This is a genomic window from Pseudomonas sp. MIL9, assembly GCF_016887925.1.
GTDB classification, from domain to species: Bacteria; Pseudomonadota; Gammaproteobacteria; order Pseudomonadales; family Pseudomonadaceae; genus Aquipseudomonas; species Aquipseudomonas mohnii.
The window spans coordinates 1-112,598 of the sequence record NZ_JAFEHE010000009.1; the positions used below are offsets into that span (position 1 = coordinate 1).

The 112,598-nt window shown below is 58.7% G+C and carries 105 protein-coding genes, 1 other RNA gene and 2 pseudogenes (1 of these 108 running past the window's edge); 62 read left to right on the forward strand and 46 right to left on the reverse strand.

The genetic code is table 11. From position 1 onward, the window contains the following. Nucleotides 1-84: 84 nt before the first annotated feature. Entirely contained in the window at nt 85-1,482 is a 1,398-nt protein-coding gene (locus JQF37_RS11825; protein WP_130205614.1) for a NorM family multidrug efflux MATE transporter, read from the reverse strand. Between the two features lie 158 nt (nt 1,483-1,640). Here JQF37_RS11825 and JQF37_RS11830 point away from each other — a divergent pair, with 158 nt between their 5' ends. Next, nucleotides 1,641-2,561 carry a LysR substrate-binding domain-containing protein gene (locus JQF37_RS11830; protein WP_130205616.1) on the forward strand — a complete coding sequence of 307 codons (921 nt, stop codon included), beginning with the start codon at nt 1,641-1,643 and terminating at the stop codon, nt 2,559-2,561. Nucleotides 2,562-2,747: 186 nt separating this feature from the next. Beyond that, nucleotides 2,748-4,724, forward strand: coding sequence for a methyl-accepting chemotaxis protein (locus JQF37_RS11835; protein ID WP_130205618.1), 1,977 nt, complete (start codon nt 2,748-2,750; stop codon nt 4,722-4,724). A gap of 130 nt (nt 4,725-4,854) precedes the next feature. On the opposite strand, the pseudogene JQF37_RS11840 reads toward JQF37_RS11835, so the two are convergent. Together JQF37_RS11840 and JQF37_RS11845 are read right to left on the reverse strand one after the other, a co-directional pair. Beyond that, a pseudogene (locus tag JQF37_RS11840) lies at nt 4,855-5,406 on the reverse strand (ATP-binding protein); the annotation flags it as partial. A gap of 72 nt (nt 5,407-5,478) precedes the next feature. After that, nucleotides 5,479-5,892 (reverse strand): sel1 repeat family protein, encoded by a 414-nt coding sequence (locus JQF37_RS11845; RefSeq protein ID WP_044269814.1) that lies wholly within the window; start codon nt 5,890-5,892, stop codon nt 5,479-5,481. A gap of 1,182 nt (nt 5,893-7,074) precedes the next feature. Here JQF37_RS11845 and JQF37_RS11850 point away from each other — a divergent pair. Further along, nucleotides 7,075-8,655 (forward strand): replication endonuclease, encoded by a 1,581-nt coding sequence (locus tag JQF37_RS11850; protein ID WP_044269811.1) that lies wholly within the window; start codon nt 7,075-7,077, stop codon nt 8,653-8,655. A gap of 648 nt (nt 8,656-9,303) precedes the next feature. Here the strand turns inward: JQF37_RS11850 and JQF37_RS11855 are convergent. The 6 genes and pseudogenes from JQF37_RS11855 to JQF37_RS11880 form a co-directional block, all read right to left on the reverse strand. Further along, nucleotides 9,304-11,283: a relaxase/mobilization nuclease domain-containing protein gene (locus JQF37_RS11855; RefSeq protein ID WP_044269806.1), complete on the reverse strand. Its 1,980-nt coding sequence runs from the start codon at nt 11,281-11,283 to the stop codon at nt 9,304-9,306. After that, nucleotides 11,280-11,651 carry a plasmid mobilization relaxosome protein MobC gene (gene mobC / locus JQF37_RS11860; protein WP_044269803.1) on the reverse strand — a complete coding sequence of 124 codons (372 nt, stop codon included), beginning with the start codon at nt 11,649-11,651 and terminating at the stop codon, nt 11,280-11,282. Before mobC ends, JQF37_RS11855 begins: the two co-directional genes overlap by 4 nt. A 293-nt stretch (nt 11,652-11,944) precedes the next feature. Further along, nucleotides 11,945-13,699: a recombinase family protein gene (locus JQF37_RS11865; protein ID WP_044269875.1), complete on the reverse strand. Its 1,755-nt coding sequence runs from the start codon at nt 13,697-13,699 to the stop codon at nt 11,945-11,947. Nucleotides 13,700-13,743: 44 nt separating this feature from the next. Continuing rightward, a pseudogene (locus JQF37_RS11870) lies at nt 13,744-14,706 on the reverse strand (YifB family Mg chelatase-like AAA ATPase); the annotation flags it as partial. Nucleotides 14,707-14,991: 285 nt separating this feature from the next. Continuing rightward, on the reverse strand, nt 14,992-15,804 hold the full coding sequence (locus tag JQF37_RS31355) for a hypothetical protein (protein ID WP_223272655.1): 813 nt from the start codon (nt 15,802-15,804) through the stop codon (nt 14,992-14,994). Nucleotides 15,805-16,170: 366 nt separating this feature from the next. Next, nucleotides 16,171-16,431 carry an accessory factor UbiK family protein gene (locus JQF37_RS11880; protein WP_130205632.1) on the reverse strand — a complete coding sequence of 87 codons (261 nt, stop codon included), beginning with the start codon at nt 16,429-16,431 and terminating at the stop codon, nt 16,171-16,173. Nucleotides 16,432-16,849: 418 nt separating this feature from the next. On the opposite strand from JQF37_RS11880, the gene glnK reads away from it, so the two are divergent. The 4 genes from glnK to sutA all read left to right on the forward strand — a co-directional run bounded on the left by glnK (nt 16,850) and on the right by sutA (nt 19,627). Beyond that, the gene (glnK, locus tag JQF37_RS11885) at nt 16,850-17,188 is read left to right on the forward strand and encodes a P-II family nitrogen regulator (protein WP_002555808.1); all 339 of its coding nucleotides are present in this window, start codon (nt 16,850-16,852) and stop codon (nt 17,186-17,188) included. A gap of 35 nt (nt 17,189-17,223) precedes the next feature. Next, nucleotides 17,224-18,561 (forward strand): ammonium transporter, encoded by a 1,338-nt coding sequence (locus JQF37_RS11890; protein ID WP_130205634.1) that lies wholly within the window; start codon nt 17,224-17,226, stop codon nt 18,559-18,561. Nucleotides 18,562-18,776: 215 nt separating this feature from the next. Further along, nucleotides 18,777-19,202 (forward strand): secondary thiamine-phosphate synthase enzyme YjbQ, encoded by a 426-nt coding sequence (locus JQF37_RS11895; RefSeq protein WP_047534955.1) that lies wholly within the window; start codon nt 18,777-18,779, stop codon nt 19,200-19,202. 101 nt (nt 19,203-19,303) lie between these two features. After that, the gene (gene sutA / locus JQF37_RS11900; RefSeq protein ID WP_007980816.1) at nt 19,304-19,627 is read left to right on the forward strand and encodes a transcriptional regulator SutA; all 324 of its coding nucleotides are present in this window, start codon (nt 19,304-19,306) and stop codon (nt 19,625-19,627) included. 183 nt (nt 19,628-19,810) lie between these two features. Here sutA and JQF37_RS11905 read toward each other — a convergent pair whose 3' ends face one another. From JQF37_RS11905 to JQF37_RS11930, 6 genes are read right to left on the reverse strand one after another with little or no spacing between them, the layout of a single operon-like run. After that, a complete protein-coding gene (locus JQF37_RS11905; RefSeq protein ID WP_130205636.1) occupies nt 19,811-20,518 on the reverse strand; it encodes an HAD-IA family hydrolase in 708 nt (235 codons plus the stop codon). Beyond that, entirely contained in the window at nt 20,515-21,414 is a 900-nt protein-coding gene (gene xerC / locus JQF37_RS11910; RefSeq protein WP_130205638.1) for a tyrosine recombinase XerC, read from the reverse strand. Before xerC ends, JQF37_RS11905 begins: the two co-directional genes overlap by 4 nt. 2 nt (nt 21,415-21,416) lie before the next feature. Beyond that, entirely contained in the window at nt 21,417-22,142 is a 726-nt protein-coding gene (locus tag JQF37_RS11915) for a DUF484 family protein (RefSeq protein WP_130205640.1), read from the reverse strand. Nucleotides 22,143-22,155: 13 nt separating this feature from the next. Then, nucleotides 22,156-22,986, reverse strand: a complete 831-nt coding sequence (dapF, locus tag JQF37_RS11920) for a diaminopimelate epimerase (protein ID WP_047534948.1) — start codon at nt 22,984-22,986, stop codon at nt 22,156-22,158. 4 nt (nt 22,987-22,990) lie between these two features. Next, nucleotides 22,991-24,238 carry a diaminopimelate decarboxylase gene (gene lysA / locus JQF37_RS11925; RefSeq protein WP_130205642.1) on the reverse strand — a complete coding sequence of 416 codons (1,248 nt, stop codon included), beginning with the start codon at nt 24,236-24,238 and terminating at the stop codon, nt 22,991-22,993. 9 nt (nt 24,239-24,247) lie between these two features. After that, nucleotides 24,248-24,421, reverse strand: coding sequence for a lipoprotein (locus tag JQF37_RS11930; RefSeq protein ID WP_047534942.1), 174 nt, complete (start codon nt 24,419-24,421; stop codon nt 24,248-24,250). A gap of 302 nt (nt 24,422-24,723) precedes the next feature. Between JQF37_RS11930 and cyaY the strand changes: the two genes are divergently transcribed. The 3 genes from cyaY (at nt 24,724) to rnk (ending at nt 25,904) form a co-directional block, all read left to right on the forward strand. Next, on the forward strand, nt 24,724-25,056 hold the full coding sequence (cyaY, locus tag JQF37_RS11935; RefSeq protein ID WP_090466405.1) for an iron donor protein CyaY: 333 nt from the start codon (nt 24,724-24,726) through the stop codon (nt 25,054-25,056). A gap of 4 nt (nt 25,057-25,060) precedes the next feature. Continuing rightward, nucleotides 25,061-25,276 (forward strand): DUF1289 domain-containing protein, encoded by a 216-nt coding sequence (locus tag JQF37_RS11940; RefSeq protein WP_081997964.1) that lies wholly within the window; start codon nt 25,061-25,063, stop codon nt 25,274-25,276. A 217-nt stretch (nt 25,277-25,493) separates the two neighbouring features. Next, nucleotides 25,494-25,904 (forward strand): nucleoside diphosphate kinase regulator, encoded by a 411-nt coding sequence (gene rnk, locus JQF37_RS11945; RefSeq protein WP_047534936.1) that lies wholly within the window; start codon nt 25,494-25,496, stop codon nt 25,902-25,904. A gap of 6 nt (nt 25,905-25,910) precedes the next feature. On the opposite strand, the gene JQF37_RS11950 is transcribed toward rnk, so the two are convergent. The 3 genes from JQF37_RS11950 to JQF37_RS11960 all read right to left on the reverse strand — a co-directional run bounded on the left by JQF37_RS11950 (nt 25,911) and on the right by JQF37_RS11960 (nt 29,728). Further along, complete coding sequence (locus JQF37_RS11950) at nt 25,911-28,757, reverse strand: class I adenylate cyclase (protein ID WP_130205644.1); 2,847 nt, start codon at nt 28,755-28,757, stop codon at nt 25,911-25,913. Nucleotides 28,758-28,950: 193 nt separating this feature from the next. Beyond that, the gene (locus JQF37_RS11955; protein WP_103402917.1) at nt 28,951-29,196 is read right to left on the reverse strand and encodes a TIGR02647 family protein; all 246 of its coding nucleotides are present in this window, start codon (nt 29,194-29,196) and stop codon (nt 28,951-28,953) included. Between the two features lie 247 nt (nt 29,197-29,443). Beyond that, nucleotides 29,444-29,728, reverse strand: coding sequence for a hypothetical protein (locus JQF37_RS11960; protein WP_090326520.1), 285 nt, complete (start codon nt 29,726-29,728; stop codon nt 29,444-29,446). A gap of 124 nt (nt 29,729-29,852) precedes the next feature. On the opposite strand from JQF37_RS11960, the gene JQF37_RS11965 reads away from it, so the two are divergent. Continuing rightward, entirely contained in the window at nt 29,853-30,512 is a 660-nt protein-coding gene (locus JQF37_RS11965; RefSeq protein WP_130205646.1) for a glutathione S-transferase, read from the forward strand. A 127-nt stretch (nt 30,513-30,639) separates the two neighbouring features. On the opposite strand, the gene argH is transcribed toward JQF37_RS11965, so the two are convergent. Next, nucleotides 30,640-32,034, reverse strand: a complete 1,395-nt coding sequence (gene argH / locus JQF37_RS11970; RefSeq protein ID WP_130205648.1) for an argininosuccinate lyase — start codon at nt 32,032-32,034, stop codon at nt 30,640-30,642. 455 nt (nt 32,035-32,489) lie between these two features. On the opposite strand from argH, the gene JQF37_RS11975 reads away from it, so the two are divergent. The 7 genes from JQF37_RS11975 to JQF37_RS12005 all read left to right on the forward strand — a co-directional run bounded on the left by JQF37_RS11975 (nt 32,490) and on the right by JQF37_RS12005 (nt 38,891). Next, entirely contained in the window at nt 32,490-33,236 is a 747-nt protein-coding gene (locus tag JQF37_RS11975) for a LytTR family DNA-binding domain-containing protein (RefSeq protein ID WP_047534918.1), read from the forward strand. Nucleotides 33,237-33,375: 139 nt separating this feature from the next. Then, on the forward strand, nt 33,376-34,317 hold the full coding sequence (gene hemC, locus JQF37_RS11980) for a hydroxymethylbilane synthase (RefSeq protein WP_047534915.1): 942 nt from the start codon (nt 33,376-33,378) through the stop codon (nt 34,315-34,317). Next, nucleotides 34,314-35,081: a uroporphyrinogen-III synthase gene (locus JQF37_RS11985; RefSeq protein ID WP_130205650.1), complete on the forward strand. Its 768-nt coding sequence runs from the start codon at nt 34,314-34,316 to the stop codon at nt 35,079-35,081. The genes hemC and JQF37_RS11985 overlap by 4 nt, the downstream gene beginning before the upstream one ends. 16 nt (nt 35,082-35,097) lie before the next feature. Next, entirely contained in the window at nt 35,098-36,240 is a 1,143-nt protein-coding gene (locus tag JQF37_RS11990; protein ID WP_130205652.1) for a uroporphyrinogen-III C-methyltransferase, read from the forward strand. After that, nucleotides 36,237-37,475 (forward strand): heme biosynthesis protein HemY, encoded by a 1,239-nt coding sequence (locus tag JQF37_RS11995; RefSeq protein ID WP_130205654.1) that lies wholly within the window; start codon nt 36,237-36,239, stop codon nt 37,473-37,475. The genes JQF37_RS11990 and JQF37_RS11995 overlap by 4 nt, the downstream gene beginning before the upstream one ends. 228 nt (nt 37,476-37,703) lie before the next feature. Further along, entirely contained in the window at nt 37,704-38,255 is a 552-nt protein-coding gene (locus tag JQF37_RS12000) for a disulfide bond formation protein B (protein ID WP_130205656.1), read from the forward strand. 177 nt (nt 38,256-38,432) lie between these two features. Next, entirely contained in the window at nt 38,433-38,891 is a 459-nt protein-coding gene (locus JQF37_RS12005) for an Rsd/AlgQ family anti-sigma factor (protein WP_047534903.1), read from the forward strand. 60 nt (nt 38,892-38,951) lie between these two features. Here JQF37_RS12005 and JQF37_RS12010 read toward each other — a convergent pair whose 3' ends face one another. Further along, nucleotides 38,952-39,617 carry an FKBP-type peptidyl-prolyl cis-trans isomerase gene (locus JQF37_RS12010; protein ID WP_130205658.1) on the reverse strand — a complete coding sequence of 222 codons (666 nt, stop codon included), beginning with the start codon at nt 39,615-39,617 and terminating at the stop codon, nt 38,952-38,954. 192 nt (nt 39,618-39,809) lie between these two features. Here JQF37_RS12010 and JQF37_RS12015 point away from each other — a divergent pair, with 192 nt between their 5' ends. After that, complete coding sequence (locus JQF37_RS12015) at nt 39,810-40,880, forward strand: AlgP family protein (RefSeq protein WP_130205660.1); 1,071 nt, start codon at nt 39,810-39,812, stop codon at nt 40,878-40,880. Here JQF37_RS12015 and JQF37_RS12020 read toward each other — a convergent pair. Next, nucleotides 40,877-41,341, reverse strand: coding sequence for a TIGR02444 family protein (locus tag JQF37_RS12020; RefSeq protein ID WP_130205662.1), 465 nt, complete (start codon nt 41,339-41,341; stop codon nt 40,877-40,879). The two genes, JQF37_RS12015 and JQF37_RS12020, sit on opposite strands and share 4 nt — an antisense overlap. Nucleotides 41,342-41,391: 50 nt before the next feature. On the opposite strand from JQF37_RS12020, the gene JQF37_RS12025 reads away from it, so the two are divergent. From JQF37_RS12025 to JQF37_RS12045, 5 genes are all read left to right on the forward strand, one after another. Continuing rightward, on the forward strand, nt 41,392-43,302 hold the full coding sequence (locus JQF37_RS12025) for an ATP-binding cassette domain-containing protein (RefSeq protein WP_130205664.1): 1,911 nt from the start codon (nt 41,392-41,394) through the stop codon (nt 43,300-43,302). After that, nucleotides 43,302-43,883, forward strand: coding sequence for a mechanosensitive ion channel family protein (locus JQF37_RS12030; RefSeq protein ID WP_130205666.1), 582 nt, complete (start codon nt 43,302-43,304; stop codon nt 43,881-43,883). The genes JQF37_RS12025 and JQF37_RS12030 overlap by 1 nt, the downstream gene beginning before the upstream one ends. A 115-nt stretch (nt 43,884-43,998) precedes the next feature. Further along, entirely contained in the window at nt 43,999-44,631 is a 633-nt protein-coding gene (locus JQF37_RS12035) for a LysE family transporter (protein WP_130205668.1), read from the forward strand. 229 nt (nt 44,632-44,860) lie between these two features. After that, nucleotides 44,861-46,759: an FTR1 family protein gene (locus tag JQF37_RS12040; protein ID WP_130205670.1), complete on the forward strand. Its 1,899-nt coding sequence runs from the start codon at nt 44,861-44,863 to the stop codon at nt 46,757-46,759. A 106-nt stretch (nt 46,760-46,865) separates the two neighbouring features. Beyond that, nucleotides 46,866-47,321, forward strand: coding sequence for a YaiI/YqxD family protein (locus tag JQF37_RS12045; RefSeq protein WP_130205672.1), 456 nt, complete (start codon nt 46,866-46,868; stop codon nt 47,319-47,321). Nucleotides 47,322-47,372: 51 nt separating this feature from the next. On the opposite strand, the gene elbB is transcribed toward JQF37_RS12045, so the two are convergent. Next, nucleotides 47,373-48,041, reverse strand: coding sequence for an isoprenoid biosynthesis glyoxalase ElbB (gene elbB / locus JQF37_RS12050; protein WP_130205674.1), 669 nt, complete (start codon nt 48,039-48,041; stop codon nt 47,373-47,375). 115 nt (nt 48,042-48,156) lie between these two features. Between elbB and JQF37_RS12055 the strand changes: the two genes are divergently transcribed. Further along, on the forward strand, nt 48,157-49,392 hold the full coding sequence (locus tag JQF37_RS12055; protein WP_130205676.1) for a sterol desaturase family protein: 1,236 nt from the start codon (nt 48,157-48,159) through the stop codon (nt 49,390-49,392). Here JQF37_RS12055 and JQF37_RS12060 read toward each other — a convergent pair. Further along, the gene (locus JQF37_RS12060) at nt 49,373-50,005 is read right to left on the reverse strand and encodes a DedA family protein (protein WP_130205678.1); all 633 of its coding nucleotides are present in this window, start codon (nt 50,003-50,005) and stop codon (nt 49,373-49,375) included. The two genes, JQF37_RS12055 and JQF37_RS12060, sit on opposite strands and share 20 nt — an antisense overlap. A 205-nt stretch (nt 50,006-50,210) precedes the next feature. Between JQF37_RS12060 and hemB the strand changes: the two genes are divergently transcribed. Further along, entirely contained in the window at nt 50,211-51,224 is a 1,014-nt protein-coding gene (gene hemB, locus JQF37_RS12065; protein WP_130205680.1) for a porphobilinogen synthase, read from the forward strand. Nucleotides 51,225-51,242: 18 nt separating this feature from the next. Continuing rightward, nucleotides 51,243-53,465, forward strand: a complete 2,223-nt coding sequence (gene ppk1, locus JQF37_RS12070; RefSeq protein ID WP_130205682.1) for a polyphosphate kinase 1 — start codon at nt 51,243-51,245, stop codon at nt 53,463-53,465. 94 nt (nt 53,466-53,559) lie between these two features. Here the strand turns inward: ppk1 and ppx are convergent, their stop codons facing one another. From ppx to JQF37_RS12095, 5 genes are all read right to left on the reverse strand, one after another. Further along, nucleotides 53,560-55,062: an exopolyphosphatase gene (ppx, locus tag JQF37_RS12075; protein ID WP_130205835.1), complete on the reverse strand. Its 1,503-nt coding sequence runs from the start codon at nt 55,060-55,062 to the stop codon at nt 53,560-53,562. Nucleotides 55,063-55,228: 166 nt separating this feature from the next. Beyond that, complete coding sequence (locus JQF37_RS12080) at nt 55,229-55,966, reverse strand: amino acid ABC transporter ATP-binding protein (RefSeq protein ID WP_103402899.1); 738 nt, start codon at nt 55,964-55,966, stop codon at nt 55,229-55,231. Next, on the reverse strand, nt 55,953-56,603 hold the full coding sequence (locus tag JQF37_RS12085) for an amino acid ABC transporter permease (RefSeq protein WP_130205684.1): 651 nt from the start codon (nt 56,601-56,603) through the stop codon (nt 55,953-55,955). Before JQF37_RS12085 ends, JQF37_RS12080 begins: the two co-directional genes overlap by 14 nt. Further along, the gene (locus JQF37_RS12090) at nt 56,600-57,280 is read right to left on the reverse strand and encodes an amino acid ABC transporter permease (protein ID WP_130205686.1); all 681 of its coding nucleotides are present in this window, start codon (nt 57,278-57,280) and stop codon (nt 56,600-56,602) included. Before JQF37_RS12090 ends, JQF37_RS12085 begins: the two co-directional genes overlap by 4 nt. A 22-nt stretch (nt 57,281-57,302) precedes the next feature. Next, entirely contained in the window at nt 57,303-58,088 is a 786-nt protein-coding gene (locus JQF37_RS12095; protein WP_047534861.1) for a transporter substrate-binding domain-containing protein, read from the reverse strand. A 256-nt stretch (nt 58,089-58,344) separates the two neighbouring features. Here JQF37_RS12095 and JQF37_RS12100 point away from each other — a divergent pair, with 256 nt between their 5' ends. From JQF37_RS12100 to JQF37_RS12120, 5 genes are all read left to right on the forward strand, one after another. Beyond that, nucleotides 58,345-59,052 carry a FadR/GntR family transcriptional regulator gene (locus tag JQF37_RS12100; RefSeq protein ID WP_130205688.1) on the forward strand — a complete coding sequence of 236 codons (708 nt, stop codon included), beginning with the start codon at nt 58,345-58,347 and terminating at the stop codon, nt 59,050-59,052. 119 nt (nt 59,053-59,171) lie between these two features. Then, on the forward strand, nt 59,172-59,501 hold the full coding sequence (trxA, locus tag JQF37_RS12105; RefSeq protein WP_003206727.1) for a thioredoxin TrxA: 330 nt from the start codon (nt 59,172-59,174) through the stop codon (nt 59,499-59,501). Between the two features lie 247 nt (nt 59,502-59,748). Further along, nucleotides 59,749-61,008: a transcription termination factor Rho gene (gene rho, locus JQF37_RS12110; RefSeq protein ID WP_017845130.1), complete on the forward strand. Its 1,260-nt coding sequence runs from the start codon at nt 59,749-59,751 to the stop codon at nt 61,006-61,008. A 142-nt stretch (nt 61,009-61,150) separates the two neighbouring features. Beyond that, on the forward strand, nt 61,151-62,617 hold the full coding sequence (gene ubiD, locus JQF37_RS12115) for a 4-hydroxy-3-polyprenylbenzoate decarboxylase (RefSeq protein ID WP_130205690.1): 1,467 nt from the start codon (nt 61,151-61,153) through the stop codon (nt 62,615-62,617). Continuing rightward, on the forward strand, nt 62,617-63,585 hold the full coding sequence (locus tag JQF37_RS12120; RefSeq protein WP_130205692.1) for a CDP-6-deoxy-delta-3,4-glucoseen reductase: 969 nt from the start codon (nt 62,617-62,619) through the stop codon (nt 63,583-63,585). Before ubiD ends, JQF37_RS12120 begins: the two co-directional genes overlap by 1 nt. 46 nt (nt 63,586-63,631) lie before the next feature. Here JQF37_RS12120 and JQF37_RS12125 read toward each other — a convergent pair whose 3' ends face one another. Further along, a complete protein-coding gene (locus JQF37_RS12125) occupies nt 63,632-64,108 on the reverse strand; it encodes a sn-glycerol-3-phosphate transporter (protein WP_130205837.1) in 477 nt (158 codons plus the stop codon). A 351-nt stretch (nt 64,109-64,459) separates the two neighbouring features. Here JQF37_RS12125 and JQF37_RS12130 point away from each other — a divergent pair, with 351 nt between their 5' ends. Continuing rightward, a complete protein-coding gene (locus tag JQF37_RS12130; RefSeq protein ID WP_130205694.1) occupies nt 64,460-65,128 on the forward strand; it encodes a gamma-glutamylcyclotransferase in 669 nt (222 codons plus the stop codon). Between the two features lie 112 nt (nt 65,129-65,240). On the opposite strand, the gene JQF37_RS12135 is transcribed toward JQF37_RS12130, so the two are convergent. After that, nucleotides 65,241-66,218 carry an NADPH:quinone oxidoreductase family protein gene (locus tag JQF37_RS12135; RefSeq protein ID WP_130205696.1) on the reverse strand — a complete coding sequence of 326 codons (978 nt, stop codon included), beginning with the start codon at nt 66,216-66,218 and terminating at the stop codon, nt 65,241-65,243. Nucleotides 66,219-66,368: 150 nt separating this feature from the next. On the opposite strand from JQF37_RS12135, the gene JQF37_RS12140 reads away from it, so the two are divergent. Further along, nucleotides 66,369-66,776, forward strand: a complete 408-nt coding sequence (locus tag JQF37_RS12140) for a flagellar basal body-associated protein FliL (protein WP_047534823.1) — start codon at nt 66,369-66,371, stop codon at nt 66,774-66,776. An 88-nt stretch (nt 66,777-66,864) separates the two neighbouring features. Here the strand turns inward: JQF37_RS12140 and JQF37_RS12145 are convergent, their stop codons facing one another. The 4 genes from JQF37_RS12145 to JQF37_RS12160 form a co-directional block, all read right to left on the reverse strand. Continuing rightward, nucleotides 66,865-67,983 carry an ABC transporter permease gene (locus JQF37_RS12145; protein ID WP_130205698.1) on the reverse strand — a complete coding sequence of 373 codons (1,119 nt, stop codon included), beginning with the start codon at nt 67,981-67,983 and terminating at the stop codon, nt 66,865-66,867. Beyond that, nucleotides 67,983-70,706 (reverse strand): ribosome-associated ATPase/putative transporter RbbA, encoded by a 2,724-nt coding sequence (gene rbbA / locus JQF37_RS12150; RefSeq protein ID WP_130205700.1) that lies wholly within the window; start codon nt 70,704-70,706, stop codon nt 67,983-67,985. The genes JQF37_RS12145 and rbbA overlap by 1 nt, the downstream gene beginning before the upstream one ends. Beyond that, entirely contained in the window at nt 70,703-71,668 is a 966-nt protein-coding gene (locus JQF37_RS12155; RefSeq protein WP_130205702.1) for an efflux RND transporter periplasmic adaptor subunit, read from the reverse strand. Before JQF37_RS12155 ends, rbbA begins: the two co-directional genes overlap by 4 nt. 132 nt (nt 71,669-71,800) lie before the next feature. Further along, nucleotides 71,801-72,250: an EVE domain-containing protein gene (locus JQF37_RS12160; RefSeq protein ID WP_130205704.1), complete on the reverse strand. Its 450-nt coding sequence runs from the start codon at nt 72,248-72,250 to the stop codon at nt 71,801-71,803. Between the two features lie 196 nt (nt 72,251-72,446). On the opposite strand from JQF37_RS12160, the gene JQF37_RS12165 reads away from it, so the two are divergent. After that, nucleotides 72,447-72,602: a hypothetical protein gene (locus JQF37_RS12165; RefSeq protein WP_090466451.1), complete on the forward strand. Its 156-nt coding sequence runs from the start codon at nt 72,447-72,449 to the stop codon at nt 72,600-72,602. A gap of 34 nt (nt 72,603-72,636) precedes the next feature. On the opposite strand, the gene JQF37_RS12170 is transcribed toward JQF37_RS12165, so the two are convergent. The 4 genes from JQF37_RS12170 to JQF37_RS12185 all read right to left on the reverse strand — a co-directional run bounded on the left by JQF37_RS12170 (nt 72,637) and on the right by JQF37_RS12185 (nt 74,061). Then, entirely contained in the window at nt 72,637-73,242 is a 606-nt protein-coding gene (locus tag JQF37_RS12170) for a 5-formyltetrahydrofolate cyclo-ligase (RefSeq protein ID WP_130205706.1), read from the reverse strand. An 86-nt stretch (nt 73,243-73,328) separates the two neighbouring features. Then, nucleotides 73,329-73,507, reverse strand: a non-coding RNA gene (gene ssrS / locus JQF37_RS12175) — 6S RNA. 30 nt (nt 73,508-73,537) lie between these two features. Continuing rightward, nucleotides 73,538-73,855, reverse strand: coding sequence for a cell division protein ZapA (locus JQF37_RS12180; protein WP_007899404.1), 318 nt, complete (start codon nt 73,853-73,855; stop codon nt 73,538-73,540). After that, complete coding sequence (locus JQF37_RS12185; RefSeq protein ID WP_007982902.1) at nt 73,852-74,061, reverse strand: TIGR02449 family protein; 210 nt, start codon at nt 74,059-74,061, stop codon at nt 73,852-73,854. Before JQF37_RS12185 ends, JQF37_RS12180 begins: the two co-directional genes overlap by 4 nt. Before the next feature lie 192 nt (nt 74,062-74,253). Here JQF37_RS12185 and JQF37_RS12190 point away from each other — a divergent pair, with 192 nt between their 5' ends. From JQF37_RS12190 to gcvH, 9 genes are all read left to right on the forward strand, one after another. Beyond that, nucleotides 74,254-74,814, forward strand: a complete 561-nt coding sequence (locus JQF37_RS12190; protein WP_130205708.1) for a YecA family protein — start codon at nt 74,254-74,256, stop codon at nt 74,812-74,814. Nucleotides 74,815-74,840: 26 nt separating this feature from the next. Continuing rightward, on the forward strand, nt 74,841-76,175 hold the full coding sequence (gene pepP, locus JQF37_RS12195) for a Xaa-Pro aminopeptidase (RefSeq protein ID WP_130205710.1): 1,335 nt from the start codon (nt 74,841-74,843) through the stop codon (nt 76,173-76,175). Beyond that, complete coding sequence (ubiH, locus tag JQF37_RS12200; protein ID WP_130205712.1) at nt 76,172-77,359, forward strand: 2-octaprenyl-6-methoxyphenyl hydroxylase; 1,188 nt, start codon at nt 76,172-76,174, stop codon at nt 77,357-77,359. The genes pepP and ubiH overlap by 4 nt, the downstream gene beginning before the upstream one ends. After that, complete coding sequence (locus JQF37_RS12205; protein ID WP_130205714.1) at nt 77,352-77,837, forward strand: DUF4442 domain-containing protein; 486 nt, start codon at nt 77,352-77,354, stop codon at nt 77,835-77,837. Before ubiH ends, JQF37_RS12205 begins: the two co-directional genes overlap by 8 nt. A gap of 9 nt (nt 77,838-77,846) precedes the next feature. Next, nucleotides 77,847-79,064 carry a 2-octaprenyl-3-methyl-6-methoxy-1,4-benzoquinol hydroxylase gene (locus JQF37_RS12210; protein ID WP_189340343.1) on the forward strand — a complete coding sequence of 406 codons (1,218 nt, stop codon included), beginning with the start codon at nt 77,847-77,849 and terminating at the stop codon, nt 79,062-79,064. A 176-nt stretch (nt 79,065-79,240) separates the two neighbouring features. Then, nucleotides 79,241-80,245, forward strand: a complete 1,005-nt coding sequence (locus tag JQF37_RS12215; RefSeq protein WP_130205718.1) for an extracellular solute-binding protein — start codon at nt 79,241-79,243, stop codon at nt 80,243-80,245. An 84-nt stretch (nt 80,246-80,329) separates the two neighbouring features. Further along, a complete protein-coding gene (locus JQF37_RS12220; RefSeq protein WP_130205720.1) occupies nt 80,330-81,946 on the forward strand; it encodes an iron ABC transporter permease in 1,617 nt (538 codons plus the stop codon). A gap of 156 nt (nt 81,947-82,102) precedes the next feature. Beyond that, a complete protein-coding gene (gcvT, locus tag JQF37_RS12225) occupies nt 82,103-83,185 on the forward strand; it encodes a glycine cleavage system aminomethyltransferase GcvT (protein WP_130205722.1) in 1,083 nt (360 codons plus the stop codon). 47 nt (nt 83,186-83,232) lie between these two features. Continuing rightward, complete coding sequence (gene gcvH, locus JQF37_RS12230; RefSeq protein WP_130205724.1) at nt 83,233-83,616, forward strand: glycine cleavage system protein GcvH; 384 nt, start codon at nt 83,233-83,235, stop codon at nt 83,614-83,616. A 46-nt stretch (nt 83,617-83,662) separates the two neighbouring features. On the opposite strand, the gene JQF37_RS12235 is transcribed toward gcvH, so the two are convergent. After that, complete coding sequence (locus tag JQF37_RS12235; protein ID WP_130205725.1) at nt 83,663-84,802, reverse strand: DegT/DnrJ/EryC1/StrS aminotransferase family protein; 1,140 nt, start codon at nt 84,800-84,802, stop codon at nt 83,663-83,665. Between the two features lie 154 nt (nt 84,803-84,956). On the opposite strand from JQF37_RS12235, the gene gcvP reads away from it, so the two are divergent. Then, entirely contained in the window at nt 84,957-87,830 is a 2,874-nt protein-coding gene (gene gcvP / locus JQF37_RS12240; RefSeq protein WP_130205727.1) for an aminomethyl-transferring glycine dehydrogenase, read from the forward strand. Between the two features lie 175 nt (nt 87,831-88,005). On the opposite strand, the gene JQF37_RS12245 is transcribed toward gcvP, so the two are convergent. The 3 genes from JQF37_RS12245 to JQF37_RS12255 all read right to left on the reverse strand — a co-directional run bounded on the left by JQF37_RS12245 (nt 88,006) and on the right by JQF37_RS12255 (nt 90,607). Beyond that, on the reverse strand, nt 88,006-88,323 hold the full coding sequence (locus JQF37_RS12245) for a DUF2388 domain-containing protein (RefSeq protein WP_047534773.1): 318 nt from the start codon (nt 88,321-88,323) through the stop codon (nt 88,006-88,008). Between the two features lie 70 nt (nt 88,324-88,393). Then, nucleotides 88,394-90,178 carry a GspE/PulE family protein gene (locus JQF37_RS12250; protein ID WP_130205729.1) on the reverse strand — a complete coding sequence of 595 codons (1,785 nt, stop codon included), beginning with the start codon at nt 90,176-90,178 and terminating at the stop codon, nt 88,394-88,396. A 90-nt stretch (nt 90,179-90,268) separates the two neighbouring features. Further along, entirely contained in the window at nt 90,269-90,607 is a 339-nt protein-coding gene (locus JQF37_RS12255; RefSeq protein WP_130205731.1) for a hypothetical protein, read from the reverse strand. A gap of 125 nt (nt 90,608-90,732) precedes the next feature. Here JQF37_RS12255 and JQF37_RS12260 point away from each other — a divergent pair, with 125 nt between their 5' ends. Further along, on the forward strand, nt 90,733-91,197 hold the full coding sequence (locus JQF37_RS12260; RefSeq protein ID WP_130205733.1) for an Lrp/AsnC family transcriptional regulator: 465 nt from the start codon (nt 90,733-90,735) through the stop codon (nt 91,195-91,197). A gap of 124 nt (nt 91,198-91,321) precedes the next feature. Here JQF37_RS12260 and JQF37_RS12265 read toward each other — a convergent pair whose 3' ends face one another. Further along, the gene (locus JQF37_RS12265; RefSeq protein WP_130205735.1) at nt 91,322-92,689 is read right to left on the reverse strand and encodes a CYTH domain-containing protein; all 1,368 of its coding nucleotides are present in this window, start codon (nt 92,687-92,689) and stop codon (nt 91,322-91,324) included. Nucleotides 92,690-92,846: 157 nt separating this feature from the next. On the opposite strand from JQF37_RS12265, the gene argE reads away from it, so the two are divergent. Both argE and argA read left to right on the forward strand, forming a co-directional pair. Then, nucleotides 92,847-94,007 (forward strand): acetylornithine deacetylase, encoded by a 1,161-nt coding sequence (argE, locus tag JQF37_RS12270; RefSeq protein ID WP_130205737.1) that lies wholly within the window; start codon nt 92,847-92,849, stop codon nt 94,005-94,007. 245 nt (nt 94,008-94,252) lie between these two features. After that, the gene (gene argA / locus JQF37_RS12275; RefSeq protein WP_047534756.1) at nt 94,253-95,551 is read left to right on the forward strand and encodes an amino-acid N-acetyltransferase; all 1,299 of its coding nucleotides are present in this window, start codon (nt 94,253-94,255) and stop codon (nt 95,549-95,551) included. A gap of 109 nt (nt 95,552-95,660) precedes the next feature. Here argA and tauA read toward each other — a convergent pair whose 3' ends face one another. After that, nucleotides 95,661-96,647 (reverse strand): taurine ABC transporter substrate-binding protein, encoded by a 987-nt coding sequence (gene tauA, locus JQF37_RS12280; protein WP_204149673.1) that lies wholly within the window; start codon nt 96,645-96,647, stop codon nt 95,661-95,663. Nucleotides 96,648-97,013: 366 nt separating this feature from the next. On the opposite strand from tauA, the gene JQF37_RS12285 reads away from it, so the two are divergent. From JQF37_RS12285 to JQF37_RS12330, 10 genes are all read left to right on the forward strand, one after another. Further along, nucleotides 97,014-98,351 (forward strand): OprD family outer membrane porin, encoded by a 1,338-nt coding sequence (locus JQF37_RS12285; protein WP_130205739.1) that lies wholly within the window; start codon nt 97,014-97,016, stop codon nt 98,349-98,351. A 500-nt stretch (nt 98,352-98,851) separates the two neighbouring features. Then, complete coding sequence (locus tag JQF37_RS12290; RefSeq protein WP_130205740.1) at nt 98,852-100,189, forward strand: OprD family porin; 1,338 nt, start codon at nt 98,852-98,854, stop codon at nt 100,187-100,189. An 86-nt stretch (nt 100,190-100,275) separates the two neighbouring features. Further along, nucleotides 100,276-100,506, forward strand: a complete 231-nt coding sequence (locus tag JQF37_RS12295) for a hypothetical protein (RefSeq protein ID WP_130205742.1) — start codon at nt 100,276-100,278, stop codon at nt 100,504-100,506. Between the two features lie 49 nt (nt 100,507-100,555). Then, nucleotides 100,556-101,194: a peroxiredoxin gene (locus JQF37_RS12300; protein WP_130205744.1), complete on the forward strand. Its 639-nt coding sequence runs from the start codon at nt 100,556-100,558 to the stop codon at nt 101,192-101,194. 291 nt (nt 101,195-101,485) lie between these two features. Continuing rightward, entirely contained in the window at nt 101,486-102,079 is a 594-nt protein-coding gene (gene ssuE / locus JQF37_RS12305) for an NADPH-dependent FMN reductase (protein ID WP_130205746.1), read from the forward strand. Between the two features lie 89 nt (nt 102,080-102,168). Then, a complete protein-coding gene (locus tag JQF37_RS12310; protein ID WP_130205748.1) occupies nt 102,169-103,149 on the forward strand; it encodes a sulfonate ABC transporter substrate-binding protein in 981 nt (326 codons plus the stop codon). A gap of 25 nt (nt 103,150-103,174) precedes the next feature. Continuing rightward, nucleotides 103,175-104,323, forward strand: a complete 1,149-nt coding sequence (gene ssuD, locus JQF37_RS12315; RefSeq protein WP_047534736.1) for an FMNH2-dependent alkanesulfonate monooxygenase — start codon at nt 103,175-103,177, stop codon at nt 104,321-104,323. 8 nt (nt 104,324-104,331) lie between these two features. After that, complete coding sequence (ssuC, locus tag JQF37_RS12320) at nt 104,332-105,114, forward strand: aliphatic sulfonate ABC transporter permease SsuC (RefSeq protein ID WP_047534732.1); 783 nt, start codon at nt 104,332-104,334, stop codon at nt 105,112-105,114. Next, nucleotides 105,111-105,917, forward strand: coding sequence for an aliphatic sulfonates ABC transporter ATP-binding protein (gene ssuB / locus JQF37_RS12325; RefSeq protein WP_130205750.1), 807 nt, complete (start codon nt 105,111-105,113; stop codon nt 105,915-105,917). Before ssuC ends, ssuB begins: the two co-directional genes overlap by 4 nt. A 33-nt stretch (nt 105,918-105,950) precedes the next feature. Next, the gene (locus tag JQF37_RS12330; protein ID WP_003229256.1) at nt 105,951-106,166 is read left to right on the forward strand and encodes a TOBE domain-containing protein; all 216 of its coding nucleotides are present in this window, start codon (nt 105,951-105,953) and stop codon (nt 106,164-106,166) included. Between the two features lie 163 nt (nt 106,167-106,329). On the opposite strand, the gene JQF37_RS12335 is transcribed toward JQF37_RS12330, so the two are convergent. Continuing rightward, the gene (locus JQF37_RS12335) at nt 106,330-106,968 is read right to left on the reverse strand and encodes a TetR/AcrR family transcriptional regulator (protein WP_130205752.1); all 639 of its coding nucleotides are present in this window, start codon (nt 106,966-106,968) and stop codon (nt 106,330-106,332) included. Between the two features lie 227 nt (nt 106,969-107,195). Then, nucleotides 107,196-108,572 (reverse strand): glutamine synthetase family protein, encoded by a 1,377-nt coding sequence (locus tag JQF37_RS12340; RefSeq protein ID WP_130205754.1) that lies wholly within the window; start codon nt 108,570-108,572, stop codon nt 107,196-107,198. Nucleotides 108,573-108,850: 278 nt separating this feature from the next. Here JQF37_RS12340 and JQF37_RS12345 point away from each other — a divergent pair, with 278 nt between their 5' ends. The 4 genes from JQF37_RS12345 to JQF37_RS12360 form a co-directional block, all read left to right on the forward strand. Continuing rightward, on the forward strand, nt 108,851-109,180 hold the full coding sequence (locus JQF37_RS12345) for a glutamine amidotransferase (RefSeq protein ID WP_189340339.1): 330 nt from the start codon (nt 108,851-108,853) through the stop codon (nt 109,178-109,180). Nucleotides 109,181-109,257: 77 nt separating this feature from the next. Then, complete coding sequence (locus JQF37_RS12350; protein ID WP_130205756.1) at nt 109,258-110,616, forward strand: glutamine synthetase family protein; 1,359 nt, start codon at nt 109,258-109,260, stop codon at nt 110,614-110,616. A gap of 61 nt (nt 110,617-110,677) precedes the next feature. Further along, on the forward strand, nt 110,678-112,042 hold the full coding sequence (locus JQF37_RS12355; RefSeq protein WP_130205758.1) for an aspartate aminotransferase family protein: 1,365 nt from the start codon (nt 110,678-110,680) through the stop codon (nt 112,040-112,042). Between the two features lie 168 nt (nt 112,043-112,210). Beyond that, on the forward strand, nt 112,211-112,598 hold the start of the coding sequence (locus JQF37_RS12360; protein WP_130205760.1) for a polyamine ABC transporter substrate-binding protein. 725 nt of this gene lie beyond the right edge of the window; the window shows 388 of its 1,113 coding nt (coding positions 1-388); it begins with the start codon at nt 112,211-112,213; the stop codon falls past the right edge of the window.

The window sequence follows — 112,598 nt, forward strand, 5'->3', positions numbered from 1 at the left end:
CTCGCTGTCGTTGGCTTCTATAAGAATGCCACCGTGGCGCACAGACGCCTCGGCTTGGGCGAGTCCATTCAATTACAAGGGGGCTCAGTCGGTCTGAGCAACCCCGAAGCGCTGCTCTGACGCTGTGTCCCGCCGAATCATGCGCTTCATTTTCCACTCGAACGCCAGCGTCAGACTCACCGCCGAGCACGCCAGGCCCAGCGCCAGGCCCCACCAGACGCCCGTCGGCCCCCATTGCAGGTCGAACGCCATCCACCACGCCGCTGGCGCGCCGATCAGCCAATAGCAAGCCAGGCCGACCAGGAACGTGGTCTTGGCGTCCTTGAGGCCACGAATGCAGCCCATGGCGATGGTTTGCGTACCGTCGAACAGTTCGAACCACGCCGCCACCGCCAACAGGCTCACCGCCAGGTTGATGACGTCGCGAAACGCCGGATCGTTGTGGTCAAGAAACAACCCCACCAACTGGTTCGGCAACAGCCAGAACACCATCGCAAAACACAGCATCGCCGCGGCACCGAAAGCGAGGCCGACCCGGCCAGCCAGTCGTGCATCGGGCAGTTGCCCGGCGCCGTAGTGCTGGCCGATGCGCATGGTGATCGCGTAGGAAATCCCCGCCGGCACCATGAACGCCACCGAAACGATCTGCAGGGCGATCTGGTGCGCTCCCAATGGCGTGCTGCCCATGGTGCCCATGCACAGCGCCGCGAAGGCAAACAACCCGACCTCCACCGCGTAGGTGCCGCCAATCGGCAGGCCCAGGCGCCACAGCTCTTTCAGGTACGGCCGGTTGAGCCGCAGCAGGCCATGACGTAGCGGATAGGCGTCGTAAGCCGGATGCCGACGAATGTGCAGCGCCAATGCCAGGGCCATGAGGTTGGCGACAATCGCCGTGACCAGGCCAATCCCCATCAGCCCCAGTTTCGGCAGGCCGAACATGCCGGTAATCAGGGCGTAGTTGAGCAGGAAGTTCGCCACCGTACCGCCCAGGCTGATCACCATCACTGGCGTGGCCCGGCCGATGGCGCTGGTGAAGCCACGCAAGGCCATGAAGCTCAGGTAGCCGGGCAGGGCGAACGGCAGAAAGATCAGAAACTGACCCGCCGACTGGACGTTGATTTCCGTCTGGCCGAACAGCAGCAGCACTGGTTTCAGGTTCCACAACAGCAAACCGGCGACCAGCGCCATCAGCCACGCCAGCCACAACCCGGCCTGGGTCAACCGGGTCGCGCCGAGGATATCGCCGGCACCCTGACGGATCGCCACCAGGGTGCCGACCGCCGCAATGACGCCGATGCAGAAAATCGACACGAACGAATAGGTCGCCGCGCCGAGTCCGCCACCGGCCAGTGCCTCGGGACTCAGGCGCGCCATCATCAAGGTGTCGGTGAGGACCATCAACATGTGCGCCAACTGCGAGGCAATCAACGGCCCCGCCAGCCGCAGGATGGCCCAGAGTTCAATACGCGCTGGATGCTGCATGGTCATCACGCTCGTTAATCAAAGAGGACAGGAAAGCGTCGATTCTCGGCGCTCTGCGCGGAATGCACAAAGGGATAAAAAGGATGGGTGGCATGATTAAAACTCATGCTGGAGAGTTTCTGCTAGGGTGGCCTAATCCCGCTGTAGGAGCTTTCCCAATGTCACGTCGTCTTCCTCCCTTGTATGCCTTGCGCGCATTCGAAGCTGCGGCGCGTCACAGTTCGTTCACGCGAGCGGCTGAAGAACTGTCGATCACCCAGAGTGCGGTCAGCCGGCACATTCGTACGCTCGAAGAGCACTTTGCCTGCCGCTTGTTTCATCGCAGTGGCCGCCATCTGCAACTGACCGAATCGGCTCGCTTGCTGTTGCCGGGCATCCGCGAGGGCTTCACCGCACTGGAGCGCGCCTGTAACACCCTGCGCGCCGAAGACGACATCCTGCGCATGAAAGCCCCGTCGACCCTGACCATGCGCTGGTTGCTGGCGCGCCTGAGTCGCTTCCGCCATTTGCAACCGGGCAACGAGGTGCAATTGACCAGCGCCTGGATGGATGTCGATTCGGTGGATTTCAACGACGAGCCGTTCGACTGTGCCGTGTTGCTGAGCAACGGGCACTTCCCGCCGGATTGGGAGGCGAGTTATCTGTTTCTCGAGGAACTGATCCCGGTGGGCGCGCCCAACCTGCCGAGCGATCAGCCCTGGGACGCGGCACGCCTGGCGAACACCGAGTTGCTGCACCCGACACCGGACCGGCGCGACTGGCGTAACTGGCTGGAGCGCATGGGCCTGGCCGATCAAGTGTCACTCAAGGGGGGCCAGGTGTTCGATACGCTGGAACTGGGCATGATCGCGGCCGCCCGCGGCTACGGCGTGTCCATGGGGGATCTGCTGATGGTGGCGGAGGATGTGGCGCAGGGACGCTTGAGCCTGCCATGGCCGACGGCGGTCGCCAGCGGCGAGTGTTATTACCTGGTCTGGCCGAAAACCCGTCCCGGTGGCGAGCGTATGCGTCGGCTCAGCGATTTCCTGCAAAGTGAAGTCCGGGCGATGGAATTGCCGGATGTCGAGCACTTGAGCTGAAACGATAGAGCCGCCGCAATGGCGGCCTTAAGCAATATCCGGGTTTATTACTCAAGTATTCCCTCCCGCCGCCGAAAATCTGCAAGTGGGACCTTCGTGCAGGTTCGACGCTTTCCCCCATTATCAGAAATTTTGCTGAGTGTGCGTTGCGATCAGGATGATCCGGGCGCTCGGCCAGGAGCCGTCATGTCTCAACCTCGTGCCCGGATCGCCTCGCAGTTGGGCCTTGCGCTCGCTGTGATTCTGGTAACTGTCATCAGCGCAAGTACCTTGTTCGCCCTGCGTTCGCTGGACGCCGCCAACCTGGCCACCCGCGAAGAGCATCTGGCGAGCGAAGCCCGATTGCTGGCCGATCAGTTGAGCACCTTCCACGGTACGCTGCGCGAAAGTACCCAGCGCCTGGCGGGCCTGTTCGAGAAGCGTTTCAGCGCCGGCCTGAGCCTGCACCCGGATGAGCCGGTGACGGTGGCCGGCTCGCAGACTCCGGGCCTGCACCTGGGCGGCGATGTGCTGAACAACGACTTCAGGGAAGTGGACGAGTTCAAGCAGATGACTGCCGGTGTGGCCACGGTGTTCGTGCGCAGCGGCGAAGACTTTATCCGGGTCAGCACGTCCCTGAGCAAGCAGGACGGCAGCCGGGCCATCGGCACGATGCTTGATCATGCTCACCCGGCCTATGCACGCCTGATGGCGGGGCAGAGCTATGTCGGGCGTGCCTTGCTGTTCGATCGCTCCTACATGACGCAATACACCCCGGTACGGGACAGCAGCGGCAAGGTGATTGCCGTGCTGTTCGTGGGCTTCGATTACACCGACGCGCAGAACGCGCAGTTCGAAAACCTCAAGCGTTTCCGCATCGGCCAGACCGGTTCTCTGGCGCTGCTGGACGAGCAGAACAAATGGCTGGTGCCGATTGCCGGTGTGCAAGCGCTGGATCAGGCCGTCCCGGCGGTCGTGGCCCTGGCCAAGGTGCCAGGCAAAGGCCGGTTCTGGAGCGACAAGTCCGAAGACTTCTACAGCATTGCCGTGCCGTTTGAAGGCGGCCCGTGGTCGGTGGTGGCGAGCATGCCGAAAACCGAAATCAGCGCTGTGACCTGGAGTGTCGGTATCCAGTTGGCTATCGGCAGTCTGTTGGCGATGTTGCTGGCGGTCGGCGCGGCGGTCTGGCTGTTGCGCAGCAAACTGGCGCCGTTGGGTGATCTGGTGCGTCAGGCCGAGGCCTTGGGTGCCGGTGATTTGAGCGTGCGCCTAAGTGTGTCGAGTAACGACGAAATCGGCCAGTTGGCCCGCGCGTTCAACCAGATGAGCCAAGCGTTGTCGACCATGGTCGAGCACATCCGCAATGCTTCGAAGGAGGTCAACAGTCGCGCCCAGGCCTTGTCCGGTTTGTCCGGCGGTGCCTATGAAGGGATGGAGCAGCAATCGGGCGAGATCTCCAGCATGGCCGGTGCCGTGGAGGAGTTCAGCGCCACTTCCCTGAACATCGCCGACAACATGGGCAACACCCAGCGTCTGGCCCAGGAAAACGCCCAGCAAACGCAGATCGGTCGTACGTCGATGGATGAAGCGTCCTCGTCCCTGGAGCAAATCGCCGGTGCACTGAACAGCACCGCGACGGTGATCAACACCTTGGGCCAGCGCTCCCAGGAAATCGGCGGCATCGTTGGCGTCATCACCTCGATCGCCGAGCAAACCAACTTGTTGGCGCTTAACGCTGCGATCGAAGCGGCGCGTGCCGGTGAGCAGGGGCGTGGCTTTGCCGTGGTGGCCGATGAGGTGCGCAACCTGGCCTCGCGCACCCGTCAGGCCACGGACGAGATTTCCGTGATGATCCAGAGCATCCAGCAGGAAACCGGCAACGCCATCAGCACCATGGAGCAGGGCAATGTTCTGATGCAGGAAGGCTTGTCGCGCAACGCCAACGTCGCCTCCGCACTGGCGCGTATCGACGAGCAAAGTCGTTCGGCCGGCCAGCAATTCGCCGCGATCACCACGGCGACCCAGGAGCAGAGCAGCACCGCGACCCTGCTCAGCAGCAACTTGCAAAGCAGTGCCCTGGCGAATAGCGAGCAGCGGGAAGTGGTGTCGAACCTGGCGGTCACTGCCAAAGAGTTGGAGAAGCTGGCGGCGGATTTGCGATCAGAGGTTGACCGGTTTCGTTGATGTGCAGCTGAAATCGCCATCGCGGGCAAGCCACGCTCCCACAGGTTTTTGTTGGTCTGGAATGTTGTGAACGACACTGAGCCTGTGGGAGCGTGGCTTGCCCGCGATAGGGTCGACGCGATGCCCGCACTTACTGCGTCGCCGGCCGATACTGCAATGCCTCCGCCAGATGCTCGCGCCTGATCCCGTCGACCTGCTCCAGATCCGCCAAGGTTCGCGCCACCTTCAGCAGCCGATGCGCCGAGCGCAGCGACAGGGTCAGCCTTTCACAGGCCGTTTCCAGCCAGTTCTCATCGACTGTGGATAACTTGCAATGCCGGCGCAGCCCCGGTAGATCAAGAAAGGCGTTGGCGCACCCCTGACGCTTTTGCTGGCGTTCACGGGCTTCAGCGACCCGCTCCGCCGCGCTGGCGCTGTCCTCTCCGGGTTTCACCGTCGGATTCAGCGCCGTGGCCTCCCGCGCAACCGTCAGGTGCAAATCGATCCGATCCAGCAAGGGCCCGGACAGTTTGTTGCGATAGCGCTGAACCATGTCCGGCGTGCAGGAGCAGTGGCCGGTGGGTTCGCCAAGATATCCACAGGGGCACGGATTCATTGCCGCCACCAGCTGAAAACGTGCCGGGAATCGCACGCGATCCTTCGCCCGGGAAATCACGATATGGCCCGACTCGAATGGTAGGGGTGAATCTCACACATAGAAACCAGCAGCCCCAAAAGGCACCAAGCGAGCTTGGGCACCTTTTAAGGGCTACCCTTAAATCAGGTCAAAGATGGATTTAAGATTCTCAATCGACTTAATAGAGGGAGAGAAACCTTGGGAGGCAGCTTGATAATGCCACCGCTTTGCCTCTCTCAAATTTTGGACATCTTTATCAGAGAAGTATTCCTGTGTAAGGTTAACTCTCTTGATATAAAAAAGTGCCAAGTTGAATTGAGAGCCGACGTCTCCATTTTCCGCAGCCATTTTTGTGAAAACTTCAATATCATTTTTGATGCTGTCGCTTCGCATTTCCTCGGAGATTTGAAGGCCAGCTCCTGACAGGAAAACCTGACATAGTAAATTACCATCAAGAGCTTGCTTCCGTATAATTTCACCAGCCTTCTCTGGGCCGCATTCTTCAAATATTCTTTGAATATCATTTAACTCACGTATAACACCATAATTCATACTTCAAACCTCCATATTAAAGCTTAGGCGATGTTGTTACTCACGACTATTTTACTCGGTCAATGATGGCATAACAACATCCGGCACAACGCACCTCTATGCTGAGATGATGAAAAATGCTATCGTTTTGGCATCAAAACAAGGGACTTGCTATGATGAAAAAATGGATATATGAAAAATCGTTAGTAATATGCTTAGGGGCATTGGCACTTTATATTTTAATATGGTGCACCGTCTCTTATATTGGCGTCCAAGTAACTTATATATTGGGGCCAGTGATTTTAGTATCTGGGCTTCTCGCCTATTTTTGTTCGCCTTCCGAAAAATCGACTAGCAGAGAGTGAAAAATGAAGACATTAAAGTTTTTGACGTATGGGTCGTTTTTAGTCATTTTAATAAACTTGGCTCTTGCCGTTAACTCATCTATGAATGGGACCTATGACTCCAGTCAGGTGCAACGTATGGTGCCGTTCATATTCATATTCTTGATTTCTATATCTGCTTGGTTATTAATTTATATTTTCAAGAAGGTTTTTTCAAAAGCAAAGCCTAACGGTTAATGGGGGGCGTTTTGAACGGTTGAACTTGTTCAGGCGTTCAAAATGACCAGATGAATGCAGTGGATGGTCAATTCATATTCGTGAAATATTAAAGAATATGGTTGACCTCTATTCGATGTTTAAGGTCAGACCCTGAATTTATTTTTGGTTTTCTATTGACAAGGTTTTTCATTGATTTTAAGCCCAAATACGACTGTCCAAGAAAATGAAAACTCAAAAAAATGACATAAAAAACTATAAAAAACTCAATGCACTTTTTTCGTGCGTCAACAGAAATAGGTAAAAAGCGGCTTCTTTTTATTCTCTGTATTAGCATACGCATCAGATAGTAAATCAATTAAAAACGGCACTTTCATAAGTTTTGATTTTTGGGAATTTTATTGCCAAGAATGCTTTTGATTTTTATATGCGAACTTGGTTCGCAATTCTCAGATGCTTTTGATTTTGCTCTTCTTGGATAACTCTTAAATAAGTGTCGCAAGCTGATTTTATAGGTTTTCTTGGACGTTTTTAATTTTCAAAAAAATCAACTCTTTTCAATGTTGATGTTAGAAACTATGTATTTATTTGACAATCATGCTCGGCATGCTATTTATATTAGTAATGAACAATAAAAGCTTGCATGATATTTATTCCACAACGCATAACCCTTAAAAATCTCACCCCTGAATTCTTCTTTGCAGAATGTGAAAGGCAGTATTTTTTTGAGCGAGCCATCGAAAAAAAGATGACTTCAAAAGAGTATTTTGAAAATAAGCTAAATAACTCATCAAAAAGAAAATGTTCAAGATTAGCCAAGGAAATAAAAAGCATTAAGGATAAGTTCAACTGGGTTGCCAATTGCGGCGAATATAAATGCTGGAAAATACAAAATAAATACGTTCTTAATGGCGACTTGAACGAAATTGTAAAAAATATCGCGTTTGTTTTCGAGAGAATTCAAGAGCAACTGATAATAAAGCAGAGAAACCTTAAAAACGATGAATCCGGCGAGAGTATTTTTTCACGCATAAAAAATGATTGGGATATTGGTTATGGTATCAAAATAAAGGATATTAAAGGGTCAGCTATAAAAGACAAGCTCATCAATATTGCCGATGAAAGAAAACTCAAATCACAAATAAAAAGAATACAAAAACAAAGAAACGAACTTATGAAGCTGCACTCAGGGTTGATTGGTTCAGGTCGAACATTTGAGATTTGTAGTGATGAAGTTGTTCGAGATAGAGACGCCGCAGAACAAAAACAATATGAATATATATTGAGCAAATACGTTGTTTATGAAGGCCATAAGAAAATCCCACTATCAAAAGTAGTGAGCACTGAAAAACAAAGATTTGCTGAGATATATGTTCAAGTTTCATCGTTGGACACCTACGCCAAACGACTTGACTACAAGCCTCTATTTATCACTTTCACCGCTCCGGCAAGATTTCACCCAAAGCCGTCGAAAGGTGCCAGTTCTTGGGACGGTTCAACCCCAAAGGATAGCAATGATTACTTGAAAGGCTTATGGAATGCTTTTAGAAAAGACATTCATAGACATAAGATTGAGATGAATGGTTTCTGGGCTGTCGAGCCACACAAAGACCAGTGCTTTCACAAGCATGCTTTAATGTATGTTAATAAGAAACATTATGATGAACTAGTAATCTTGATTAACAAGCATTTTAGACACTCGGAAAACGCCGTAAGAATAGAAGAGATTGACACAAAGAAAAGCAAGGCAACATCATACGTGATGAAGTATCTAACTAAGTCATTTAGCATGGACTTTGAACTGAAAGACGGCGTGTTAAATATTGACAAGCTAGAAATCTCAAATCATAAAAAAGTGAGGGCTGTTCAAGCTTTATGGTCTGTTCGTCGATACGCAATGTTCGGAGTTAAAAATACGCTTTCATTATGGCGAGAACTTAAAAGAAAATCATTCTTGAAAGGAAAAAATGAAGCTCTTGATAAGGCGTTCATGTTTGTTGAAAGAAACGACTTTATAGGCTTCTCTATGTTTGTTAATGGAAAGCTTAAAATAAGGAGGGTTTTTAATGAAATTCAAATTATGAAAAATGATTTGCTGGGCGATGTATTTGGCAAAAGCCTAATAGGTAAATACATAATTGATTTGGAAACGAACGAAGTGATTGATATTAAATCCACTTGCAAGATTATCGATGCATCATCGCTTGATAGTGCGGTCATCTAATAAATACATACTTATCTATTGATTTGCTAGAATGCCATGTTATATTGAAGCTAGGACATGGGAGAATAATCAATATGAAATTAATAAGAGTGGCTAGCGGAAAAAAAGAAGTTTTAAAATTCATTAAAAAATTGGGCATCGATGGTATGTATGAAAACATTAGAAACATACACAACAATAGTGAATGCGATTTATTTTATGATACCGTGGATGGCGAGTTCAAAGCGTTAGTAGACCAAAGTAAGGTTCCGTATGAGTATTGGGATAACTGCTTGAAGATGTAATCGGTCGGATAGACTATCAGCCAGCTAATGCTGGTTTTTTCGTGCCCGAATTTTGTCATCAAAAATATGTATTTATTTGACTATACTTTAATTTGTGCTCTAATAAATATATATAAATAAAAAGGGGCACCATGAAAAAGACAAAATCAAGCTTAAAGCCTTGTACAGTTGTACTGAACGCTGAAATACTCAATCAATTCAAATTGGTCGCAAAAGAACACAAGTTTCCCTTGTCTCGTTTTTTAAATGACTGCATGAAAGAGTATTTGAATGTAAGCCGTGTTAACGGGTTCAATAAAGATGTAATGCTACAAGTGGGGATTAGGAACTTTCAAGCCCAAGACAAATAAAAGCCCTGATAGGGCTATTTTTTTAACTGTGGTTTTAAGTCAAACGCTACCGCTCTTTTGTTTGCCATATGTGCTTTAAAAGCTTGTTCAAGCTGTTTTGCTGCCGTTGGGTCTCTTTCACTAATTTCATCAAACATCTTATAAAAATCCTGTCTTAAATTATATTGGCGTTTAATTTCACCTTTTCTCTCATAGATAAGATTTTGTTTGTCCATGTATCTATGGCCCGCAATGTCGCTTTTACTGTTTCCAGTAAATAGTGTTTTATCAAGCTTTTTCTGTATACCTTCAAACGCTTCAACAAGTTCATCATTAGAGTATGTTGAATAGACACCTTCAATCTTGTGATTTTCAGGCTCTGGAAGCGGCTCTGGTGCCATCGATGTGTAAAGGTCATCTACGACAGGCTCGACTGATTTTGATGGTTCTATGGCTTCCCTAGGAGCTTGTGCGTCTGGTATATGGTTGGGTGTTTCAAACTCTCTCATCAACTCATCTATCAAGTCGTCATTGTTGGCTGCAACCTGTTCTTGTTCAACCTGCTTTGTAGGTTCTGCTGGCTTCTCTGGTGTGGTTTGAACAGGTGTAGGTATGACGGGTGGAGCAATGACAGGCTCAACTGGCTTAGGTGCTTCTACGGCCACCGTTGGGAATTTTGGTGCTGGTTGTGGTTTTGGTTCTGGCTTCTTATTCATCGAAGCATATTGCTCCTGAATTTTCTTCAATTCGTCTAAATCTGCTGGTGTAGGTTTGTAACCTTCAAGCTTGAACCCTTTGGCTTCCAATCCCATTAACTGAAATTCAAGCCATATATTTTTCTTAAAGAAATTAGGGCCATTCACTGTGAATGATTGTGGTGGTTTGGCGTCAGCAACAAGCCTTTGAATGCCAGCCTTTGCTGACTGTCTTGATAAATCATGGAATGAAACTTTTGACGGGTCTTTGTAATACTCGAATGATTTCTTGCTGCTGGCTGAATTATAGAAATATTCAACCTTGTCACTATGCTGAATAAACTTGAACTTGGTGGCAAGCACTGAGTTCGGCTTAATCTTTTTCATGTAGTCGGGTTCTGCTTCATCGGAAACAATAGAACAATCTTCGTATTTCTTAACGTTGTGCTTATTTTTCAAAGTCTGCTCAAAGCCAGTGTCATCACCTAGTTTTGCTTTAAGTGTTTTGTAAGATAGGCCAAGCTCGGATGCTTTGAATATCTGGTCTTCATGTTGAATGGCAAAGGAAGTTCTCCCATTATAGATAACGTTGTATCCGTTATCTGTGATTTTGTTTATGAAGTCACTCGGAGAGCTCGACTGTTGCAGGAAAACTTTTAAGTCAGTCTTCATTTCTTCTTTATTAGAAATAATCCCACGTATTTCAAGCATGCGTTCATTCGATGATGGTTTTTTGTCGGCGTATTTTTTATTTATTAAGTCTCTCTTTTGCTCCGCTGTTTTGTCTTTGTATTTTGAATTATTGTTCAAGGTATCAATGTCTCTTGATATTCTGTTTTTGGGAGCAATCAAGTTGTGTTTCTTTTCTAGATGTTCGCACTCTCTTTCTATCTTGCGATAGTCATTGCTGACGTTGTAGCATTTACCATCAAAGTCTTTTATTGCCCATACAATATGAACATGAACCTCATCTGTATCAATGTGAACGCCTAACGAATACTTTCTGTTTGAAAGTTTATGCGTGGCCTCATAAAGTTCTTTTGCAATATCTCGGGCTTGCTCTGGTGTAACATTGTCATTCGTATGAAAGCTAACAACATCGTGCTGGGTTCTAACTGATTGCTTTCTACCTTTCTTGCTGTCAGTAATATCGCTTTCAATTGATTGTGATATTGCTTTCGCAATATCTTTCTTTGAAGCATTCAAAGGCGTGTGCATGTTGGACTCGAATAATACGCACCCATCTTCTTTGTTGAAATACTTGGCCGTTTTGTAAATGGCTGATTTTGATTTTTGAGTGCTGAGTTTTTTGCGTATCATGACTTACCTACAATGGTTAACTTCTCCTTTTTCATTTTGTTCAATTTCGTGGTAAGTATATTTATGTTTTTGTCGAGAGCAGTTATTGCTTGCAGAATATCAAGAGGTGGTTCTTCTTTTGCGTTAAGGTATTTGGCTATTTGATTTAGGTTGTTGCCATATTGTCCTAGTAGCTTTTCAATTCTATCAATGTCTTGTCTAAGCTCAGGATTGGTGATTTCAATAATTTCATTGATGCCATTATTGACGACGTGAGAAATAAAGCCGGACTGGCTTTTATTTATCAGTTCTCTTTGGTGTTCAATTTTGATGTAATCACTTTCGGATATTCTTACATTCATTTGTCTTGGTTTTTTATTATCACTCATACATTCCTCATGGTTGTTGATTTGTTTTTGATTTTAATTTTTCAAACGTAGTGCGAAAAATCGAGCGTAAATGTAAGCAACGAACGAAGTGAGGTGCTATACATTTACATTGCTCGCATATAAAGAATTCAAACTACTAATATCAAGTTACCATATATTAAAATGTTTTCAAGTTTGTATAGTGTTCAAGAATGAGTAGGTGGCGTGCTAGTTGTGTGTAGCAGCGTATAGTAACGTATAGCAGACATAAAAAAGGCCACCTACTTAGGCAGCCTACTTTGATTATGATGGCGTCAATTAAAGTATTCGTTGAGATTATTGATGCCAAACTCTTTAAGTGGATTATGTAGGCTGAACTGTTTTGCTATGCGGTCAATTTCAAAGCCATTCTGGAAAATCTTAGCAAACAAAGTTCTTGTTGTTTTGTCGAAGTTGAATTTAAAAGTGATGTCATTAGCAACAAAGAATTGATTTATTTTTAAGCGGCCATCTTCTGTTTTATACAAATCAATTATGTCGTTTTCCGAGTAAATGTTTATAGTGGTTTTCTTGATGTTTATTTGTGTTTGTAGTTCTGCAAGGTTTTGTTCAATGTCGTTGATATTTGCTTCTGTTTTGCTAACTACCTCTAAGAATTCTTTTGGGATAACGCCGCTGGTGAAGCCAGCAAAAGATTTCATTAGGTTGTCTCTGTAACTTTTTTGTTCAAGCAAAAGGTTGTTCAGTTCAACAATTTTCTTGTTGTCTTTGGTTTGGGTTTCTCTGTTTGACAGGAGCTTGATTAGTAACTCTTTAAAGTTTTCTGTTCGTTCTTCCTCGTCAATATCTTCCTGTGTTGGAAGGCGATACTTCATACCGCTTTCGCGAGTTATCCATTCATATTGAATTCCAGTGTCTTCGATTTCGTTTTGCCACGGATGAACGTCGAAGTCTTCATGTGTCGTGGATTGATATATGAGTTCAAGAAATAACCCAAAAGCCAAGTCAAAACGGAAGCGTGGTTGGTCACATCCATTTTTTAACTCTTTGCGTGTGTAGCATTGAAAATATGGATAAACGACGCCCTTGGGGTTTGTTTGTTTTTCAAAAAGCATAGATGCATCACAGCAATCACATTTGATGCTGTGACGGAAAATGTTCAGACTTCCAACACTTTGGTTGCCATAGTTTTTTCTTTGTGCTCTGTTTTTCATTGCCGCTATTGCTTCATTAAACAGTTCATATGAAACGATTTGCGGATAATAATTTTCAATGTATCGTTCAAATACTTTCTTTTTGTTTTCGTCTCTTCGCTGAGCCATGTAAGCACCGAGAACGTATTTCGTATCTATTAGATGCTTTATATTTCTACTTGACCATTTTCGTTTTGAATAAGCATTGAGCTTTTTAATTGATAATGACACGCCAACATATTTCAAGCTCTCAAAGAAATCTCTTATTTCCTGAGCTTCTTCTTCCTCGATTTCAAAGCAGTTAAGCTCTGTATTATATCGAATTCCATATGGTGGATTATGGGCGTTAAAAATGACTTTTTCTTCTTCGGCTAACTTCTTGGCTCTATTCCATGCGGATTTTCTACGAACTGATTTCGTCTTACTTTCTTCGTATGCTCGCTTTGCGATAACACTTAAAAGAATATCTTGTTGTAGGTCATCAATACGGTTTGTTTCGTTTGGTTTTTCATATCGTTGACCATCAATAGTCGTTATTAAAATAACACCTTTTTCAAGGATGCCATTGACCAGTTCTTTTGCTTGTAGAAGTCTTTGGCGACTAAGGCGGTCGATACTTTCAACGAATATGTAGTCGCCTTCCTTGATATGCATATCACTAATCATATCAATGAGTTCTTTTAGTTTTCCTTTTCTCTTGTTGCTTCCGTCGTGTGCAGATATGCCCGTATCCGAGTAGATATTCTCGGGCGGCAACTTAATACCTTGTTGCTTTGTAATGGCTTGGATTGAGGCCATTTGACGGTCTACGGAGTCCCTACCGGCTTCACCTTGGGCCTTAGACGAGTAGCGGATATAAGCGTAGGCAGTAGGCATTCCGGGCTTCCTGTGACGTTTGGAAAAGTGTGAGAATACCACCTGCCAGTCTCCAGCGGCTCCCTTAACACCTCCAGTACTTTGCGGTCGAACTCTGGAAGCTCATCGAGAAACAAAACACCGTGGTGGGCGAGGGTAATTTCACCGGGTTGCGGTTTCGAGCCGCCACCGACCAGCGCCGGGCCTGAAGCCGAGTGGTGCGGTTGTCTGAAGGGGCGTTGCGGCCAATGACTCAACGGGACGCAACTGGTGACTGACTGAATCGCCGCCACTTCCAGTGCTTCGCACTCGGCCAGGGGCGGCAAAAGCCCTGGCAGGCGACTCGCCAGCAGCGTCTTGCCCGTTCCCGGAGGCCCGCTGAACAGCAGGTTATGCGCGCCCGCCGCTGCAATCAGCAACGCCCGTTTGGCGGCTTGCTGACCCTGCACTTCGTTCAGGTCGGGGTAGGGTTTGCTGGCGTGGATCAATCCATCGGAGACATAGGGTTCTACCGGCGTGTGTCCATTGAAATGCGCCACGGCCTGCAGCAGATGATCCACCGCAATCACCTTCAAACCCGACGCCAGGCACGCCTCCTCGGCATTCGCGCTCGGCACCATCAACGAACGCCCTGCCTTGCGCGCGGCCAGTGCCGCCGGCAACACGCCCCGCACGGCACGCACTGCGCCTGACAGGGCCAGCTCACCCAGACATTCCACGTCATCGAGCGTCAACGTCGGCACCTGCACGCTGGCCGAAAGAATCCCCAGGGCAATCGCCAGATCGAACCTTCCGCCATCCTTGGGCAAATCTGCTGGCGCCAGATTCAGCGTGATGCGTCGCGCGGGGAATTGCAGACCTGAATTGATGATCGCACTGCGCACCCGATCCTTGCTCTCCTTCACCGCCGCTTCGGGCAGGCCGACCATGGTCAGCGACGGCAAGCCATTGGCCAGATGAACTTCGACGGTGACGGCGGGGGCATCCACGCCAATCTGGGCGCGGCTGTGGACGATGGAGAGGGACATGGTCGTTCCTTGGGTTGTACGGGGGCCGCTTCCTGCGGGTTTTTGAAGGGTAGTTGTGGGAAGGCGTTTCGGTGTGATGACCCGGGCAACAAACTTTCGCAGGATGTTGCGCCGTTCCACGGGCAGCGTATTGATTCTGTGGCGAGGGGAGCGCTCCTCGCCACAAACATTCCATCGTTTAATTTCTTTGAAGAGACATTGATGTGCGATGCGCTAGTGTTGGTGGAAAGTGTCAGTTCTTGCATTGCTGCGTGTGGGAAAATATAGGTGGCCTACTTGGCTGGCTCAGGATCTCTCGCTTGGCTGAGGCTGCTTTGAGGAAGAATGTTCGTCGTCAGGCAGGTTGCTATCACCCTTTAGAATTTTTAGTATAAAGCTTTCTATGTCGATCTTCTTTTTGCCTTCTGCGACATGCGTCAAGTAGTTAAAATCTAAAGCTATCAAATCATTAAGTCTGGATTCGTAGTCGCTCGGGTACTCTGCTTGTTCTATTTGAGGTAAGCCTTTGTAATGGTCAAGGACGCTTTGGAAGAATTTGGTCAGTTTTCCGGTGGTGTTGTATTCATGCTCTGCCTCGGCAACAACTTTTTGCCTCCATGCGAATTCTTGTTTGTCTGACTCTTCCAGCGCTGCCCGTCTTTCATTGACGGTAAACGTGCCGCTGTCATCGTATGTAATTAAAGCCAGTTGATCCGCCGGCATTCCCGAAAATGGATTACTGGCCAGTCCTCTTGTATATAAAGTTGCTTTTTCGGCGCGTGCTAATAACGTGGGGTCGTCTGTGTCAGGAACTTCGGTGTCGTGTTTCAATTTGTTTGCAGTATAGTACGGGCTTAGGAGCTCATTGACTGTGTTTCTAGCCAGCGACTCCAGCTCCACTCTGGTCAGGCGTGCATCTCGGGCCTGAGCACGTAATGAGGCCTCGCTTAATTGATTCGCCATCGTGGAAACAGTAGTGCTGCGACTTACATCAGCTGGGGCTTGGGAAGTTTTCTGGTTGATGCCTGTATTTCCATCAGGATTGAGTGTCATCATTTTTGATCCAGTCAGTGCTAGACCGCTTTCAACTCCAGGATTGCTTGTTGAGTTAATCATCATTGCTGCTCCTTTGTTTTTATAAGTCAGATATGACCTGCCGAAAAAAATTACCTGTTGGCAAGGGTGGCAGTGATATGAACATTCCATTGGTATCAATAACTAATATTGACTGCGGGCTAGATTTTTTTCGTGCGGATTCAGCGCTCGCGTTCAAATGAGTCATTTGAAAGCTGAGCTTAGAAAGGGTGGATTTGCGGCGCAATCAGACGGCGGATGAGAGGTTCGTAGGATGTTGCCGGGACTCTTGCGGGCTTGAAGCCAGCAGTCTCGGCAATTCCTACAGATAAATCTGACGGTCGTTACGGCCTTGTTGCGAGCAGGCTCGCTTACACGGCGTGATGGGGTTAACCATTGAGGAGTGAGACGTTATTCGGCAGGCGGATTGAGCTTCGCTTCCATCTCCGCGACCTTCGTTTCAAGTGCTTCCAACCGTGCCCGCGTCCGCGCCAGCACGACCATCTGGCTATCGAACTCTTCCCGGCTCACCAGATCCAGTTTGCTGAAGCCGCTTTGCAGCAGGGCCTTGAACTGGCTTTCGATTTCGCTTTTTGGCAATGGGGTGTCGCCGCTGAAGAGACGGGAGGCGGTGCCCGTCAGGGCGTCGAGGAAGTCTTTGGGCGCGAGCATGGGAAAGGTCCTGATAACAATGGCCGGCAGTGTATCACGGAGTGTCTATAGTCATTTCGCGGGCAAAGGATGCACGCTTTTCGCGCATGGGGACGGACGGCATCGCACCGTTGTTGTGCGTAACCCGTGCGGTGTTGTTGCGAAGTCGCTGCCATCTGCTGGTAAAGGCTTGAAAACAGTACGTTTTGTGGAGATGGCAAGCTTTCTGCTTAGACCGTAGTGACCCATGCACTGATGCAGTCGATGTGACGAATGCAGTGCGCCAAGCGGAGCACGGGAAGTGTTTCGTAAGGAGCGGGTAGCTGGCGTCGGACGGGCAAGTAAGGTCGACGATGCGTTACAAAGCCAGGCACTGCGCTTAGACTTGAGACGGGTTTGTTTTCCTGGGGCAAGTCCACCAATTCGGGAGAGAGTTTTCATGAAGCTAGTCACTGCCATCATCAAGCCGTTCAAGTTGGACGATGTGCGCGAGTCGTTGTCCGAGATCGGCGTGCAGGGCATTACCGTCACTGAGGTCAAAGGCTTCGGTCGGCAGAAGGGACACACCGAGCTGTATCGTGGCGCGGAGTACGTGGTCGATTTCCTGCCAAAGGTGAAGATTGATGTCGCCATTGACGACAAGGATCTCGACCGGGTTATCGAGGCGATAACCAAGGCCGCCAACACCGGCAAGATCGGTGACGGCAAGATCTTCGTGGTCAATCTGGAACAGGCGATTCGCATCCGTACCGGCGAAACCGATACCGACGCAATCTAAGCCGCCACAAACCCAACGCCCCAGGAGAAAACAATATGACTCTGCGTAAATTCGCAGGGCTAGGAGCCCTGTTGTCCATCGTAATGCCCGGCCTGGCCATGGCGGCAGACGAAGTGGCGGCTCCAGTCCTCAACTCCGGCGATACCGCCTGGATGTTGACCTCGACAGCCCTCGTGCTGTTCATGACCATTCCCGGCCTCGCGCTGTTCTACGGCGGCATGGTTCGGTCGAAAAACATTCTTTCCGTGATGATGCAGTGCTTCGCCATTACCGGTCTGATCAGCGTCCTGTGGGTCATTTATGGCTACAGCATCGCGTTCGACACCACCGGCATGGAACAAGGCGTCATCAACTTCAACTCGTTCTTTGGCGGCATGGGCAAGGCGTTCCTCGCCGGCATCACCCCTGCCAGCCTGACCGGCCCTGCGGCCCTGTTCCCTGAGGCGGTGTTCGTCACCTTCCAGATGACCTTCGCCATCATCACCCCGGCGCTGATCGTCGGTGCCTTCGCCGAGCGGATGAAGTTCTCCGCGATGCTGGTTTTCATGGGCGTCTGGTTCACTCTGGTTTATGCACCGATTGCGCACATGGTCTGGTCCGGTAACGGCGGCCTGCTGTGGGACTGGGGCGTGCTGGACTTCGCCGGTGGCACCGTGGTGCACATCAACGCCGGTGTGGCCGGTTTGATTGCCTGCCTGGTGCTGGGCAAGCGTAAAGGCTTCCCGACTACCCCAATGGCGCCGCACAACCTTGGCTATACCCTGGTGGGTGCGGCGATGCTGTGGGTCGGCTGGTTCGGTTTCAACGCCGGTTCCGCTGCGGCGGCCAACGGCACTGCCGGCATGGCGATGCTGGTGACCCAGATCGCAACCGCCGCTGCTGCATTGGGCTGGATGTTCGCCGAGTGGATCACCCACGGCAAACCAAGCGCACTGGGCATCGCTTCGGGTGTGGTTGCAGGCCTGGTGGCCATTACTCCGGCGGCCGGCACCGTAGGCCCTATGGGCGCTCTGGTGATCGGCCTGGCAGCAGGCGTGGTGTGCTTCTTCTGCGCCACGACCCTGAAACGCAAACTCGGCTATGACGATTCCCTGGACGCCTTCGGCGTGCACGGTATCGGCGGTATCCTCGGTGCAATCCTGACCGGTGTTTTCGCTGCACCGTCCCTGGGTGGCTTCGGTACCGTCACCGACATCGCCGCACAAGTCTGGATTCAATGCAAAGGCGTGGGCTTCACGGTGATCTACACCGCGATCGTCACCTTCATCATTCTCAAGGTGCTGGATGCCGTCATGGGTCTGCGTGTCACCGAGGAAGAAGAAGCCGTCGGTATCGATCTGGCGCTTCACAACGAACGCGGCTACAACTTGTAAGCACGCGCATGAGAAAACTTGCCCGGCTTGCCGGGCATTTTTTTGTCCGGATTTTGTCGTTAAGGGAAGCGCTGAAAGGTTTTTTCTGACAGCTTTTGCACTGTTTGCGACGCGGGTTTTTGTGCCGCCGATTGCTTACAGGATTGAAGGAATATTAGGGCCTTTGTTTTTTCCCAGAGCGCGCTAGAATGCGCCCCGAACGTGCGGAGAACTGTATGTGGCAACAGACTCTGATTACTCTGCGGGCGAGGCCCCGGGGCTTTCATCTGGTAACGGACGAGTTACTCGCCGGCTTGCCTGAACTCAGGGCGTGTCGGGTTGGTCTGCTGCATTTGTGGCTACAGCATACCTCGGCGTCGTTGACCATCAACGAGAACGCCGATCCGGCGGTACGTCGCGACTTCGAACGGTTTTTCAATCGTCTGATCCCACAAGGAGCAGACGGCTATGAGCATAACGACGAAGGCCTGGACGACCTCCCGGCGCACTTCAAGGCCAGTGTGCTTGGCTGTCAGCTCAGTCTGCCGATATCGGCAGGCCGATTGGCGTTAGGGACCTGGCAAGGCGTTTATCTGGGCGAGCACCGTGATCACGGCGGTGCTCGTAAAGTCCTCGCCACCGTGCACGGTGAAGGGGCATAACCGCTGGTCAGCAGCGGCTGTTGATTTTTTTCCGGCAGCCTTCGACAGAGGGCAAAGCTGGGCTATAACTAATCTGCTTTTCGCAAGTCATGAGGTAGAACATGAGCGACGATGATCTGGAAAACGACGACCTCGAAGTAGGCGACGACGACGAAACCGAAGAAGGTCTGGAAGCGGCGGCGGAAGATGTCGCTGAAGATGACGGCGGTGATGCGCCGGTTCCGACCGCCAAAGGCAAAGCCAAGGCAGCGGTATCGGTCGATGAGCTGCCAAGTGTCGAAGCCAAGAACAAGGAACGCGACGCCCTGGCCAAGGCCATGGAAGAGTTCCTGGCTCGTGGCGGCAAGGTTCAGGAAGTGGAGGCCAATGTGGTCGCCGATCCTCCCAAGAAGCCTGATAACAAGTACGGCAGCCGGCCTATCTAAGCCTGTTTCCTTGCTTGCTGAAAAAGCCCGCCGTCGCTGCGGGCTTTTTCATGCCTGAAACAAAAAGATGAAAACGGTGGTGATCCCTCTGGGAGCGAGCTTGCTCGCGATGGCGGAGTGTCAGGCAACCTTTATTTTGAATGTTGCGCCCTCATCGCAAGCAAGCTCGCACAGGTTTCCTTGTCAGTTCGAGGCCTTGGTCCAGCTCGCCAGCAACGCCGGCAACTCGGTCAGGCTGCGAATCTCGGCATCCGGCAACCGGTCCGCTTCCCAGCCCTTGCCGGCCGGGTTGAACCAGATCGCCCGCAGCCCCGCTTGCTGGGCGCCGGCAATGTCGTCGCCCGGGTGGTCACCGATGTGCACCGCCGTCTCGGCAGTGGCGCCACCACGCTGCAGCGCCTCATGGAACAATCGAGAGTCAGGTTTGGCGATGCCGATGTCTTCGGCGCATAACGCGAACTTGAAATAATCCGCCAGCCCCAGGCGCCGCACATCGGCATTGCCGTTGGTCACTACGCCGAGGGTGTAATGGTTGGCCAGCACTTCCAGGGTCGGTTGTACCTCAGGGAAGATTTCCAGCTGATGCCGGGCATGCAGAAACACTTCGAAACTCTGATCGGCCAGGTCGGACGCTTCCGTATGGGCGTAACCGGCTTCTTCCAGCGCCTGGAACAGCACCCGGCGGCGCAGGGCGCTGATGCGGTGCTTGAGGTTAGGCTCGATGCTCAGGATGCGTTCGCGAATGGCCCACAAGTGTTCCACCGGCACCGCGCCCAGATTCGGTGCGTGTTCAGCCAGCCATTCACGCAATATGGCTTCGGCGCTGACGATCACCGGCGCGGTGTCCCACAGGGTGTCGTCGAGGTCGAAGGTGATCAGTTGGAGAGTCATGAATCATCGCCTTTAATGCGTTTGGCCCGTGGATGAGCACTGTCATAGACCGTGGCCAGGTGCTGGAAGTCCAGGTGGGTATAGATCTGCGTGGTCTTGATGTCCGAATGGCCGAGCAGTTCCTGCACCGCCCGCAGGTCCTGGGAGGACTCCAGCAAGTGGCTGGCGAAGGAGTGGCGCAACATGTGCGGGTGCAGGTTTTGCCCGAGTTCCCGTTCGCCAGCGGCTTTTACCCGCAGCTGAATCGCCCGTGGGCCCAGTCGCCGGCCTTGCTGGCTGACAAACACCGCGTCGTCCGTTGGATTGGCCAATGCCCGCAATGGCAACCAGAGCTCCAATGCCTCGCGCGCCTTTTTGCCCACCGGCAGCAGACGGGTTTTGCTGCCCTTGCCGAGCACCTGGATCATGCCATCCGCCAAATCAAGCTGATCAAGATTCAGTCCGGTCAGCTCCGACAGGCGCAGCCCGGAAGAGTAGAACAGCTCAAGTATCGCCTGATCGCGGCGTGCCAGAAAATCATCCTCCACACCGCCTTCAAGCAATTGCAGCGCGCGGTCAGTGTCGAGGGTTTTCGGCAGGCGGCGTTCGCCCCTGGGTGGCGCCAGGCCGTTGGCCGGGTCGTGGTCGCACAGGCCTTCGCGGTTCAGGTAGTGATAGAGCCCGCGCACCGCCGACAAGAGTCGCGCCAGGCTGCGGGAGGACTGGCCCTGGGCATGCAGGCGAGCGATCAGGCTACGCAGACGCTGGATGTCCAGCGCCGCCCAGCTGCCGATGTTCTGTTTGACGCACCAGCCCAGCACCTTGTCGAGGTCGCGACGATAGGCCGAAAGCGTGTGCGGCGACACCTGTCGCTCACTGCGCAGGTGTTCGCAGTAAGCGTCCAGTTGCCGTTCCATGTTCAGCGTACCGAGCGCAGGGAGTTGTTGACCCGTGGCAGCACGCGGCCCATGACTTCGGCGATGTAGCTCAGGAACAGGGTGCCCACCGAGCTTTTGTAATGCTGCGGATCACGGCTGGCGATGGCCAGGATGCCGTGGATACCCTGATGGCTGATGGCTACGACGGCGGTGGAACCGATCTGCTTGCGCTGCTCTTCGCCGAACAGAAAGTCCAGCTCGTGCTCGCGCAGGCTGCCGCTGACGCTTTTGTCTTCCTGCAACAAGCCGCCAATGGCCACTTGTGCCTCGGCATGAGTCACCCAGCGGCCGACCGGCATGGCGTTGTCGCCGAGCAGGATGAGGCTGACAAAAGGCACCTGGAAGTCCTGGCGCAGGCTGTCTTCGACGGACATCACCACGTCTTCCAGGCTGGCGGCATCCATCAGTGCAAGGATCAGGCGGCGGGTCTTGTCGAACAACCGGTCGTTGTCGCGGGCCACGTCCATCAAGTGCGAGAGACGGTGCCGCAACTCGATGTTGCGGTCACGCAGGATGGTCATCTGGCGCTCGACCAGCGACACGGTATCGCCGCGCCGGTGGGGAATGCGCAAGGCCGGCAGCAGTTCTTCATGCTGGACGAAGAAGTCCGGATGAGCCTCCAGGTACGCGGCAATTGCCGCCGCCTCCAGGCTCTCGGACGGGGATTCGTCGGACTGTCGGGCGGGTACCTGAGGCTTATCGGTCATGGCTTTGGCTCACTCAAAGACGCACTTGTCCTTCATATACACGGACTGCCGGGCCGGTCATCAAGACCGGGTGGCCAGGGCCTGCCCATTCAATGGACAGGCGCCCGCCAGGCAGGTCGATCAATAGCGGCGAATCCATCCACCCCTGGCTGATCGCGGCCACTGCGGCGGCACAGGCGCCGGTGCCGCAGGCCTGGGTTTCCCCGGCGCCACGCTCCCAGACGCGCAGCTGCGCGCGGCCCCGGTCGATGACCTGGAGAAAACCGACATTGACCCGTGCCGGGAAGCGCGGGTGATGTTCGATTTTCGGCCCCAGTTCATGGACCGGTGCGTTGTTGATATCGCTGACCCGCAGAACCGCATGGGGATTGCCCATGGACACGGCGGCCAGTTCTACCGGTGTGCCATCGACGTCGACCTGATAGCTCAGGGCCTGCTCGGGTGCCTGGAACGGGATGTCGGCCGGTACCAGGCGCGGGGCGCCCATGTTCACGCCAATCTGCCCGTCGCTGCGCACGTCCAGCTCGATGATGCCACTTTTGGTTTCGACACGGATCTGCCGTTTTGCGGTCAGGCGCTTGTCGAGCACGAAGCGGGCGAAACAGCGCGCACCATTGCCGCACTGTTCCACTTCAGAGCCGTCGGAGTTGAAGATCCGATAACGGAAATCCACGTCCGGGTTGCTGGGCGCTTCAACGATCAGCAGCTGGTCGAAACCGATACCGGTGTGTCGGTCACCCCAAAGCTTGGCGTGCTTGGGCAGAATATGCGCGTGCTGGCTGACCAGGTCGAGGACCATGAAGTCGTTGCCCAGGCCGTGCATTTTGGTAAAACGCAGCAGCATGGTTTTACTCCGGCAGCAGGCTTTCGCCAGCAAACAACTCGGCTACCGTTTCACGGCGACGCACTTCAAACGCCTGATCACCGTCCACCAACACTTCAGCGGCACGGCCACGGGTGTTGTAGTTGGAGCTCATGACAAACCCGTAGGCGCCAGCCGAATGCACGGCCAGCAGATCGCCTTCTTCCAGGGCCAATTCACGATCCTTGGCCAGGAAGTCGCCGGTCTCGCAGATCGGGCCGACGATGTCGTAGGCGCGACCGGCCGTGTTGCGCGGGCGCACGGCCGTGACGTCCATCCAGGCCTGGTACAGCGCCGGGCGGATCAGGTCGTTCATGGCCGCGTCGACGATGGCGAAATCCTTGTGTTCGGTGTGCTTGAGGTACTCGACCTGCGTCAGCAGCACGCCGGCATTGGCCACGATGAAGCGGCCCGGTTCGAACACCAGCGCCAGGTCGCGACCGTCAAGACGTTCGCGCACGGCCTTGATGTAGTCGGCAGCCAATGGCGGCTCTTCATCGCGATAACGCACGCCCAGGCCGCCACCGAGATCGATGTGGCGCAGGTAAATGCCGCAATCGCCGAGGCGGTCGACCAGGCCCAGCAGGCGATCGAGGGCGTCGATGAAGGGCGGCAGGGTGGTCAGTTGCGAGCCGATATGGCAGTCGACGCCGACCACTTCCAGGTTCGGCAGCTGCGCGGCGCGCACGTACACGTCTTCGGCATCGGCAATGGCGATGCCGAACTTGTTTTCTTTGAGACCGGTGGAAATGTACGGGTGAGTCCCGGCATCGACATCCGGATTCACGCGCAGCGAGATCGGCGCACGAACACCCAGTTCGGCGGCCACCACTTGCAGGCGTTCCAGCTCGTCGGTGGACTCGACGTTGAAGCAGTGCACGCCGACTTCCAGGGCGCGACGCATGTCGTCACGGGTCTTGCCGACACCGGAGAACACGATCTTGTCGGCGCTGCCGCCGGCGGCCAGTACGCGTTCCAGCTCGCCACGGGAAACGATGTCGAAACCGGCGCCCAGACGCGCCAGGACATTCAGTACACCCAGGTTGGAGTTGGCCTTGACCGCGAAGCAGACCAGGTGCGGCATGCCCGCCAGCGCATCGGCGAAAGCCAGGTACTGGGCTTCGATGTGGGCGCGGGAGTAAACGTAAGTCGGTGTACCAAAGCGCTCGGCGATAGCAGACAGGGCAACACCTTCCGCGAACAGTTCACCGTCACGGTAGTTAAAAGCGTCCATGAGGTTCCCTTATTGGTAGACGTCGTGCTTGTGCGCCTTGGAGGCAGGCTTTTGCGAGGACTGGGCCTGTGCCGCAGGGTCCTGGTCTTCGTCGGGCAGGTACAGCGGGCCTTTTTGACCGCAGGCCGACACAAGGCAGGCAACCGCGAGGAGCGCAGCAAGGGAAGAGATCAGGCGCTTCATGGCGAAATCCTTGAAAATGCATTAATTGCGCCGGAGTATACCGGCCGCCCGGCGGCTTGCCTATGCGACGGGGCTCCCGTCCGGCGGGCCTCGGCTCGATGCCGGTCGGTATCATGCAATCCTTGTGGGAGCGAGCTTGCTCGCGATAGCGGTGTTTCTGTTGACCATAATGTGGCAGCGTCATCGCGAGCAGGCTCGCTCTCACAGATTGGGGTTGCTGGGCGTTATCCTTTGCAATCGGGAGGCCTCGGTCGTATCTTGCGGCGCTTGAGCCTGATCAGACACTTTTTGAGGTTGCCGTAATGAGTTTGTCCGAAGCGCGTTTCCATGACCTGGTCGATGCCACCCAACAGACGTTGGAGGACATCTTTGACGACAGCGACCTGGATATCGATCTGGAAAGCTCGGCCGGTGTGCTCACCGTCAAGTTCGAAAACGGAACTCAGTTGATCTTCAGTCGACAAGAGCCGTTGCGGCAGTTGTGGCTCGCGGCGGTGTCCGGTGGTTTCCACTTCGATTACGACGAAGAGAGCGATCGCTGGATGTGCGACAAGAGTGAAGAACAACTGGGCGAGATGCTCGAGCGCATCGTCAAGGCCCAGGCTGATGTCGAACTCGATTTCGAAGGTCTGTAACAACGTGACACAGTCTGCGCCGGTACGTCCGCCCAAGCCGCTCTACAGCAATATCAGCCCGGCGGTGCCATCGCCGTGCAGTGGCGTGTGCCGGCTGGATGAGCAAAAAGTCTGCCTCGGCTGTTTCCGCCACGTCGAAGACATCCGCGAATGGCGCTCGGCGGATGACGAGCGGCGCCGGGTGATTTGCGAACAGGCTCTGAAACGCCGGTCTCTGTAGGCGCTGGCCTGACAGCGATGGCGGTCGTCCCCCTTCAGATCTTATCGCCGGCAAGCCGGCGCCTGCAGGGTTGCGTGCTGTCCGGTTCTGGCTTGTATATTTTTTGAGCTGTGTTAGTGTCCGGGTACGCCTCAACTCATCGAGGCTTGTGAAAACCCCGCCTTTTTCTGGCGGGGTTTTGCTTTTTTCGTGCAGAAGAAAGGAGTCTGCCCTGATCATGACCGCACCTTCCATCACCCTTACCCGTCTGGACGTACAGCGTCTGGAGCGTCTGATCGACAGCCTGGATGACACGCTGCCGGGCGTTATCGCGCTGCAAACCGAACTGGATCGCGCCGATACATTGGTCAGCCACGAAGAAGTGCCGGCCGATGTCGTGACCATGAATTCCCGCGTGCACTGCCGTGAAGAGAGCAGTGGCAAGGATTATCACCTGACCCTGGTTTATCCGAAGGATGCCAACGCCGACGAAGGCCGGATTTCGATCCTGGCGCCAGTGGGCAGTGCGCTGCTCGGCCTGAAGGTTGGTCAGCACATCGACTGGCCGGCGCCGGGTGGCAAGACCCTGAAACTGACCCTGCTGGAAGTCGAATCGCAGCCAGCCAATGGCGGCGCCTTCCCCGAGTGAAACCTGTCAGGCCTGTTCGAGCGCCTCGTTCAGTGCGTGCTCCAGGTCGGCCTTGTAACGCAGATACAAATTGCTTGAACTCTGCCCATCACCGAGCAGGCCTGTCAGGTCAAGGTCGGTGATGTAGCAGCGATAGCGCTCGGTTTCGCGGCGCTGTTCGATGATTTCCCGGGCGACCACGCTGAACAGTTGGTCGCCATGCTCCAGTTCTGAAAACTCCCGCTGATTGCAATACAACGTGACCTGTACCTTGCCCGGTACCGCTTTGCCGACGATCGCCTGTACGTCATAGAACGGTTTGTTGGCGGCGGTTTGCGGTGCCGGTCGGGGTTCGACCCTGCGCGCCCGCCCCGCACTGGAAGGCAGCAGCCGGTAATACAGAGTGTCCAGGCTCGGGGGGTGGGCCGCGTCCATTGGCAGCAAGGTGTCGCGCCGGTACAGGATCGACTGGAGGAACCGTTGCAGCGGCATCAGCAGGCTTTGCTCGTCGTGCCACGGCAAGCGCTGATGCCACAAGGCATTGAATTCATCGAGTACGTACAGATCGGCCTGGTCTTCGTTGATCCGGTAGAACACCTGGATGCAGTCGGGCTGCCCCATGGGCAAGAGCAGCGCCAGGTTGTGGTCTTCCAGGGCCTTGTGATCGAGGTGCAGCGGGCTGTAGCTGGCCAGGTCTTCGCTCAGGTAATCGAACAGCGCAGGCAATGAGGCCAGGGTGACGTGATTGACTTGGCCGGGTATCAGCTCAAGTACGTGGTAATGCTGCTGGACCTGAATCACGTAGCGGTAATTGAGGTTGCTCAGCAGCAGGTTCTGCGCCGTGTCGAGGATCTCTTCGACGCGCTGGGCGATGAATTGCGCGCGGTTGTGGCAGAAGCACTGCACTCGCAATCGGGGCTGCAGCGGTCCGTTGGGCAGATTGTTGAGGTAGTCGCGCAGGCAGTCGAGCAGGGCGTGAGGGCCGTCGAAGCGACTGACCAGGACTTCGTTCCAGCTATTGAGCGTGACTTGATCCAGGGTCAGCACCAGATTTTCCCTGACGCCGGCATAGCTCAGGGAGTCGGTGCGCTCGGTGGTCATCAGGATGTTCAGGTCGCGATGGTGCTTGAGCGGGTCGACGCCGACGTTCACCAGGATCAGCACCTCGCTGGGCACGCTGGCGCGCAGCAACGGTTCTTCGGCGACGGTCTGTAGCGGCAGGCGAATGCTCTGTTGCAGGCTGCCCAGCAGGTTGAACAGTTCGAACTCGCTCAGGTCGCTGCTTCCGGGATGCAGGGCCAGACGGGTGCTGCTGTCGATCACGCCGTTGCGGTGGCACCAGGTCAGCAGTTCAAGTAATTGACGGCTGCGCTTGATCGGGGCGAAGTGTTCCCACTCAAGGGCGGCCAGGCTGCCGTTATACAAACCCCACTGGCTTGGCTCCGACCCCTTTTTGCTCGATGCGTATACCAGCGTCAGGGTGTCTTCAGCCAGGTCAGGAGCGATGCCCGGGTTGATGAATTCGACCTTGCCTGCCTTGCGCTCGAAGGCGGCATACAGACGTCGGCCCAGCACGCTGAGGTCGCGTTTGTTGATCAGGCTGGCGGTTTGGTCGTTGCGGGCAAATTGGGTCAGGAAGCGGTAGCTGTAGTTCAGCTCGTTGACCAGTGCCCGGCGCTCCGAGCCGACCTGGCGGACTTTCCACTGACTGCGGCTATCGAGCAGCGCCAATTGCCGTGGGTCCCATTGCCATTCGTGGGCCAACCGTTCCAGCAGCGAACGTTGCCAGTTCTGGGTTCGACCGCTGCTGCCGGTGAGTTTGCGATTGACCTTCAGGTACAGCGCGCGACGCACCACTTCCAGGCGCTCGGGTTCGTTGCGGGCGATGAGGTATTCCTCGATGCGCCGATAAACCACGACGTACGGGTCCAGCTCATCGAGGTCGAGCCGATTGGCGAATACGGCCTGCTTGAAGCGCAGGCTCAGGCACTGGACCCTGGGGTGTTCGCTGGCGTAAACCTCGGTCAGCAGCAGCTTGAGCACCGATTTGTAGGGCGACTCGATGCCCTTGAACAGTTGCCAGAGTCCGGCACCGATAAATTCGCCGGGCGGAATATAGGCCAGGTGCCCCAGGTCGAGGGTTTCGTCGGCACGGATGAAGCGTTTGGAAATCAGCGTATGGGTATAGCGGTCGTAACTCGCCTCTTCATAGACCGGTACCAGCCACCAGATCGGTGTGCGTCCGGCCAGCCAGATCGCGGTGCGGTAAAACTCGTCCAGCAGCAAATAGTGTTGGGTGGTGCCACAGTCTTCCGAGCTCAATTGGCTATCGCGCTCGCCGCGCACGAAGCGAGCCGGGTCGATCAGGAAAAAGTGCGCTTCGGCGCCCTGGCTGTCGGCCCAGGCTTCGAGCAATTGGCATTTCTTGCGCAGCTCGGCGAGTTCCTGCTCGTTCAAATCCGGACTGTGGCAGACCCACACGTCCATATCGCTCTGATCGGCCTGGGCCAGCGTGCCGAGGCTGCCCATCAGGAACAGGCCGTGAATCGGGCGCGGCGGATTGCTACCGTGGCGCGGCTTATAGGAAAACGAGCGGGTCAGGCGTTGAGCTTCGGCCAGGGCATTGGCATCCGGCTCGAAATTCGACAGCCCGGCCGGTGTGCTGCCGGAAACGTAACCGGGCAACAGCGGATGATTGACGTGAAAAAACAGCGGAAGAAGGTTGAGCACCCCTTGCTGGCGGGTCGACAACCCCTCCATGGCGCGAGCCATGCGGCCCTCATTGAGCTTCAGAAACCGCGCGCGCAGTTGGCTGAGAACCTTGCGGTCGATTCCCTCGTCCAGATCGGGGCGGATTTCATGGGTGCGGGTCATGTCAGCTCAAACCGGCTCACAGGGCTCGGATGTGGGGCTCTTCGGATGAGGGGCAGTTTAGCGCCTCGGCCCCAGGGCGTTTAAGCTGATTTTGTATTTCTGGCGTCAGATTTTTATCGCGTGGCGACTGCCGAAAAAGAGTTTGCCCGCGGAAATCCCGTGGTGGAGGTTTCCGTGGGCGATACGGTGCAATTCAGGCTGTTTCCCGGACGCGCAGGATGGTCAGAACGGTTTGTATGTTTTGCGCGGCATCACGACCCAGGCTGGTCAGGTAACCGCCATCGGGTTGGTCGATCAGTTCTTTTTCAAACAGGCGTTGGGCAGCGGCAATGGCTTTGGGGGCAGCGGTTTGATGAATTTTCAAACCTTCCTGGGAACTGTCCAGGTTGAAGAGTGCAAGGATTTCCAGTTCGGCAACCAGCTCAGGGGTAAGCGACATAAGGACTCCAGACTTTCTAGGAATTAGACGACAGCGCCCCTAAGGTGATCCCACTCGTGCGGCATGTCCAGCCCTCGCGACAGGGTTTTTTCATGATGGTGAGCATTCCCCGTTTTCGGGACCTGCAGGGGCGAGCTACTCCGGGCGGCGTTCCGACGATGGTCGTCAACGATGACGCTGGAAACCTGACGCGCCGCGGTGCCCTCGGGTTTTTCGCGAACGGGCTCGCTCCTGCAGGGGGAAGGGGTTATTTCTTTTCCGGGGGCAACTCGGGCAGCGCACGCAGTGCCGCTTCGTACCATTCGGTGTCGAACGCGCGGTCTTCTTCGAGGATTGCGTCGATTTCCACGGCCAAAACATGAGCCATCAGATTGAGAATTTCTTCCTTCTCGTAACCCACCAGCGTCAGCTTGTTGAAGGTCGCCTTGGCTGCCGGCGGATTTTCGCTTTCGATCTGGTTTTCGATGGCTTCGATCAGGGTGTTTTCGGTGAACTCTTCTTCGTCGCTATCGATGTCTGTTGGCTCGCTCATGGCAGGCTCCTCAAGTTAAGGCGGCCAGTTTACCCGCATTCAGCCGCGTGATGCTGCTGGCAAGAAAGCCTCGAGCAATCTATAAACAGGCACTGCCCACCCCGCACGGCCTGGAGGCTCTGTGATGATCAAGCTTTATGGATTTTCAGTCAGCAACTACTACAACATGGTCAAACTGGCGCTGCTGGAAAAAGGCCTGCCCTTCGAGGAGGTGCCGTTCTACGGCGGCACCAGCCCCGAGGCGCTGGCCATCAGCCCGCGCGGCAAGGTGCCGGTGTTGCAGGTCGAGCAGGGCTTCATCAACGAAACCAGCGTGATTCTCGAGTACATCGAGCAGACCCAGCAAGGCCGGCCCCTGCTGCCGAGCGGTCCATTCGAGCGCGCGCAAGTGTTGGCGCTGGCCAGGGAAATCGAGTTGTACATCGAACTGCCGGCGCGTGCCTGTTTCGCCGAAGCGTTTTTCGGCATGACCGTGCCCGACGCGATCAAGGAAAAGACCAAAGCCGAGTTGCTGCTGGGAATGGCGGCCCTGGGCCGGCACGGCAAATTCGCCCCTTATGTAGCGGGCGACAGCTTGAGCGTGGCGGATTTGTATTTCCTGTACAGCGTACCGCTGGCGTGTGGCGTGGCGTACAAACTGTTCGGGATTGATCTGTTGGCTGAAGTGCCGCAGGCCAAGGCGCTGCTGGAGCGTCTGGAGCAGAATCCGAATGTGCAGCGGATCGCGGCGGACAAGGACGCGGCGATGCCAGCGTTTATGGCGATGGTCGCGTCCAGGAAGTAGTTTTGTAGCGCTCTTACGATCGCATCGCGAGCAGGCTCGCTCCCACAGGAGGTATGCGGCAGACACAAATTTTGTGTCTCCCGCCGATCAATGTGGGAGCGAGCCTGCTCGCGATGCTTTTGGCGATTTAGCGGCTGGCGAGCAACGCCTGGCCGCGAACCACGGCTGCCTTCACTTGCGCCGGCGCTGTGCCGCCGATGTGATTACGGGCGTTGACCGAGCCTTCCAGGGTCAGTACGGCGAATACGTCCTGATCGATCTGGTCGCTGAACTTGCGCAGTTCTTCCAGGCTCATTTCCGCCAGGTCCTTGCCGCTGTCCACGCCGTATTTCACCGCATGGCCAACGATTTCATGGCAATCACGGAACGGCAGGCCACGGCGTACCAGGTAGTCGGCCAGGTCGGTGGCGGTGGAGAAACCACGCAATGCCGCTTCGCGCATTATCGCGTGCTTGGGTTTGATCGCCGGAATCATGTCGGCGAACGCCCGCAGCGAGTCGCGCAGGGTGTCGGCGGCGTCGAACAGCGGTTCCTTGTCTTCCTGGTTGTCCTTGTTGTAGGCCAGGGGCTGGCCCTTCATCAAGGTCAGCAGGCCCATCAATGCACCGAAGACACGGCCGCTCTTGCCGCGCACCAGTTCCGGCACGTCCGGATTTTTCTTTTGCGGCATGATCGAACTGCCGGTGCAGAAACGGTCTGGCAGATCGATGAACTGGAATTGCGCACTGGTCCACAGCACCAGCTCTTCGGAGAAGCGCGACAGGTGCATCATCGCGATGCTGGCGGCCGAGCAGAATTCGATAGCGAAGTCACGATCGGACACGTTGTCCAGCGAGTTGCCGCCCACCGCGTCGAAACCCAGCAATTGGGCAGTGTATTCACGGTCGATCGGGTAGGTGGTGCCGGCCAGCGCGGCGCTGCCCAACGGCATGCGATTGGTACGCTTGCGGCAGTCGACCAGGCGCTCGTAGTCGCGGCTGAGCATTTCGAACCAGGCCAGCATGTGGTGCCCGAAGGTGACGGGCTGTGCGGTCTGCAGGTGGGTGAAGCCGGGCATGATGCTGCCCGCTTCGCGCTCGGCCTGTTCCAGCAAGCCTTTTTGCAGGCGGGTGATTTCGCCCAGAATCAGGTCGATTTCGTCACGCAGCCACAGGCGGATGTCGGTGGCAACCTGATCGTTACGGCTGCGTCCGGTGTGCAGCTTTTTGCCGGTCACGCCGATGCGGTCGGTCAGGCGCGCCTCGATGTTCATGTGCACGTCTTCGAGGTCGATGCGCCAGTCGAACTGGCCGGCCTCGATTTCACCCTGGATGGTCTTCAATCCATCGATGATGCTGTCGCGCTCGGCATCGGTGAGCACGCCGACCTTGGCCAGCATGGTGGCGTGGGCGATCGAGCCCATGATGTCGTGGCGATACAGGCGCTGGTCGAAGGTGACGGAGGCGGTGAAGCGGGCGACGAAGGCGTCGACGGGTTCACTGAAGCGGCCGCCCCAGGACTGATTGGTCTTGTCAGTGCTCATGAATTCGCTCGTATCGGCTGAAGAAAGATGGCGTTGAAAGCTGGCGCGGATAATAACAGGGTTGCCATTGCTGTCGCTGACACTGGTCGCCTGGTTTTTTCATGGCCCGCGCGCGTCCGGGGCAAGTCTTGTGCAATTCGCTCAACGATATTTTTCATTTGAGCTCTATCGTCTCGGCAACCGTCTACAGTTGGACAGTAGGGTTGGTGCACTTCTCGGTGCGCAAGTGGACTATATGAAGAGGGGGTGTTCAGATTGCGTATCAGCAAACCCTGTGGCGCTGTGTCGCCAATGCGAGCCTGGGCCGCCAATTGCCCGGCGGATGAAAATTTAGCCGTCGGTCTCGCGGCACTTTTTGACGCTCGCGCTAGTCTTAGCGTGGATCGCGGTGACGGACGTCACTTACCCTGTCTACGCTATCCTTGTGCGAGACTCACGCAGGAATCCAGCGCAATATGAATGTCCTGATCGTTGATGACGACCCCCTAGCCCGCGAGCGCCTGAGCCGAATGGTTGGCGAACTCGAGGGATACAGTGTCCTGGAGCCCAGCGCCACGAACGGCGAAGAGGCGTTGGCACTGATCGACAGCCACAAGCCGGATATCGTGCTGCTCGATATCCGCATGCCAGGCCTTGATGGCCTGCAAGTGGCCGCGCGATTGTGCGAACGCGAAACCCCGCCCGCCGTGGTGTTTTGCACAGGGCCCGATGAATTTGCCGTGGAAGCCTTACAGGCCAGCGCCGTAGGCTATCTGGTGAAACCTGTGCGAACCGAACATCTACATGACGCCTTAAAGAAAGCCGAGCGACCCAATCGTGTTCAACTCGCGGCCCTGACCCGCCCGGCCGCCGAAAGTGGCAATGGTCCACGCAGCCACATCAGCGCCCGAACCCGTAAAGGGATCGAGCTGATCCCGCTGAATCAGGTGGTCTACTTCATTGCCGATCACAAATACGTGACCTTGCGCCACGAGAGCGGCGAAGTGCTGCTGGATGAGCCGCTCAAGGCCCTCGAGGACGAGTTCGGTGACCGCTTTGTGCGGATCCACCGTAACGCACTGGTCGCTCGCGATCGCATCGAACGGTTGCAACGAACGCCACTCGGGCATTTTCAGCTGTTCCTCAAAGGCCTGAACGGTGACGCCTTGATCGTCAGTCGGCGCCACGTGGCGGGCGTGCGGAAGATGATGCAACAGCTTTGATTCGCTGGTCGCAGGCGAATTTCCACACCCGATTGCCGGACATCCGGGGCCAGGGAGGCCGAGTAGTTTCTGATACAAGTCAAAGTGGATTTGGCTGAGCTGTTATTATCCGCCGTATCTTTTCAGTACGGATTGATCCATGTCCTCTCGCCAGATCCGCATCGCCACCCGCAAAAGTGCTCTCGCCCTGTGGCAGGCCGAATATGTCAAAGCCCGTCTGGAAGAGGCCCATCCCGGTCTGCTCGTGACGTTGGTCCCCATGGTCAGTCGTGGTGACAAGCTGCTTGATTCACCACTGTCGAAAATCGGCGGCAAGGGCCTGTTCGTCAAGGAGCTGGAAACCGCGTTGCTGGAAAACGAAGCCGACATCGCCGTGCATTCCATGAAAGACGTGCCGATGGACTTCCCCGAAGGTCTCGGCCTGTTCTGTATCTGCGAGCGTGAAGACCCGCGCGATGCATTCGTCTCCAATACCTATGCCAGCCTGGACGAGCTGCCTGAAGGCAGTATCGTCGGCACGTCGAGCCTGCGCCGTCAGGCCCAATTGCTGACCCGTCGACCTGATCTGGAAATCCGCTTCCTGCGCGGCAACGTCAACACTCGCCTGGCCAAGCTTGATGCCGGTGAATACGACGCCATCATCCTTGCATCCGCCGGGTTGATTCGCTTGGGCTTTGAAGATCGCATCACGTCGGCCATCAGTGTCGACGACAGCCTGCCTGCTGGTGGACAGGGCGCCGTGGGCATCGAGTGCCGCAGTGCAGACAGTGAAATTCACGCATTGCTGGCGCCGCTGCATCACCAGGACACCGCCACCCGCGTCACCGCCGAACGCTCCCTCAACAAACACCTCAATGGTGGCTGCCAGGTTCCGATTGCCTGCTATGCGGTGCTTGAAGGCGAGCAGATCTGGTTGCGTGGCCTGGTGGGCGATCCGAATGGCGGTCTGCTGCTCAGTGCTGAAGCCCGCGCGCCCCGAGGCGAGGCCGAGGCCCTGGGTGTGCAAGTGGCCGAAGACCTGTTGAGCCAGGGCGCCAACGAGATTCTCAAAGCGGTCTATGGCGAGGCAGGTCACGAGTGACGGGCTGGCGCCTGCTGTTGACGCGTCCGGCGGATGAGTCGGCGGCGCTGAGCAGTCTCCTGGCCGAACAGGGGATTTTCAGCAGCAGCTTGCCGCTTTTGGACATAGCGCCGATTCCTGCCTCTGACACAATGCGCCAGGTGCTCCAGGAACTGGATCGCTACAGCGCTGTGATCGTGGTCAGCAAGCCCGCTGCTCGAATCGGCATCGAGTTGATCGACCGGTTTTGCTCGCCCTTGCCGCGAGTGAAATGGTTCAGCGTCGGCGCGGCGACGGCGCAGATTCTTGCCGATCGTGGCCTGGATGTGAGCTGTCCGGCGCAGGGCGATGACAGTGAAGCCTTGCTTGAACTTGAGGCATTGCGCGAGGCCATCGCCGGGCCTGAACCGCGCGTGCTGATCATGCGCGGGGAGGGTGGTCGCGAGTTACTGGCAGAGCGCCTGCGCGAGCGAGGTGCTAGTGTCGAGTATCTGGAACTGTACCGTCGCGAACTGCCGCACTACCTGCCGGCCGCGTTGCCACGGCAGATCGAAGCGGAACGCCTGAACGGGCTGGTGGTCAGCAGTGGACAGGGTTTTGAGCACCTGCATCAATTGGCTGGCGATGCCTGGCCACGGTTGGCGCGGTTGCCGTTGTTTGTACCAAGCCCCAGGGTTGCCGAGCTGGCACATGCCGCCGGGGCCCTGACAGTTGTGGATTGCTGCGGCGCCAGTGCCGCGGCTTTGCTGACGGCGTTACGGGAGCACCCCGTGCCCGTTCTCTAATGCAAAGGATGGATACGTGAGCGAAACAGCCTTGCCTAAAGATGACGTCCGGCCAGTGCTCGATGCACCGGTTGAAACACCACCACCTGCGGCAGAGCAGCGCCGAGGCAATGGGCTGGCGATTGTCGCGCTGTTGTTGGGCGCTGCCGGTGTCGCGGTGGGTGGTTGGGGAGTCTGGCAGGTGCGTCACCTGCAATCGACTAACCAACAACAGCTGAGTCAGGTGCAGGCGTTGAGTGATGAGGCGCAAAGCCTGAAGCTCAATGAACAGCGCCTGAGCGCGCGCCTGGAACAGATGCCGGGCGCCGATGTGCTGGAGGAGCGCAGTCGCCTGGTGATTCAGCTGCAGGGTGATCAGCAGCGTCTGAACCAGCGTCTGGAAACCGTTCTCGGTGCCAGCCGCAAGGATTGGCGCCTGGCCGAGGCCGAGCACTTGCTGCGTCTGGCCAGTTTGCGATTGTCTGCCTTGCAGGACATCAGCAGCGCCCAGGCCCTGGTGCAGGGCGCCGATGAAATTCTGCGCGAACAAAATGATCCCGGAGCCTTCGCCGCGCGCGAGCAAGTGGCCAAAACCCTGGTGGCCTTGCGCAGCACCGAGCAACCGGATCGCACTGGGTTGTTCCTGCGGTTGGGGGCCTTGCGTGAGCAGGTGATCGGCCTGACCGAACTGGCGCCCGAGTACAAGGATCGCGGCGAATCGTTGCTCGGCCTGACCGCCGATGGCGACGGCGCCAGCCGTTGGGCCCAGTGGTGGGATCAGATTTCGCGCTACATCCGCATCGATTTCAACGCCGATAAAAACGTCCGCCCGTTACTGGCCGGGCAGAGCCTGAGCCAGGTGCGACTGGCCCTGAGCCTGACACTCGAGCAAGCGCAATGGGCCGCGCTCAATGGGCAGGCGGCGGTGTATTCCCAGGCACTGGACGAAGCGCGCGATGTGCTCAAGGGCAATTTCAACCCGGACAATCCGCAGAGCAAAGTGATGCTTGAACAGGTGGCCGAGTTGAGCAAGCAGCCCGTCACCGTGGTCACCCCGGATCTGACTGGCACACTGAGTGCGGTTCAGGCTTATCTGGAACGGCGTAACGTGAATGCCGAAGACTCGGTCAAGCCAATGGCCAAACCTGCCGCGAACACGGCGCAGGAGGCCACGCCATGAAGCGCCTGTATGTGATCGTGTTTCTGGTCATCGCTGCGACGGCGGCGCTAGGCTTGGCGATTGCCGAGCACTCCGGCTACGTGCTGATCGCTTACAAGACGTTCAGATACGAATCGAGCCTCTGGGCAACGCTGGCTTTGGTGGCCGTCCTTTGGCTGCTGTTCTGGGGCATCAAGGCGTTGGTCGAGTTGGTAACGACGTCCAGTGGCGTGGTCAACCCGTGGTCACGGCGCAATCGCAGTCGTCGGGTGCAGGTTGCGATCGAGCATGGTCAACTGGATCTGGCTGAAGGTCGCTGGGCCAGCGCGCAGCGTCATCTGTCCCGGGCGGCGGAAGCCGAGCGCCAGCCGCTGCTGTACTACCTCGGCGCTGCCCGAGCCGCGAACGAACAAGGTCATTACGAGGAAAGCGACAACCTGCTGGAGCGTGCGCTGGAGCGACAGCCCCAGGCCGAGTTGGCAATTGCCTTGAGCCATGCTCAATTGCAGACCGATCGCGGCGACACCGAAGGCGCCCTCGCGACCCTGCAAGCGATGCATGAACGCCACCCTCATAACGTCCAGACCCTGCGCCAGTTGCAGCGCCTGCATCAGCAGCGGGGCGACTGGCCGGCCCTGATTCGCCTGTTACCGGAGTTGCGCAAGGACAAGGTCCTGCCAGCCGCTGAATTGGCCGAACTGGAGCGTCGCGCCTGGGGCAAGAACCTGTCTCTGGCGGCGCATCAGGAAGCAGACGGAACCGTCGGCTTGCAAACGCTCAACCGAGCCTGGCAGCAGTTGAGTTCGGCCCAGCGCCAGGAGCCGCAACTGGTACTCGCCTATGCCGAGCAACTGCGTCAGCTGGGTGCGCAGGTCGAGGCCGAAGAAGTCTTGAGGACTGCGCTCAAGCGCAACTACGACAGTCACCTGGCGCGGCTCTATGGTTTGGTTCGTGGCAGTGATCCGGCGCGTCAGTTGCAACTGGCTGAAGGTTGGCTCAAGGAGCATCCAGCCGACCCGAGTCTGTTGCTGACCCTGGGTCGCCTGTGCCTGCAAAGCAGCCTGTGGGGCAAGGCGCGGGATTATCTGGAAAGCAGTCTGCGCGCGCAGCGCAACCCGGAAGCCTGCGCAGAACTGGCTCGGCTGCTGGCGCAGATGGGTGATACCGAGCGCAGTAATCAGCTGTTCCAGGAAGGTCTGGGCTTGCTGGACGAGCGCTTGTTGGCAGCACCGCTGCCGGTGCCGGCTCACGCTTGACCGTGAGAGAAGGGTCGCCCGAAGGGGCGATCCGATGGCGAAAATTTTGTCGGAATTTTTCTTTCGTGATGCGTCTTCAGCAGAATCCTACAAGGGGCTACACCTGATCCTCTCGCTTCTGTCGGGAATTCCCTACACTTGCGCTGAAGTGTCCCCGCCGGCCTGTCTTGAAAGGCTGTTCCGCTTTCCTCTACCGTAGCTGTCGGTCCTTACTGTTACGGAAAAGCCATGCCTCTGGCCTGCTCACGCTCCCTGTTTTTCCTGGTTTTCATTGCGGGCGCCCTGGTGCTGGGCGTGTCGTACTATCTGGAGTATGCGGTCGGCCTCCAACCTTGTGGCTTGTGCCTGTTGCAACGAGGTTGCCTGGCATTGCTGACAGGTGTCTGTCTGACGGCTTCGGTGCAGGGGCCCGGTCGCTTCGGGACTGTCCTGTATTGGCTGTTCGGTGTGCTTTTCAGCTTGGCCGGAACAGTCTTCGCGTGGCGGCAGGTGTTGCTGCAAAGCGATCCGGCACATCAATTGTCGACTTGCGCGCCCAATCTGAGTGATCTGTTCGCAAACTCGCCCTGGATGTGCGTCGTGCGGCAGATGTTCAAAGGCACCATCGACTGCGCACAAATCTCCTGGACGCTGTTTGATTTGAGCATCCCGGAGTGGAGTCTGTTGTTCTTTATCTCGATGATGACCCTGGGGATTTATCAGCTGTTGCGTCAAGCCTGGGTCGCCTTGCAGCGACCGCTCAGCGGCGAGTCGTCGCACCGGACGCTTGTAGGTGATTAAACACTTGTATGAACTTTATCGCCTGCGTACCTTGAAGCCACAGACGTGCGGGCATAATCTGGCCGGCACGTGTCATTGGAATTATGTTGCTCGATGACGCTCTGCCTGGCCGATTCTTGGTCTTCAAGATTACGACGGGTGTAGGGCAGCATGACCCACAAGGGAAGAGAGATCGCCATGCTCGAAAGTTGTCAGAATGCTCAGGAACGTTGGGGTGGAGTACATCTGCTGATCGATCGTTGGTTGCAGGAACGTCACGAACTGGTTCATGCCTATGACACTCTCGGTGCCAAGCCCGAGGCTCTGGGGGAAAACCGCAAACCTTTGCAGGAATTCTGCGGTGTCCTGGTTGATTACGTGTCCGCCGGGCATTTCGAAATCTACGAACAGTTGACCGGTGAAGCCAAGGCTTTCAATGACAAGCGTGGTCTGGAGTTGGCAGAAACCCTCTACCCGCGCATCGACGTCATCACCGAAAAACTGCTCGCGTTCAATGACCTGTGCGATGCAGGCAAGTGCGTGGCAGAGAAATTCAAGGAGCTGGGTGGTCTGTTGCACGAGCGCTTCGAACTGGAGGATTGCCTGATCGAAGTTCTGCACACCGCTCACAAGGCAGAAGATTCGGTTCAGGCCTGAAGTCACTCTTCGCAATACTGAAAACGGTGCGCCTTGCGCACCGTTTTTCGTTTCCGTGGTTCAGCCAGTGGCGCCGCGCAATTCGACTTCGAACACCAGCGGTGTAAACGGCGCGATCAAGTCGCCGGCACCATCGGCGCCATAGGCTTGCGCCGATGGAATCACCAGGCGCCATTTCGCCCCGACCGGCATTTGCTGCAGTGCACTGCGCCATCCGCTGATCACGCTATCGAGACTGAACCATTGCGGCTGACTGTTCTGGTCGAACACCGTGCCGTCGGGAAGGCGACCGACATACAGCACCTGGACCTTGCCGTTTGGCCCGGCCTTGGCACCCGTACCTGGCGCCAGTTCTGTCAGCAGTATTCCATCCGCCAGTTCACGAACACCGGGCCTGGCTTTTTCCTCGGCGAGAAAGCGCTGTTCTTTTTCCAGCGCCAATTCGCTTTGCGGCTCAGGTGATTGCATGGCGACCCGGGCTTCGTGCTCGTTGAGGATCTGTTCGATCTGCTCGTCTTTCAGCGCCAGTGGCTTGCCTTGATAGGCTTGCTGCAAACCTTCGACGAGCGCCTGAAGTTGAAGATCGGGAACCTCCTGGCGCAGGCGTTCGCCGAGGCTCGCACCCAGGCTGTAAGCGAGGTTGTGAGCGTCATTTTCCGGCGTTTTTTCGGCAGCGTGGGCCGCGGAAAAAATCACGCACAGCGATAAAAAAAAGTAGCGCGACATGGGCACTCTCCAACCTGAGATGCGGGCGATTATGCCAGTGAGAATGCGTTCAACGGTGAACTGCTTTTACACAAGCGCAGAACATTTTCGATTCGTTGCAACGCAACGCTTTGGATACTGTCAAGATGCCCTAGCGGCGGTAGCAGCAGAGGTCTAGTATGAGCCGCACCCACGTCAGCCAGGAGGTAAACCATGTCGGCCACCAAGAAGCCTGTAAATACCCCGTTGCACTTACTTCAACAACTCTCGGGCAGCTTGCTCGAGCACTTAGAAACCGCTTGTTCCGAAGCGCTGGCTGATGCTGAAAAACTGCTCGCCAAGCTGGAAAAGCAGCGCGGAAAAGCGCAGGAAAAATTGCACAAATCCCGCACCAAGTTGCAGGACGCTGCATCGGCCGGCAAGGCCAAGGCGCAAGCCAAAGCCAAGGACGCAGTGAAGGAACTCGAGGAACTGCTGGATGCCCTCAAGGAGCGTCAGTCGGACACTCGCGGCTATATCCTGCAACTCAAGCGCGACGCTCAAGAAAGCCTGAAACTGGCCCAGGGCGTTGGTCGCGTTCAAGAGGCTGTCGGCAAGGCATTGTCCCTGCGCGCAGTCAAGCCTGCTGCGGCCCCTGCGAAGAAAGCCGCTGCCAAACCGGTTGCTGCAAAAGCACCGGCCAAGCCTGCCGCCAAACCAGTTGCCAAGGCACCGGTGAAAGCCGCAGCCAAGCCTGCTGCAAAACCTGCGGCGAAAAAACCTGTCGCGGCCAGCGCTGCGAAACCGGCGGCTAAAACGACGGCTGCGAAACCAGCCGCTGCCAAACCGGTTGCTGCAAAAACAGCCGCTGCCAAACCGGCCGTAGCGAAAACCGCTGCTGCGAAACCAGCGGCCAAACCAGCCGCCAGAACTGCAGCGGCCAAGCCTGCTGCCAAGCCGGCCGCCAAGCCTGTCGCCGCTAAAACCGCGGCCAAGCCAGCGGCTAAACCTGCTGCAAAAACGACGGCTAAACCAGCCGCCAAACCTGCTGTGGCGAAACCTGCCGCTGCTGCCAAGCCAGTCGCAGCCAAGCCTGCTGCAAAACCTGCGGCCAAACCCGCCGCTAAACCCGCCGTGAAAAAACCGGTTGCCGCCAAGCCGGCCACCGCGCCAGTTGCCAAGCCAGCCGTCCCGGCTGCGGCGGCAACATCAGCTCCGGCCGCCACTCCCTCGACAGCCGTGTCTGCTCCAACGCCGGCCGCTGTTCCGAGCGCAGCCACCACCCACCCAACCAGCGCTTCCTAAGTGCCGGATACCGCGACGCGCAGCTGATGCAGCGCGTCTCGGTCCAGGTGAGCGGCGCCTGCCGCTACACCTTCCAGCCAGGCCGAGAGATCGGTCCCTTTCTCTTGCGGCCAACCTTGGGCCGATCGCTCCAGTCGTAGCAACAGATGTCGCTCGGCCTCCAGCTCCAGGGTCTTCACCTGTTCGCGTAGCCCATGCAGGTCGGCGTCCAGCATGGCGATGGTTTTCCATTGCGTGCGCAATGCCCGCAGCGGTTGCACCACATCGTTGTCCCACGGCTCAGCCACACCGCGAAGTTGCTGCAGGCGTTGCTCATTGCAGGCCACTCCCCGCTGTCCCAGCCATGCCGCACACAGCAGCAGGCACACGTTGACGCCCGCCGACTGCAATTGCAGACACGCCTGTTCAACGCCCGGACGGGCATAAGTGGTCAGGGAAAAGCTCCACAGGTCAGAGGACATAGTGCTACTCGCGCCAGTTGCGAGCGAAGCTGGTAGACTCCGCCGCCATTATGATTCGACTTCAGAACCTGACTTTACAGCGTGGCCCGCAACGTCTGCTAGAAGACGCCGAGTTGACGCTGCACGCCGGCCAGAAAGCCGGCCTCATCGGTGCCAACGGCGCCGGCAAATCGAGCCTGTTCGCCTTGCTTCGGGGTGAACTGCACCCGGACTCGGGTGATTGCTTCCTGCCGGCCGACTGGCGTATCGCCCACATGCGCCAGGAAGTCGATACGCTCGAACGCCTGGCGGTCGACTACGTGCTCGATGGCGACCTGCGCCTGCGCCAGGTGCAACGCGACCTCGCCGTAGCCGAAGCGGCCCATGACGGTGCCGCTCAGGCCCGTCTGCACTCGGAACTCGACAGCGCCGACGGTTACACCGCCGATGCCCGTGCCCGCAAGCTGCTGGCGGGCCTTGGGTTCACCAATGACCAGATGGATCGTCAGGTCGGAGATTTCTCCGGTGGCTGGCGGATGCGTCTGAACCTGGCGCAGGCCTTGATGTGCCCATCGGACCTGTTGCTGCTTGATGAACCGACCAACCACTTGGACCTCGACGCCATCATTTGGCTGGAAGAGTGGCTCAAAAGTTATCCCGGCACCTTGATGCTGATCTCCCACGACCGGGATTTCCTCGATGCCGTGGTCGATCACGTGGCTCACGTCGATCAGCGCAAGATCACGCTCTATCGCGGTGGCTACAGCGCCTTCGAACGCGCCCGCGCCGAACGCCTGGCCCAGCAACAACAGGCGTACGAGAAGCAGCAGGCGCAACGTGCGCACATGGAAAGCTACATCGCCCGCTTCAAGGCCCAGGCCACCAAGGCCCGCCAGGCCCAGAGCCGGATCAAGGCATTGGAGCGGATGGAAGAGTTGACCGCGGCCCACGTCGACTCACCGTTCGACTTCGTCTTCCGCGAGTCGCAGAAAATCTCCAGCCCGCTGATCGACCTGTCCGATGCCCGTCTGGGTTACGGCGAGAAAACCGTGCTGGAGAAGGTCAAGCTGCAATTGACCCCCGGCGCGCGGATCGGCCTGCTCGGTCCCAACGGCGCGGGCAAGTCGACCCTGATCAAGAACCTTGCGGGTGAACTCACGCCGCTGGCCGGTCGCTTGACCCGTGGCGAAAACACGGTTGTCGGTTACTTCGCCCAGCATCAGCTTGATTCCCTGGACTCCAAGGCCAGCCCGCTGCTGCACTTGCAGCGCCTGGCGCCGACCGAGCGCGAGCAGACACTGCGAGACTTCCTCGGTGGCTTCGACTTCCGGGGCGCGCGGATCGATGAGCCGGTGCTGAATTTCTCCGGTGGCGAGAAGGCGCGTCTGGCGTTGGCGCTGATCGCCTGGGACCGGCCGAACCTGTTGCTGCTCGACGAACCGACCAACCACCTGGACCTGGAAATGCGCCTGGCGCTGACCATGGCCCTGCAGGAATTCAGTGGCGCGGTGCTGGTGGTCTCCCACGATCGTCATTTGCTCAAAAGCACCACCGACAATTTCTATCTGGTAGCTGATGGCAAGGTCGAAGAATTCGACGGCGACCTGGAGGACTACACCCGCTGGCTGGTGGAGTATCGCCAGCGCAATGCCCCGGTCAGCACCACGCCGGTCAACCCGGACAAGACCGACAAGAAAGCCCAGCGTCAGGCCGCAGCGGCGTTGCGTCAGCAACTGGCGCCGCACAAGCGTGAGGCTGACAAGCTTGAAGCCGAGTTGGGCAAGCTTCACGAGAAACTGGCAAAGATCGATGCCAGCCTCGGCGACAGCGACATCTACGAACCGGCGCGCAAGAACGAATTGCGGGATCTGCTGGCCGAACAGGCCAAGCTGAAGGTGCGTGAGGCGGAGCTGGAAGAAGCCTGGATGGAGGCGTTGGAGCTGTTGGAAAGCATGCAGGCGGAGCTGGAGGCGCTGTCCTGATGGACGCCTTCAAGCTGCCGTTGCCAGCGGTGTGGGTCGAGCCGATCTGGCTCGGCGTGCAAATCCTGCTGATCCTGCTGGCCGGTTACCTCGCCCAGCGCTTCGTTGCCAAGGGCCTGACCCGACTCGGTGAACGCTACCCGTTTCCGCCACAGTTGCTGATGCCCCTGCGCGGAGGCCTGCGTTGGTTGATCATGGGCAGCGCACTGATTTTCGTGCTGGAGCGCCTCGGGGTTTCGGCCACGGTGCTCTGGACGGCGCTGTCGGGTTTTGTCGCGGTCGCTGCAGTCGCGTTTTTTGCCATGTGGAGCGTGCTCTCCAACTTGCTCTGCGCGATTCTGATCTTCACCGTCGGCCCGTTTCGGCTGGGGGATGTGGTCGAGTTGGTGGACACCACCGACAAGCCCGGCGTCAAAGGTCGGGTAGTAGCGATCAATTTGCTTTACACCACTTTGGTCGAAGCCGAAGAGCTCGGAACCGGCAGCGCCATGGTGCAAGTGCCGAACAGTTTGTTCTTTCAGCGCTCGGTTCGACGCTGGCGCGGCAGTGATGCCTTTCCTTCAAGCGGTTTCGAAAAGTAGCCGACACGCCGGCCACGCTGGTCGGCGGTCGTCATGTCCGACAAAAAATCGGTAGTCATCGGCCCAAAGCCGCATTAGCTTAGACGCCTGTCACGAGTCTGAGTCGAGGTGTGCGATGGAGCTTCAAACATGGCTGGCTTTTTTTGCCGTCTGCTGGGTGATCAGTCTTTCTCCGGGGGCTGGCGCCATTGCGTCGATGTCCAGCGGCTTGCAATACGGTTTCTGGCGTGGGTACTGGAATGCGCTTGGCCTGCAATTGGGGCTGGCGCTGCAGATCGCGATTGTCGGCGCCGGTGTGGGCGCGATTCTTACGGCATCGGCGACCGCGTTCTATGCGATCAAATGGTTCGGTGTGGCGTATCTGGTTTATCTCGCGATCAAGCAATGGCGCGCGTTGCCCAGCGACATGAGCGATAACGCCGCCGTGCGCCCGATCGGCAAACCGCTGGTACTGATATTCCGTGGCTTCCTGGTCAACATCAGCAACCCCAAGGCGCTGGTGTTCATGCTGGCGGTGTTGCCACAATTCATCGATCCCCACGCGCCGCTGCTGGCTCAGTACCTGATCATTGGTGTGACCATGATCTGCGTCGATCTGATCGTCATGGCCGGTTACACCGGGTTGGCGTCCAGGGTGCTGCGCCTGTTGCGCACGCCCAAGCAGCAAAAACGCATGAACCGCACCTTTGCCGGGCTGTTTATTGGTGCCGCTGCCTTCATGGCGACCCTGCGCAAAGCCGCCGTTTAAACCCGCGCTGACAAAAAAGGCGACCTATACAGGTCGCCTTTTTTATTGTCGCAAGGGTGGGATCAGCGCACCCGATTGGCTTGGCGCCCTTTACCGAGAGGGTGGCAGGTGGTCGATACGGGCGCTGGCCCTTGGTTTCGCGCTGACGCCAGCAGAGCAGACAAAGCTTGAGCGAAAGTCATTGAGAGTGAACAATATATTACTTCGTGTTTCCAATTGAGATTCATTCATGATTGCCCCGTCCCGTTTCCTGGCCTGGCTCTTCGTACCGTTGCTGGCCTTATGCAGCTCCCACCTGCTGGCCGACACGGTGGAAGGTGCGCCGCAAGCGCTGCACCTGTTCGACTACATCGGCGCGGATTACCCGGCAACGGTGCGGGCAGGCAAGGTCATTGACGAATCTGAATACCGCGAACAGCTCGAATTCACCGGGGTGTTGCAAGGGTTGGTCGCCGCCATGCCGGGCAAGCCGGAAAAAGCCGGGCTGGAGCAGGGCATCAGTGCGCTGCATGCGGCGATCACGGCGCGTCAGGACGGCGCTGAGGTTGCCCGCCAGGCCCGGCAACTGGGCGCGAAACTGGCCGTGGCCTACGAGGTCAGCCAGGCCCCGGTCATTACCCCCGACCCGACTCGCGGCGCGCCCCTGTACGCCCAGCATTGTTCGGTGTGCCACGGTGATGCAGGCGCTGGCGACGGCCCTGCGGGTGTCGGCCTGACCCCGCCACCGGCCAATCTGCGTGATGCTGCGCGCCTGGATCAACTGAGCCTCTACGGGATCTACAGCACCCTGGGGCTCGGCGTCGAAGGCACCGACATGCCGGCCTTCGCCGACCAACTGGACGATCGCCAGCGTTGGGATCTGGCCACCTATATCGCCGGCTTCAGCGCCGATCCGGCGACCGCCAGCGGCGACAAGACCTACAACATTGCCGATCTGGCCCGTCAGACCCCGGCCGAAGTACAGGCTGCCGACGGCCCGCAAGCGGCCGCTACTTTCCGGGCCCAGCGGGCGCAACCCCCGCAGGTCAAGCGCGGCCCGGCGCAGTTGCTCGACTACACCGCCGCCACGCTGGACAAGAGCCTCGCGGCCTATCGCGCCGGCGAACACGATCAAGCCTATGACTTGTCGGTGGCGGCGTATCTGGAAGGTTTCGAGCTGGTCGAAAGCTCGCTGGATAACGTCGACGCCAACGTGCGCAAAGACACTGAGAAATCGCTGATGGCTTACCGTCAGTCGTTGCAGGACGGTTTGCCGGTCGAACAGGTCGAGCAGCGCCTGGAAGCCGCCAAGGCCAAGTTGAAAGTGTCCGCCGGCTTGCTGGGCAGCGATGGCTTGAGCTGGTCCCTGAGCTTCATTTCCGGCCTGTTGATTCTGCTGCGCGAAGGTCTGGAAGCCATTCTGGTACTGGCGGCGATCCTCGCTTTCTTGCGTAACACCGGCCAGCAGTCGGCGGTGCGCAGTGTCAACGTCGGTTGGGGCCTGGCGTTGCTGGCCGGTCTGGGGACATGGGCGCTGGCGGCGTATGTGATCGATGTCAGCGGCTCCCAGCGCGAACTGCTGGAAGGCGCGACGGCGCTGTTTGCCAGCGTCATGGTGCTGTGGCTCGGCGTGTGGATGCACGACCGTCGTCATGCTGCGGCCTGGCAGGATTACATCAAGAGCAGCCTGGTGGGCGGTGGCGGGCGATTCGGCTTTGCGATCCTGGCGTTTTTCTCGGTTTATCGTGAACTGTTCGAAGTGATCCTGTTCTACGAAACCCTGTGGCTGCAGGCCGGCCCGGCCGGTCACGACGCCGTGCTGGCCGGTGGGGCGACGGCGCTGGTGCTGTTGGTCGGTCTCGCCTGGGTCATCCTGCGTGGTTCAGCGAAACTGCCGCTGGCACTGTTCTTCAGCATCAACGCCGCTCTGCTGTGCGCGCTGTCGGTGGTGTTTGCCGGGCATGGCGTCAAGGCGCTGCAGGAAGCCGGGATTTTCGGTACACGGCCGGTGCCGTTCTTTGAATTCGACTGGCTGGGGATCCATGCCGATGCGTATTCGCTGAGTGCTCAGGCGGTGGCGATTGTTGCGATTGTTGTGTTGTATGGTCGAAGCTGGGTGGCTGAGAAGCGTCGGGTAGCTGTTTCTTAAAGCATTCGCTTCGCTCACATTCGCGAGCAGGCTCGCTCCCACAGGATTAGCGCTAACCTTGTGGGAGCGAGCCTGCTCGCGATGCTTTTTGGAAGAGGAAAAACTGATGCGTGTCTGGATCGATGCCGACGCCTGCCCCAGGGCGGCCAAGGACCTGGTGGTGAAGTTCGCCCTGAAGCGCCGGTTCGAAGTGGTGCTGGTGGCCGGGCAGCCGCAGATCAAGCCGGGTCTGGCGTTGGTAAAGCTGATCGTGGTGCCGAGCGGCCCGGACGCGGCCGATGATTACCTGGTTGAGCACGCCGTGCCTGGGGAGCTGGTGATCTGCAGCGATGTGCCGCTGGCCAACCGCCTGGTGAAGAAGGGCGTAGCCGCGCTGGACCCGCGAGGCAAGGAGTTCGATGCGCAGAACATGGGTGACCGGCTGGCGGTGCGTAACCTGTTCACCGATCTGCGAGAGCAGGGGCAGATGAGCGGTGGCCCGGCACCGTTTGGCGAGCGGGAAAAGCAGGCGTTTGCCAATGCGCTGGATCGGATATTGACCCGGTTATCGCGTAACGCCTGAGTCGGACGAAAAACCCTGTGGGAGCGAGCTTGCTCCCACAATTAGAGGGTGTCAGGCGTCGTTTTCGTGGGTCAGCTCGAGCACGCGGTCGACCAGTTTGTTGATACCGGAGGCCGCTTCGCTGATTGACTGCGCCAGCATGTACGCCGGTGTAGTCACCAGTTTGCGCGCCTTGTCTTCGACGATTTCGCTGACCGCGCAGTCTTTGTGGGTCGCGCCCATCTTGTTCAGGGCGGCAGCGGTGTCGGCGTCGTTGCCGATGGTGCAGGTCACGCCCGGCCCGTAGATTTTCGCCGCCAGGGCCGGCGAGATGCAGATCAGACCGACCGGTTTGCCGGCCTCGGCAAAGGCTTCGGTCAGGGCCAGTACGTCCGGTTGCACGGTGCAGCCGGTGCCTTCGACGGCAAAGTTGGAGAGATTCTTGGCCGAACCGAAACCGCCGGGAACGATCAAGGCATCGAAGTCTTCGGCGTTGGCTTCGCGGATGTCCTTGACCTCGCCACGGGCGATGCGCGCCGACTCCACCAGCACGTTGCGCGACTCGGGCATTTCTTCGCCGGTCAGGTGGTTGATCACGTGCAGCTGCGCGATGTTCGGGGCAAAGCACTGCACTTGCGCGCCACGCTGGTCCAGGCGCAACAAGGTGATCACGCTTTCGTAGATCTCTGCGCCGTCGTACACGCCACAACCGGAAAGGATCACTGCAACTTTTTTGCTCATGGGCTTTTCTCCAGATTCATGGCGTTAAATGTCCACTAATTTGTCACTCGTTGCCATAGGGTTAAATCGCGGCTACACATAGGATCTGTCCCCAGGATTCCGATCAGGGCGCGTCATGGACTTCATTCTGTATGCGGTGCCGTTTTTCTTTGTGCTGATTGCCGTCGAGCTGCTGGCCGACCGTTGGCGCGGGGTGAGCAACTATCGGGTGGCGGACGCGATCAACAGCATCAGCACCGGCGTGCTGTCGACCACCACCGGCCTGCTGACCAAGGGCGTGGGGCTGGTCACCTATGCCTTTGCCCTCAAGCATCTGGCGCTGTTCGAGCTTTCGGCCGACAGCGTTTGGGTCTGGGTTTTCGCCTTTGTCCTTTACGACTTCTGCTATTACTGGCTGCATCGAATGGGCCATGAACGCAACATCCTCTGGGCCGCGCATTCGGTGCATCACCAGAGCGAGGACTACAACCTCTCCACCGCCCTGCGTCAGACCAGCACCGGGTTCCTGTTGAGCTGGATCTTCTACCTGCCCATGGCGGTGGTTGGCGTACCGCTGTTGGTATTCGTCAGCGTCGCCGCGCTGAACCTGCTGTACCAGTTCTGGGTGCATACCCGGCACATTCCCAAGCTCGGCTGGTTCGAGTGGTTCTTTGTCACGCCGTCCAATCATCGGGCTCACCATGCACAGAACGCTCTCTACATGGATCGCAACTATGGCGGGGTGTTCATTATTTGGGACCGTCTGTTCGGCTCGTTCCAGGAGGAGGACGACAACGAACCGGTGATTTTCGGTGTGACCACGCCGCTGGCGAGCTGGAATCCGATCTGGGCGAACGTGCAGTTCTATGCGCAGTTGTGGGCGGATGCGCGGCGCGCCGAAAGCACCTGGGACAAGTGGCGGATCTGGTTCATGCGCGCCGGTTGGCGGCCGGCGGATGTGGCGGCCAAATATCCGATGAACAAACCGGACCTGAGCCAGTTCCGCAAATTCGAGGTGCCGCTGGACGGACGTCAGCAGCTCTACGTCTTGCTGCAGTTCTGCGTTTACATCGCGTTGGGCAGCTACTTGATGAATCTGGAGCCGAGCCTGCCGACCGCTGCCCTGATCCTGGGCTGGAGTGCCGTGGCGTTGGGGCTGTTCGTGCTGGGGGTGGCCCTGGAGAATCGCCCGTGGGCGTTGAAGCTGGAGTTGTTGCGACTGGCGTCGAATGTGCCGCTGGTATGGCTGGCGCCACTGGTGGGGCTGTGGCCGGCCAGCGCGGTGGGCTGGGTCGGCCTGCTCAGTTACAGCCTGCTCAGCGGTATCGGTCTCTACTGCTGCAGAAACCGCTTCACTCGGTTGGCGTCTTAGCGTTTTCGATTTTGGCCTGCTCAGCCTTCAAGGCTTGCTCGTCGGCATAAATCTGCCGGGCCAGGCGGGCATTCTTGAAGCGTCGGCGCAGCCACAGAACCAGGCCCAGCACCAGCAGGGCGCCGAGGACCCATAGCTCGTACTTCTTGATGCTGCCGAGCATGCCTTCGAGCACCGCGCCGAAGTGATACGCGGCAGCGGCCAGCGCAGTCGCCCAGACCGCCGCGCCTATGCCGTTGAGCAGCAGGTATCGCCCCGGTGGATAGCCCGAAAGACCGATGGCCACGGGCATGACCGTGCGTAACCCATAGACGAAGCGGAAGCTCAGCACCCAAATGTCCGGGTGTTTGCGGATGTGTTCCAGCGCCCGGTCACCCATCAGTTGCCAGCGAGGTTTTCGCGCAAGCAACTTGCGACCGTGCTTTCGTCCCATGAAGTACCACAGCTGATCGCCGGCATAACTGCCGAAGAACGCCACGACCACCACCAGGTTGATATCCATGTATCCACGGAACGCGAGGAAGCCTGCGAGCACCAGAATGGTTTCGCCTTCGAAGAACGTGCCGAGAAACAAGGCAAAATAGCCGAAGTCATGCAGAAATTGTTGGAGCATTGTCTGGGTGCTGGCGAAATGAACGCGCAGCCTAACCCTTCGTACTCATTCAGGAAAGTGTCGAAATGTGTCTCGACGTGAACATTTCCTACAAGGACAATGGAATGCGGCTACATGTCGCAGTGTGCACATAACTGTCACGCGATCGTCATAATGGCCGCTTATAACTGTCACGCTCGCACGCCAGCGGGCTCAGGAGTCTGCCGTGAGCTTTACCCCCGCCAACCGTTTGTTCCCTGCAACCCGCCTGCGCCGCAACCGCCGTGATGATTTTTCGCGTCGTCTGGTTCGTGAAAACGTGTTGACCGTCGATGATCTGATTTTGCCGGTGTTTGTGCTGGACGGTGAAAACCGTCGCGAAGCGGTCGCCTCGATGCCGGGCGTCGAACGCCTGACCATCGATCTGTTGCTGGAAGAAGCGGCCAAATGGGTCGAGCTGGGGATTCCGGCGCTGGCGCTGTTCCCGGTGACGCCGCCGGAACTCAAGTCGCTGGACGCCGCCGAAGCCTGGAACCCCAACGGTATCGCCCAGCGTGCCACCCGCGCCCTGCGTGCGCAGTTTCCTGAGCTGGGCGTGATCACCGACGTCGCGCTGGACCCGTTCACCACCCATGGCCAGGACGGCATTCTCGACGAAGAAGGCTATGTGCAGAACGACATCACCGTCGACGCACTGGTCAAGCAGGCCCTGTCCCATGCCGAAGCCGGCGCTCAGGTGGTGGCCCCGTCGGACATGATGGACGGCCGCATCCAGGCCATTCGCGAGGCGCTGGAACTGGCCGATCACGTCAATGTGCGGATCATGGCCTACTCGGCGAAGTACGCCAGTGCCTATTACGGGCCGTTCCGCGATGCCGTCGGGTCGGCGCTGAACCTGGGCAAGGCCAACAAAGCCTCCTATCAGATGGACCCGGCCAACAGCAACGAAGCCCTGCACGAAGTGGCGGCTGACTTGTCAGAAGGCGCAGACATGGTCATGGTCAAGCCTGGCATGCCCTATCTGGACATCCTCTGGCGGGTCAAGGAAGAATTCAAAGTGCCGACTTTTGTTTATCAAGTCAGCGGCGAGTACGCCATGCACATGGCAGCGATCCAGAATGGCTGGTTGAGTGAAGGGGTGATCCTCGAATCCCTGACCGCCTTTAAACGTGCCGGCGCTGATGGCATCCTGACGTACTTTGCCGTTCGCGCAGCTCAATTGTTACGAGAGCAAAAATAGCCCTCCCAGGAACATGTGATGAATACCGAAGGACTGACTGAAGTTGCCGTAAAAGACGCTCAACCCGTGGTGGAGCAAATCGCCGAAACCCCGCCGGAATTGGAGCCTGCTCCGCCTGTGGTGGTCGCCGAAACCGCTGCGGCAGCGCCAGCGATTGTCATTCCAGGCCTGGATGACAGCAGCCTGTACATCCACCGCGAGCTGTCGCAACTGCAGTTCAACATCCGCGTACTGGAACAGGCGCTGGATGAGTCCTACCCGTTGCTGGAGCGGTTGAAGTTTCTGCTGATCTTCTCCAGCAACCTGGACGAGTTCTTCGAAATTCGCGTGGCCGGCCTGAAGAAGCAGATCACCTTCGCCCGTGAACAGGCCGGCGCCGATGGTCTGCAACCCCATCAGGCCCTGGCCCGCATCAGCGAACTGGTGCATGGGCACGTTGATCGTCAGTACGCGATCCTCAACGACATTCTGTTGCCGGAGCTGGAAAAACATCAGGTCCGCTTCATCCGTCGGCGTTACTGGACGACCAAGCTCAAGACGTGGGTTCGCCGCTATTTCCGCGACGAGATCGCCCCGATCATCACCCCGATCGGCCTCGACCCGACGCACCCGTTCCCATTGCTGGTGAACAAGAGCCTGAACTTCATCGTCGAGCTCGAAGGCATCGACGCCTTCGGTCGCGATTCCGGTCTGGCGATCATCCCGGCACCGCGTCTGTTGCCACGGATCATCAAGGTGCCGGAAGAAGTCGGTGGCCCTGGCGACAACTATGTATTCCTGTCGTCGATGATCCACGCTCACGCCGATGACCTGTTCCAGGGCATGAAGGTCAAGGGCTGCTATCAGTTCCGCCTGACCCGTAACGCCGACCTGGCGCTGGACTCCGAGGATGTCGAGGACCTGGCCCGCGCCTTGCGCGGCGAACTGTTCTCCCGTCGCTACGGTGACGCGGTACGCCTGGAAGTGGCCGATACCTGCCCGAAACACCTGTCCGACTACCTGCTCAAGCAGTTCAACCTGAGCGAGACCGAGTTGTACCAGGTCAACGGCCCGGTGAACCTGACGCGACTGTTCAGCATCACCGGCCTGGACAGCCAGCGCGAGCTGCAATACCTGCCGTTCACGCCGCAGATCCCGAAACTGCTGCAGAACAGCGAAAACATCTTCAGCGTGATCAGCAAGCAGGACATCCTGTTGCTGCACCCATTCGAGTCGTTCACCCCGGTGGTCGACCTGCTGCGTCAGGCGGCAAAAGACCCGCACGTTCTGGCCGTACGCCAGACCCTGTACCGTTCTGGCGCCAACTCGGAAATCGTCGACGCGCTGGTGGATGCCGCACGTAACGGCAAGGAAGTCACCGCCGTCATCGAATTGCGTGCGCGGTTCGACGAAGAGTCCAACCTGCAGCTGGCCAGCCGTCTGCAAGCGGCGGGGGCGGTGGTGATCTACGGCGTGGTCGGTTTCAAGACCCACGCCAAGATGATGCTGATCCTGCGTCGCGAGGCCGGTGAAATCGTGCGTTACGCGCACTTGGGCACGGGTAACTACCACGCCGGCAACGCCCGCCTGTACACCGACTACAGCCTGCTGACCTCCGACGATGCCTTGTGCGAAGACGTCGGCAAGCTGTTCAGCCAGTTGATCGGTATGGGTAAGACGCTGCGCATGAAGAAGCTGCTGCATGCGCCGTTCACCCTGAAGAAGGGCATGCTCGACATGATTGCCCGCGAAACCCAGTTCGCCCTCGACGGCAAACCGGCGCACATCATCGCCAAGTTCAACTCGCTGACCGATCCGAAGATCATCCGCGCGTTGTACAAGGCCAGTCAGTCAGGCGTGCGCATCGATCTGGTGGTGCGTGGCATGTGCTGCCTGCGGCCGGGCATCGCCGGGGTTTCGCACAACATTCACGTGCGCTCGATCATCGGCCGTTTCCTGGAACACACGCGGGTCTTCTATTTCCTCAACGGCGGTGAAGAGCAGATGTTCCTCTCCAGTGCCGACTGGATGGAGCGCAACCTCGACAAGCGCGTCGAGACTTGCTTCCCGGTGGAAGGCAAGAAGCTGATCATGCGGGTCAAGAAAGAGCTGGAGCTTTATCTCACTGATAACACCCACAGCTGGAGCCTGCAGTCGGACGGTCGTTACATCCGTAACACGCCAACCGGCAACCAGAACCCGCGCAGCGCCCAGGCGACGCTGCTGGAGCGTTTGGGCAGCCCGATCCTGGCCGTGCGTTAACGCCGGCCAGTTGTAAAAAATGGCGATCCCAAGGGGTCGCCATTTTTGTTTTCGCCGCCGTCCCTGCAGGAGCGAGCTCGCTCCTACAGGGGGTTCAGCGCACGCTCAGGACGATATCGACCCGCGTCAGCCATTCCGCTTCGATGGCGAAGTCGGCCTGGGTCAGCTGGTTGTCGTCCAGCCAGTTTTCCGGGAACACCACTTCCAGGCTGTTGCCATTGGCGTTCAGTTCCACCTGAGGCATTTGCTGGGTGCCGCGGATGTGATGGAACAGGATCGCGAAGCGCAGCAGCACGCACAGGCGAATCAGCTTGATGCCGTCATCGCCGAAATCGGCAAACTTGTCCTTGGGAATGTTGCGTCGGTGGCCGCGCACCAGCAGCGCGAGCATCAATTGGTCTTCGCGGGAGAAGCCGGCCAGGTCCGAGTGTTCGATCAGGTAGGCGCCATGCTTGTGGTACTGGTAGTGGGCGATGTCCAGACCCACTTCATGGACCTTGGCGGCCCAGCCGAGCAGTTCGCGCCAGACACCGTCTTCCAGATCCCAGTCCTTGGCCACTTGATCGAACGCATGCAGGGCCTTGCGCTCGACCCGCACCGCCTGTTCCAGATCGACGTGGTAGCGCTCCATCAGCGAGGTCAGGGTACGCTCACGCACGTCTTCGTGATGATGGCGACCCAGCAGGTCGTAGAGCACGCCTTCACGCAGCGCGCCTTCACAATGGTCCATGCGTTGCAGTTCGAGGGCGTCGAAAATGGCTTCGAGAATCGCCAGGCCGGCCGGGAAAATGGCGCGACGGTCCGGTTTGATGCCTTCGAAGTCGATTTTCTCGACGTCGCCGAGCTTGATCAGTTTGCGCTTGAGCCAAGCCAGGCCCTCGGCGTTCACTTCCCCCGTGCCGTGACCACCCGCCTTCAGCGCCAGGCCGATGGCGCGGATGGTGCCCGAGGAGCCGATGGCTTCATCCCAGGTCAGGCGATGCAGGGCGTGTTCGATGCTCATGATCTCCAGGCGTGCCGCCGTGTACGCCTGGGCGTAGCGGGCCGGGGTGATCTTGCCGTCCTTGAAGTAGCGCTGGGTGAAGCTGACGCAGCCCATCTGCAGGCTTTCGCGCAGCAGGGGTTCGAAACGCTGGCCGATGATGAACTCGGTACTGCCGCCGCCGATGTCGGCCACGAGGCGTTTGCCCGGGGTGTCGGCGAGGGTGTGGGAGACGCCCAGATAGATCAGGCGCGCTTCTTCACGGCCGGAAATGACTTCCACCGGATGGCCGAGTATCTCTTCGGCGCGGTGGATGAATTCAGCCCGGTTGCGGGCTTCGCGCAGGGCGTTGGTGCCAACGATGCGCACGGCGCCCAGTGGCATACCGTTTATCAGTTGGGCGAAGCGTTTCAGGCAATCGAGCCCGCGCTGCATCGATTCTTCGCTGAGCTTGCGCTCCTCGTCGATGCCGGCCGCCAGCTGAACCTTCTCCCCGAGACGCTCGAGAATGCGGATTTCGCCGTTCTGGGCCTTGGCCACGACCATGTGAAAGCTGTTGGAGCCCAGGTCGATTGCGGCGATCAGGGACAGATTCTTGGCTTGGGATTGCGGCATGGTCAGGCTCTCGGTCGATAACCCTGCCATCGTGCCACGATCAAAGGCTGCCGCCAACGCGTAGGTGACCGCTTCGCGGTCAATCGCGAGCAGGCTCGCTCCCACAGGACCCCCATGTGGGAGCGAGCCTGCTCGCGATGACGGTCTTTACGACGCCGAAGATCCGTCAGCCCGCTGCTTCCACGGTCCCAATGAAATTCGCCAGCTCCGCCGTCTGTGGATTGGCGAACAGCACTTTCGGATCCCCCACTTCATGCACCTTGCCCTGATGCATGAACACCAACTTATCCCCAACCTCCCGGGCAAAGCGCATTTCGTGGGTGACCATGATCAGCGTCATGCCCTCCCTGGCCAGTTGCCGGACCACGCTGAGCACTTCGTTGACCAGCTCCGGGTCCAGCGCCGAGGTGATTTCATCGCACAGCAGTACTTTCGGTGACATCGCCAGCGCACGGGCAATCGCCACGCGTTGTTGCTGCCCACCGGACAGTCGATCAGGGAAGGCATCGAATTTCTCGCCCAGCCCGACGCGTTCCAGCATCTGCCGCGCCAGCTCGGCGGCCCTGGCTTTCGGCACTTTCTGCACCACTTGCGGCGCGAGCATCACGTTTTCGCCCACCGTCAGGTGCGGGAACAGGTTGAACTGCTGGAACACCATGCCGACTTTTTGCCGCAGGCTGCGCAGGTCCGCGCGGGCGGCGTCGAGGTATTCGCCGTCGACTTCGATGACGCCGTCGTTGATCGATTCCAGACCGTTCAGGGTGCGCAGCAGGGTCGATTTACCCGAGCCGCTGCGCCCGATGATTGCCACCACCTGGCCTTCCTCGACACTCAGGTCGATGCCTTTGAGCACATGGTGATCGCCGTAGTATTTATGCAGGGCGGAAATTCTAAGCAGAGGCATGCAGTCTCCTTTCCAGGTAGCGCGCACTGAGGGACAAGGGGTAGCAGAGCAAGAAGTAGCCGAGGGCAACGAGGCCGTAGACCATGAACGGTTCGAAGGTGGCGTTGGCAAGCATGCCGCCGGTTTTGGTCAGCTCGGTGAAACCGATAATCGAGGTCACGGCGGTGCCCTTGACCACTTGCACCGAAAAGCCCACGGTCGGCGCCACGGCGATGCGCAGTGCCTGCGGCAGGATGACGTAGCGCAACTGTTCCAGTCGGCTCAGCGCCAGGCTGGACGAGGCTTCCCACTGGCCGTTGGGGATCGACTCGACGCAACCCCGCCAGATCTCCGCCAGATAAGCGCTGGTGAACAGGGTCAAGGCGAGCGCTGCTGCCGCCCACGGCGAAATCTCCACCCCGGCCAACGCCACGCCGAAGAACACCAGAAACAGCTGCATCAGCAGCGGCGTGCCCTGGAACAGTTCGATGTAGGTGCGGGCAACGTTGCGCGGCAGGGGACTGTCCGAGATGCGCATCACCATGATCAGCAGCCCGATCAAGCCGCCACCGATGAACGCCACCAGCGACAGCGCCAGCGTCCATTGCAGGCCTGTGAGCAGGTTGCGCACGATGTCCAGGAAGGTGAAATCGCTCATCGGCTGCTCCTTGCGCTGTTTCTTGCGACAAACCGATGACCGATCCAGTTGAGCAACTGGCGGATCAGCAGGGCCATGCACAGGTAGATCAGCGTGGTCAGGGCGTAGGTTTCAAAGGCGCGGAAGTTGCGCGACTGAATGAAGTTGGCGGCGAAGCTCAGCTCTTCCGTGGCGATTTGCGAACACACGGCCGAGCCGAGCATGACGATGATGATCTGGCTGCTCAGGGCTGGCCAGACTTTGCCCAGCGCGGGCAGTAGCACCACGTGACGGAACGCTTCGAAGCGCGTCATCGCCAATGCCGCCGCGGCCTCCAGTTGACCCCGTGGAATCGCCTGGATGCCGGCGCGGATGATCTCGGTGGAGTAAGCGCCCAGGTTGATCACCATCGCCAGCACCGCGGCCTGCCATTCGGAAATCTGCAGGCCCAGCGACGGCAGGCCGAAGAAGATGAAAAACAGCTGCACCAGGAATGGCGTGTTGCGGATCAACTCGACATAGACGCCGAAAATCCCGGCGAACGGGCGGATGTTCCACGCCCGCACCAACGCTCCCACGATGCCGACACTCACCCCGAGCACCGCGCCAATGGCCGTCAGCTCAAGGGTGAACAGCGCACCGCGCAGCAGCAGATCGGTGTTTTGCACCACCGGCAGGAAATCGAACTGATAAGCCATATAGGGGCTCCTGCACGCAGAGTCAGAGGTCGGCCGGCAGCGGTTCTTTCAGCCAGGTCAGGGCGTTTTTCTCCAGGGCGCCATCGCCCTTGGCGGTGACGAGGATCTGGTTGACCTTGTCCAGCAGTGCCGGCTCGTTCTTGTTCACGCCGACATAGACCGGTGAATCCTTGAGCTTCACTTTCAGCGCGGGCACGCGTTTCGGACTTTTCTCGCTGATCGCCACCATCACCACGTTGCCGCTGGCGATCAGGTCGACCTGACCGGCCAGGTAAGCGGCGATGGTCGAGTTGTTGTCCTCGAAACGCTTGATGGTCACGCCTTCGGGGGCGACCTTGGTCAGTTCGATGTCTTCGATGGCGCCACGGGTGACGCTGATGGTTTTGCCCTTGAGGTCGTCCAGGCTCTTGACGTTGGCGTCTGGCGGACCGAACACGGCCAGGTAGAACGGCGCGTACGCCCGGGAGAAGTCGATGACTTTTTCGCGCTCAGGGTTCTTGCCAAGGCTGGAGATCACCAGGTCAACCTTGCCGGTGGTCAGGAACGGGATCCGGTTGGTGCTGTTGACCGGCGTCAGTTCGAGTTTGACCTTGAGCTGGTCGGCCAGCAGCTTCGCGGTGTCGATGTCGAGGCCGCGTGGCTTCATGTCCGGGCCGACCGAGCCGAAGGGCGGAAAGTCCTGAGGTACGGCGACTTTGAGGACGCCACGCTTGAGCACATCTTCCAGACCGTCGGCGTGGGCGGGTGCCTGGCTCAGCATCAGGCTGGCAAACAGGGCAGCGAGTAGGGCGCTGTAACGCTGGATCATGGCAAATCTCCGAATCGGCGAGGAGTAATTTCTGCGATTCGACAGAGCACGGGGCATGCCAAGATAGGGTTTTCCGGGTGCCAGGCCGCGGTTTTACTGGTGTGGCAAGGTCTTACTGGTCTGAACAGTCAGGTGTTATTTCGCACCTCGATGGCGCATCTGTGAAAATCGCCGAACCCCCATGGGGCACGACTTGCCGGACGCCGTGAATAGCTTTACAACTACCCGCACATTGGCCTGGTTCGTCTGGAAAACCATGAACTCGATCTCCCGCGCCGTACCTGAAGTGGCGCTGCAAGCCATCCGCAAACTGATCACCGAACAAGGTTTCGGGCCGGGCGATGCCTTGCCCTCGCAACGGGACCTGGCGGTGCAATTGGGGGTCAGTCGGGCGTCGTTGCGCGAAGCGTTATCGTCGCTCAGTGCGTTGGGTGTCATCAGTATCCAGCCGGGCAAAGGCGTGTTCGTGCAGTCGCCCGTGGAACTGCCGCGAGGCGAGGGCGCGCCGAGCTGGCCGTTCGCGGCCCAGGCTTCGCCGTTGGATATCTTTCAATTGCGCTATGCGCTGGAGGGGTTCGCTGCGGGTCTGGCCGCCGTGACCTTGAGCACCGATGAGCTTGATGCGCTGGAAGATAATGTCGCCGCCATGCGCAACGAACTGAAGACCGGGGACTTTGAGGCCGCGGCGCGTCTGGACTTCGAATTCCATCGGCGCATTCTGCTCGCCAGCGGCAACCAGGCGATGCTGAGCATCCTGACCGCCAGTGCCGACATCTTCCTGGAAAGCCAGAAACTACCGTTCATCCGGGCCGAGCGGGCCATGGAGACCTGGCAGGAGCACCGTAAAATCCTTCGTGCGCTGGCCCGGCGGGCCTCGGGCGCCGCCCAGAAAGCCATGCATGAGCACGTGCGCAATGCCGCACTGCGCACTGGAATCGCTTTCGTCGCTCCCGCCATGACGTGACTTGGGCTATACCCAAACTCATGGAACACCATAGCGAGACTCAATCATCTGCGGCTTCCTGAACACGGGAAGGGCGGCTATGATGGGCCACGTTTTTGCTTACAACCCCGGAGAATTCCATGAGCAGCGATCTTATCAAACACGTTAGCGACGCTAGCTTCGAGGCCGATGTACTCAAGGCTGAAGGCGCTGTACTGGTCGATTACTGGGCTGAATGGTGTGGCCCTTGCAAAATGATCGCTCCTGTTCTGGACGAAATTGCCGAGACTTACAAAGGCAAGCTGACCGTTGCCAAACTGAACATCGACGAAAACCAGGAAACCCCGGCCAAGCATGGCGTGCGTGGCATTCCGACCCTGATGCTGTTCAAGAACGGCAACGTTGAAGCGACCAAGGTCGGCGCGCTGTCGAAGTCGCAGTTGGCGGCCTTCCTCGACGCCAACATCTAAGCGTCGATGCCGTGTTATTGAAAAGGCCCCGTAAATTGCGGGGCCTTTTTCGTTGCTGAGGGCTAGACGCTCCGAAACTCAGGTGTTACATTCGGCCCCGCACTGGTTTCTCCAGTGCCCCCTGCTAGCCGTCGCCGACGCTCTCCTTTTCGAATAAGTACGCGATCCTGTCGCCTTCTCCGCGGCGCGGCCTCATTAAGCCAAAAGCTTAATTTCCCCCCTCCATAAATGATTACGTCATTCCTATATGAATCTGACTGAACTCAAGCAAAAGCCGATTACCGAACTGCTCGAATTGGCCGAACAGATGGGCATAGAAAATATGGCCCGTTCGCGCAAGCAGGACGTGATTTTCTCCCTGCTGAAAAAGCACGCGAAAAGCGGCGAGGAAATCTCCGGTGATGGCGTGCTGGAGATTCTCCAGGACGGCTTCGGCTTTCTCCGCTCTGCAGACGCCTCTTATCTCGCCGGCCCAGACGATATCTACGTCTCGCCGAGCCAGATCCGTCGCTTCAACTTGCGCACCGGTGACACCATCGTTGGCAAGATCCGTCCTCCGAAGGAAGGCGAGCGTTATTTCGCGCTGCTCAAGGTCGATACGATCAACTTCGACCGTCCGGAAAACGCGAAAAACAAGATTCTCTTCGAGAACCTGACCCCGCTGTTCCCGACCGTGCGCATGAAGATGGAAGCCGGTAACGGTTCCACCGAAGACTTGACCGGTCGTGTCATCGACCTGTGCGCCCCGATCGGCAAAGGCCAGCGCGGTCTGATCGTTGCACCGCCGAAAGCCGGTAAAACGATCATGCTGCAGAACATCGCGGCCAACATCGCGCGCAACAATCCTGAAGTTCATCTGATCGTGCTGCTGATCGACGAACGTCCGGAAGAAGTAACCGAAATGCAGCGCACCGTGCGCGGCGAAGTGGTTGCCTCGACGTTCGACGAGCCGCCAACCCGCCACGTGCAGGTTGCCGAAATGGTGATCGAGAAGGCCAAGCGCCTGGTCGAGCACAAGAAAGACGTGGTGATCCTGCTCGACTCCATCACCCGTCTGGCCCGTGCCTACAACACCGTGATCCCGAGCTCCGGCAAGGTGCTGACCGGTGGTGTCGATGCCCACGCCCTGGAGAAACCGAAACGTTTCTTCGGTGCCGCACGGAACATCGAAGAAGGCGGCTCGCTGACCATCATCGCCACCGCACTGGTTGAAACCGGTTCGAAGATGGACGAAGTGATCTACGAGGAATTCAAAGGCACCGGCAACATGGAACTGCCTCTGGATCGCCGTATCGCCGAAAAACGCGTCTTCCCGGCGATCAACATCAACCGTTCCGGCACCCGCCGCGAAGAGTTGCTGACCGCAGACGACGAGTTGCAGCGCATGTGGATCCTGCGCAAGCTGCTGCACCCGATGGACGAAGTGGCTGCCATCGAGTTCCTGATCGACAAGCTGAAAACGACCAAGACCAACGACGAGTTCTTCCTGTCGATGAAGCGCAAGTAAGACGATCAGGTCTTCAGAAGCCGGGGAAACCCGGCTTTTTGCTATCTGTTTTTTGATCAAACGCCAGTTCGTGGTTCTGAACCGAAGGGTTCGGCGCTAAACTGCCAGCCCCCGAACGCCACGGCCAAAACGAGGCTCACGCATGCAGTATCGCGACTTGCGCGACTTTATCAGCGGCCTGGAACAGCGCGGAGAACTCAAGCGCATCCAGGTTCCGGTGTCCCCTGTGCTGGAAATGACCGAGGTCTGTGACCGTACGCTACGTGCCAAAGGCCCGGCGCTGTTGTTCGAAAAACCAACCGGTTATGACATTCCAGTGCTCGGCAACCTGTTCGGGACGCCTGAGCGCGTCGCACTGGGCATGGGCGCGGAAGCGGTCAGCGAGCTGCGCGAGATCGGCAAGCTTCTGGCGTTCCTCAAGGAACCCGAGCCGCCGAAGGGGCTGAAAGATGCCTGGTCCAAGCTGCCGATCTTCCGCAAGATCATCTCGATGGCGCCCAAGGTCGTCAAAGATGCCATCTGCCAGGAAGTGGTCATTGAAGGCGACGATGTCGATCTTGCCATGTTGCCGGTACAGACCTGTTGGCCTGGCGATGTCGCCCCGCTGATCACCTGGGGCCTGACCGTCACCAAGGGCCCGAACAAGGATCGCCAGAACCTCGGTATCTATCGCCAGCAAGTGATTGGCCGCAACAAGGTCATCATGCGTTGGTTGAGTCATCGTGGTGGCGCGCTGGATTACCGTGAGTGGTGCGAGAAGCATCCGGGCCAGCCGTTTCCCGTGGCCGTGGCGCTGGGCGCGGATCCCGCGACCATCCTCGGCGCCGTGACCCCGGTGCCCGATACCCTCTCCGAGTACGCCTTCGCCGGCCTGCTGCGCGGTAACCGAACCGAGCTGGTGAAGTGCCGTGGCAACGACCTGCAAGTACCGGCCACGGCTGAAATCATCCTTGAAGGCGTGATTCATCCAGGCGAAATGGCGGACGAAGGTCCGTATGGCGACCACACCGGTTACTACAACGAAGTCGACAGCTTCCCGGTGTTCACGGTCGAGCGCATTACCCACCGCATCAAGCCGATTTACCACAGCACCTACACCGGGCGTCCACCGGATGAACCGGCGATTCTCGGGGTGGCGTTGAACGAAGTATTCGTGCCGATCCTGCAGAAGCAGTTCCCGGAGATCACCGATTTCTACCTGCCGCCTGAAGGTTGCTCGTATCGCATGGCCGTCGTGACCATGAAGAAGTCGTATCCGGGCCATGCCAAGCGGGTAATGCTCGGCGTCTGGTCGTTTTTGCGACAGTTCATGTACACCAAGTTCGTTATCGTCACTGACGACGATATCAACGCACGGGACTGGAACGACGTGATCTGGGCCATCACCACGCGCATGGACCCCAAGCGCGACACGGTGATGATCGAAAACACGCCGATCGACTACCTCGACTTCGCCTCTCCGGTGTCCGGTCTGGGCTCGAAGATGGGGCTCGATGCCACGCATAAATGGCCGGGCGAAACGACGCGGGAATGGGGTCGGGTCATCGTCAAGGACGAAGCCGTGACCAAGCGGATCGATGCCATCTGGAATCAGTTAGGAATAGATTGATGCGTGTAACTTTGCAGCCCTCCGGAGCAGTGCTGGATATTCTGCCCGGCGAGCGGATTCTCGATGGCGCACGCCGTCTGGGTTATGAATGCCCGCAAAGCTGTCGTAACGGTAATTGCCACGTGTGTGCCGCGCTGCTGGTGGAAGGGCGTGTCGAACAGGACGGCGGTGTGCGCGACCATGGCGAGTTCTACACTTGCATAGCAGAGCCGCTGGAAGACTGCATCGTGCTGTGGGATGGCGTGCTCGCGCTGGGAGAATTGCCGGTGCGCAGTCTTTCGTGCCAGGTCACCAGTTGTACCGACGTCGGCGGTGATACCTGGCGGGTACGACTGCGGGCCCCGGCCGGCAAGCCGCCGCGCTACCATGCGGGCCAGTACCTGATGATTCATCGGGACAACGGCGAAAAGTCGTCCTTTTCCCTGGCCTCGGCCCCTTCCTCCGGGCGTGATCTGGAAATCCATGTGCTGGCGCGCGAAGCCAGCGCGCTAAACCTGATCAAGCAACTGCAGCGCGACACGATGGTGCGGATCGACATGCCGTTCGGCGACACGCACCTGGCCGAGTTGCCGGACGGCCCATTGGTATTGATTGCAGCGGGCACCGGCATGGGCCAGGTCCACGGCCTGATCGAACATTGTCGCGCCACCGGCTTCAAGCATCCTGTGCATCTGTATTGGGGGGTGCGTCGTCCCGAAGACTTTTATCAAATCGAGCATTGGGACGAATGGCTGAAGTTGCCCAACCTGTTCCTGCATAAAGTCGTCAGCGATCAATGCGGATGGCAGGGGCGCTGCGGCATGTTGCATGAAGCCGTTTGTGAAGACTTTCCCGATCTCAAGGCGCTGCACGTGTACGCCAGTGGCTCGCCGGCGATGGTCTACGGCACGCTGGATGCGCTGGTCGAGGCCGGGATGGACGCCCATCAGATGCGCGCCGACGTATTTGCATACGCGCCACGATCTTGATCCGCGCGCTTGACCGAGCCCTTGATCGCCACCCGGCAGGCCCTTTCTAGAAGCGTATGCCCGTCGTCACCATGGCCGCGTTGGCGCCGAGGAACACCAACTCGGCGGCCAGCGGGCCGTAGTGCGCGCCAATGGATGGAATGATCACCGGCGCAATGCCGAAGTGGTTGAGCGGAATCTTGTCCTTGTACTGGCCGCTGTAGCCCTCGAGCAGCCCGCCGGTCAATTTCAGATACACCGGATACTCCGTACTCTCATAGCGTTTGCCGGCGTAGGCATAGTTGGAGCGCTGGCGGAACGAGTTGCGAAAAGTCGCCCCACCAAATACCCAGCCAGACGCTTGATTACGTTCAATGCCAATCAGGTCCTGATTGTTATTGTGGTCGGGATCAGGCGAGTAATGTTTGGTGTAGACGCTGGTCTGCACATACCAGAAGCCTTTGTCTTGTTGTGCATCATCCGTCGCCATTACATGGCTGGCCTGGATCATCAACAACATGGCGACAAGCCCCGCTTTTTTCATCATTCAGCCTCTGTTAAGCGCTATGGCTTGCGCCTGGGGAGGTCGTTATACGTGGGCGTCCAGCCACGGGGAAGGCAGAAAGTCCGAGAGTTTAGTAGGAAATTTCCTGTGCATTATGAACGTGCCCTGAACAGATCGAAGGCTTATGCATATGTCATTCAGGTATTTAAGTCATTTTGAAAATAGTATTAGGCTATATAAAACGGGATGGCTGCGGTGATTACCGGTATTTAGTGGTATCACGAGTGTCATACATCTCTTAGCACTTTTCGTTTTACAGTTACTGCTATATGTTCTATGAAACGAAATTTGCTACATCTTGTAATACTTGTGGGGCCGAACACTTCCACCATGACAGCCATTGAATCGACTTTTCTGAATCTGGCTTACCCTCCGCGGCTCGATCTGGGGCCGCAGCTCACTCACGAACAATTGCTCAGCTCGATGCAGTCGACCATGGCACGCCACAAGGGCGGCCCGGTGTGGCTGTTCGCGTATGGGTCACTGATCTGGCGTCCCGAATGCACGGCGGTTGAGCGGGTTCGCGGGCGGGTGCATGGCTACCATCGCGGCTTGTACCTGTGGTCCCACGAACATCGCGGCACGCCGGAAATGCCTGGGCTGGTGTTTGGCCTGGATCGTGGCGGCTCTTGCAGTGGCTTTGCCTACCGACTGCCGGAAGAGCAATTGGAGGCCTCGCTGTATGCGCTCTGGAAAAGGGAAATGCCTTTTCCGTCCTATCGTCCGCACTGGCTCAACTGCCGCCTTGAAGACGGCAACCAGGTTCAGGCGTTGGGATTTGTCCTGGAGCGTCATCTGCCCAGTTATGCCGGTAATTTGCCGGATCACGTGCTCAGTCATGTGTTCGAAAACGCATGTGGGCGCTACGGCACCACTCGCGATTATGTCGAGCAGACCGCCCATGCCCTGCGCAGCCATGCCATGCCCGATCGGAATCTGGAAGCCCGACTCAAGCGCTGCAGGTCAAAATCCGATCAGGCGGATGCACCGCCGATGTGAGCCGGCGCAGGCAGCATTACCTGCACACCCGCTTCGTTGCTTTAGAGCTGCGAGTAAATAGGCCAGAACAACCTCGTCAGTTGTTCTGGCCTATTTTGTGTCCGGTGAAGACTCAGCGAACCTGCACCACCACTTTCCCGACCGCCTTGCGCTGGCCGAGGTCATTGATGGCCTGTGCGGCGTTGCTCAGCGGGTACACCTGCGATACCAGTGGCTTCAATTTGCCTTCGGCGAACCAGCCGAACAGTTGCTGGAAGTTCGCCGCATTGTCCTGTGGCTGGCGTTGGGCGAACGAGCCCCAGAACACGCCGACCACGGCGGCACCTTTAAGCAGGGTGAGGTTTACCGGCAGTTCGGGGATGCGTCCGCTGGCGAAGCCCACCACCAACAGGCGGCCATTCCAGGCGATGGCGCGGATGGCCTGGTCGAACAGGTCGCCGCCCACCGGATCGTAGATCACGTCGGCGCCCTGGCCATCGGTCAGGCGTTTGATTTCGTCCTTGAGGCTGGTTTCGCTGTAGTTGATCAGTTCATCGGCACCGGCGGCCTTGGCCACGGCGAGTTTTTCGGCGCTGCTGGCGGCGGCGATGACCCGGGCGCCCATGGCTTTGCCGATTTCCACGGCGGCCAGACCGACACCGCCGGAGGCGCCGAGTACCAGCAGGGTTTCACCCGGTTGCAGGTGGCCCCGTTGCTTGAGGGCATGCATGGAGGTGCCGTAGGTCATGCTGAAGGCTGCGGCGGTGTTGAAGTCCATGGAGGGCGGGATGGGCAGCACGTTGTAGCCCGGCACCGCGACCTGTTCGGCGAAGCTGCCCCAACCGGTCAGGGCCATGACCCGGTCACCGACCTTCAGGTGGCTGATCTTTTCGCCCACCGCGCTCACGACGCCAGCGGCCTCGCCACCCGGGGAAAACGGGAAGGGCGGTTTGAACTGGTATTTGCCCTCGATGATCAGCGTGTCCGGGAAATTCACCCCGGCGGCGTGCACGTCCAGCAGGATTTCGTTCTTCTTCGCGACAGGACTGGCGACGTCTTCCAGCACCAGCGATTCGGCAGGGCCGAAGGCTTTGCACAGCACGGCTTTCATCAGGGCTATTCCTTTGGGAGTGATGGCCGATAAGTGTAGGTGTGTGAGTCGAGGGGTCAACGAGCATGCCCGGCCCTGATAGTCAGCCATAAGCTTGTGCTTGAGCGGCGGGTCGTTATGCTAGGCCGCAAACCGGATAAGGAGTGAATTGTGAAAGCGTGGATCGTGTTGATGCTGGCCCTGTCTCTGCCTGTGGCAGCGGTGGCCGAAGAGGCAAAAGAAGGTGAGGCTCCGAAGGTCAACTACATCACCCTCAGCCCGCCGTTCGTGGGTAACTATGGGTTGGACGGTACGCCGAAGCTCAAGGTCTACAAGGCCGACGTGGCATTGCGCGTGACCGGTGACGAGGCCACCAAAGCGGTGAAAGCCAATGAACCGCTGATCCGCAATCAACTGGTGGCGCTGTTCGCCCAGCAGACCACCGAGACGATGAATAACGTCGAAGCCAAGGAAAAATTGCGTCAGGAAGCCCTGAAGCAAACCCAGCAGGTCATGACTGACGAAACCGGCAAACCGGTGGTCGAGGATCTGTTGTTCAACAACCTGATCATCCAGTAACGCCGGATCTACTGGCGCTGGGTTACTGGTGATCGCACCTTCGGGCGCGCGATCACCAGCCAGCCATGGGGCTGGCAGGAGCATCGTTTCAGGACGCCAGGCTCTTTCGAAACCGCATCAGCGCGATCGCAAAGAACAGCAGGCCGATGGCGGTCAGCGCGAGCAAGTCCGGCCACACCACGCTTAGCCCCGCATCGCGAAACAGGATCGCGGCGCTAAGGCTGACGAAGTGTGTCGACGGTGAACCCTGCATCACCCATTGCAACCACTGCGGCATGCTGTCGAGCGGCGTGCTGCCGCCGGACAGCAGCAGCATCGGAATGATGACCGGAATGGCCAGCAGACCGAACTGCGGTGTCGAGCGGGCCAGGGTCGCGAGGAAAATCCCCAGTGCGGTACTGGCGAACAGATAAACGGCCGTCACCATCAAAAACAGGCTCATGGAACCGGCCAGCGGTACGCCGAGCGCGCCTTTGACGATCACCTCCAGTGAAATCCAGGTGCACACCACGACGACGAGCATGTTGCTCCAGATCTTCGCCAGCATGATCTCCAGCGCCGTCAGCGGCAGCACCAGTAAATGGTCGAGGGTGCCGTGTTCGCGCTCACGCAGCAGAGCCGTACCGGTGAGGACGATGGCGAGGATGGTGATGTTGTTGACGATCTGAATCACGGCCAGGAACCAGCCACCTTCCAGATTCGTATTGAACAGCGAACGGGTGGTCAGCAGGATGGGAGCCTGGCTGGCGGGATCGCTCTGACCACTGTAGGTCACCAGTTCACGCTGGAATATCCGCCCGATGTAGCCAGCCCCCATGAACGCCTGGCTCATGGCCGTGGCATCGACATTCACTTGCACCGCAGGCTGGCGGCCGGCCAGCAAATCCGTCTGGAAATTCGCCGGCACGTTGATCACAAAGGTGTACCGGCCACTGTCCAGGACTTGATCGAGTTGCCCATAAGGCAGCGGTACAGGGCGCTGAAACTCCGGCGGTTGCAGGGCCTGGGCCAGTTGCCGTGACAAGTGACTGTGATCCTCGTCCACCATCGCCACGCTGGCGTTGTGCACGCCGATCACCGAGCCGGCCGCCGGCATATAGATCGCCACGGTGAAGGCGTAGAACAGAAAGACCAGCAACACGCTGTCGTGCCGCAGGCTGGTCAGCTCCTTGATGCCCAGACGCAAGATGTGAGCGAGCTTGTGCATCAGGCCTCCTGCTTTTTCAGCATGATCAGGCTCAGCCCGGTGAACCCGAGAAAGAACCCGAACAGCGCCAGGCATTGCGGCCACAGCTGCCGCAGGTCCAGCGCTTTGGTAAACGTGCCGACGGTGATATCGAGGAAATAACCGGCCGGAAACAATATCCCCATCACCGCCGCCGCACCGTCAAGGGAGGAGCGCGGCACGATCAGCCCGGAGAACTGGATGGTCGGCAGGCTGGTGATGATCATGGTGCCGAGGATCGCGGCGATCTGGGTGCGGGTGAATGCCGAGATCAGCAGACCCATGCTGGTCGTTGCCAGTACGTACAGCAGTCCGCCGAAGGCCAGGGTGAGCCCGCTGCCCTTGAAGGGGACGCCGAACAGCCAACGGTTCATCGCCGTCAGCACGGCCAGATTGATCAGGCTGATCGCCAGATACGGCGCCTGTTTGCCCAGCAGGAACTCCAGTCGGGTCAGAGGCGTGGCATAGAAGTTGGTGATCGATCCCAGTTCTTTCTCCCGCACGATCCCCAGGGCCGTCAGCATGGCCGGGATGAACGCGAGGATCAGCGCCATTACCCCGGGGCCGATGGCGTTGACGCTGACCACGTCCTGGTTGTAGCGGAATCGGGTTTCCAGTTTGGCCGCCGCGGGGGCATTCCGTGCGCGACTGCTCTGTTCGGCCAGTCGTTCCAGGACTGACTGGTGCACCGCTTCCACGTAGTTACGGCTGGTCTCGGCACGAAACGGCATGCCCCCATCCAGCCAGGCTGCTACGGCGGGCTGGCGTCCGGCGTACAGGTCGCGACCAAAACCCGGCGGGATCTCCAGCGCGAGTTTGATTTCCGAGCGTTGAAGGCGTCGGTGCAGTTCTTTCGTGTCGTGGATGGGGGATTGTTCGGCAAAGTAGCGAGAGCTGCGAAACGCCTCCAGATAAGTGCGACTTTGCGGCGTCTGGTCTTGATCGAATACGGCGAACGCGAGTTTTTCCACGTCCAGCGAAATGCCATTGCCGAAGATCACCATCATGAAAATGGCTCCGAGCATGGCAAAGGCCATTCGCACTTTGTCGCGCAGCAACTCCTTGCCTTCGCGGGTGGCCACGGCCACCAGGCGCCCGACACTGAAACGGCGCTCCTTCGTCGGCTTGGCCGGTGTGACGGGTGCAGGGTCCGGGGCGGGTGAAGCCGGTGTTTCGGTCGCTCCCTGAGCCTGTTCCAGGCAGGTGACAAACGCTGCTTCCAGCGTTTCGCCGTTGAACTGTTGTTGCAGTGCCGCCGGGGTGTCGCAGGCCAGCACCTTGCCAGCGTGCATCAGCGAGATACGGTCGCAGCGCTGGGCCTCGTTCATGAAGTGGGTAGAGAGGAAAATCGTCACGCCTTGCTCGCGCGACAGTTCGATCAGCAGTCGCCAAAAGTCGTCTCGCGCGGCCGGGTCGACACCGGAAGTGGGTTCGTCGAGGATCAGGACTTCCGGACGATGCAGCACCGCGACGGCCAGCGACAGCCGTTGGCGCAAGCCCAAGGGCAACGCGCCGGATTGTTGGTCGGCCACGCCGCCCAGGTTGAAGCGCTGGATCAGTTCGTCGATGCGCTGGACGCTATCGGCCTTGGGCAAATCGAACAGGCGGGCGTGCAAGTCGAGGTTTTGTCGCACGCTGAGCTCGCCATACAGCGAGAAGCTCTGGGACATGAAGCCGACCCGTTTTCGCGTGGCCAGGTCCTTGGCGTTCACCGGATTACCCAGCAACGTGGCGCTGCCTTCGCTGGCCGGCATCAGCCCGGTGAGGACTTTCATGGTGGTGGTTTTGCCGCAGCCGTTGGAGCCGAGGAAACCGAAAATCTCGCCGCGACCGATGGCGAAGCTGACTTTGTCCACGGCGGTAAAATCGCCGAAGCGCAGGGTCAGGTCGTGGGCCTCGATGGCAATGTCGGTGGTGGAGCCGGGGCGGGGGGGAATCACCAGTGGCTGGTTGTCGTGGCCACTGTCGCCCTGGAAATGGGTGAACGCCTCGTCGAGTTTGCCGCCGGGCGTGACGGCCGCCAATTCGCTGCTCAGGCCCGTCGCGATCAACCGACCGCTGTCGAGCATCAGGCAATGTTCGAATTGCTCGGCCTCTTCCATGTACGCGGTAGCAACCAGCAGTGTCAGTTGCGGGCGTTGACGCCGTACATCGTCCACCAGTTCCCAGAAGCGCCGCCGGGACAAGGGATCGACGCCTGTGGTCGGTTCGTCGAGGATCAGCAGGTCCGGCTCGTGGATCAGCGCGCAGCAGAGGCCGAGCTTCTGCTTCATGCCGCCAGACAGTTTGCCGGCCGGGCGATCGGCAAAGCGCAACAGATCGGTGGCCAACAGCAAGCTGTGCCTGCGCTGGTCGCATTCGGCTTTTGACAGGCCGAACAGCGTGGCGAAAAATTGAATGTTTTCGCTGATCGACAGCTCGGGGTACAGGTTGCCGCCCAGGCCTTGAGGCATGAAGGCGATACGCGGGTAGAGGCTATTGCGATGGCGACGATCCTGGATCGAGCCGCCGAGCACCTCCAATTGCCCTTGTTGCAGGGTTTTAACGCCCGCGATCAACCCCAGCAAGCTCGACTTGCCTGCACCGTCCGGTCCGATCAGGCCGCAGCGTGTGCCGGTGGGCAGACTGAAGCTGATGTCGGTCAGGGCCTGCTGTTTGCCATACAGGTGGTTGATGCCGGTGGCTTGCAGCGCCAGGCCGTTCATTGCAGTTTGGCCGGCCAATCAATCGGTGCGGTGCGCACATAACCGGCACCGGGCATGCCCGGCTTGGCCTGAGGCAGGGCGCCCGGATCGGTCAGGCGCAGTTTGACGCGAAACACCAGTTTTTGCCGTTCGTCACGGGTTTCGACTTCCTTGGGAGTGAATTGCGACTTGGCGGCGACGAAACTGATTTTGGCCGGCAGCGGGCGGTCGGGCAGGGCATCGAGCAGGACTCGTGCATCATCGCCAACCGCCAGGCGTCCGGTAACGGAGGCAGGAAGGTAGAGATTCATGTACTGGTCGCTGGGGTCTATCAGCAACAGCACGCGCCCGCCGGCACCCAGCACCTCGCCGGGTTCGGCCATGCGCAACTGGACGACCCCGTCAATCGGCGCGCGCAGGCTGGCGTCATCAATTTCGCTGGTCAACATGGCCACTTGGGCCTGGGCCGCACCAATCGTCGCACCGACCGCCGAGACCTGTGCCCTGGACGCGGCGACCGCTGCGACGCCGGTGTCCAGGCGCGCCTGTTGTTGATCGACGATCTGGCTACTCACGAAACCGTGTTTGATCAATTCCTGAGAGCGCTTGAGCTCCTGTTGAGCCAGCAATTGTTCGCTCTGGCGCAGTTGCACGTTGGCCTGGGCGGCGGAAAGGTTTTCCCGGGCACGCAACACCTCGGCTTCAGCCTGGTTGCGCTGCGCTTCGAGGGTGCGGGTATCCATGCGGGCCAACAGTTGGCCCTTGGTGACCTTGTCGCCTTCATCGACGAGCACCTCTGCCAGTCGCCCGGGTGTCTTGCTGGCGATCTGTACTTCGGTGGCTTCGAGGCGGCCATTGCCGACATACAAGCCTTCAGGCAACCGGTCATGCATTGACTTCCAGTAACCGAAGCCTCCGGCGGCCATCAGCAAAACCATCAACGAACTGGCGAAGAAAATCGAAGAGCGACTGTGTGTAGACATGCGGGCATCCTGCGACTGTTACGTCTTAGTCTGACTGATCGAGCACCGAGGCGATTTGATACCCGTCAACTGAGGGACAAGACTAATCTCATTGGCCAGGCCAATGGGGGCGATCGGTGCCTTCTGCTTTATTTAACGTAAATCGAGCACGGCCGCCCATTGTTCGTCAGTCACCGGCATCACGGATAACCGACTGCCTTTCTGCACCAGTGGCATTTGCGCCAATGCGGTTTGCTGTTTCAGGTAATCGAGCTTCAACACCCTGGAGAACGTCTCGACATGGGCGACATCGATTGCGCTCCAGGCGTTTTTCTCCGCGGTTGCCTTTGGATCGTAATAATGACTTTCAGGCTCCAGTGCCGTGGGGTCCGGATACGCCGCTTCGACAATCCTGCCAATCCCGGCAATCCCCGGCTCGGGGCAGCTGGAATGGTAGAAGAAGAACTCGTCCCCCACTGCCATGGCCCGCAGGAAATTACGCGCCTGATAGTTGCGAACCCCGTCCCAGCGCGCTTTGCCGAGCTTCTCCAGCCCTTTGATCGAGAGTTCGTCGGGCTCGGATTTCATCAGCCAATAGGCCATGTTTTTTGCTCCTTGCGAGGTGAGTGGACAGGTGGTCCGGCCATTTTATGACAAACCGACAGTCGGTTGACGTCAGCGTTTGCGTGCCGGTTCACGTTGTCGCAAAATGCCGGCCTTTAAAGCTTGACGCTGCTGCACGGCCAACAAACGGAAACCGCTGCTGTCATCGTGTTGATGTGCCTTTGGGGGGCAATCGATGAAACGCAAACCGGATTTACTATGGATTTTGGTTATTTTGTTCGGCCTTGGGGTCGTGACCACCGGCTATGCCCAAAGCCTGTGGACCAACAAGACCGATGCACCGGTCGAGGTTGCACCGTTGCAACAACAGTCGACCGCTTTCAAACGCTGAACCTGTCCTTCGACGCCGCTGATCCCGGTGGCGTCTAGCCTGCGTAATACCAGGCCTTGTCCGTCACCGTTCCCTGCAACGGCACATCCCAGCTCGCCTGAGCCAAGCGCTCGACCTTCTGACATTCATGGGCCAGTCCCAGTAGCGTCGGCTTGCGCCAGTCATGACGGCGGGCCAGATAAGCCAGGCTGCGATCATAGAAGCCGCCGCCCATGCCCAGGCGTCCGCCAACATCGTCAAACCCCACCAACGGCAGCAGCACCAGGTCCAGCGCCCAGACTTTGCGCTGTCGGGCGAGGTTGTGCCTGGGTTCGAGAATCCGGAAGCGATTGAGTTTGAGTTTTTCACCGGGGCGAATGCGCTGGAACACCATTTTGGTTCGCGGCCAGGCACTGAGCACCGGCAGATAGGTGGCCTTGCCCCGACGCTGGGCGGCACGCAGCAGCAGGCGCGGATCGATTTCACCGTCGGTGGGCAGGTATAGGGATATGTGTCTGGCGCGGCGAAACAGCGGTTGCTGGGCCAATTGCCTGTACAGCCCGCGAGCGGCCTGGCGCTGCTGACTGGCTGTCAGTGCGCGGCGGGCCTTGCGCAGCATGCGTCGAAGTTGCGGGCGGGGAAGCAGCGCAGGTTCGGTCATGGATTCGGGCTTCAGCAGATCGGATACGCGGAGCGTACCCGTAAAAACGCCGATGCCGGTATTAAAACCGGCATCGGACTGCAATCAGGCTCCCCGGGTGAACCGCTGTCGACTTAGCCCTTGAACCCGAAAGTTCAAGGTGGAAGATGCAGTAGGCTTTAAGGCTTTCCGTCTAGCGGACATGCACACCAGCCCAACGTGCAACCTCCAGGGTATAGCAAATCGGCTCAGGGACATCGCCAACTGGCAAGCACCCCAGGGAGTGTTGGGAGTATACCGCAAGCGTTGGCGCGAATCAGCCTTTGGTGACGTCCGGATCGGTCGACAGCACCAAATCGACACGATCGAGCAGGTCTCGCACCTGTTCGCGGGTCGAGCCGCTGGCCTGAACATCCGGGCGCTCTTCCTTGTGCAGCAGGTCGTGCGTGATGTTCAGCGCGGCCATGACGGCAATGCGATCGGCGCCGATGACTTTGCCGCTGCTGCGGATTTCACGCATCTTGCCGTCCAGGTATCGAGCGGCGCTCACCAGGTTGCTGCGTTCTTCCTGGGGACAGATGATCGAATATTCTTTGTCGAGGATCTGCACGGTGACGCTATTGCTTGAACTCATGAGTCTTGCTCCAGGGCCTTGAGGCGCGAAATCATCGATTCGACCTTACGCCGGGCGATTTCGTTTTTTTCAATGAGGTGAGCGCGTTCCTCGCGCCAGGTCTTTTCCTGAGCTAGTAAGAGTCCGTTTTGGCTCTTTAGTTGCTCGACTCGGGTAATCAGCAGTTCGAGTCTGGCCATCAGCGCTTGCAGGTCGGTGTCTTCCATTGTCTTCACTGTCTGATGGGGGCGAACTGTAGGAGCGAGCCCGCCCGCGATGGTCGCCAACGCTACCGCTGGGTCCCTGACACCCCATGGCGTTCTGGGGTTCATCGCGAGCAAGCTCGCTCCTACAGAGGAGTCGTTGTAGGATACAAGGCCTTCATTCTAGACATAGCGCCGTCTGGCGCCTAGCTACCCATGCCCATTCAGAATTCCCCGTACCAAGCCTTCGCCACCCTGCTGACATCCAGCGGTCATAACGTCTCGCCTGCCGAATTGCACGGCCTGTTGCTCGGCCGCAGTTGCGCCGGTGCCGGTTTCGATGTCGAAGGCTGGCTGATCGATGCCGCCGAGCTGCTGGAAACCGAGCCACAGGACAACGTCCGCAATGCCTTGATCGGCCTGCAAGAGATGGTCAAGGGCGAACTCACCGGCGACGACGTGACCGTCGTTCTGCTGCTGCCAACCGATGATACCCCGCTTGCCGAACGTGCCGCGGCGCTGGGTCAGTGGTGTCAGGGTTTCCTCAGCGGTTTCGGCCTGAACTGCCGCGACAGCAGCATGCTGAGCACTGAGGCGACCGAGGTGCTGCAGGATCTGGCGGCGATTTCCCAGGTGCAAGATGCTCTGGAAGAATCCGACGACGGCGAAAACGACTATATGGAAGTCATGGAGTACCTGCGCGTCGCGCCGCTGCTGCTGTTTTCCGAAACCAGGAAGCCGGACGCGACTGCTGCCGCCAAACCGTCGCTGCACTGATCAACGCCAGGGAACACCATCTGCCCATGATCCATATCCCGAAATCGGAATACAGCCGTCGCCGCAAGGCCTTGATGGCGCAGATGGAACCCAACAGCATCGCCATCCTGCCCGCCGCCGCAGTGGCCATCCGCAACCGCGATGTCGAGCACGTTTACCGTCAGGACAGCGATTTCCAGTACCTGAGCGGTTTTCCCGAGCCTCAGGCCGTGCTGGTGTTGATGCCGGGGCGATTGCACGGTGAGTACATCCTGTTCTGCCGCGAACGCAACGCCGAACGCGAGTTGTGGGACGGCCTGCGTGCCGGGCAGGAAGGCGCGATTCGCGACTTCGGCGCCGACGACGCCTTTCCGATCACTGACATCGACGACATCCTGCCAGGCCTGATCGAGGGTCGTGACCGGGTGTATTCGGCCATGGGCAGCAACCCGGAATTCGACCGGCATCTGATGGAGTGGATCAATGTGATTCGCTCCAAAGCCAATCTTGGCGCCCAGCCGCCGAACGAATACGTTGCCCTGGATCATTTGCTTCACGACATGCGCCTGTATAAATCAGCGGCAGAAGTGAAAGTGATGCGCGAAGCTGCGCGGATTTCCGCCCAGGCCCATGTGCGTGCGATGCAGGCCAGCCGTGCCGGGTTGCACGAATTCAGCCTGGAAGCCGAGCTTGATTACGAGTTCCGCAAGGGCGGGGCGAAGATGCCGGCCTACGGTTCGATCGTTGCGGCGGGGCGCAACAGTTGCATCCTGCATTACCAACAGAATGACGCGGTACTCAAGGACGGCGATCTGGTGTTGATCGACGCCGGGTGCGAAATCGACTGCTATGCCAGCGATATCACGCGCACCTGGCCGGTCAACGGCAAATATTCTGCGGAACAGAAGGCTATCTACGAATTGGTGCTGGCGGCGCAGGAAGCGGCGTTTGCCGAGATCGCCCCGAACAAGCACTGGAATCAGGCCCACGAGGCCACGGTCCGGGTGATTACTGCCGGTCTGGTCGAGTTGGGGCTGCTGCAGGGCGATGTCGACGAACTGATCGCCAGCGAAGCCTACAAGGCGTTTTACATGCACCGTGCAGGGCACTGGCTAGGCATGGATGTGCATGACGTCGGCGAATACAAAGTCGGCGGCGAATGGCGCGTGCTGGAGGTCGGCATGGCGCTGACCGTGGAGCCGGGGATTTACATCGCCCCGGATAACCAGAACGTGGCAAAGAAATGGCGTGGCATTGGCGTGCGCATCGAGGACGACGTGGTGGTGACCAGAAGCGGCTGTGAAATCCTGACCCAAGGCGTGCCGAAAACGGTCGCCGAGATCGAGGCCTTGATAGCCGAAGCACGGACACAAGCGGCATGAGTCGAGTCAATCTGGCGATTATCGGTGGTGGCCTGGTCGGTGCCAGCCTGGCGTTGGCCTTGCAGGCCGGGGCCAAGGCCCGTGGCTGGAAGATCCTGTTGATCGAGCCTTTCGCTCCCGGTCACACCTGGCAACCAAGCTACGACGCGCGCTCCACGGCATTGTCCTTTGGCGCCCGGCAGATTTATCAGCGCCTGGGCGTGTGGCAGGAGATTTCCCGTCGCGCCGAGCCGATCAAGCAGATTCACGTCTCCGACCGTGGGCGCTTTTCCACGGCGCGGTTGTCGGCGATGGAAGAGGGCGTTCCCGCGCTGGGTTACGTGGTGGAAAACGCCTGGCTCGGGCAATGCCTTTGGCAAGGCCTGGACAAGGACGTGATCAGTTGGCGCTGCCCGGCGGAAGTCACGCGCATGGAACCGCTGACCGACGGCTATCGCCTGACCCTCAATGATGAAACCACTCTGGAATGCGACCTGGCTGTGCTCGCTGATGGCGGCCGTTCCGGCCTGCGCGAGCAGTTGGGCATCGGCGTCAAGAAACGCCCGTACAACCAGAGCGCGCTGATCGCCAACATTACGCCGAGCGAAGCCCATAACGGCATGGCGTTCGAGCGCTTCACCGACGATGGACCGATGGCGTTGCTGCCGCTGCAGGATAACCGTTGTGCACTGGTCTGGACTCGCCAGGGCATGGATGCGCAAAGGCTGGCCGCCCTCGATGAACGCAGTTTCCTCAGTGAATTGCAGGGTGTGTTCGGCTATCGCCTCGGCACCCTGAAGCAGGTCGGTGCCCGGCATCTGTATCCGCTGGCGCTGGTGGAGGCCGAAGAGCAGGTGCGTCCGCATCTGGCGATTCTCGGCAACGCCGCTCACAGCCTGCATCCGATTGCCGGCCAGGGTTTCAACCTGTCCCTGCGCGATGCCCAGGCGTTGGCCGATGCGCTGCTCGCCAGCGAACAGGCGCTGGGGGATTTCGCGACCTTGCAGGCCTACCGCGAACGCCAGCGCCTGGATCAGAACCTCACCGTGGGCTTCTCCGATCAGGTCACGCGCTTGTTCGGCAGCACGCAGCCGTTGGTTTCCATGGGCCGCAACCTGGGCCTGCTGGGCCTCGATCTGTTGCCACCGGCCAAGCGCTGGTTCGCCCGGCAGGCCATGGGCCTGGGTACGCGTCCCGATGTTTAAGTGGCTGACCCAACAATTCGGCAAGGCGCGGCTGATGCGCTGGTTCATGGGCCTCTATCCGCCGTACCTCGGTGCCGGGGTTCGAGTGCGGCACATCAGCGATGACTTTCGCGACATCCAGGTGTCCATGGGATTGAGCTGGTACAACCGCAATTACGTCGGCACCCAGTTCGGTGGCAGCCTGTATTCGATGGTCGACCCATTCTTCATGTTGATGCTCATGGAAAACCTCGGGCGCCACTACATCGTCTGGGACAAAGCCGCCGACATCGATTTCATCGCGCCGGGCAAAGGCACGGTGTATGCCCGTTTCAACATCGACGACACCTTGCTCGACGAGATCCGTCGGCAGACCGCGGGTGGCGAAAAGTACCTGCCGCAATTGCAGGTCGATATTCACGACGGTGACGGCCATCTGGTGGCGCGCGTCGGAAAAACCCTTTACGTGCGGCTCAAGCCGCAAGCGAGACAGGCTTAAAGCATGGAAATGCGCGCAGATCTGCTGATTGTCGGAGCCGGAATGGTCGGCAGCGCCCTGGCGCTGGCGTTGCAGGACAGTGGGCTGGAAGTCCTGTTGCTGGACGGCAGCCCTTTGAGTGTCAAACCCTTTGACGTCCAGGCACCGTTCGAACCGCGAGTCAGCGCCTTGTCTGCCGCCAGTCAGCGGATTCTCGAGCGGCTGGGTGTGTGGGACGGCATCGTCAGCCGCCGCAGCAGTCCTTACAGCGAGATGCAGGTCTGGGACGGCAGCGGCACCGGGCAAATCCACTTCTCGGCCGCCAGCGTGCATGCCGAAGTACTGGGCCATATCGTCGAGAACCGCGTGGTTCAGGACGCCTTGCTTGACCGTTTGCACGACTGCGACCTGGGCATGCTGGCCAACGCTCGTCTGGAGCAGATGCGCCGCTCTGGCGACGACTGGCTGCTGACCCTGGCCGATGGCCGCACCCTGCGCGCGCCTTTGGTGATCGCAGCGGATGGCGCCAATTCGGCGGTGCGACGCCTGACCGGTGTCGCGACGCGCGAGTGGGATTATATGCACCATGCGATCGTCACCAGCGTGCGCAGCTCAAAACCTCATCAAATGACCGCCTGGCAGCGCTTTACCGATAACGGCCCGTTGGCGTTCCTGCCGCTGGAACGGGACGGTCAGCAGGATTGGTGTTCGATCGTCTGGTCGACCACGCCGAGCGAAGCCGAACAGCTGATGGCGCTGGATGACGAAGGCTTCTGTCGCGCGCTGGAGCGGGCCTTTGAAGGCCGGCTTGGCACCGTGCTCAGCGCTGACCCGCGCCTGTGTGTACCGCTGCGTCAGCGCCATGCCAAGCGTTATGTCGCCGAAGGCCTGGCCCTGATCGGCGACGCGGCCCACACCATTCACCCGTTGGCCGGGCAGGGCGTGAACCTCGGGTTCCTCGATGCCGCCGTGCTGGCCGAAGTGCTGCTGCAAGCGTCGAGCCGGGGTGAGCGCCTGGCGGATGTGAAAGTGCTGAGTCGCTACGAGCGCCGACGCATGCCCCATAACCTGGCGCTGATGGCGGCGATGGAGGGGTTCGAGCGGTTGTTCCAGGCCGATCCGTTGCCTGTGCGCTGGTTGCGTAATGCCGGGTTGAAAATGGTCGAGCAGATGCCCGAGGCCAAGGCGTTGTTCGTGCGTGAGGCCCTTGGGTTGACCGGGGATTTGCCGGCGCTGGCCAAGGCCTGAGATTTTTACCGAGGCCAATGGCCCCGTCGCGAGCAAGCTCGCGATGGGGCCGGAACATCCACCGTGGATTTCCTGCGGTGCAACATCTGGTAACTCCTCCGCAAACTGTTCGATTGAGAAGCTAAATGTGAGTCCTTATCATTTGCCCTCAATTTTTCAATCGAGAGACTGCTCCCATGTTGGTACCAAAGCGTCTATTGACCGCACTGGCCCTGACCCTGATAGGCAGCACCGCCGCCCAGGCTGCCGACGAGGTGGTGGTCTACTCCTCGCGTATTGATGAGCTGATCAAACCGGTGTTCGATGCCTACACCGCGAAAACCGGGGTCAAGGTGAAGTTCATCACCGACAAGGAAGCACCGCTGATGCAGCGGATCAAGGCCGAGGGCGAGAACGCCACCGCCGACCTGTTGCTGACCGTCGACGCCGGCAACCTCTGGCAAGCCGAGCAGATGGGCATCCTCCAGCCGTTCACTTCGAAAACCATCGACGCCAACATCCCGCCTCAGTACCGCGCATCCTCACACGCCTGGACCGGCCTGAGCCTGCGGGCGCGGACCATCGCTTATTCCACCGAGCGGGTGAAACCGGGCGAGTTGACCACCTACGAAGCCCTGGCCGACAAGAACTGGGAAGGTCGCCTGTGCCTGCGCACGGCGAAGAAGGTCTACAACCAGTCCTTGACCGCCACCATGATCGAAGTTCACGGCGCCGAGAAAACCGAGAAGATCCTCAAGGGCTGGGTCAACAACCTGTCCACCGACGTGTTCTCCGACGATGTCGCGGTGCTGGAGGCCATCAACGCCGGTCAGTGCGACGTCGGCATCGTCAACACCTACTACTACGGTCGTCTGCACAAACAGAAACCTGATCTGCCGGTAAAACTGTTCTGGCCGAACCAGGCGGATCGAGGCGTGCACGTCAATCTGTCCGGCATCGGTCTGACCCGCCATGCCCCGCATCCGGAAGCCGCCAAGGCGCTGGTGGAGTGGATGACCACGCCTGAGGCGCAGAAAATCTTCGCCGACGTCAACCAGGAGTTTCCGGCCAACCCCGCCGTACAACCATCGGCTGAAGTCGCTGCCTGGGGTCAGTTCGTGGCCGATACCTTGCCGGTGGAAGTCGCCGGCAAGCGTCAGGCCGAAGCGATTCGCATGATGGATCGCGCTGGCTGGAACTGAGTTGTGGCGAGGGGCCAGCTCCCTCGCCACAGATTGACGCCACTGTCGAATGACGGTGGCTTCACATTATTCTAGAGATCTTCCTTGGCCCACCCCGCCCAACGCCGCTGGTACCCGCTGGTCTTCGCCATCGCTGCGCTGGTCCTGCTGCCCCTGAGCGTTTTGCTGCTTTCCTGGCAAACCATCGATCAGCAGATCTGGTCCCACCTGTGGGACACGCAGATGCCACGCTTGCTGGGCAACACGCTGACGCTGGTGCTTGGCGTCGGTATCGGCGTCACGTTGCTGGGCGTGAGCCTGGCCTGGCTCACCAGCCTCTGCGAATTTCCCGGCCGGCGTTGGCTGGATTGGGCGCTGATGCTGCCGTTTGCGATTCCGGCCTATGTGCTGGCGTTCGTTTTCGTCGGGCTGCTGGATTTCGCCGGCCCCGTGCAAACCCTGCTGCGCGAGTGGTTCGGAACGGGCATGCGCTTGCCTCGGGTGCGTTCCACGGGCGGGGTGATTCTGGTTCTGGTGCTGGTCTTTTATCCCTACGTTTATCTGCTGGCACGTACCGCGTTCCTGGCCCAGGGCAAGGGCCTGATGGAAGCGGCGCGCGTCCTCGGGCAATCGCCCTGGCAGGCATTCTGGCGGGTGGCGTTGCCCATGGCGCGACCGGCCATCGGCGCGGGCGTGGCGCTGGCACTGATGGAAACCCTGGCGGATTTCGGCGCGGTGTCAGTGTTCAACTTCGACACCTTCACCACGGCGATCTACAAGACCTGGTACGGGTTTTTCAGCCTCTCCACCGCCACGCAACTGGCCAGCCTGTTGCTGTTGGTGGTGATGGTGGTGCTGTACGGCGAGCGTCGAGCGCGGGGCGCCAACCGGGCGAGCAATGAACGGCCACGGGTCAAGGCCTTGTATCACCTGCGAGGTTTCAAAGCGCTGCTGGCCATGAGCTGGTGCGGGCTGGTGTTTGCCTGTGCCTTCGTCATTCCGATGCTGCAATTGCTGGTGTGGTTCTGGCAGCGTGGGCGCTTCGATCTGGATGAGCGGTACGCCGGGCTGATCATCCACACCTTGTACCTGGGCGCGATGGCAGCGCTGATCACGGTCAGTGTCGCCCTGGTGTTGGCATTCGCCCGGCGCCTGGCGCCCACCCAGGGGATCCGTGCCGGGGTCAGCCTGGCCAACCTGGGCTACGCCTTGCCCGGTTCGGTGCTGGCGGTATCGATCATGCTGGCGTTCAGTTACCTGGACCGCGAGCTGGTGATTCCGCTGTCCGCATGGCTGGGTGGGGCCGGCAAGCCGCTGCTGCTGGGCAGTCTGTCGGCGTTGTTGCTGGCGTATCTGGTGCGCTTCATTGCCGTGGCCTATGGGCCGCTGGAAAACAGCCTGGCGCGTATACGGCCTTCTTTGCCCGAAGCGGCACGTAGCCTTGGCGTCAGTGGGCCACGACTGTTTTTCAAAGTGTATCTACCGTTGTTGCTGCCCGGCTCGTTGAGCGCGGCGCTGCTGGTATTCGTCGACGTGCTCAAGGAAATGCCCGCGACCCTGCTGATGCGCCCGTTTGGCTGGGATACGCTGGCGGTACGGATCTTTGAAATGACCAGCGAGGGTGAGTGGGCGAGGGCCTCTTTGCCGGCGTTGACCCTGGTGTTGGTAGGGCTGCTACCGGTCATCGGATTGATTCGACGTTCGGCACATCGAAACAGCTAGGTGTCAGTCCTACACCTTGCAGCTACAATGCGCGGCATTCGGTGCGGTCCGTCTGACAGACAAGGTAGTGAGAATCGGCTGGAAGCCTTTTATTTCAAGGCTTTCACTCAAATAGACACTCAACCGCACCTTCGCCACGCCCGGAAGGAGAAACCCATGGGACAGCGTACGCCTCTGTATGACCTTCATCTCGCTCTCGGCGCGAAGATGGTCGATTTTGGCGGTTGGGATATGCCTCTGCATTATGGATCGCAGGTCGAGGAACACCACCAGGTGCGCCGCGACTGCGGTGTGTTCGATGTATCCCACATGACCGTGATCGATGTCGGCGGCTCCCAGGCCAAGGCCTGGCTTCAGCATCTGCTGACCAATGACGTCGAGCGTTTGCACAGCTCGGGCCGTGCCTTGTACAGCGCCATGCTCAACGAGCAGGGTGGCATCGTCGACGACATGATCGTTTATCGCCTCGACGATGGTTATCGCCTGGTGGTCAATGCCTCTACCCGCAATCAGGATCTGGCGTGGATGCAGGCCCATCTCGACGGCTTCGATGTAAAGCTCAGCGAACGTTCCGAAATGGCGATGCTGGCCATTCAAGGTCCCCACGCCAGGCACAAAGTGGCCGAGCTGGTGACCCAGTCCCGTGGCAATCTCATCCAACTGCTCAAACCCTTCGAAGGGCACCCCGACGGTGACTGGTTCATCGCGCGCACCGGTTATACCGGTGAAGACGGCCTGGAGATCATCTTGCCAGCCAATCAGGCGCCAGGATTTTTCAATGATCTGGTCGGCGCGGGCATTTCCCCGATTGGCCTTGGCGCTCGGGATACCTTGCGGGTCGAGGCCGGGATGAATCTTTACGGGCAGGACATCGATCTGGCGGTTTCGCCGCTGACGTCCAACATGGCCTGGAGCATCGCCTGGGAACCGGTCAGTCGCCAATTCATCGGTCGCACGGCTTTGGAAGCCGAGCAGAGCGGCGGCATACAGCACAAACTGGTCGGTCTGGTGCTCGAGGAGCGGGGGGTATTACGCGCTCATCAAGTGGTCCGTATCGCCGATGTTGGCGAAGGGGAGATCACCAGTGGTAGTTTCTCTCCTACGCTTAGCAAGTCGATTGCACTGGCGCGCGTGCCGATGGCAACTGCCGACCGCGCAGAAGTGGAAATCCGTGGCAAGTGGTACCCGGTCCGAGTGGTCAAACCGACCTTCGTACGCCATGGCAAAACCTTGATTTAACCTATTCTGGCGGCATCGACCGCTGACAATTCCTGAGGATACAGAACATGAGCGATATCCCTGCCGACCTGCGTTTTGCCGAAAGTCACGAATGGGCACGCCTGGAAGCCGATGGCACCGTCACCGTGGGCATCAGCGATCACGCGCAGGAAGCGCTGGGCGATGTGGTGTTCGTCGAGCTGACCGAAGTCGGAAAAACCTTTGCAGCCGGTGATCAATCCGGTGTGGTGGAATCGGTCAAGGCCGCTTCCGACATCTACGCTCCGATCAGCGGTGAAGTGATCGCGATCAACGAAGAACTGAGCGCCTCGCCAGAGCTGCTGAACTCCGATCCGTACGGCGCGTGGATTTTCAAACTCAAGCCAAGCAACGCCGCTGACCTGGACAAGCTGCTCGACGCAGCGGGCTACAAGGCTGCCATCGGCGAATAAGGTGCACCCCGCAGGAGCCGGCAACCCGGCTCCTGCGGGGGTGGACTCAAGGCTTGAGCACGGCTTTGACCGCTGCTACCGAACGTTCGACGTCCGCTTTGGTCATCGCCGTAAACATCGGCAGCGAGACAATCAAGCGTCCCACCCGTTCGGCTGTCGGGAACATCCCCTCCTTGAAACCGCGCTCGCGGTAAAGACTCAGCAAGTGAATCGGCGGGTAGTGATAGCCGATACCGATACCCAATGCCTGCATCTGTTCCATGAAAGTGGCCCGGGCCGGTTTGCCATCCTGGCGTTCAGGCAATACCAGCTGGAACAAATGCCAGTTGCTGTTCTCGAAGTCCGCCGGAGGTAGTTGCGCCCCGTACTGCGCTTCAAAATCTTCGCCAAAGCAACTGAAGTAGTGTTTGGCCAGTTCCCGCCGATGTGCGGTGATCGCTTCGAGATGGGCGAATTGCCCCAGGCCAATGGCCGCTGCGACATCGGTCATGTTGAACTTGCCGCCCAGCACATCGACATCCAGGCCATCAAAGCCGCTGCGCGTAACGCCCTGCAGGCGGTATTTTTCTGCCAGCTTCACTTCTTCGGCATTGTTCAGCACCAGGCAGCCGCCCTCCGACGAGGTGACGTTCTTGTTTGCCTGAAAGCTGAAGGAAACGAAATCGCCGGTCGAGCCGATGCGCTGGCCATTCCAGCTTGAGCCCAACGCTTGCGCTGCGTCTTCGATGATTCGCAGGCCATGCTTGTGTGCCAGGCCGTACAGGCGAGTCATGTCCACGGGCAAGCCGGCCAAATACACCGGGATGATGGCTTTGGTGCGTGGGGTGATCGCGGCTTCCAGCTGATCCAGATCGATATTGCGGGTCACCGGGTCGATATCGGCGAACACCGGTGTGGCGCCGACTTCCAGAATGACGTTGGCGGTGGCGACCCAGGAAATCGGGGTGGTGATCACTTCGTCACCCGCTCCGATACCGGCGATGCGCAAGGCGATTTCCATGGTGCAGGTGCCGGAGTTGAACGTGCGCACCGGGCGTCCGCCAAAGTACTCCGACAGTTGCGCTTCAAAGGCCTGAACCTTGGGGCCGCTGGTAATCCAGCCCGAACGCAGGACCTCGCCGACGGCGGCGATGGTGGCTTCGTCGATAGTGGGTTTGGAGAAGGGCAGGAAAGGCAGTTGGCTCATAAATGTAGGCACCTCATCAGCGGGTATTGGGTCGGCGACGAGCATGATGATCCGTAATGCCCGGCGGCGCCATGCTCTCCGTGTCGGCGCTGGCTGCTATGCTGGTTTGACCGTGTTGCATCGACGCTGAGCGCCAGTCCAGAGAGAGCCCGTCATGTCCCAGTTGCCGTCCCTGAGTCAGTTACGCGATCCCAATGCCTTCCTTCGCCGTCACCTCGGGCCCGATGCCGCCGAGCAACAGGCGATGCTCGACAGCCTCGGCCTCGGCAGTCGGGTCGAGTTGATCGAGCAAACGGTGCCGCCGGGTATTCGCCTGAACCGGGTGCTCGACCTGCCGCCGGCCCTCGATGAAGAGGCTGCGCTGGCCAAGCTGCGGGGCTACGCTGAGCAGAACCAGGTCTGGACCAGCCTGATCGGCATGGGCTATCACGGCACGCTCACACCCACCGTCATTCTGCGCAACGTGCTGGAAAATCCCGGCTGGTACACCGCGTACACGCCCTATCAGCCAGAAATTGCCCAGGGACGTCTCGAAGCGTTGCTGAATTTCCAGCAACTGACCATCGACCTCACGGGCCTTGAGCTGGCCAATGCCTCGTTACTCGACGAAGCCACGGCGGCAGCGGAAGCCATGGCCTTGGCCAAACGGGTGGCCAAGTCCAAGAGCAATGTGTTCTTCGTCGACGAAAACTGTCATCCGCAGACCATTTCCGTGGTGCAGACCCGCGCCGAGGGTTTTGGATTCGAGCTGGTCATCGGCCCTGTGGATAACTTGAAACAGCACCAGGTGTTCGGTGCGCTGCTGCAATATCCCGACACTCACGGCGAGATTCGCGATCTGCGGCCCTTGATTGATCACCTGCATGCCCAGCACGCATTGGCGTGTGTTGCTGCCGACCTGTTGAGTCTGTTGTTGCTGACCCCGCCGGGGGAGCTGGGCGCGGACGTGGTGTTCGGCTCTTCCCAGCGTTTCGGCGTGCCCATGGGCTACGGCGGGCCTCACGCCGCTTTTTTTGCCAGCCGCGACGAATACAAACGTGCGATACCCGGGCGGATCATCGGTGTGTCGAAGGACGCGCGTGGCAATGTGGCCCTGCGCATGGCGCTGCAGACCCGTGAGCAACATATCCGCCGGGAGAAGGCCAACTCGAACATCTGCACGGCCCAGGTGCTGCTGGCCAATATCGCCAGTTTCTACGCGGTCTATCATGGCCCTGAAGGGCTGAAGCGGATTGCCCAGCGCGTGCACCGCCTGACCTGCATTCTCGCCGCCGGCCTCGAGCGCAAGGGCGTGACCCGCGTCAATCAGCACTTCTTTGACACCCTGACCCTGGACGTCGGCGGCGCCCAGACCGCGATCATTGAAAGCGCCCAGGCCGCGCAGATCAATTTGCGCATCTTGGGGCGCGGGCGATTGGGCCTAAGCCTGGACGAAACCTCTGACGAAGCCACGGTGGCGAAACTGTTCGATGTGTTCCTGGGCGTCGACCATGGGTTCAATGTCGGCGAGCTGGACGCCGAAATTTTGAACCCTGGCATTCCAGACGCTCTGGCGCGCACTTCACCTTATCTACGCCATCCGGTATTCAACGCCCATCACAGCGAAACCGAGATGCTGCGCTACCTCAAGCAGCTGGAAAACAAAGACCTGGCGCTCAATCAATCGATGATCCCGTTGGGCTCCTGCACCATGAAGCTCAATGCCACCAGCGAGATGATCCCGATTACCTGGCCGCAATTCGCCAATCTGCATCCGTTTGCACCGAAAGAGCAGGCAGCCGGCTATTCGCTGATGATCGAAGAACTGGAACGTTGGCTGTGCGCGATCACCGGTTTCGATGCGATCTGCATGCAACCCAACTCCGGTGCACAGGGCGAGTACGCCGGGTTGCTGGCCATCCGCAAATACCACGAGAGCCGGCATCAGGGGACTCGCGACATCTGCCTGATTCCGTCTTCCGCCCATGGCACCAACCCGGCTTCGGCGCAGATGGCCGGGATGCGTGTGGTCATCGTCGAGTGCGACGAGGCGGGCAACGTTGATCTGGATGACTTGAAAGACAAAGCGGCACAGGCCGGGGACAAACTTGCCTGCCTGATGGCGACTTATCCTTCGACCCATGGTGTGTACGAGGAAGGCATCAGCGAGATTTGTGAAGTGATCCACAGCCATGGCGGCCAGGTCTACATGGATGGTGCCAACCTCAATGCCCAGGTCGGGCTGGCCCGTCCGGCGGACATTGGCGCGGATGTGTCGCACATGAACCTGCACAAAACCTTCTGCATTCCCCACGGCGGCGGCGGGCCCGGCATGGGGCCGATTGGCGTGCGCGCGCATCTGGCACCCTTTGTGGCCAATCACCCGGTGGTGCCGATCGACGGGCCGCTGCCGCAGAACGGTGCCGTCAGTGCCGCACCCTGGGGCAGCGCGAGCATTCTGCCGATCAGCTGGATGTACATCGCCATGATGGGGCCGCAACTGGCGGACGCCAGTGAAGTGGCGATCCTCGCCGCGAATTACCTGGCGCAACACCTGTCCGGGGCGTTCCCGGTGCTCTACACCGGGCGCAACGAGCGGGTGGCCCATGAGTGCATTCTTGACCTGCGCCCCCTCAAGGCGCTGACCGGTATCAGCGAAGAGGACGTGGCCAAGCGCCTGATGGACTATGGCTTCCATGCGCCGACCATGTCGTTCCCGGTGCCAGGGACCTTGATGGTCGAACCCACCGAAAGTGAATCGAAGGCAGAACTGGACCGTTTTATCGGAGCGATGCTGAGCATTCGCGCGGAAATTACCGAGGTGCAGAACGGCAACTGGCCGGGCGAGGACAACCCGCTGAAACGTGCGCCGCATACCCTGGCCGACATCACCGGTGTCTGGGAGCGGCCTTACAGCATTGAACAGGCCGTCACACCGGACGCCCACACCAAGGCCCACAAGTATTGGCCGGTGGTGAACCGGGTGGACAATGTCTACGGCGACCGAAATCTGTTTTGTGCGTGTGTGCCGCTGGATGAGTACCGTTGAAATATCGGTCACTCATGACCCCTGTGGGAGCGAGCTTGCTCGCGATAGCGATTTTACTGACACAAAAATGTTGGATGTGCCGTCGCTATCGCGGGCAAGCCCGCTCCCACATGTTTTGCATTGAACATAAAAAATGCCGCTCCATTTGAGCGGCATTTTTGTTCAACCTGAAGGTTTATTCCGACGCCACGGCATTTTTCGCCAGGATCGCATTCGCCAGTTCCATGTCCGTCGCCTGCAGGCCAGGGTTGTCGGCGCGGACTTTCTGCATGGCGGCTTCCAGGTACGGGCCGCGGATGCCGCCGTCGCTGGCGACGAAGCTGCCGGCATCGTCCTGGGCGGCGACGATCAGTTTGTGATCCTTGAACGTCAGGTAGGTCGAGCCGGTGGTGGCACCGGAGGACAGGACGTTACGCCAAAAGCTATCGGCCATCGCCGAACCGACAGGCAGGGACAACAGGGCGATGGTAGCGACAGCAAGTTTGAGACGCATAAAAGTGACTCCACAGGGTTAACTCCGGTGTTTGATAGCGATCCCCCAATCGAGTTCCATGGCGGCAAATCTACTTTTGCTCACTCTGCGGCGTCACTCGCAGCACCTCCTCAATCGTCGTCAAACCGGCCGCCACTTTCTGTGCGCCGGACAATCGCAGACTGCGCATGCCTTCCTTGAAGGCCTGACGCCGCACGGCGAGCAAGTCCGTGTCGGGGTTGATCAGCACCTTGAGACCATCGCTCAGTTGCATGATTTCGTAGACCCCGGCGCGGCCGTGATAGCCGGTGTCGCGGCATTCCAGGCAACCGATGGCGCGTTGGGCATGGGTGGGGAGCGGCGCTTGCCAGGGTCGGGTCAGGGTCTGCCAGTCCTCCTCGCCCAGGGTTTGCGGAGCCTTGCAGTGCGGGCACAAGGTGCGCACCAGCCGCTGGGCCATGACGCCCAGTAGCGTGGCCTTGATCAAGTAATGCGGTACGCCGAGTTCCAGCAGGCGACTGATGGCGCTGGGCGCGTCGTTGGTGTGCAGGGTCGACAGCACCAGGTGCCCGGTGAGCGCCGCCTGAATGGCCATTTCTGCGGTTTCGAGGTCGCGGATCTCGCCGATCATGATGATGTCCGGGTCTTGCCGCATCAGTGCGCGCACGCCAGCGGCGAAGGTCAGGTCGATGTTGTGCTGGACCTGCATCTGGTTGAACGCCGGCTCGACCATTTCGATCGGGTCTTCGATGGTGCAGAGGTTGACCTCCGGCGTCGCCAGCTTTTTCAGCGTGGTGTAGAGCGTGGTGGTCTTGCCGGACCCGGTCGGCCCGGTCACCAGAATGATGCCGTTGGGCTGGCGAGTCATGTCCTGCCAGCGCCGCAGATCGTCGGCTGAAAAACCGAGCTGATCGAAGTCCTTGAGCAGCACCTCGGGGTCGAAGATCCGCATGACCATTTTTTCGCCAAAGGCGGTCGGCAGTGTCGATAGCCGCAATTCGACTTCGCCGCCTTCCGGGGTCTTGGTCTTCACCCGCCCGTCCTGGGGTTTGCGTTTCTCCGCGACGTTCATTCGCCCCAGGCTTTTCAGGCGGCTGACGATGGCCATGGTGACCTGTGGCGGGAATTGGTAGACGTTGTGCAGCACGCCGTCAATGCGAAAACGCACGGTGCCCTGTTCGCGCCGGGGTTCGATGTGGATATCGCTGGCGCGTTGCTGGAACGCGTACTGGAACAGCCAGTCGACAATGTTGACGATGTGCGCATCGTTGGCGTCCGGCTCCTGATCGCTGGCGCCGAGGTTGAGTAACTGTTCGAAGTTGCCCAGGGTGTTCACTTGCTGATCGGTGTTGTTTGCGCCGGTGACCGATTTGGCCAGGCGAAAGAACTCCACGCTGAAGCGTTGAATGTCCACCGGATTGGCCACCACCCGCTTGATGGGCAGCTTCAGTACATGGGTCAGGTCGGCCTCCCAGCCGGTGACGTAGGGTTGGGCGCTGGCCACGGTCACCGCATCGCGATCGATGGATACCGCGAGAATCTTGTGGCGCTGGGCGAAGGCGTAGGACATCAGGGGCGTGACGGCCGCGACATTGATTTTCAGCGGGTCGATACGCAGGTAAGGCTGGCCGGCCTGTTGTGACAGCCACAATGTGAGGCTTTCGAGGTCGAGGTGCTTGCCGGGTCGACTGAGGTCTTCCAGCTGTTGGCTGGCGATGAATTCCAGTGGGTGCATCTGGCCATGGGCGACGTGGCGGCGGCGGGCATTGAGCGCGTGTTCGGCCGAATCCTGGCTGATAAAGCCCTGGGCGACCAGTTCACGCAGCAAATCATTGAGATCCAGCCAGCGGTCCTGAAGGGCGAGTTGAACGGACATGCGGGCTCCTTGTGAACAACCGTTCGCAAAGGATAGTCGTGACCCCACTGACCGCTGGGCCACTACCCGACGAAGCCGTATCGACTTTTTTCAGCCTGCCGCCTGAGCCGTATCGCCCCAGGCAGAATCCGCCGATTGCAGCTCGACCGAGCAAACGCTGACCAAATTACGCAGTTTTTCTGCAATCACTTGGGCGCGGTGCCAGCTCAATCCGTCGATGACGACATCGATGTCCAGCAGGTCGTCCTGGCGCTGCACGTTCACCTGTTCCGGCGTCAGAAACTGCAGGGCGAACAGGTTCAGTGCTCGGCAAAGCAGGTCGGGCTCGGCTTCGGCCAGCAACTGATAGCGAACGCGGCAATGGGTGTTACTGATGTTCCAGACATCGGCGCGGGTGGGCGGGGTGTTCACGGCTTCCAGGTGTGGCATGGTCGATCTCCAAATCGCTGGAGAAATTTTTACATTCGTGGCCGGGTATTTCTTATCTATGATGGGGCGTATTACGGTTTTATCGAATCGTTTAATTCAGGTTGTCGGTAATCAGGGGTTTTTTTATGCACAGCGAGCTGGATGGCTACGACCGCAAGATTCTCGCGCTGCTGCAAGAGGACGCTTCGCTCTCCAGTGCGCAGATCGCGGAGCAGGTAGGGCTGTCGCAGTCGCCGTGTTGGCGGCGGATTCAGCGGATGAAGGAGGAGGGGATCATTCGTGGCCAGGTGACGCTGCTCGACCGCAAGAAAATCGGCCTCAACACGCAGATATTCGCGCAGGTCAAACTCAACGCCCACGGCCGTTCGAATTTCACCGAATTCACCGAGGCCGTCCGCGGCTTTCCCGAAGTGCTGGAGTGTTATGTGCTGATGGGCGCGGTGGATTTCATGCTGCGAATCGTCGCGGCGGACATCGAGGCGTATGAGCGATTCTTCTTCGAGAAACTGTCGTTGGTGCCGGGGATTCAGGAGGTCAACTCGGTTGTGGCGTTGTCGGAGATCAAGTCGACCACCCGTTTACCGGTCTGAAGTGTTGTGGTGACTGTGCTGGCCTGATCGCTGGCAAGCCAGCTCCCACAGGGATTAACAGTCATACACAAATTTTGTGTTTGCCATCGGTCCTGTGGGAGCGGGCTTGCCCGCGATGGGGGTATTACAGACGCAGAAGCATCTTCCAGGCACGATTCTGATAAACCGCAATCGCCTGCTGCTTGCGCGCATCCAGGGTTTCGTCGGTGATCGGCTCGTTGGCCAGTTGCGCCAGTTTGTTCAGCTCGCCATACAGGCGATCCATTTCCGGGATGTCCAGCACGTGGCGTGCGTGGTGCAGCCAGGCCTGGATACGCTCGATGCGCGGCAGTTGTTCCGCCAGGTCTTCCGGTTGCTGCTGGTAACGCTGCAATTGCAGTGAGTTGGCTTCTTCGCCCAGCAGGCGCGGCAACCAGCTGCCCAGTTGCGCGGCGCCCTGGCGATTGCCGCGGGTGTTGCGGTCGGCGGTCCAGGTGCGAGCGAGCAACCAGCGCGAGGTGTTCAGGGAGAACAGGCCCCAGCGCGGGTCTTCGAGTTCTTCGAGGAACTGCTCCGGCGCGGCTTTGCGCACGTCCTCGTCATCCAGACCGGCCTGGACCAGCGGACGCCAGTCTTCGAGCAGGGCATCGAGTGCGACGCGCAGGTCGTGGGTCGATTGACGCGGCGCGGCCTGGCCGAGGCTGCTGGCCAGCGCGCGCAATTCGGCGAGGTTTTCCACCCAGTCCTGCAACAGGCGCCAGTGGCCATTGAAGCGATACTGCTCGGCCAGACGCTGGCTGCTGCCCAGCAAGTGCCAGCTCAGGGCGGCGAAGGCGTCGTCCAGCGGCGTTTCGGCGCTGATCTGCGGGGCCGGCAGGCTCAGCGAATAGCTGTTGGCGTCGTACAGGCGATAGCCGCGTTCGGCCTTGCTGATGTCGCAGGGCATCAGGGCCAGGGTCGCGGCCAGCTCGGCGGCCAGTTCCAGCAACGCGGCCGGTTCGCCTTCGCGCAGTTCCAGTTCCAGCTCGCAGATTTCTTCTTTCTGTTTGCCGACCACTACGTGGCCGAGGTCCAGCGCGGCTTCGATGACCACTTTGGTCTTGCCGCGGCCCCAGGCGATTTCAGCGCGTTCGCGGACAAAATCGGTGGTGAAGATCGGTTTCAGGGTTTTCTTGTCGAGTTCGGCCAGTGCTTCGGGCCAGCATTCGCCGTCGAGTTTCTTCACGTCGAGCTTGGCCTTGGGCAGGTGCCAGTCGTACTCGTTACGCTCGGACAGGCCGGCGATGCTCTGGCCACGGGTCTTGAGCGTTTGAATGACTTCTTCGCCATCCTTGCGCAAGCGCAGGGCGACCTTGGCGCGGGCCAGGTCGCGCTCGGGCGTGTCGAAGTACTGGTTCATCAACTCACGGCGTTCCCAGCCACTTTTGTTGCGTTTTTTCAGTAGCGGGTGCTCGCGCAGGGCAGCGAGGGTTTCGCGGCTGACGCGGAGTTTGATTTCGGTTTCTTTCTGCATGGCCGGAAAATCCAGGATCGGGAGCGCAGCCGGGGGGAATGTGTGGCTGCCAAGGTCGTGCAGTGTACAGGACTCGTCCTTGCTCCGCCCTGCGACGGTTTATTCCTGTCGCCGGATGGTTCTATGATGGACTTCAATTCGCGAGTTGGAGCCAGCGATGCCTTTGCCATCCATGAAAGATCAATTCGCTGCATTGATCGCTGCACCGTCGGTCAGTTGCACCCAAGCGAGCCTCGATCAATCCAATCGCCCGGTGATCGACCTGCTGGCCGCCTGGCTCGGCGATCTGGGGTTTGCCTGCGACATCCAGCAGGTCAGTCCCGGCAAATTCAACCTGTTGGCCAGTTTCGGCTCCGGTCCCGGCGGCCTGGTGCTGGCCGGCCACAGTGATACCGTGCCGTTCGATGGTGCGCTGTGGCAGACCGACCCGCTGAAGCTGACCGAAGTCGACGGTCGCTGGGTCGGCCTGGGCAGTTGTGACATGAAGGGCTTTTTCGCCCTGGCCATCGAGGCGGTCAAGCCGCTGCTCGATCAGCCGTTCAAGCAACCGTTGCTGATCCTGGCCACCTGCGATGAAGAGAGTTCGATGTCTGGCGCTCGCGCCCTCGCGCAAGCCGGACGGCCATTGGGGCGGGCGGCGGTGATCGGCGAGCCGACCGGGCTCAAGCCGATCCGCATGCACAAAGGCATCATGATGGAGCGCATCGACATTCTCGGGCAGAGCGGCCACTCCTCCGATCCACGCCTGGGGCACAGCGCCCTCGAAGCCATGCACGATGCCATTGGCGAACTGCGGGGACTTCGTCTGTTGTGGCAGCGTGAATTTCGCAATCCACAATTCAGCGTGCCGATGCCGACGATGAATTTCGGCTGTATCCATGGCGGCGATAACCCCAACCGTATTTGCGGGCAATGTTCCCTGGAGTTCGACCTGCGGCCGTTGCCGGGCATGGACCCCAAAGCCCTGCGCGCGGCGATTTTGCAGAAACTCAACCCGATTGCCGAACGGCATCAGGTCAAGATCGATTACGCGCCGTTGTTTCCCGAAGTGCCGCCGTTCGAACAGGCCGAAGACGCAGAACTGGTACGGATCGCTGAAAAGCTCACCGGCCATGCTGCCGAAGCAGTGGCGTTCGGCACCGAAGCGCCTTATCTTCAGCGACTTGGCTGCGAAACACTGGTGCTCGGCCCTGGCGACATCGCCTGCGCCCACCAACCGGGGGAATACCTCGAAATGTCACGTTTGCAGCCTACGGTGCATCTATTGCGTCAGTTGATTGAACATTACTGCCTGACACCGGCAAGCAACCCCCTGTAGGAGCGAGCCTGCTCGCGATGGACGTAAACGATGACGAGGGCTGCCTGGTTGAACGCGGTAGCTCTACTACCATCGCGAGCAGGCTCGCTCCTACAGGGGTTTGTGGTTAAATTGCCGGTGTTTCAACCCGTATTCATGAGGAGAGTTCGCGTGTCGCCAAGCCTGTTCCGACGATAACCATCAGCCTGCTGTGCGTTTTCTGTTTCGCCCTTTCTTCGGCTGCTATTTATTACAGGCCCAGGTTCATGCCCGAATACGTCAATTGGCTTCGTCACGCTTCGCCTTACATCAACGCCCACCGCGATTGCACCTTTGTCGTCATGCTGCCCGGCGACGGCGTTGAACACCCCAACTTCGGCAATATCGTCCATGACCTGGTGCTGTTGCACAGCCTGGGCGTGCGGCTGGTGCTGGTTCACGGTTCGCGTCCGCAAATCGAAGCGCGCCTCGCTGCCCGTGGCCTGACCCCGCATTACCATCACGGCATGCGCATCACCGATGCCGCAACGCTTGAGTGCGTGATCGATGCCGTCGGCCAGTTGCGCATCGCCATCGAAGCGCGGCTGTCGATGGACATGGCCTCGTCGCCCATGCAGGGCTCGCGCTTGCGTGTGGCCAGCGGCAATCTGGTGACTGCGCGGCCGATCGGCGTGCTCGAAGGTGTCGACTATCACCACACCGGCGAAGTCCGCCGGGTCGACCGCAAGGGCATCAATCGCCTGCTGGACGAGCGCTCCATCGTGCTGTTGTCGCCATTGGGTTACTCGCCGACCGGTGAAATTTTCAATCTCGCCTGCGAAGACGTCGCCACCCGCGCCGCCATTGATCTGGGCGCGGACAAACTGCTGTTGTTTGGCGCCGAGCTGGGCTTGATCGATGAACATGGCCGTCTGGTTCGTGAATTGCGTCCGCAACAGGTGCCCGCGCACCTGCAGCGTCTGGGCAGCAATTATCAGGCGGAACTGCTGGATGCCGCCGCTGAAGCCTGCCGTGGCGGCGTGGCGCGCAGTCATATCGTCAGCTATGCCGAAAACGGCGCTCTGCTGACCGAGCTGTTCACCCGCGACGGTGGCGGCACGCTGGTCGCCCAGGAACAATTCGAAGTGGTGCGCGAAGCGGCCATCGAAGACGTCGGTGGTCTGCTGGATCTGATCAGCCCGCTGGAAGAACAGGGGATTCTGGTGCGGCGTTCCCGCGAAGTGCTGGAACGTGAGATCGAGCAATTCAGTGTGGTCGAGCGCGAAGGCATGATCATCGCCTGCGCGGCGCTGTATCAGATTGCCGATTCCGATGCCGGAGAGCTGGCGTGCCTGGCGGTGAACCCGGAGTACCGTCATGGCGGTCGCGGGGATGAGCTGCTGGAGCGCATTGAAACCCGCGCCCGGGCGCAAGGGCTCAAGACCCTGTTCGTACTGACGACCCGCACTGCGCACTGGTTCCGCGAGCGTGGCTTCGAGCCGAGCAGCGTCGAACGCCTGCCGTCGGCGCGGGCGTCGCTGTACAACTATCAGCGTAATTCGAAGATCTTCGAAAAGACCCTTTGACCGTGGTGGTCCTGGCGCGAGCAAGCGCGCTCCCACAAGTTCTGCGGACAACAGAGAACCCTGTGGGAGCGAGCTTGCTCGCGATGGGCTGCACAGCCGTATTCGGCAATCACTCGGTGACGAACTTCGCGCTCACATACGGCGAATAATCCGGCAGTACCGTTTCGACCTTCCCTTGCTCCTTCAAGAACTTCGCCGTTTCGCCAATCGCCTTGGCGGTGCCACCGTCCAGCAACGCGCTGGACTGTTGCGCCTTGGCATCCGGAAACGCGGACCCGGCCAGTAGCTCCGGTACATCAGCGGCGTTGGCACCCGTCAATTTGGCGATTTTCTGCACCGGTAGCGAGTGCTCGGTCCAGCTGTCCTTATGCGCTGCATAGTCGGCAAAAGAGTCCAGAGTGACCTTGGCGAATTTGGCCACGACCTCCGGGTGTTTCTCGGCGTAATCCTTGCGCGCCACCCAGACTTCAAACGTCGGCGCACCCCATTGGCCGACTTGGGCGGCATCGGTCAAGGTCTTGCCCGTCTTGCGAATTTCACCCAGGGCCGGCGACCAGACGAACGCGCCGTCGATGTCCCCACGTTTCCACGCGGCGGCGATCTCCGCCGGTTGCAGGTTCACCACTTTGACTTTTGAAGCGTCCAGGCCCCAATGCTTCAGGGCGCCCAACAGACTGTAGTGAGACGTCGATACGAACGGCGTGGCGATGGTTTTTCCGATCAGATCTTCCGGTTTATCGATGCCGCTGCCATTGCGCACCACCAAGGCTTCGGCGGCATTGATTTGCGCGGACACAATGAACGCGACAATCGGCAGATTGCGCGAGGCGGCCGCAGCCAGAGGACTGGAGCCGAGATTGCCGATCTGCACGTCGCCGGACGCAATCGCGGTGACCACTTCCGGGCCGCTATTGAAGCGGCGCCAGTCGATTTTTTCGCCGATGGTTTTTTCGTAAACGCCGTCCGCCTGAGGGACTTTGCTGGGGTCGATACCGGTCTGGTAGCCGACCGTGAGGTTCGTCGCATGGGCTGAAAAAGAAATGGCGAGCGATACACAAACTGTAACAAATGGTCTGGATAGTGCGCGTTTGGTCATCATGGCGTTGTTCCTTTCGACAGGTTTTGTTTCAGAATTGCTTCTAAACCTAATCGATCTAAAAAACGCAAAATAAATAACATTTATGAATTAGCTTATGAGCAAGCCGCTCTATCCTGAGGGGATGCGCGAAGTCGGGCTTAATTCCTAAATGGAATGAGAAAGGAATCCAGTCATTCTTTTCAGGTTTGTGACAAGTTCATGACCCTGAGTAAGCCAAAAAAGTGGGATTAGACCATGGTCGTAGACACACAATGTTACGATTGACTTGTGAGTCACGCTACGGCGCTAATCGCGCATCTTAGGATTCCGGGCATTCGATTCGGGACCAGGACTACAAGAATTAGAAACGAGAGGAGCTAAACAATGAACAAGTCCACCTTGGCCTTGGCCGTGGCCGTTGGGGTTTTGGCGCAGCAGGCAGGCGCCGCCGGTTTCATCGAAGACAGCAAGGCATCCGTTAGTTCCCGCACCTATTATTTCGATTCCGATAAACGTGAAGGCGCCAGTACTCCTGCCAACCGCCAGCGCGAGACTGCCGAAGGTCTGAAGTTCGATTACCAGTCGGGCTTCACCCAAGGTGTCGTAGGTTTCGGTATCGATGCCCAGGCGCTGGTCGGTATCCACCTGGACGGGGGCAAGGGCCATCACCCGGACAACAACTCCTTTAACCCTAGCGATTCCGATGGTTCGGCAGAGAGCTCGTGGAGCCGTGTGGCGGGCAACGTCAAGGCACGCTTCTCGAAGACCGAGGCCCATGTTGGTGGCGCTCTGCAGCCAAACCTGCCGATCCTGATCGCGAACGACAGCCGCGTACTGCCACAGACCTTTGAAGGTGGCACTATCAGCTCGAAGGAAATCGACAACGTGACCTTCAACCTGGGTCAGTTGGAGCACGCAGTGGGTCGTGCGTCCAGCAACAGCACTGGCCTGGCCGTGGCTGGTGGTACTCAGGACAGCAACCAGTTCCGCTACGCCGGTGCTGACTGGAAGGTCACCAAAGACCTGACGCTGCAGTACTACTACGCGAACCTGCAAGACTACTACAAGCAGAACTTCCTCGGTCTGGTGCACGTTTACCCGATCGCTCCGAACCAGTCGTTCAAGACTGATCTTCGTTATTTCGACAGCAGCTCCGACGGCAAGAACGGTGACGCCGGCTACCGCTTCAACAACAACAATGGCTACGCCAAGCACTTGGGCGAGGTCGATAACAAGACCTGGAGCGCCACCTTCACCTATACCCTGGGTGGCAGCGCGTTCCTGCTCGGCCATCAGCGTGTCAGCGATGACGGCGGCTTTGTCTTCTTGAACCAGGGTAACGTTGTCGATGGCAACGGTCGCAACGAAGGTGCCGGTGGCGCCAGCTTCTACTCGTTCACCGATGCCACCGTCGGCAGCTTTATCCGTGCTGGTGAAAACACCTCCTATGGTCAGTACTCCTACGACTTCGCCGCGTTGGGCGTCCCAGGTCTGAAAGCTTCGGCTGCTTACCTGTACGGTCAGGACATCAAGGCCACCTCCGGTGTGGGCAAGGACCTGAACGAGCGTGAAACCGACCTGCGTGTGGATTACGTGATCCAGACTGGCCCGCTCAAAGGCTTTGGCACGACGCTGCGTCACGGCATGTACCGTGGCAACACCAGTACCGCCGATGAGGATCAAACCCGCCTGATCTTCAACTACACCTACAGCTTCATGTAAGCAGTAGACCTGCAGGAGCGAGCTGGCTCGCGATGGATTCGAGAACGACGCGTTTACCCGATAAAAACGCGTAATCGTTAACGACCTTCGCGAGCCTGCTCGCTCCTTCATATGCCTTCGGCTTCTATATTTCCAAAAGATTGCTTCTAATCGTTTTTTATTCTTTTTAGATTTTTCCGCAAGCGCCTACAGTTGGCCCCACCTGACCTACAGGCCCCTCGCTTTACGCTCAGCCCGTTCAACTTCCGATAACCACGACCACAGGAATCGGTTTCAACACCGATATCTCGTTCCCGTGACGTGTACACGTCGATATTCCATTTGGATATCAAAAAACACTAAGTGATTCTTTTCGGATTTATGAAAAGGTATGCTGCGCCGCCCAAATGAAGGGGGGGAGATCTTCAGTGCGAGGGTCTCTATGGCGAAAGCCAGGCGAATCAAGGATTCAGGGCACTCGACCCGGGACCAAAAGAATTAGAAACGATAGGAGCGAAACAATGAACAAGTCCACGTTGGCCCTGGCCATCGCTGCAGGGGTTTTGGCGCAGCAGGCGAGCGCTGCCGGCTTTGTCGAAGACAGCAAGGCTACCTTGGGCCTGCGCAACTTCTACATCAACACCGATTACCGTGACGGTACCGGCCCGAACAAAAACGAAGAATGGGGCCAAGGCTTCGATCTGCGTTTCATCTCCGGTTACACCCAGGGCACCGTCGGTTTCGGTATCGATGCGATCGGCTTGTTGGGTGTAAAGCTGGATTCGGGCGGCGGCACCAACGGCGCAGCTAACAGTGCTGCTTATGGCGGCACTGTTTTCCCAAGCAAATCCAATGGCGAAGCGGTTGATGACTTTTCCAGCCTGGGTCTGACCGCCAAGGCCAAGATCTCCCAGACTGAGCTGAAGCTCGGTACTCTGCAGCCAAAACTGCCGGTCATCGTGACCAACGACGGTCGCCTGCTGCCGCAAACCTGGGAAGGTGGTCAGCTCACCTCCGGTGACATCAAGGACCTGACGCTGGTCGGCGGCCAGATCGAGCACGTTAAAGGCCGTAACTCCAGCAACAATGAGCAGCTGGCTATCAACGGTGCTTCCCCACGCACCATCAATAGCAACAAGTTCATCTACGCTGGCGGTGACTACAAAATCACCAAAGACCTGACTGCCCAGTACTACTACGGCAACCTGGAAGACTTCTACAAGCAACACTTCCTGGGTCTGGTTCACAACTGGGCAATCGGTCCGGGCGTATTGAAGTCTGACTTCCGTTATTTCAACAGCACCGACGACGGTGCCAACGGCAGCAATCCGCTTTACTACAGCACCGGCAACTACAGCGGCGTGGCGAACGGTAAAGGCAAGGTCGACAACAACCTCTACAGCGGCCTGTTCCTGTACAGCGTTGCCGGTCACACCTTTGGTGGCGGTTACCAGGTCAGCAACGGCAGCAGTGACTTCCCGTGGCTGAACCAGGGCGACGGTTCGTCGAACTACACCATCACCGACTCGCAAATCCAGAAGTTCGCCCGTGCCGGCGAGCGTACCTGGCAAGCACGTTACTCGTTCGACTTCGCCAAAGTCGGTGTACCTGGCCTGACGGCGGGTGTGGTGTACCTGCATGGCGATAACATCGACACCGTGAACGCGCGTGGTGCCGAAGCGGCGAACGGCGCTTCCGAGTGGGAACGCGACTTGAGCGTTGGTTACGTGGTCCAGTCTGGCGCACTGAAAAACCTGGGCGTGGCGTGGAAAAACGCCAGCTGGCGTACCGACCTGCCGAACACCCGTTCGCAGGACGAAAACCGCCTGATCGTCAGCTACTCGATCCCGCTGTTGTAATAGCGTGTGGGAGCGAGCCTGCTCGCGAAGGCGTCGTCTCAGCCACAAACGTGCTGAATGACACACGCCTTCGGGAGCAAGCCGCGATGAACCAAAAAAAAGCCCCGCCCGGCATCTCGCCGGGCGGGGCTTTTGCGTTTTCAAGGCGGGCTCACCCCCGTAAACCTGCCTTGAAACTCCCCTTTTTGCAGCAACTCAAGGCCTTCTCGAACCTCGCTGGCGATGTTCGGCGGGATGCGCAGGCGCGTCCAGTGAACAGATCTTTAATATTCTTTCTGGGTCTAAATAAATCGATATTTATTCTTTTTAATGGATAAAAAACACAGGCACAGTTGAGCTCATCAAGCACTCACAAGGAGCAGCACCATGAGCCTCAGACTCGGCGATATCGCCCCCGACTTCGAACAGGATTCCAGTGCCGGCACCATCCGGTTCCACCAATGGCTGGGCGACAGCTGGGGCGTGCTGTTTTCCCATCCGGCGGACTTCACGCCGGTGTGCACCACCGAACTGGGCTTCACGGCCAGGCTCAAAGATGAATTCGACAAGCGCGGGGTCAAGGCCATTGCGCTGTCCGTCGACCCGGTGGATTCGCATCACAGATGGATCGAAGACATCAACGAAACCCAGAACACTGTTGTCACCTTTCCGATCCTCGACGATGCCGACCGCAAGGTCTCGGACCTGTACGACCTGATCCACCCGAACGCCAACGACACACTCACGGTGCGCTCGCTGTTCGTGATCGACCCGAACAAAAAGGTCCGGTTGACCATCACCTACCCGGCGAGCACCGGCCGCAACTTCCATGAAATCCTGCGGGTGATCGACTCGCTGCAACTCACCGATAACTACAAGGTGGCCACCCCGGCCAACTGGCAGGACGGTGATGAGGTGGTGATCGTGCCTTCGCTCAAGGATGAAGATGAAATCAAGCAACGCTTTCCCAAGGGCTACCGCGCGGTGAAGCCATACCTGCGCCTGACACCGCAGCCCAATCGCTAATCGCTTTTGTAGGAGCCGGCTTGCTGGCGATTGAAGCGACGCGGTCTGTCAGTCAAACCGCCATCGCTGGCAAGCCCGCTCCCACAGGGGTTTGTGCAGATCCACAAAGCAGGGGATTTCAGGCCGTTTCGACGGCCTTTTTTTTCGCCTGGAAGAAGTGGATTTTTATATCTCTAAATTGCATAACCAAATGAATAAATATGATTTATGGATATATGAATCAACTGTTAAGGTCTCTCCATCGAAGCGAGATCGCAAACCGCGAATCGCCCCCACTCAGGAATTGTCTGAATGCTGGTCGTCTCACTCGGTGGCAGTCCCAGCCAACGCTCCCGTTCCGGGGTGCTGCTGGACCGCTCCCAGCGTTGGTTACAAGAGCAAGGCGTGGAAGTGGTGAGTTACCAGGTACGGGACTTCCCGGCCGAAGACTTGCTGCATGCACGCTTCGACAGCCCGAAGGTGATCGACCTGCTGCAACAGATTGAGAACGCCGACGGCCTGCTGATCGCCACACCGGTGTACAAGGCGTCGTTCTCCGGCGCGTTGAAAACGGTACTGGATCTGCTGCCCGAGCGCGCGCTGAGCCACAAGGTGGTTCTGCCAATGGCAACCGGTGGCAGCATCGCCCACATGCTGGCGGTGGATTACGCACTCAAGCCGGTGTTGTCGGCACTCAAGGCCCAGGAAATGCTCCACGGCATTTTCGCGGTGGACAGCCAGATCGCCTACGGCGAAGGCGGCGCGCTGGCGCAGTTGGCGCCGGAGCTGGAGCAACGACTGAATGAATCGCTGGAGCTGTTTTTCAGCGCCATGGCCCGACGGCCCAAGCCGCTCGATCCGAACCTGTTGAATGAACGTTTGTTGAGTGCTCGCTGGAGCATTTAAGCCCTATCCCAAATTGATGTACTGGCCTTACTCGCCCGCTAACGGGCAAGCAGGTGCAGCCAAAACCCAACTGCAAAAAGGAGAGCGCCATGCGCCCTGTTATTTTGCGTCGCGGTCTGGTCGCTCTGTTTGCAGCGGCTGTAGCCTTCGGCGCCATTACACAAGCTCAAGCTGAAACATTACGAATCGGCTATCAGAAATACGGCACCCTGGTGCTGCTCAAGGCCAAAGGCACTCTGGAAAAACGCCTCGCCGCCCAAGGCGTGGATGTGCAATGGACTGAATTCCCTGGCGGGCCTCAGTTGCTCGAAGGCCTGAACGTCGGCTCCATCGACTTCGGCGTCACCGGCGAAACCCCGCCCGTGTTCGCTCAAGCGGCGGGCGCTGATTTGCTTTACGTCGCCTACGAACCCCCAGCCCCTCACAGTGAAGCGATCCTGGTGCCGAAGGACTCGGCGATCAAATCGGTGGCGGACCTCAAGGGCAAGAAAGTCGTCCTGAACAAAGGCTCCAACGTGCACTACCTGCTGGTTCGCGCACTGGAAGACGCCGGCCTCAAGTACACCGATATCCAGACCGTGTTCCTGCCACCAGCCGATGCCCGCGCCGCGTTCGAGCGTGGCAGCGTCGATGCCTGGGTGATCTGGGACCCGTACCAGGCAGCCGCCGAACAGCAACTGCAAGCGCGCACCCTGCGCGATGGCCAAGGCATCGTCGACAACCATCAGTTCTACCTGGCGACCAAGCCTTACGCACAGAAAAATCCTGAGGTGATCAAGGCCCTGGTGGAAGAAGTGCGTGCCGTCGGTGAGTGGTCCAAGGCCAACCCACAAGAGGTGACCCAACAAGTGTCGCCACTGCTCGGCCTGCCGGCGGACATCACCCTGACCTCGGTGAAACGCCAGGGCTACGGCGCCTTGTTCCTGACCCCGGACGTGGTCGCCGCACAACAGAAAATCGCCGACAGCTTCTACCAGCTCAAGTTGATTCCGAAACCGTTGAGCATCAAAGACGTGATCTGGACGCCACCGGCAGCCGTTGCCCAAAGCGCAGTCACCAAAGCCCAGTAAATCGATTCCCCAAGGAGACCACTCCATGAGCCTCAATATCTTCTGGTTCCTGCCAACCCACGGCGACGGCCATTACCTTGGCACTGCCGAAGGCGCTCGCGCCGTCGACCACGGTTACTTGCAACAAGTCGCGCAAGCGGCGGATCGTCTGGGCTTCGGCGGGGTGCTGATCCCCACCGGTCGCTCCTGCGAAGACTCGTGGCTGGTGGCGGCGTCGCTGATCCCGGTCACCCAGCGTTTGAAATTCCTTGTCGCCCTGCGCCCCGGGATCATTTCCCCGACGGTGGCGGCGCGTCAGGCTGCAACCCTGGATCGCCTGTCCGGCGGTCGTGCGCTGTTCAACCTGGTGACCGGCGGTGATCCGGAAGAGTTGGCCGGCGATGGTCTGTTCCTCAGCCATGACGAGCGCTATCAGGCCTCGGTGGAATTCACCCGCATCTGGCGCCGCGTGCTGGAAGGCGAAACCGTTGATTACGACGGTCAGCACATCAGCGTGAAGGGTGCCAAATTGCTCTATCCGCCGATTCAGCAACCGCGTCCGCCGCTGTATTTCGGTGGCTCCTCGGAGGCGGCGCAGGACCTGGCGGCAGAGCAGGTTGAAATGGTTCTGACCTGGGGCGAACCACCCGCCGCCGTTGCCGAAAAGATTGAACAAGTCCGCGCCAAGGCCGCGAAGCTCGGTCGTACCGTACGTTTCGGCATTCGTCTGCATGTGATCGTGCGCGAAACCAACGCCGAGGCCTGGCAAGCGGCGGACCGCCTGATTTCGCACCTGGACGAAGACACCATCGCTCGCGCCCAGGCTTCCCTGGCGCGCTTCGATTCGGTCGGCCAGCAACGCATGGCTGCGCTGCACGGCGGCAGTCGCGACAACCTGGAAGTCAGCCCCAACTTGTGGGCTGGCGTTGGCCTGGTGCGCGGCGGTGCCGGTACGGCGCTGGTGGGCGATGGTCCGACCGTGGCCGCTCGCGTGAAGGAGTACGCGGACCTGGGCATCGACACCTTCATCTTCTCCGGTTATCCACACCTGGAAGAGTCGTATCGCGTTGCCGAGTTGTTGTTCCCGCACCTCGATATCGAACGTCCCGAACTGCCGAAAAGCGCCGGTTACGTCAGCCCGTTCGGCGAGATGGTGGCCAATGACATTCTTCCCAAAGCCGCGTCCCAGAGCTGAGGCGCGCCATGAAGAAAATCATCCACAGCCTCGCGCCCTGGGCGTTGCCGGTGTTGTTGCTGGCGGTGTGGCAGTTGTCGGTGTCGGCGGGCTGGTTGTCGACACGGATTCTGCCGGCACCGATCGCCGTGATCGAAGCCGGTGTGAGCCTGGTGCGCAGCGGCGAGATCTGGACGCATCTGGCGATCAGCGGTTGGCGTGCTGCCCTGGGTTTCACCATCGGCGGCAGCATCGGCCTGACGTTGGGCTTCATCACCGGACTGTCGAAATGGGGTGAACGCCTGCTCGACAGCTCGGTGCAAATGATCCGCAACGTGCCGCATCTGGCGCTCATTCCGCTGGTGATCCTGTGGTTCGGCATCGACGAGTCGGCGAAGATTTTCCTGGTGGCGCTGGGCACGTTGTTTCCGATCTACCTCAACACCTACCACGGCATCCGCAACGTCGATCCGGCGTTGGTGGAGATGTCGCGCAGTTATGGTTTGTCCGGTTTCAGCCTGTTCCGTCAGGTGATCCTGCCGGGGGCGCTGCCTTCGATCCTGGTCGGCGTGCGCTTCGCACTGGGCTTCATGTGGTTGACGCTGATCGTCGCCGAGACCATTTCCGCCAGTTCCGGCATTGGCTACCTGGCGATGAACGCCCGGGAGTTTTTGCAGACCGACGTGGTGGTGCTGGCGATTCTGCTGTACGCGGTGCTCGGCAAGCTGGCCGACCTCGCCGCCCGAGGGCTCGAACGTGTGTGGCTGCGCTGGCATCCGGCTTATCAAGTCGCCAAGGGAGGTGCTGCATGACGGCTCAACAACCTCCACGCCTGCTGCGCGGGATTCCGCTGGTGGTGCGCAATCTGCAAAAAACCTTCGGTTCGCGGCAAGTGTTGCGCGAGATCGACCTGCACATTCCGGCAGGCCAGTTTGTCGCCGTGGTCGGTCGTAGCGGCTGCGGCAAGAGCACCTTGCTGCGCTTGCTCGCCGGTCTCGATCAGCCTACCGGCGGCGAATTGCTGGCCGGTTCCGCGCCGCTCAGTGAGGCGCGGGAAGACACACGCTTGATGTTCCAGGAAGCGCGTCTGCTGCCATGGAAAAAGATCATCGATAACGTCGGCCTGGGGCTCAAGGGCCATTGGCGGCCGCAAGCGCTGGAAGCGCTGGAAGCGGTCGGCCTGGCGGATCGCGCCAACGAGTGGCCAGCCGCGCTGTCCGGAGGGCAGAAGCAACGCGTGGCCCTTGCTCGCGCGTTGATTCATCAACCGCGCCTGCTGTTGCTCGATGAGCCGTTGGGCGCGCTGGATGCGCTGACCCGAATAGAAATGCAGCAACTGATCGAACGGCTCTGGCAACAGCACGGTTTCACCGTGTTGCTGGTGACCCACGACGTCAGTGAAGCGGTGGCGATTGCCGATCGGGTGATCCTGATCGAAGACGGCGAAGTCGGCCTCGACCTGCATGTGGAGTTGCCGCGCCCTCGGGTCCGCGGTTCCCATCGACTGGCGGCGCTGGAAACCGAAGTCCTCAACCGTGTGCTGTCACTGCCCGGCCAACCGCCGGAGCCGGAACCTGTTTCACCCTTGCCTACGCAGTTGCGTTGGGCTCAATAACTCCAGCTTTATCCAACGACAGGAATCAACATCATGACTATCAAAGCCATCAACGTTCGCAACCAGTTCAAAGGCTCCATCAAGGAAATCGTGCTCGGCGACGTGCTGTCGGAAATCGACGTGCAAACCGCTTCCGGCATCGTCACTTCGGTGATCACCACGCGTTCGGTGAAAGAGCTGGAGCTGGTCGTGGGCAGCGAAGTGATCGCATTCGTGAAATCCACCGAGGTGTCGATCGCCAAGTTGTAAGGGCGTGGGCCGTCAGTGAGGCCGCGGCGCGGCCTTCGCGAGCAGGCTCGCTCCCACAGGTTTTTGGGTTGGCCACACAATTTGTGTTCAACACCCATCCACTGTGGGAGCGAGCTTGCTCCGGGCGGCGTTCCGGCGATGGGGCCGGCGAGGCCGATAAAAATCAGGCAGGTATAGCTCGCTTGGGCAGGTAGGGCGGCAAATACAGCCCAAGATAGGCGTCAAATACCCGCATCCCTTCCTCAGCCATGCGCGGTGTGATCTGACCATGCTGTTGCACCGAGCGCGCATAAACCCGATCACCGAGCTCCATGGCCAGCGCAAACACATCGACATCGCTCGGCAGCTTCGGCAGCTCGAAGTGTTGGTCGAACAGTTTGTGCATCAGGTCGCCCAGTTCGATGTCGTGCTGACGATCGGCCTGGGTGACTTCGGTCAGGCCGTGTTGGGCGAGGATCAGTTGGCGGGCGGCGGCGTCTTCGCTGTAGATCTCGAGCATGCGTTGTTCCACCAGGCGCGACAGATCCCGCCAGCCGATGAGGGCTTGGTGGTCGATGGGGGCTTGCAGGCAGGCGCGGAAGGCGGCGTGGACGTCGGCGGTCAGGGCTTCGAGCAGGGCCGGGACGCTGGCGAAGAAGTGATAGACGGAGGAGGGCGGGATCTCCGCGCGCTCGGCCACGCTGTAGATCGACAGGCTGGCCACGCCCTCGGCGGCCAGCAGTGTGCGGGCCGCATCGAGTATCGAATCGATCCGGGCCTGGCTGCGTGCGCGGGGTTTGCGGGGGGTGGCTACGCGTGTCATTGAAGTCTCCTGCGGGGCAGCGGGCATTGTACGAGCGGGGTTGCGTGTTGTCTCGCCGGCCGCCATCGCTGGCAAGCCAGCTCCCACAGAAATTTCCCGTGTACACGGAATTTATGTTCACTGGAGATCAACTGTGGGAGCTGGCTTGCCAGCGATCCGCCGCAGGCGGCCATAAAAAAACGCCGTAGGCTTCAATAGCCGACGGCGTTCTTTTTTACTGCAACCGCTTAAACGGTATGCAGGTACCAGTTGTACTCGAGGTCGGAGATGGAGTGTTCGAACTCTTCCAGCTCGCTCTCTTTACAGGCCACGAAGATATCGATGTATTTCGGGTCGATGTACTTGGCCATGACTTCGCTGTCGTCCAGCTCGCGCAGTGCATCGCGCAGGTTGTTCGGCAGGCTCTGCTCGTTCTGCTCGTAGCTGTTGCCTTCCACTGGAGCGCCCGGTTCGATCTTGTTGACCAGACCGTGGTGCACGCCTGCCAGGACCGAAGCCATCAGCAGGTAGGGGTTGGCGTCGGCACCGGCCACGCGGTGTTCCAGTCGAACCGCGTCGGCGGAACCGGTCGGCACGCGCAGGGCGACAGTGCGGTTGTCCAGGCCCCAGCACGGCGAGTTCGGCACGTAGAACTGTGCGCCGAAACGACGGTAGGAGTTGACGTTCGGGCAGAGGAAAGCCATCTGCGCCGGTAGGGTCTCGAGCACACCGCCGATCGCGTGACGCAGTGCGGCGTTCTGCTCGGGATCCTCACTGGCAAAAATGTTTTTGCCGTCTTTGTCGAGAATCGAGATGTGGACATGCAGACCATTGCCCGCCTGGCCCGGATAAGGCTTGGCCATGAAGGTGGTGTCCATTTCATGGTCGTAGGCGATGTTCTTGATCAGGCGCTTGAGCAGGACTGCGTAATCGCAAGCCTTGATCGGGTCGGCCACGTGGTGCAGGTTCACTTCGAACTGCGCCGGGGCACTTTCCTTGACGATGGCGTCGGCCGGGATGCCTTGCTCTTTCGCACCTTCCAGAATGTCCTGGAGGCAGTCGACGTATTCGTCGAGGTCGTCGATCAGGTAAACCTGTGTCGAGTGCGGGCGTTTGCCGGAAATCGGCGAGCGCGGTGGTTGTGGGCGGCCGTTCACGTTCTCCTGGTCGATCAGGTAGAACTCCAGTTCGAACGCGGCACAGATGGTCAGGCCCAGTTCATCGAACTTGGTTACGACTTGTCGCAGCACTTCGCGCGGGTCGGCGAAGAAAGGATCACCTTCGAGTTCGTGCATGGTCATCAACAGTTGCGCGGTCGGGCGCTTCTGCCATGGCTCGTTGCACAGGGTGTCGGGAATTGGATAGCAGATTCGGTCAGCATCGCCGATGTCCAGGCCCAGGCCGGTGCTTTCCACCGTCGAGCCATTGATATCCAGAGCAAATAGAGAGGCCGGCAGGTTGATGCCTTTCTCGTAAACCTTGTGGAGGCTGGTGCGTTCGATGCGCTTGCCGCGCACCACACCATTCATATCCGCAATCAGAAGGTCAACGTACAGAACCTCAGGATGTTCCTTAAGGAACGCGTTCGCTTCGTTAAGCTGAACGGCACGCGGGGGTACCGACATGATGCAACACCTTTGTTGTTAAAAATATCAATCATTGATCTCTTCGGATTCCAGTCAACCCGAACGGCATGCCGAAGTCAAGCGAGGCCGTTTTTGCCCCAAAAAAGCGCTCGTACGGCTTTTTTGAGGCACTTTGGGGCGTTTTTATGCCCGTCAGCGCTATGCCGTCTGCACACTTGAGCGGGCCGTGTTGTATTTTTTACGGGGGTGTTGTGTAAAAAAATGAACAAGGCTAAGCTCGAATCAAACCCATAACAGCAATAATACCGGGGTGCTACATGTCTCGCCTGTCGTTAATCGGCATCACCGACTGCGGTAAGCTGAACGGTTTGCATGCTTATCACATCAGTGGCGATATTCACGTCAGCGTCGCAGCCTTCGCGGCTCCCGGCGTGCCGGTGATCTTTCCGTCCCTGGCAAATCGACGCTTTGCGTCCGATATTCTGGACGGCCTTGATGGCACCCCCATTACGGTTACTCCATTCAATATAGAACCGATTCAGAATAATAGTGGCGCCTCCATTGCCTTGGGCGCCGCTTGCGATTCTGCACGCCTGGCATTTTGCGACGTGGTGCAAAAAAAACACGATAGCCTTTCGTACACCTGAATTCCAACGCGGCGCCGATGCGTCAAACATTGCCCGACTCCTGCAAGAGTCAGGAAACTCAAAGCCTAGAGGCATTTATGAGTAACAACCTCGACCAGCTCACCGATTGGTTGAAAGACCACAAGATCACAGAAGTCGAATGCATGATCGCCGACTTGACCGGAATCACCCGGGGCAAGATTTCGCCGACCAACAAATTCATCGCCGAAAAGGGCATGCGCCTGCCAGAGAGCGTGCTGCTGCAGACCGTGACCGGCGATTACGTCGAAGACGACATCTATTACGAGCTGCTCGACCCGGCCGACATCGACATGATCTGCCGTCCCGACCAGAGCGCGGTATACCTGGTGCCTTGGGCCATCGAGCCCACCGCCATCGTCATTCACGACACCTACGACAAGCAAGGCAACCCGATCGAGCTGTCGCCGCGCAACGTGCTGAAAAAAGTCCTGAAACTCTATGCCGACAAGGGCTGGCAGCCGATTGTGGCGCCGGAAATGGAGTTCTACCTGACCAAGCGCAGCGATGACCCGGATTACCCGCTGCAGCCGCCGATCGGCCGTTCCGGGCGCCCTGAAACCGGTCGCCAATCGTTTTCCATTGAAGCGGCCAACGAATTCGATCCGCTGTTCGAAGACGTCTACGACTGGTGTGAACTGCAGGAGCTGGACCTCGACACGCTGATCCACGAGGACGGCACGGCGCAGATGGAAATCAACTTCCGTCACGGCGATGCCCTGTCCCTGGCCGACCAGATCCTGGTGTTCAAGCGCACCATGCGCGAGGCCGCGCTCAAGCACAACGTGGCGGCGACCTTCATGGCCAAGCCCATGACCGGCGAGCCCGGCAGTGCCATGCACTTGCACCAGAGCATCATCGACATCGAAACCGGCAAGAACATCTTCTCCAATGAAGACGGGACCATGAGCCAGCTGTTCCTGCACCACATCGGTGGCTTGCAGAAACTCATTCCCGAGCTGTTGCCGCTGTTTGCGCCCAACGTCAATTCGTTCCGCCGTTTCCTGCCGGATACCTCGGCACCGGTAAACGTGGAGTGGGGCGAAGAAAACCGCACAGTGGGCCTGCGGGTTCCGGATGCCGGGCCGCAAAACCGTCGGGTGGAAAACCGCCTGCCGGGCGCCGATGCGAACCCGTACCTGGCGATTGCCGCGAGCCTGCTCTGCGGTTACATCGGCATGGTCGAAGGACTGAACCCGAGTGCGCCGGTCGTGGGCCGTGGCTATGAACGCCGTAACCTGCGCCTGCCACTGACCATCGAAGATGCGCTGGAACGCATGGAAAACAGCGCGACCATCGAGAAGTACCTGGGCAAAAATTTCATTACTGGCTACGTGGCGGTCAAGCGGGCCGAGCATGAAAACTTCAAGCGCGTGATCAGTTCGTGGGAACGGGAGTTCCTGCTTTTTGCCGTCTGACACGCCGGGCGTCCGTTGTCGCCAGACGGCGCCTCCACCTGATTTTCTTTAGGAGATTGGTATGACCAGCAACAACCCGCAAACCCGTGAATGGCAAGCCCTGAGCAACGATCACCACCTGGCCCCGTTCAGCGACTTCAAGCAGTTGAAAGAGAAAGGCCCACGGATCATCACCAACGCCAAGGGCGTTTACCTGTGGGACAGCGAAGGCAACAAGATTCTCGATGGTATGGCTGGCCTGTGGTGCGTGGCCATCGGTTACGGTCGCGATGAACTGGCCGATGCCGCCAGCAAACAAATGCGCGAACTGCCGTACTACAACCTGTTCTTCCAGACCGCTCACCCACCGGTGCTGGAGCTGGCCAAAGCCATCGCCGACATCGCGCCTGAAGGCATGAACCATGTGTTCTTCACCGGTTCCGGCTCCGAAGGCAACGACACCATGCTGCGCATGGTTCGTCACTATTGGGCGATCAAGGGCCAGCCGAAGAAGAAAGTCATCATCAGCCGCAAGAACGGCTATCACGGTTCCACCGTGGCCGGCGCGAGCCTGGGCGGCATGACTTACATGCATGAACAAGGCGACTTGCCGATCCCGGGCATCGTCCACATCGCCCAGCCGTACTGGTTCGGCGAAGGCGGTGACATGACGCCGGAAGAGTTCGGTGTCTGGGCCGCCAATCAGCTGGAAGAGAAGATTCTGGAAATCGGCGTCGACAACGTGGGCGCCTTTATTGCCGAGCCGATCCAGGGCGCCGGCGGCGTGATCATTCCGCCAGACACCTACTGGCCGCGCATCAAGGAAATCCTCGCCAAGTACGACATCCTGTTCGTGGCTGACGAAGTGATCTGTGGTTTCGGTCGTACCGGTGAGTGGTTCGGTTCCGACTTCTACGGCCTCAAGCCCGACATGATGACCATCGCCAAAGGCCTGACTTCCGGCTACATCCCTATGGGTGGCCTGATCGTGCGTGACGAAGTGGTGGCGGTGCTCAATGAAGGCGGCGATTTCAACCATGGCTTCACCTACTCCGGGCACCCGGTGGCGGCTGCGGTGGCACTGGAAAACATCCGCATCATGCGCGAAGAAAAAATTATCGAGCGCGTGCACAACGAAACGGCACCGTATTTGCAGAAACGTCTGCGGGAACTGAACGATCACCCATTGGTGGGCGAAGTTCGCGGGGTAGGTCTGTTGGGGGCTATCGAGTTGGTGCAGGACAAGGCCACTCGCAAGCGTTACGAAGGCAAGGGCGTCGGCATGATCTGCCGGCAGTTCTGCTTCGATAACGGCCTGATCATGCGCGCCGTGGGCGACACCATGATCATCGCGCCACCCCTGGTGATTACACTGGCGGAAATCGATGAGTTGGTGACCAAGGCACGCAAGTGCCTGGACCTGACCCTCAGTGCATTGCAGGGCTAAGTGCTAGGCTCTGAGCGGGAGTATGAAACTTTCGCTCGGCACAGTCATAAGAGGCGGCCTTTTGTTGAAAGACCGCCTCGGATCTTGCCAGACTAGCCGCGGTTCCAGTTGCCCGGGTTCGGCCGCTGAACATAGTGGTTCAAAAGAGAAAAATTTGGAGCATCACGCATGAAGGCATTAGGCAAAAAGTTTGCTGGCAAGACTCTTCTCGCCATGTCCCTGATGGGCATTATGGCGGGCGCGGTTCAGGCGGACGACAAGGTGTTGCACGTCTATAACTGGTCCGACTACATCGCTCCGGACACGATCAAGAAGTTTGAAGACGAGTCGGGTATCAAAGTTGTCTACGACGTCTTCGACAGTAACGAAACCCTCGAAGCCAAGTTGCTGGCCGGCAAGTCCGGTTACGACATCGTCGTTCCGTCGAACAATTTCCTGGCCAAGCAGATCAAGGCCGGCGTTTACCAGAAGCTGGACAAGTCCAAGCTGCCAAACTGGAAAAACCTGAACACCGACCTGCTCAAGGCCGTATCGGTCAGCGACCCGGGCAACGAAC

What these genes read in the sequence shown, in the direction of transcription:
- JQF37_RS11825 (WP_130205614.1), bottom strand. Translation starts at nt 1,482, where the DNA reads ATGCAGCATCCAGCGCGTATTGAACTCTGGGCCATCCTGCGGCTGGCG.
- JQF37_RS11830 (WP_130205616.1), top strand. Translation starts at nt 1,641, where the DNA reads ATGTCACGTCGTCTTCCTCCCTTGTATGCCTTGCGCGCATTCGAAGCT.
- JQF37_RS11835 (WP_130205618.1), top strand. Translation starts at nt 2,748, where the DNA reads ATGTCTCAACCTCGTGCCCGGATCGCCTCGCAGTTGGGCCTTGCGCTC.
- JQF37_RS11845 (WP_044269814.1), bottom strand. Translation starts at nt 5,892, where the DNA reads ATGAATTATGGTGTTATACGTGAGTTAAATGATATTCAAAGAATATTT.
- JQF37_RS11850 (WP_044269811.1), top strand. Translation starts at nt 7,075, where the DNA reads ATGATATTTATTCCACAACGCATAACCCTTAAAAATCTCACCCCTGAA.
- JQF37_RS11855 (WP_044269806.1), bottom strand. Translation starts at nt 11,283, where the DNA reads ATGATACGCAAAAAACTCAGCACTCAAAAATCAAAATCAGCCATTTAC.
- mobC (WP_044269803.1), bottom strand. Translation starts at nt 11,651, where the DNA reads ATGAGTGATAATAAAAAACCAAGACAAATGAATGTAAGAATATCCGAA.
- JQF37_RS11865 (WP_044269875.1), bottom strand. Translation starts at nt 13,699, where the DNA reads ATGCCTACTGCCTACGCTTATATCCGCTACTCGTCTAAGGCCCAAGGT.
- JQF37_RS31355 (WP_223272655.1), bottom strand. Translation starts at nt 15,804, where the DNA reads ATGATGATTAACTCAACAAGCAATCCTGGAGTTGAAAGCGGTCTAGCA.
- JQF37_RS11880 (WP_130205632.1), bottom strand. Translation starts at nt 16,431, where the DNA reads ATGCTCGCGCCCAAAGACTTCCTCGACGCCCTGACGGGCACCGCCTCC.
- glnK (WP_002555808.1), top strand. Translation starts at nt 16,850, where the DNA reads ATGAAGCTAGTCACTGCCATCATCAAGCCGTTCAAGTTGGACGATGTG.
- JQF37_RS11890 (WP_130205634.1), top strand. Translation starts at nt 17,224, where the DNA reads ATGACTCTGCGTAAATTCGCAGGGCTAGGAGCCCTGTTGTCCATCGTA.
- JQF37_RS11895 (WP_047534955.1), top strand. Translation starts at nt 18,777, where the DNA reads ATGTGGCAACAGACTCTGATTACTCTGCGGGCGAGGCCCCGGGGCTTT.
- sutA (WP_007980816.1), top strand. Translation starts at nt 19,304, where the DNA reads ATGAGCGACGATGATCTGGAAAACGACGACCTCGAAGTAGGCGACGAC.
- JQF37_RS11905 (WP_130205636.1), bottom strand. Translation starts at nt 20,518, where the DNA reads ATGACTCTCCAACTGATCACCTTCGACCTCGACGACACCCTGTGGGAC.
- xerC (WP_130205638.1), bottom strand. Translation starts at nt 21,414, where the DNA reads ATGGAACGGCAACTGGACGCTTACTGCGAACACCTGCGCAGTGAGCGA.
- JQF37_RS11915 (WP_130205640.1), bottom strand. Translation starts at nt 22,142, where the DNA reads ATGACCGATAAGCCTCAGGTACCCGCCCGACAGTCCGACGAATCCCCG.
- dapF (WP_047534948.1), bottom strand. Translation starts at nt 22,986, where the DNA reads ATGCTGCTGCGTTTTACCAAAATGCACGGCCTGGGCAACGACTTCATG.
- lysA (WP_130205642.1), bottom strand. Translation starts at nt 24,238, where the DNA reads ATGGACGCTTTTAACTACCGTGACGGTGAACTGTTCGCGGAAGGTGTT.
- JQF37_RS11930 (WP_047534942.1), bottom strand. Translation starts at nt 24,421, where the DNA reads ATGAAGCGCCTGATCTCTTCCCTTGCTGCGCTCCTCGCGGTTGCCTGC.
- cyaY (WP_090466405.1), top strand. Translation starts at nt 24,724, where the DNA reads ATGAGTTTGTCCGAAGCGCGTTTCCATGACCTGGTCGATGCCACCCAA.
- rnk (WP_047534936.1), top strand. Translation starts at nt 25,494, where the DNA reads ATGACCGCACCTTCCATCACCCTTACCCGTCTGGACGTACAGCGTCTG.
- JQF37_RS11950 (WP_130205644.1), bottom strand. Translation starts at nt 28,757, where the DNA reads ATGACCCGCACCCATGAAATCCGCCCCGATCTGGACGAGGGAATCGAC.
- JQF37_RS11955 (WP_103402917.1), bottom strand. Translation starts at nt 29,196, where the DNA reads ATGTCGCTTACCCCTGAGCTGGTTGCCGAACTGGAAATCCTTGCACTC.
- JQF37_RS11960 (WP_090326520.1), bottom strand. Translation starts at nt 29,728, where the DNA reads ATGAGCGAGCCAACAGACATCGATAGCGACGAAGAAGAGTTCACCGAA.
- JQF37_RS11965 (WP_130205646.1), top strand. Translation starts at nt 29,853, where the DNA reads ATGATCAAGCTTTATGGATTTTCAGTCAGCAACTACTACAACATGGTC.
- argH (WP_130205648.1), bottom strand. Translation starts at nt 32,034, where the DNA reads ATGAGCACTGACAAGACCAATCAGTCCTGGGGCGGCCGCTTCAGTGAA.
- JQF37_RS11975 (WP_047534918.1), top strand. Translation starts at nt 32,490, where the DNA reads ATGAATGTCCTGATCGTTGATGACGACCCCCTAGCCCGCGAGCGCCTG.
- hemC (WP_047534915.1), top strand. Translation starts at nt 33,376, where the DNA reads ATGTCCTCTCGCCAGATCCGCATCGCCACCCGCAAAAGTGCTCTCGCC.
- JQF37_RS11995 (WP_130205654.1), top strand. Translation starts at nt 36,237, where the DNA reads ATGAAGCGCCTGTATGTGATCGTGTTTCTGGTCATCGCTGCGACGGCG.
- JQF37_RS12000 (WP_130205656.1), top strand. Translation starts at nt 37,704, where the DNA reads ATGCCTCTGGCCTGCTCACGCTCCCTGTTTTTCCTGGTTTTCATTGCG.
- JQF37_RS12005 (WP_047534903.1), top strand. Translation starts at nt 38,433, where the DNA reads ATGCTCGAAAGTTGTCAGAATGCTCAGGAACGTTGGGGTGGAGTACAT.
- JQF37_RS12010 (WP_130205658.1), bottom strand. Translation starts at nt 39,617, where the DNA reads ATGTCGCGCTACTTTTTTTTATCGCTGTGCGTGATTTTTTCCGCGGCC.
- JQF37_RS12015 (WP_130205660.1), top strand. Translation starts at nt 39,810, where the DNA reads ATGTCGGCCACCAAGAAGCCTGTAAATACCCCGTTGCACTTACTTCAA.
- JQF37_RS12020 (WP_130205662.1), bottom strand. Translation starts at nt 41,341, where the DNA reads ATGTCCTCTGACCTGTGGAGCTTTTCCCTGACCACTTATGCCCGTCCG.
- JQF37_RS12025 (WP_130205664.1), top strand. Translation starts at nt 41,392, where the DNA reads ATGATTCGACTTCAGAACCTGACTTTACAGCGTGGCCCGCAACGTCTG.
- JQF37_RS12030 (WP_130205666.1), top strand. Translation starts at nt 43,302, where the DNA reads ATGGACGCCTTCAAGCTGCCGTTGCCAGCGGTGTGGGTCGAGCCGATC.
- JQF37_RS12035 (WP_130205668.1), top strand. Translation starts at nt 43,999, where the DNA reads ATGGAGCTTCAAACATGGCTGGCTTTTTTTGCCGTCTGCTGGGTGATC.
- JQF37_RS12040 (WP_130205670.1), top strand. Translation starts at nt 44,861, where the DNA reads ATGATTGCCCCGTCCCGTTTCCTGGCCTGGCTCTTCGTACCGTTGCTG.
- JQF37_RS12045 (WP_130205672.1), top strand. Translation starts at nt 46,866, where the DNA reads ATGCGTGTCTGGATCGATGCCGACGCCTGCCCCAGGGCGGCCAAGGAC.
- elbB (WP_130205674.1), bottom strand. Translation starts at nt 48,041, where the DNA reads ATGAGCAAAAAAGTTGCAGTGATCCTTTCCGGTTGTGGCGTGTACGAC.
- JQF37_RS12055 (WP_130205676.1), top strand. Translation starts at nt 48,157, where the DNA reads ATGGACTTCATTCTGTATGCGGTGCCGTTTTTCTTTGTGCTGATTGCC.
- JQF37_RS12060 (WP_130205678.1), bottom strand. Translation starts at nt 50,005, where the DNA reads ATGCTCCAACAATTTCTGCATGACTTCGGCTATTTTGCCTTGTTTCTC.
- ppk1 (WP_130205682.1), top strand. Translation starts at nt 51,243, where the DNA reads ATGAATACCGAAGGACTGACTGAAGTTGCCGTAAAAGACGCTCAACCC.
- ppx (WP_130205835.1), bottom strand. Translation starts at nt 55,062, where the DNA reads ATGCCGCAATCCCAAGCCAAGAATCTGTCCCTGATCGCCGCAATCGAC.
- JQF37_RS12080 (WP_103402899.1), bottom strand. Translation starts at nt 55,966, where the DNA reads ATGCCTCTGCTTAGAATTTCCGCCCTGCATAAATACTACGGCGATCAC.
- JQF37_RS12085 (WP_130205684.1), bottom strand. Translation starts at nt 56,603, where the DNA reads ATGAGCGATTTCACCTTCCTGGACATCGTGCGCAACCTGCTCACAGGC.
- JQF37_RS12090 (WP_130205686.1), bottom strand. Translation starts at nt 57,280, where the DNA reads ATGGCTTATCAGTTCGATTTCCTGCCGGTGGTGCAAAACACCGATCTG.
- JQF37_RS12095 (WP_047534861.1), bottom strand. Translation starts at nt 58,088, where the DNA reads ATGATCCAGCGTTACAGCGCCCTACTCGCTGCCCTGTTTGCCAGCCTG.
- JQF37_RS12100 (WP_130205688.1), top strand. Translation starts at nt 58,345, where the DNA reads ATGAACTCGATCTCCCGCGCCGTACCTGAAGTGGCGCTGCAAGCCATC.
- trxA (WP_003206727.1), top strand. Translation starts at nt 59,172, where the DNA reads ATGAGCAGCGATCTTATCAAACACGTTAGCGACGCTAGCTTCGAGGCC.
- rho (WP_017845130.1), top strand. Translation starts at nt 59,749, where the DNA reads ATGAATCTGACTGAACTCAAGCAAAAGCCGATTACCGAACTGCTCGAA.
- ubiD (WP_130205690.1), top strand. Translation starts at nt 61,151, where the DNA reads ATGCAGTATCGCGACTTGCGCGACTTTATCAGCGGCCTGGAACAGCGC.
- JQF37_RS12120 (WP_130205692.1), top strand. Translation starts at nt 62,617, where the DNA reads ATGCGTGTAACTTTGCAGCCCTCCGGAGCAGTGCTGGATATTCTGCCC.
- JQF37_RS12125 (WP_130205837.1), bottom strand. Translation starts at nt 64,108, where the DNA reads ATGAAAAAAGCGGGGCTTGTCGCCATGTTGTTGATGATCCAGGCCAGC.
- JQF37_RS12130 (WP_130205694.1), top strand. Translation starts at nt 64,460, where the DNA reads ATGACAGCCATTGAATCGACTTTTCTGAATCTGGCTTACCCTCCGCGG.
- JQF37_RS12135 (WP_130205696.1), bottom strand. Translation starts at nt 66,218, where the DNA reads ATGAAAGCCGTGCTGTGCAAAGCCTTCGGCCCTGCCGAATCGCTGGTG.
- JQF37_RS12145 (WP_130205698.1), bottom strand. Translation starts at nt 67,983, where the DNA reads ATGCACAAGCTCGCTCACATCTTGCGTCTGGGCATCAAGGAGCTGACC.
- rbbA (WP_130205700.1), bottom strand. Translation starts at nt 70,706, where the DNA reads ATGAACGGCCTGGCGCTGCAAGCCACCGGCATCAACCACCTGTATGGC.
- JQF37_RS12155 (WP_130205702.1), bottom strand. Translation starts at nt 71,668, where the DNA reads ATGTCTACACACAGTCGCTCTTCGATTTTCTTCGCCAGTTCGTTGATG.
- JQF37_RS12160 (WP_130205704.1), bottom strand. Translation starts at nt 72,250, where the DNA reads ATGGCCTATTGGCTGATGAAATCCGAGCCCGACGAACTCTCGATCAAA.
- JQF37_RS12165 (WP_090466451.1), top strand. Translation starts at nt 72,447, where the DNA reads ATGAAACGCAAACCGGATTTACTATGGATTTTGGTTATTTTGTTCGGC.
- JQF37_RS12170 (WP_130205706.1), bottom strand. Translation starts at nt 73,242, where the DNA reads ATGACCGAACCTGCGCTGCTTCCCCGCCCGCAACTTCGACGCATGCTG.
- JQF37_RS12180 (WP_007899404.1), bottom strand. Translation starts at nt 73,855, where the DNA reads ATGAGTTCAAGCAATAGCGTCACCGTGCAGATCCTCGACAAAGAATAT.
- JQF37_RS12185 (WP_007982902.1), bottom strand. Translation starts at nt 74,061, where the DNA reads ATGGAAGACACCGACCTGCAAGCGCTGATGGCCAGACTCGAACTGCTG.
- JQF37_RS12190 (WP_130205708.1), top strand. Translation starts at nt 74,254, where the DNA reads ATGCCCATTCAGAATTCCCCGTACCAAGCCTTCGCCACCCTGCTGACA.
- pepP (WP_130205710.1), top strand. Translation starts at nt 74,841, where the DNA reads ATGATCCATATCCCGAAATCGGAATACAGCCGTCGCCGCAAGGCCTTG.
- ubiH (WP_130205712.1), top strand. Translation starts at nt 76,172, where the DNA reads ATGAGTCGAGTCAATCTGGCGATTATCGGTGGTGGCCTGGTCGGTGCC.
- JQF37_RS12205 (WP_130205714.1), top strand. Translation starts at nt 77,352, where the DNA reads ATGTTTAAGTGGCTGACCCAACAATTCGGCAAGGCGCGGCTGATGCGC.
- JQF37_RS12210 (WP_189340343.1), top strand. Translation starts at nt 77,847, where the DNA reads ATGCGCGCAGATCTGCTGATTGTCGGAGCCGGAATGGTCGGCAGCGCC.
- JQF37_RS12215 (WP_130205718.1), top strand. Translation starts at nt 79,241, where the DNA reads ATGTTGGTACCAAAGCGTCTATTGACCGCACTGGCCCTGACCCTGATA.
- gcvT (WP_130205722.1), top strand. Translation starts at nt 82,103, where the DNA reads ATGGGACAGCGTACGCCTCTGTATGACCTTCATCTCGCTCTCGGCGCG.
- gcvH (WP_130205724.1), top strand. Translation starts at nt 83,233, where the DNA reads ATGAGCGATATCCCTGCCGACCTGCGTTTTGCCGAAAGTCACGAATGG.
- JQF37_RS12235 (WP_130205725.1), bottom strand. Translation starts at nt 84,802, where the DNA reads ATGAGCCAACTGCCTTTCCTGCCCTTCTCCAAACCCACTATCGACGAA.
- gcvP (WP_130205727.1), top strand. Translation starts at nt 84,957, where the DNA reads ATGTCCCAGTTGCCGTCCCTGAGTCAGTTACGCGATCCCAATGCCTTC.
- JQF37_RS12245 (WP_047534773.1), bottom strand. Translation starts at nt 88,323, where the DNA reads ATGCGTCTCAAACTTGCTGTCGCTACCATCGCCCTGTTGTCCCTGCCT.
- JQF37_RS12250 (WP_130205729.1), bottom strand. Translation starts at nt 90,178, where the DNA reads ATGTCCGTTCAACTCGCCCTTCAGGACCGCTGGCTGGATCTCAATGAT.
- JQF37_RS12255 (WP_130205731.1), bottom strand. Translation starts at nt 90,607, where the DNA reads ATGCCACACCTGGAAGCCGTGAACACCCCGCCCACCCGCGCCGATGTC.
- JQF37_RS12260 (WP_130205733.1), top strand. Translation starts at nt 90,733, where the DNA reads ATGCACAGCGAGCTGGATGGCTACGACCGCAAGATTCTCGCGCTGCTG.
- JQF37_RS12265 (WP_130205735.1), bottom strand. Translation starts at nt 92,689, where the DNA reads ATGCAGAAAGAAACCGAAATCAAACTCCGCGTCAGCCGCGAAACCCTC.
- argE (WP_130205737.1), top strand. Translation starts at nt 92,847, where the DNA reads ATGCCTTTGCCATCCATGAAAGATCAATTCGCTGCATTGATCGCTGCA.
- argA (WP_047534756.1), top strand. Translation starts at nt 94,253, where the DNA reads ATGCCCGAATACGTCAATTGGCTTCGTCACGCTTCGCCTTACATCAAC.
- tauA (WP_204149673.1), bottom strand. Translation starts at nt 96,647, where the DNA reads ATGACCAAACGCGCACTATCCAGACCATTTGTTACAGTTTGTGTATCG.
- JQF37_RS12285 (WP_130205739.1), top strand. Translation starts at nt 97,014, where the DNA reads ATGAACAAGTCCACCTTGGCCTTGGCCGTGGCCGTTGGGGTTTTGGCG.
- JQF37_RS12290 (WP_130205740.1), top strand. Translation starts at nt 98,852, where the DNA reads ATGAACAAGTCCACGTTGGCCCTGGCCATCGCTGCAGGGGTTTTGGCG.
- JQF37_RS12295 (WP_130205742.1), top strand. Translation starts at nt 100,276, where the DNA reads ATGAACCAAAAAAAAGCCCCGCCCGGCATCTCGCCGGGCGGGGCTTTT.
- JQF37_RS12300 (WP_130205744.1), top strand. Translation starts at nt 100,556, where the DNA reads ATGAGCCTCAGACTCGGCGATATCGCCCCCGACTTCGAACAGGATTCC.
- ssuE (WP_130205746.1), top strand. Translation starts at nt 101,486, where the DNA reads ATGCTGGTCGTCTCACTCGGTGGCAGTCCCAGCCAACGCTCCCGTTCC.
- JQF37_RS12310 (WP_130205748.1), top strand. Translation starts at nt 102,169, where the DNA reads ATGCGCCCTGTTATTTTGCGTCGCGGTCTGGTCGCTCTGTTTGCAGCG.
- ssuD (WP_047534736.1), top strand. Translation starts at nt 103,175, where the DNA reads ATGAGCCTCAATATCTTCTGGTTCCTGCCAACCCACGGCGACGGCCAT.
- ssuC (WP_047534732.1), top strand. Translation starts at nt 104,332, where the DNA reads ATGAAGAAAATCATCCACAGCCTCGCGCCCTGGGCGTTGCCGGTGTTG.
- ssuB (WP_130205750.1), top strand. Translation starts at nt 105,111, where the DNA reads ATGACGGCTCAACAACCTCCACGCCTGCTGCGCGGGATTCCGCTGGTG.
- JQF37_RS12330 (WP_003229256.1), top strand. Translation starts at nt 105,951, where the DNA reads ATGACTATCAAAGCCATCAACGTTCGCAACCAGTTCAAAGGCTCCATC.
- JQF37_RS12335 (WP_130205752.1), bottom strand. Translation starts at nt 106,968, where the DNA reads ATGACACGCGTAGCCACCCCCCGCAAACCCCGCGCACGCAGCCAGGCC.
- JQF37_RS12340 (WP_130205754.1), bottom strand. Translation starts at nt 108,572, where the DNA reads ATGTCGGTACCCCCGCGTGCCGTTCAGCTTAACGAAGCGAACGCGTTC.
- JQF37_RS12345 (WP_189340339.1), top strand. Translation starts at nt 108,851, where the DNA reads ATGTCTCGCCTGTCGTTAATCGGCATCACCGACTGCGGTAAGCTGAAC.
- JQF37_RS12350 (WP_130205756.1), top strand. Translation starts at nt 109,258, where the DNA reads ATGAGTAACAACCTCGACCAGCTCACCGATTGGTTGAAAGACCACAAG.
- JQF37_RS12355 (WP_130205758.1), top strand. Translation starts at nt 110,678, where the DNA reads ATGACCAGCAACAACCCGCAAACCCGTGAATGGCAAGCCCTGAGCAAC.